The sequence below is a fragment of the Nonomuraea composti genome, from assembly GCF_012034275.1.
Lineage (GTDB): Bacteria > Actinomycetota > Actinomycetes > Streptosporangiales > Streptosporangiaceae > Nonomuraea > Nonomuraea composti.
Map to the genome: position 1 here is coordinate 1 of NZ_JAATEP010000026.1, position 106,547 is coordinate 106,547.

Sequence of the window (106,547 nt, forward strand, 5' to 3'; positions counted from 1 at the left end):
CCTCGAACACCCTGCCGGCCTGCTGCAAGCTGCCGGCGGCCGCGTACACCTCGGCGCCGATCTCGCCGTCCGCCATCAGCAGGACGTTGGCGATGCCGGAGGAGATCGTTGACTTGCCGTTCTTGCGCGGGACCTCGACCAGCGCGGCCCGGATGACCCGGACGACGCGCTCGCACTCCTCATCCCACATCACCCAGCCGAAGATCGGCGCAATGATCCACACGACCTGCCACGGGTCCAGACCCTGCCCAATGACGAACCGCCGGCCCGCCCACCGGCCCTTCGTGTGGGAGAACGCGCCGAGCGCTCGCAGCGCCTTCCGTGCCCGCTCGACGTCGTAGTAGGCGCCGGGCTCGCGGTCGGCCTGGAAGGCCACCGTCAGCGGCCGCTTCTCGGCCGCATCCTCGATCTGCTCCGGCGTCAGGCCGAGCTCGATCAGCGCCTCGTACGGGACGGGCAGATCGAGGTCAGTCGAAGGGGTCGTCGTCTCCATCGTCATCCCCCGGCGGCTTGATCCCCGCCCGGGCCGAGGGCGACAGGCCGAGCTCCCTGACGTACACCTTCAGCTGCGCCCGGTACTGGCCGGCGATCGTCGTCGCGCCGTGCTTCTGCCAGCCGCGCTCGCCGTACATGAGCATCCCGTCCCGGCTGATCGCCCGCTCGCACTGGTCCAGCCGGGCGACGCAAACGCAGTAGTCCCGCACGAGAGCCTCGTCGACGTCGCCGAGCCCGGCCGTCTTCGTGAGCACCGGCACGACCCGCCGCCACTCCCGCCGAGCGACGTTCCTCGCCCTGATGTTCTCCCCGCGGATCGCCCGGTTCTTGCTGGCGGGGAAGACCTCGCGCCAGTCAGGTTCCTGCAGATCGCCAGGTGGCGCGACGACGCCTGGCTTGATCGGTCTCTTGCCGGGATTGCCCTCCCGTACGACCTGCAGCTGCGGCCGCTTGCGGTGCGGATCGGCCATTCTCCACCTCCCGCCGGCGAGATGATGAGCGCATGGACGAGCTGGTCATGTTCCTGAGGGCACGACTCGACGAAGACGAGCAGGAAGCCCTCGCGGCGTCGCCTGGCCCGTGGAAGGCCAACGCAGAGCAGGACGAGGTCCTGGCCGTCGATGACATCGAGGTTGCTACCGGCTTCGCGCTGAGCGGCGAGCAGCTGCGCGCGACCGTTCGGCACATCGTCCGGCACGACCCGCCCCGGGCGCTGCGCGAAGTTGCGAGCAAGCGGCGGATCATCGACCGCGAAGTGGAGCGCGCCCGCGAAGGCTGGCGGCGACGGCTAGAAGAGCACCGGATGACCTTCGACGAGTGGGCCGGGCACTTCCGGTGGGAGACGCTGGACCTGCTCGCCGCGGCGTACGCCGATCACCCGGAGTACCAGGAGCAGTGGCGGCCGCCGGCGTAGCGAGCGAGCGCGGTTCGCGCTGGCCAGCGCGCTGCCCGGCCCGCGCAAACTCGTTTAGCTGCGGCGCCAGCCGAAAGCCTCCCCCGCGGTCTCCTGATGGACCCTCCAGGGGTCCCTCCCCAGGGTCCGACACCCCCTCTGACCTGCGGAAACGATGCCATGGTCGTGACCTGCGGAAACAGGACAGGACGTTAGCTTCTCCGAGGAGTAGAGGTAGGGCGCACGAGGCAGGCGGCGAGTGCCTGCCATGTCACCTCGGAGGTGCGCCATGTCTGATCCCATCCATGAGGTCCGTTGTCCTCAAGGCGATCATGAGGACGACATCGAGTACGTGGAGACGGTGCCGCCCGTGCGGCTACCCGACGCCTACTCGCCCGCCTGCTACCCGGGCACGGTGATCAAGCGTCCGGTCTACCTCGCTGCTCGCCATCGCTTCGTGTGCACGCTGCACGACGAGGTGATCGTGCAGTGGATCCCGGCATGGGATGAGTCAGTTGCTGCCTGACCTGGGCTGAGGTGGTGCAGTGTGGGTGGTGGTCTTGCTCATGGGCCATCGCCCGCACTGTGCTGGTCCCCTTCCTCGGTGTCGCTCATGGCCGCGGTGAGGTCGGCCAGGCGCTGGTACTTCTGCAGGGTGGTGTGACCGTCCCACTGTGGGGCTTGGTCTCCCGTGAGTACGGGCACGTGGCTGAAGAGGTCGAGGTCTTCGGTGGCCAGGTGCCAGGACAGTTGCCCGCGCGGGGTGTTGATGAAGATCACGGGCCAGCCGGGGTTCTTCGGGTCGGCGTCGTGCACGAGAGCCGAGGGGTAGAGCGCTGCGAGGTGGGCAACGAGGAAGGCCCGTTCCCGGTAGATGCCGATCTCGGCCGGCAGGGTGATGGGCATCAGACCAGGGGTCTGGCGGTCGGTTGCGGGGACCACTGGCCGGGCCCGTCGCCGGGCGGCACGTTGTACTCGGCCCAGCCTCCGGAGTCACCGGGGGTGAACACCCACAGGTGGACGTGGCGGGCGGAGTCGAGGGCAGGCACGTGGCCGGCCTCGACGCCGCGCGGGTCGAGGGTGCGCACGTCGGCGGTGACGATCGCGGCGCGCGTGGCCTGGTGGCCGATCTTGCCTCGGTAGCGGACGATGTCGCCAGTCATGGGGATCATGGGGGTCCTCTTCGGTCAGCGGGCGTTCCAGCCGCCTGGTTGGCGGCGGGCGGTCTCGGTGTTGTGGCACGGCTCGCACAGGCCGCGGCCGTGGCGGGGGTCGTTGGGGTCTTCGCCGGCGGCTTCGAGCTGGCGGCGGGAGAGCGGGTAGTGGTCTGCGTGCCGGGATGGCCGGGCCCGGCAGAGCACGCAGGTGGGGTGCTTGCGTAGGACGCCGGCGCGGAAGCGGTCGCGGTGGCCGGCGCCGTAGCCGCGTTCGGCGGCGGTGCCGCGCTGTGCCTCGGCGTCGGCGCGGCAGGGGTCGCAGCGGCCGCTGTCGCTGAGGTTGGGGCAGCCGGGCTCGGTGCAAGGCTTGCGCTGGCGGTGGGGCATGGCCACCTCCCTGGCCGGAGGTGAGGACGGCGGCGGACCCTCGCCGGTTGTGCGCCGCCGCCCTGTGTTCCCCCACGACCCCGCAGCCCAACATCTGCGGGGGCTGACATGCGAAAACCCGGCGCTCTGGCCGGGTTTGGGCACACGTCTGGTACGGCTGATTTAGCCAGAAAAGTCGACGGCCGTCAAGATCAGTGCGGTCGCGCCGGCGTGCGGGTGGCGTGAGGGCCCCGGCGGGTGGCCGGGGCCCGGAGGCCCGGGCCCCTACCTCGGGTCCTTGCACCCGTTGTTCTCGATGGCGAACTCGACCGCCTCGGGGGTGATCTCCTTGCCGTCCCACATGTCGATCAGGAGGTCGTTCTTGCCCTCTTCGCGGCCGGCCTCCAGGAGCGCCTCCACCAGGTCCTCGACGCGGGCCCTGTTGCCCTTGGCGGCGGCCTTCATGATCTGGTCGGTGATGGTGGCCATCTGCTTGTCGGTCATGTCCGTCTCCCTGGGGTGGTGGTCTGTCTGCTGGTCGGGGCTGCCAACCCCTCCCGACACCCCTTAATTTACAGGCTTGCCATAGTGATTTGCAAGACCTTGGGGGAAGAAGTTGCTGGCGACGTCAGCTCGGCTCCTCGGGCGCCCGCCGGCGGTACCCGCGGCGGCCGGCCATCACCTGGTCCACGGTGCCGCGCTTCCACCGCTTGACGCCGTACTCCTGGTCGTCCGGCTCGGGCCAGCGGCCGCGCGAGATGTCGCCGTCGATGGTGCCGCGCTTGAGGCCGGTGACCTCGACGATCTGGGCGATGGTGAGCAGCTCGTCGGGGTTCGCGGCCGGGGCGGGCGGCGTGCGCAGGAGGTGGCCGCGCACCACGGCGTCGACCTGGTCGGCGTCGTACTCGGCCCAGCGGCCGCGGCGGCCGACGGGCTTCGGCCACTCGGGGTGGTTGCGCCAGGTGCCGGTGACGGTCGTCAGCGCACGGCCGTAGCGTTCGGCGATCTCGGGGGCGATGATGCGGCGCTGTTCTACCATGGTGGCGTATCCCTCTCGTGGGGGTCAGTCTGCGGGCCTGGCAGGGCTGCCATTCAGGGCTTCGGCCCACCCTGCCAGGCCCTCATGTTCTTGTGGTGGCGGGCCCGGGCCCGCCACCGTGGCAGAGCAGATGGATGTCTCCACTTGTGAGGGGCGCGACCCCGGGCTGGATGCCCGGGGCCGGTCTGCTGACTACTCGATCTGCCCGTTCAGGATCATCTGAGTGAGGGCGAGGTTGGCGGCGGCGGCTGCGCAGTGGAGGTGCACTGCGTCGTAGCGCCAGTCGATCTCATCGTGGCTGGCCGCGATGTGGATCAGATCCATGCTGGTCTGGATCATGAGTACCGCCTGGTCGAGGTGACCGATCGCGTGGCCGGGGATCGGCTCGTCCTCGATCAGGACCCGCATCCGTCCCAGCGCTTCGAAGAAGTGATCGAAGTCGGTGCTGGTGGGGAGCGGGAGCTTGATCGGGACGGGGAGCCCGATCGCGACCTGCATCAGCAGGTCGAGCGCTCCGGCCACGGCCTGGGTCATGGCCAGGAGTCGCTCGTCTGGTGTGTCAGCCATTGCTGACCCCTCTCTGTGGAGTTTTCAATCTGCTGTCGGCGGGGCTGCCAACCCCTTCCGACACCCCTTAATATACAGGCTTAGCGTAGTGATTTGCAAGAAGATCGGGGAAAGAAAACGGGCCCATCCGCCAGGACGGGCCCGTCGCCGCTGATCAGCGGATCAGCTCGGCGTCCTGCACGTCCTCGCCGACGATCGCCGCGGTGAAGCGCCGCCCGGCGAGCTCGTCGATCGGCACGCCGAGCTGCAGCGCGAGCGCGGCGGCGGGCACGCGCAGCGGGTCGTCGCTGGGGTGGTGGGCGGTGACGATCTCGGCCTGCGTGCCGAACAGCAGCTGCACGCGCGCCTCGACGCGTGCCGGCGGCTCGGCGATGGAGCGGGCGGCGTCGGGGCTGGTCTCCCAGTCTTCGGTCATAGCGGTGGTCCTTCATCTCGTGAGGGTGTTGCTCGGCCGACGGCCGAGAGGGTCAGCGCGGCGCGAGCACGCCGTGCAGGAGGCCGCGCCGGTAGGCGATCACGGCGGCGTGCGCGCGCAGCAGCGCGGGCTGGTCATAGGCGTCGACCGGGCGGCCGCGGCCGCGACGCTGGCCGAGCACCGGCACACCGAACAGCAGAACGAGGGCGCGGACCTCGTCCAGCGTCATCGCGGGGTGCAACTGCTCGACCGCTTCCTTGATCGTCCAGCTGGCGCTCATGCCCAGTCCCGCCGATAGGTGATGCGCCCGTCGTCCCACTCGATCATGCCGTCCCCGTTCAGGTCAGAGCGCGTCATGCGCCCGTGTGGCCGCCGCCCGCGGCCGTCCTTGCATCCATCATTGATGCACCACAGGCGGCCGTCCCGCAGCACGACACGCAGGCTGAATGTCGTGCAATACGGACATGGCGGAGGCGTCGCGCCCGGCGCGGCCGGCAGCGGCACGGCCCGCTCCTCCTCGCCGATGACCTGGCGTGCGGAGCGGACCCAGCGGCCGATGATGCGGGCCGCCCGGCGGGCGTCCCGCTCGGGAACGCCGTAGGCCAGGTTCATGATGGCCTTCAGCGCTGCGACGGTGTTGACGTCGCTGCCGCCGCGGCGGTCGCCGACGTGGCCGGCTACGTCGCGGCGCAGGCTAGCCTCCAGGCGCCGCGCCTCCTCGCTGATCGTGTACAGCAGCAGGGCCGCGTCGGCGTTCCACGGCGCCGGCGACCCGGTCGCCTTGTGGTGCGACATGGTGCCGGTCATCGGAGAGCCGCCCACCTCGGGCACCAGCGCCCACAGCATGCCCAGCAGCGGCACCAGCTCATGCACCAGCACGCCAACCTCGTCGGCCGCCGCGCTCACCACGCGTTCCCGTCGGTGCGGCGCGGGTCAGCCAGGCGGGCACGCTGGCGGGCGATCGTCTGCAGCGCGGTCGAGCAGCGCGCGGCCAGGCAGGCGGCGGCCAGGAGCACGACGCCGAGCCAGCCGTCGCCGTAGACCAGCTGCCAGAACGCGGGGACGCCAGCGACGATGGCGAGCAGAGCATAGCCGCAGCCAGCGGCCCGGGGGTTGGTCAAGCAGGCACCTCGATCTCGATCTGGCCCGGGATATGGCCCGGGTCGCGGACGACGATGTGGACGGGGATGGTCAGTCGGCGGGCGGCGCGTGCCCGTTTACGGTGGCAGCGGCCGCCGAGCAGACGGCCGAACCGTCGCGTCAGGCTGCCGGCAGCCCAGATGCGGCGGCCGCAGTCCTCGCAGCGCGGCACCCACCGGCGCCGACGTGGTGGCGCCGGTGGATCCCACACAGTGAGCTGCGTGCTCATCCGGGAGGAGCCGATTCGGGAACGGCGAGCGCCGCGTCAACGTGCGCCATCGCCTCGCGCCAGTACGCCTCTTCCCAGCTGCAGGCCACGACGCGCTGGCACTCGGTCACGTTGTCGTCATATGAGGCCGGGCACTCCCCGAGACGGGTCAGGGCGCGAACCCTCCGGATCGTCGCCTTGTCCTGCGCGTTCTCCTGCCGGTAGCGGTCGAGCTGGCGTTCCAGCGAGGTGATCTGGCGGCGCAGCTCGGCGACGAGGTCCTCGGCCCGCTCTTGCTCCCGCCGCGCGTCCGCGATCTTCTCGTCGGCGAGCCGAGCGGCCTTGGCGATGCGCGGACCGGCGATCTCGGCGGCGCGCCGGTCGATGTGCTCCTGCAGGGAGACGATCAGGCTGGCGAGGGTGTTGAAGTGAGACTCGGTGTCAGCCATGGTCGACCTCTGGTGATCGCAGGCCGCGCAGGTAGTCGAACAGCGCCTCGATGCGGGGCTCGCTGAACTCGCCGACGACGCGCAGCGCCTGGGTGACGGCACGGTCGGACTCGGCCGCCTCGGCCGCGGCCAGCCACGTCAGGCCCATATCCCGGGCACCGGTGGTGGTCAACAGGCCCTGCAGGGGGCCGCGGCGCAGCAGGACCAGCGGCGTGCGGGTGGCGGACGAGCCGACCGGCGTCAGCATGACGGTGGCCTGGCTGCCGAGCTCGGTCCGGCCGCTGCGCGCCAGGAGGTCGCCGGCCATCGCGCTGACCGTGGCCACGGGCAGGCGGGTCTTGACGATCAGGAGCATCATGAGCTCGGCCCAGGCGGCGGCGGTGACCAAGTCCACCGCGGTGGCGCGGACGCGGTCGACGCCGGCAACCCAGTCGTGGCCCTGCCAGGACAGCAGGCAGCTGGCCGGCACCCTAGGGTCGCGGCCGGACACGATGGTGATAATCGTCTCGTCGTCGCCGGGCGGTGGCGGCGCGGCGGGGTTGCGCTTGCGGGGGTCTCCACTGCGGCCCATCAGGAGGTCCTTTCCGGTTCGGGGTGCCTGGGGACGGCGGCGTCGTCCGGGATGTAGTCGCCGCGGCGTACGGCGCGGCCGGCGTGGCTCATGCAGATGCGCTCCCACTTGCGCAGGCTGGCGTACCAACGCCAGCCGCCGGCGGGGTGCGCGCCGTACAGGCAGGGCTGGTCCGGCGCGGGTGGCGGCGGCAGCGGCCGGGCCGGCTCAGCCACCGTTGACCGCGCGGGAGAGGTCAGACAGCATCTGGCCGATTAGGTCCGCGCGGGCGCCGGCGATGCCCGCGCTGGGCCCGTCCGCGGTCTCCCGGGTGTAGACGGCTTCGCGCTGCCGGCCGGTCCAGACCTGCTGCAGCGCGGCGAGCCGGCCGGTGAGCGCGGCGTAGTCGGCGGAGCTGGGTTCCTGCGGTGTGGCAGGTTGACGGGCGGCCTGGTGCGCGGCCGCCAGGCGCAGCAGGGTGCCGATGGTGACCGTGCCGGCGGCCTGGGCGGGGGTCAGCAGGTTCGTCACGCACTGGCCGTCGGTGGTGTCCGGGCATGCGCTGGCGTGGCCGGTGGCGAGGTATGGGCAGTTGAAGATGAGGCTGGGGCGCTGGTCGTGGTCGGCGCCGATGTAGTAGTCGCCGAGCTCGGCGATCTGCTGGCGCAGCCGGGCGGCGTTGGTGCGGGTCTGGATGGTGTGGCGGGCGTCGTGCGTGATGGCGGTGCGGGCGAGCGTGCCCAGGAAGGTGCTCTGGCGGATGCGCCGGCCGAGGAGGTTGCCGACGCAGGGGCCCGGCATGACCAGGTTGTCGCCGAACGGGCATTCCAGCAGGAGGTAGGGCCCGTCGTGGGCGTTGTGCTGAGTGGCGGTGACGCGGTAGGCGGCGGGGCCGGCGTCGACGACGGGCTGCTCGATCGTGGATGTGGTCATCGTGCTTTCCAGATGGGGTAGCGGCGGGCGGGTGCCCGGCGGCGGGTACGGGGTCGGCCGGCAGGCAGGCCGGGGATGGCCTGCTGTACGGCGCGGTGGGTGCAGGTGGCGACGTGCGGGCGGTACCGGTGCTCCCACAGGTCGAGGCGGCGCGCGTCTGCCCCGTCGAGCGAGCGTGAGCGCCAGGTCCCGGTAGCGGTCCTGTAGACGGCCTGGTTGCCGGTCTCGTCTGGCGTCGCCTCGACGGGCATGCGACGCCCGTGCTCGGTGATGGTGATGAGCACGAGGGCGCCGCACCCGTGTGGGCAGGGCTTCAGGTCGTTGGGAGTGGGGATCATGGCGGCCTCCTGCGTCAGTCCGGCGCGGGCGGGTCAGTCAACTGTGGTTGCTTATCTCCATGATCGCTCTCGGATGCGTCCGGCGGTACGGCATTTGCGCCGGTCAATCGGCCGGACATCGCGGCGTGCGCGTCCGCGATCGCCTCGGACACGCGCACCATCACGGCCGGGTCGATGCGGCCGGCACGCCGGGCCGCGCGCAGCAGCAGCGACGCGTCCTCGACCAGCAGCGCGACCCGGCCGACGTGGCTCATGACGCGCTGCAGGTCCGCGCTGAGGATCAGCGCATGATCGACCTCGCCCGGTCCTGTGGCGCGGCCTGGGGCGATCGCGTCGGCCAGCTCGTGCGCGAGGCCGGACGAGCTGGCCCGGCGGCAGATCAGGCACCGGCCCGGGTCCTCGCAGTCGTGCGGCCGTCGGGCGGTCATGCTCGCGCCCCGGCGCGTAGGCGGGCGCCGGCCGACGCCATGGCGGCTCGCGCGGCGGCGAGCTGGGCCCGCACTCGGGGCGTGTCCGGGTCGGCGGGCGGGGTCGGGGCGGGCACGTACGTGGACGGCGGCCGCCAGCTGACGTGATCGGGCGGCTCGGCGAGCAGCATCCGATCGAGCCGCCATCGCGCGACGGCGGCGGGGCAGTCGGCCTCGTGCACGCCGGCCAGCGCGCGGCCGAGCTGGCCGGTGTCGTAGCCGGCTACCAGCAGTGCCACCACGCGCGGGGCGAGGTACCAGGGCAGGGCGGCGCGGGCGAGCACGGCGAGCGCGAGGTCGCCGTACCGGTCCGGGTAGCGGCCGAGGAGGGTGAGCACCTGGGCCGGGGTCAGCCACAGCTCGGCGAGCTCGTCCGTCGGTGCCGGGAGAGGCGGCAGCTGGGCCAGGCGCTTCAGGTCGGCCACGGTGGCCACCACCGCGCCCGCCTGCTCGTGCCGGTGATCGTCGGATGGGAAGGGGTTAACTGGTTTTATGTGCGGATTCTGATCACATGTTGCGGCCTGCGGCTGGTCGGTATCGTCGCAGGTCGCAACATGTGCGTCCTCCGATGAGATGTCGTCGTCGAGATCGCGCTGGGCGGCCTGCTGGGCGGCCAGCGCGGCGTCGAGGAGCAGCCACGCCTGGGGTGTGGCCGGCAGCGTGCCGGGGGTGTCGGTGACGACGATCAGGTGCTGCCAGGACCGTCCGACGCTGCGGCGCACCTGCATGAGGTAGCCGTGCTGGGCGAGCTCGGCGTTGCCGGCGCGCAGCTGGCCGGGCGACAGCCCGTACGCCGCGGCGATGTCGGCGCGGCTCGTGCCGGGCGCGGGCGGCCGGGTCAGGTAGCGCACCAGCAGCCCCAGCGCCATCGGGGACAGGCCGATGGCCTGGGCGAGCTGGTCGAGCGCGTCCGCGGCGTGCACGTATGCCAGGACGCAGGTTCCGGTCAGGGTGAGGGTCATGCGCAGCCCCGTGCGGGCATGCGCGGGTAGAGCCCGGGCGGGCTCGTGGCCGCCGCCATGGTGGTACGCCTCTCAGTGGTCGGGGGTTGGGGCGGGTGCGGGGGCGGGATGTCGCTTGAGCCAGTCGTCCAGCGCGCGGCGGGTGGCCAGGCTGGCCACGCCGAAGGTCATGCGGTCGAGGGCGCTGGTGCTCACGCAGGCCTGGACGCCGATCTGCCACCAGGCCAGCCCCAGCGCACGCCGTCGCTCGTCGAGGCGCTCCCGCAGCGCGAGGACCTCGTTAAGCGGCGCGGTCATGGCCACAGCCCCAGCAGCGGGACCAGCACGCTCATCGCGATCAGCGCGACGCCGGGCGCGGCGGTGACGATCGCCCGGAAGTTCGCGCCGGCGAGCATCGCACGCTCCCCGGCGACGCACAGGCCGCTGCCGACGGCGAAGAGCAGCAGCGGCTGCAAGCCCTCCATCAGCTGTCCCGGGAGGTGTCCGGCGCGGTCGCGGGGGGCAGGCCCTCGTGCCAGCGGCGCAGCGCTTCCAGGCCACCGGGCCCGGTGCCGATCGCGATGGCGACCATGTAGGCGGGGTAGATGCGGCCGAGGCGGCGCTGCTCCTCCTCGGGAGCGGTCTTGATCAAGTGGATCAGGTCGGTGGTCCAGTTGTCGGGGACGTCGTCCGTGCCTCGGTAGTCGTGGTCCAGGACGTGGCGGACCTGGCCGGCGATGAGCTGGTCCACCGCCGTCACCGTGGCGGGAGTGTCCTCCAGGCGAGAGACCACGTCGTAGGCGGCGTCCCGGGGCAGCACGCACACGCCCACGACATCGTCGCCGGAGCGCAGCTCCAGCGTCTCGTACGCGCCGGTGTAGACGCCGGTGAGGTGCGGCTGCAGGCGGGCCCGCACAGGGCCGGTCGCGGGCGCCTTCGCGGCCGCGGCACTGGGATATGTCGTCATGCTCGATCTCGATCTATGAAGCGCGGCGGCCGCACCTGGCCGCCGCGGTGGTGGGTGGAACTCGAAGGGAGATGGCGCACGCCGTGGGGCGGGCGCGGCAGGGATGGCGGCCTGCCGCGGCCGGGCCCGGCTCTCGCCCGCCGGGGAAACACGAGCGGGAGCCGGACGTTCAGGGGGCTACGACCAAGAGGTGATCTTGAACAGGGCGGGGGCGCGCTCGTAGCCGACGCGCCAGCGGTCGCGCAGCCAGCGCCAGAGGTGCGAGGGCACCCGGCGGCGGCCCGCGCGAGCCGTGCGGGGACGGCGGCGACGCGTCATCAAGACGCCGTCGCCGCCGCGGGAGGGTCCGGCACCACCTGCTCCTGCCGCCCGTCCGCCGGCGCGGGGACCGGGGCGAGCGGCGGCACGGGCGGGGCGGCGTGCCGCGCCAGTGGGGTGAGGTGGGCCCCGGGCGGCGCCAGCGTGGTGGGCAACGCCGCGGCGGCGGCCAGGCCCGCGGGCACCGCGGCGTACGGGCGGGCCGGCTGGCCGTGCACGGGGATGGGCCGCACGCCCTGGGCGCGGCGGTCCAGCGCCGCGTCCACGAGCTGCACCAGCTCCCGGCAGGCGCTGCCGAAGGCGATCAGCTCCTCGCGGGTCAGCTCCAGCGTGCCGCCGCGGCACTCGATGAGCCCGACGACGAGCTCGCCGCGCTCGGCGACCCGAGCGGGCACGGGGTTGTGCAGCTGGGACATGGTGGTCTCGTACAACTTCATGCTGTGTCCTTCCGCGGGCCAGGAAGAGTGGCGGTGATGGTGATGTGGCAGGCGTCGACGCGCCTGCCGGCCAGCAGGTGGCGCTTGGGGGCGGGGCGCAGGGCCAGCGACAGTGCCTGCACCCACTCGGCGAAGACGCGCTCGATGTCGACTGCGGCCGCGGACGGGGGTGCGGCGATCTCGCCGAGCACGCCGCATCCGTAGGGGGCCAGCTGCCAGCGCAGCGGCGTCAGGTCCCCGTGCTTGGCCAGGATCCGGCCGAGCACGGCGTGCGCGTGCCGCTGCCAGAAGGCGGACGAGTCGGCCGCGACCCGGGGCAGCGGCAGCGGGAACGGTGGCGGCAGGGGCGTCATCGGTTGGCCCGTCTGTCGGAGGTGCGCAGGCCGTGCCCGGGGTAGCGCAGCACCATGCGGCCGCCGCGGCAGGGTGGCGCCGCCTGCACAGCGGTGTTCGCCGCGGTGCTGCTGTAGAGGGTGTAGGTGACCTGCCACTTGCCGTTGCCGCCCTCGTCGGCCGAGGCGATGCGCACGGGCATGCCCTCGGCCCACTCGGGGTGCTGCACGACCATGCCGGGCGTGAGCAGCCGGACCGGGACGGCGTAGCGGACGAACTCGTGCACCGCCTCGCGGGAGAAGCGGCGCGCGCCGCCGCTCCACGACGCGGTCAGTAGGCCGAGGTCCGACCAGCGGGTCACCGTGGACGGGTGAACGCTCCACAGCCTGGCCAGGTACGAGGGCCCCATCCACGGCGGCAGGCCGCGCCGCGGCAGCGGCAGGACGCCAGCCTCGGCGCTGCCGGCGCGGACCTCCTCCAGCGGCTCGCCGGCGACATCCTGCGCGGCCACGAGCCGCCGGGCCTCCTCGGCGGTGACGTACCGGATGGGGTTCTTGGCCATCCAGTCGCGCAGCTCGCCCGCGGCGGCCGCGGTGTCCTCGCCCTGGATGCAGGCGTCGAGCAGGGCGAGCGCCCGGTCCGCCCGGGCCCGCAACACCTTGCCCCGGATCTTCGCCCCGGCCGGAGTCGCGCCCTCGGGGATGTCCAGCGCGTCACGCACGAGCGTGACGACGTCCATCAGCTCACTCATCGGCGCAGCCCTCCCGCCCGGCGAGCCGCGTGCGACACCGCCGCGCGGTGGCGTGCACGCCCGGCCCGCTCGGCCAGCCGCGCCTCGACCTGCTTGACCAGCGCGGCGATCGGCTCGTCCGGATCGACCTCCTGGCTGTAGACCGTCAGCGCCAGGCCGACGCACACCAGCGCCTCGACCTCGGACTCGGCCAGCCAGACCTTGGGCTGGCCCTGGGCCGGCCGCTCCCACAGCAGGAGCGCCTCGGCCGCCTGCTCGTCACGCCGGGCCCGCGCCCACGCGGTCAGCTCCTCCTCGGTCACGAGGTCTCACCACCCGCGGCCGCCGCGGCGGCGAGCTCGGCCGCCCGCTGCTCGACCCAGCGGGCCGCAGCCGTACGGCTGGGCAGGTCCTCGCGGGTCTCGGCCAGGTTCATCCCGTAGTACTTGCCGCGCTCCCAGCCGGCGCCGCCCCCGAACCGGCCCTTGAGCTGGCGGCCGGCCCTTCGCAGCCGGAAGACTTTGCCGAGCGTGTCCTCATGCCGGGTCGGCGGCTCGGCCGAGCGGGTGACGTACCACCACTCCGGCCCGTCCTCGCTCGCCCACTCCACGACCGGAGGGCCGGCGTGCAGCCACACGTCGCCGATGCGCTGCGGCTTGGTGCCGTAGCCGATCTTGTCCACGCCGCCGCTCGACCATGCCTCGCCGGAGCGCACGTCTCCGGTCTCGGGGTCGCGGTCCGGAGCGAGGCTGACGTGGAACTCGAACACCCGGCCACAACCGCCGCCGGGCTCCGGGCAGATCGCGCGGATGGCGACCTCACGACTGCCGCTGGTGAACTCGGCCTTGGCCTGGCGGACGTCCCAGCCGACGCGCTTGCATCCGGTGCCATGCTGGGCGAAGGGCGTCCAATCCATGTACGGGTCCTTGTACGGCAAGGTGCTCATCACTGGGCCGCTCCCGTCCCGTGGATGACGCGGCCGGCACGCACGATCGTCAGCGCGGCCGGGCCGGCTTCCATCCACGCCTCGATCAGCGGGTCGTCGACGGTGCCGGGCGCGAAGCAGCCGGGCGCGACGAGGTGCTCGTCGGCGTGCAGCACCCGCAGCACCAGGCCGCCCTCGGCCTCGGAGTGCTCGACCACGTACGTCTCGCCCTGCGCCGGGATCGCCTCGGTGAACGAGCCCCAGTAGAAGACGTGCACGATGTCGCCGGCCTGCGCCGGGTACCACGGTGCGGAGGTCAGCGCCTCGTACCCGGACGTGAGCGCGCCCAGCTCACCGACAAGGTCACGCTGTCGCTTGGCCTGCTCGGCCATCTCCAGCGGGCTCAGCAGCTCAGGCTGCACGTCGCGGTAGCCGGCCAGCCAGTCGGCCTCGGCGGCCGCGTTACCGAGGATGGCCCTCACATCCTCGGGCGCGCAGGTGGCCGCCCACTCCTGCAGCCTGATGAGCGGGGCGGCCGGGGCCACGGGCGTGCGCCAGTGGCCAGCCAGGAAGGTGATGGTCGCGTTGGCCATCGTGTCCGCCTCCGCCTGGTCGGCGCTGAACTCGCCGGCCGCCGTGATGATCGCGTCGACGATCCCCGCGCCGTCGAGGGTCGGCGTCTGGGCCGCCATGCGAAGGACATGCGCGAGCGGGCTGCGGATCACCGCGCACCCCCCGTCACGGGGACGATGCTGATGTGCCTGATCGCCTCGTCGCCGATCTCCAGCCACGTGGTCACCAACGACCGCACGGACGGGGGAAGGCGGCGGGTCCAGTCGAAGTCCCCGGCGACCGTCGCCAGCGTGCTGCCCTCCTGCTGAGGGGTGGTGGAGCTGACCGGCGGGTCAGTAGAGTGGGTCATGAGAGAGCTCGTTTCATAGCCATGTCGGGGAGGTCTCCCGGGTCTCGCCCGGGAGACCTTTCGGTTTCGTCAGGGGCGGCCGATACGGTGATCGGCTCAGAACGGCTCGACCGGGAGGACGGCAGCCATCGGCGGCAGTGCCTGGCCGTCGGGCCCGTACGCGGGCAGCGGGCCGGCCGTCCAGTCAGGCGGGTCCCCGGCAGCGCCGAGGCCGTCGGACAGGAGCGCCCAGAGCGCCCAGGCCTCCTCGCTGCTCAACTCGAGCACCGGCGAGGTGTTCATGCCGAGCACGAGGTCGATCGGACGAGAAACCCGGATCTGGATCTTGACCGGGTCGCCGGCACCCCCGAGCTCGGCGGTCACGGTGCTGTGACGCGGGGTGCGAAGGCGGTAGGTGCGCGGCCGCTCATCGATGACGCGCGAGAGATCACTCGGCATCAGCGCGCTCGTACTTCTCCTTGAACCACTCGTCGGCCTTGGACCGGCGGATCTTGAGCCGCTGACCGACCTTGAAGAAGGGCGGGCCCTCCCCGGTGGCGCGCATGTGCCGGAGCGTCTTGGGCTTGATCTTGAACCTTTCAGCCACGTCCTCGAATTCGAGAACTGGGTCTTCCTCGATGACTTCGAGCACCTTGCTCTCCTTGTTGTACGAAAAATCGGACACTCGATCCCTGGTGAAGAGTGAGTGGACAGGTGCGTTCAGTTCCGTTGCGATCTTGGCCGCGATGTGGGGATCACAACGGCGCAAGCCTCGCGCCAGCAGGGACATGAACTGCTTCGTGACTCCCACTTCAGCGGCCAGGCCGGCGCCCGTGGTGCAGGCGGCGGTCATGGCAGTCCGAAGGTTTCCGCGAGCCGCGAGGGTCGTACGCGCCATCTGGATCTGCGCCTCACTCCATATCCGTTGTTCGATGAATCGCACACTACGGCCTAGTGCCGAGCGTTGTCTAGCTTTACCGGGTGACCAGTTTGCCCAGGCTGCGGACGCTTACCCCGCCGCTCTGGTTTACTCGCTTTCAGTTGTTGACTCGGTTGCCGAGCAGTACAAGTGAGTGGTCGGTGTTCGATTCATCGGCCACCGACTCGGCCCCACGGAAGAGAGGACAGGATGCCGACGAGTGGTGGGGCTCCCGGCAACGCGGATCGACTCGCGGAACGACTCAGCGACTTCGTCCGCGACTACCTACGAGAGCACGAGGAGAGTGAGCGAGGCCTGGCACTCCGCGCCACCGACCCGGAGACAGGGTTCTCTCTGCAGCACGGCTGGATCAACCAGTTGGTCAAGGGGCGCGTTTCCCGTGCTCCTGAGCTGTGGCGGTTGCGAGCCCTTGCGGCGGCGATGAGTGTACCGACGGCCATGTTGGCAGAGATGGCAGCAGCTCAGTGGCTGGGCGTGGAGGTGGCTGAGATCAGGGTCGGGAAGGAGGAGTGGGTGGCGGTGTCGGTCCCGCCAGACATGACACCGGCGGAGCGCGCGCGCTTCATCCGGATGGCGAATGACATCGCACGCCACATCAAGGAATAGCCACATGTAGGGCACATGTAGGCCGCTGCGGCATATAACAAACTGGCTACTGTTCCGTTTTTCAAACAACACTATATCGACACGCGTGGTCACACTCGGCACTCTAGGCAACAGAAACTACCCAGAGAGGCCCGAATGTCCCCGCGAATAGCGATACGCCTCGTTGACCCTGCTGATCTGGTGCTCAGTCGGGTCAACCTGAGGTGGCGCGGTGGGACGCTCGAAGTACTCCTGGACCGGACCGACGTGGATCCCGCGTCCGTCCCGGTACTGATGGAGGCTACAGCGCGCGCACGTACAGAGATCGTTCCCTTCATCGAGGACGGCGCATCGCCGATCGTTCGCTATTTCATGGAACGCAACATCCCCGGTGACCAGCAATTCCACATGGACGCCAGCCCATACCAGACCGATGTCTACCTTGAGCATGGCCTGATGCCACAGGCCATAGCGGACGAGATCGCGGGGCACACCACGAATCTGTTCCGCAGCTACCCGCGAGTAGCTATTTCCTTGCTCCGCCACTTCCCCCCCTTACGAGGCGTGTGATGGCAAAACCTGTGAAGCGGTGCAACTGCCGCGACAGCAACGGCAAGAAGCTCGGCCAGAAGTGCCCGAAGCTCACCCAGCGCGCTCACGGCGCCTGGTGGGGGCGGTACGAGGCTCCGCCGGGCCCCGACGGTAAGCGGCGCCGACCCTGGGCCGGTCCCTACAAGACCTCGACAGAGGCCGCGACGGAACTACGTCGCCTGCAGACCGAGGCCGATTCGGGCCTCCCCGTGCCTGACCGCCGGCTCACGTTCGGAGCGTGGCTGGACATGTGGATCGCCGGCAAGCGCCGGCTCAAGGACTCCACGCGCGAGTCGTACGAGGAGGCCATCCGGCTGTACGGCAAGCCGGGGCTCGGGCATGTGCCGCTCGACCAGCTGCGCGAGTCCCACCTGGAAGCGCTCTACCTGGCGATGGGACAGATCAACAACCTGCCCTTCGGTGAGAAGCCAAGCGAGATGCTGCGGCGCCTGCTGGCCGCCCGCGCGGCGGCACCCTGGGTCTACCGGCGCGACGCACAGGGCAACCGGCTCAAGGAGAAGTTGCCGGCGATGGGGTCGAACGAGGCCGGCCCGGCACCGGGGATGAAGAGCAAGAAGCCGCTGTCTCCAGCCCGCATCCAGCGCGTGCACCGCGTGCTGTCGAGCGCGCTCGGCACCGCGTTCAAGCAGAAGCGGATCAAGCACAACCCGGCCGAGCACGTGGAGCTGCCGAAGGCGCGCCGAGTGCGCCCGCTGGTCTGGACGGACGAGCGCATCGCGCGCTGGCGAGAGACCGGCCGAGTGCCAGGCCCGGTCATGGTGTGGACGCCCGCGATCGCCGGCGCTTTCCTCGACGCCTGCGTCCGGCGCGGCGAGCGGCTCTACCCGCTCTACCACCTGGTGACCACGCGCGGCCTACGGCGCGGCGAGGTGTGCGGCATCCGGTGGGAGGACTCGGACCTGTCCGTCGCCAAGACCATCATGGTGCTGGAGACCGACGACGAGGATGATGACGGCCTGAAGTCGGAGTCGAGCTGGCGCACAGTCGCGGTCGGCGGGAAGAACGCGACGCTGCTGTCTGCCTGGCGCGTCCAGCAGATGCGCGAGCGCCTGGCGGCCGGCGAGGACTGGGTGGACACCGGGCTGATCTTCACAGCGGCCGACGGGAGCCCGCTGAGGGAGGAGTACGTCAGCGAGCGGTTCGCCGCGATCGTCGACGGGGAGGACCTGCCGCCGATCCGTCTGCACGACCTCCGGCACTGCGCGGCCACCATCATGCTCGCGGCCGGCGTCGACATGAAGGACATCTCAGCGACGCTCGGCCACAGCCGCTACGGCTTCACCGCCGACGTCTACACCTCCGTGGTGCCCGACGTCGCGCAAGCGGCTGCGGACGCCACCATCGCGGCCATCCCGCGCGCCATCCACAAGCATGATCATTAGCGGAATGGTCCGGCAATGGTCCGGCAATGGGTCAACAAAGATCAAAGAGCCCTGCCCCGTGATCACGGGGCAGGGCTCTGACCTGCGGAGGATGAGGGATTTGAACCCTCGATGGGCGTTAAACCCAAACCGCATTAGCAGTGCGGCGCCATAGACCTGACTAGGCGAATCCTCCAGGAGCCACCGCGGCTCAGCACAGCGTACCGGCCTTCTGGCGAGGCGGCAAAGCGATAACCCCGCCGGTCTTCGCCAAGAGTTATCAACAGGCTGTGGGTAACTGTCTGTGGATGAAGCCCGCCCAGAGCTGGAGCGGGCTTCATGCCTGTGGATAACGTACCGCGGAGGCGGAGATCAAGCGGCCGGGTTGGCCTCGCCCTCGATCTCGATCTTGATCTTCTTGCCCACGAGCACGCCGCCGGTCTCGAGCGCCTGGTTCCAGGTGAGGCCGAACTCCTCGCGGTCGATCTCCGTCTTGATCGAGAAGCCCCAGACCTCCTGGCCCCACGGGTTGGTGCCGACGCCGCCGTACTCGACGGCGAGCTCGACCTCCTTGGTGACGTCGCGGATGGTGAGGTTGCCGGCGACGACGAACTCGTCACCGGAGTGGCCGACGACGCGGGTGCTCTTGAAGGTGATGTTCGGGAACTTGTCGGCGGCCAGGAAGTCGTCGCTGCGCAGGTGGCCGTCGCGGTCCGGGACGCCGGTGGAGATGCTGTCGGCCTGGATCGTGAGCTCGGCGGCGGACTCGAGCGGGTTCTCCGCGATCGTGACGGAGCCGCTGAACGTGCCGAAGTGGCCGCGGACCTTGCTGACCATCATGTGCTTGACGACGAACCCGATCGTGGTGTGGGCGGCGTCGAGGTTGTAGGTGCCGGCGGCCGGGATGGTCAGGGACTCCCAGGTGCGCGTGGTCATGGGGTTCTCCTCAGAGAGTGGTCTGTCGAGCGGATGTCTGCGGCAACAACTTTCTACATGAGGAATATTCCGCGCGTCAACTAACGTCGGATAAGGTATGAGCGTGACGAACTTCGACGACCCCCGGCTGACGGCCATCGGACTGCTGACCGAGGTTCACTCCGGATTGATGAGCCGGTTCCAGCCGGTGCTGAGCGCGGCGGGGTTGTCGGAGATCGACTTCGAGACCGTCATCCGATTGGCACGTTCCCCGCAGCAGCGGCTGCGGATGAGCGATCTCGCCGCGCAGACCCAGTTGTCCACGAGCGGGGTGACGCGCGTCGTCGACCGGCTCGAACGGGAGGGGCTGGTCAGGCGCGAGTCGTGCGCCAGCGACCGCCGGGCCTCCTACGCCGTCCTCACGGACGCGGGGCGGGAGCGGATGGAGTCGGTGCTGCCCGATCACCTGCGCGACATCGAGGAGTGCTTCACCGGGCTGCTGGGGGCCGATGAGCTGGAGGCGTTCCTCAAGAGCCTGCGCAAGATCAGGGACGTCGTGCGGCCTTGCGCCACCGCCGGCGCCACCGGCGCCACCGAAGGGACTTGCCCTCCCGAGCAGGCCCGGGTTACTGAGCGGGAAGCTCCAGCGCGGTCCTGAGCTTGGCCATCGCGCGTGACACCGTGCTCTTGACCGTCCCGACGCTGATCCCCAGCGTCTTGGCGATCTCCGGCTCGGTCATGTCCTCGTAGTACCGCAGCACGATCGCGGCCCGCATGCGTTCAGGCAGCTCCCGCAGCGCCTGTTCGAGCGCCTCGTGGACCTCCGAGGACGACGACCCGGCCGGGTCGCCGGCCACCGCCCGCTCGGGCAGCTCGTCGGACGGGTACTCCTCCAGCTTGCGCCGCCGCCACTGCGAGATGTTGATGTTCACCATGGCCCGCCGCACGTAGCCGTCCAGGGCGCCCCGGTCCTCGATGCGCTCCCAAGCCTGGTACGTCTTGGTCAGCGCGCTCTGCAACAGGTCCTCCGCGTCGAGCGGATGTCCGGTGAGCTGATGGGCCGCGCGCAGCAGTGCGGGGCCGCGCGCCGTGACGTACTCGCGGAACTCGTCTTCCCAGCTGGTGGTCTGCATCGTGGCCAGAATCGCAGCCCGATGCCCTATTCGGCCTGAACCGCAATTCAGGTTTCGGCCCGCCGACGATAAAGGTCCGTCAAGGTCGGTGGTGGTTTGTACGCCGCCGTAGGTGAAGGCACTTCCCCGGGGATGCGTATTTTGCTCTGTTCTGGGCCACTACGGTGGGAGCCGCCCTCAAGTCATGTGAATCTAGTACCCGAGCGAGGGAGGGGCGGATGGTCTATCCGAGCGTTGAGCGCCGCCGGGTGCTCGCCGCGGCCGCGCTCGGCCGGCAGAGCGGAGTTCCCGGGCCCGAGCCGGGCGACGGCGAGCCGCTGCGGGCCGTCGCCGGCGAGGTGCTGGACGTCAGCCCGCACCTGATCACCATCGAGACCCCGTCGGGCACCGAGGAACGCCTGGTCATCGCCCCCTGGGCGACCGCCTGGCACGGCGCCGAGGTGGCCCCGGCCGACCTGCCCGTGGGCTCCATGGTGCTGATGCGCGCCCTGCGCGACGGGCGGGTGGTCGAGCGCATCTGGGCCGACACGACGCGCATCACGGGAACGCTCCTGTCGATCGAGGGCCGCAAGGACCTGACGGTCGAGCTCGACTGCGGGCCGCACCGCGGCCACCGTACGGTGATCATCCCTTACCGCTCGTCGGGACGGCTGCAGGTGCGCCATCCCAAGCTGGAGCCCGGTTACCTGTTCGACGCGATCGGCGTCAGGCGTGACGGGGCGAGCCTGGCGCTGCTGCCCGCGACCTCCCAGCCGCCCTACCCGGCGCGGTCCGTGCCGCCCGCGCCGCCGGCGTACAAGCAGTCGCGCATCGGTGGCACGGTGACCTGGTCGGACACGTTCGACGAGGAAGAGCGCGGCGCCGCGTACCCGATGCTGGAACGTACCGACACCGGCTGCGCCCGCGCGGGCGTGTCGTGCGCGGGCCTGCCGTACCTGTCGGTGGGGTCGCTGCTCCAGGTCAGGAACGTGTGCACCGACCGCACCTCCAACGTGCCGGTGATCGCGTGCGGGTGCATGGCGGGGCGGTTCTGCGACCGGTGCGTCGAGTGCGACACCTCGCCGCGCGGGCGGATCGCCGAGCTGTCGCCGTCCTCCTACGTGGAGCTCGGCGGCGAGCTGGTCAAAGGATGCTTCAACGCGCAGCTCGGATTGGGGTGAGGCTCGTGCTCGGATCGCAGCTCCCGCTCCTGATGGCCATGCTCCTCCTGGGGACGGCGGCCAAGGTGCTCACCGTCGCCACGAGGAGCGAGCCGGGCGGGCTGTCGAGGCTGGGGCCCGCGGTGCTGGTGCCGGAGCGCGTCCAGGGCCCGGCGCTGCTCGTGTGCGCGGCGGGTGAGCTGGTGCTGGCCGGGGGGTTGCTGCTCACGACGCATCCGCTGTTCCGCTGGGGCACGGTCGCGTTCTTCGCGTTGTCCACGTACGTGCTGCTCGAGCTGCGCAGGCGGCGGCCCGACGCGGGATGCGGCTGCTTCGGCGAGGTCAGCTCGGCCCCGGTCGGGCTGCGCTCGATCGGCCGGACGGTGGCGCTGACCGGGATGGCGGCGGTGTCGGTGTGGTCGCCGGTGCCGGGCTGGCAGGCCGCGCTCGCGCCGTCGTGGCTGCTGGTGGCCGGGGCGGCGGTGCTGGCGGCGCTGTCGCCCGAGATCGAGGAGCTGATCGACCGCGTACGGTATCGCGCCCCCTGCGAGCAACGCCCGGCCCCGGCCGAGTCGGTCACCCTGTCGCGCCTGAAGGCGAGCGGCACGTGGCGGGCGCACGAAGGCGAGCTGGCCTCGGCCGACCCGTACGACACGTGGCGGGAGCTGTGCTGGCGTTTCTTCGCCTTCCGCAACCACGACGATGACGACGTCGTCTTCGCCGTCTACCTGAGCGGCCGGCGCCCGGCGGTGCGGATGGCCGTGGTCAGTAGGGAGGACAGCGGATCTCTGCCGGAATATACGCCCGTATCGGCATGACACTAGAAAGCCGTATACGACTCTCGACAGGCATGGCGATATAGCTCTATTGGGCTGTCTAGCTTCCCCACTAGACAGCCCAATAGAGGTCTAGGGGCGTCGCTCAGATCGGCTGAGCGCGCAGGAACTTCCCGAAGTGCGGCACTGTGAACGCGATCAGGCCACGCTCGGCGCTGTAGATGAGACCCTTCTTGATCAAGCTGTCGCGGGCGGGCGAGAGGCTGGACGGCTTGCGGCCCAGCGCGTCGGCCACCTCGGAGGTCGGCACCGGATCGTCGCCGATCTGCGCCATGGCGTGCATGTAGTCGCGCTCGGCCGGCGTGGCCCGCTCGTAGCGGCTGCCGAAGAACCCGACCGCCAGCTCCTCCTCGGCCTCCGGCGCGGAGACCTTGACGTCGTCGAGGGTGATCGGGCTGCGCGGCGCGAGATCCCAGGCCACCTTGCCGTAGGCCTGCACGAAGTAGGGGTAGCCGTCGGCCGCCTCGTAGAGCGCGTCGAGCGCCTCCTGGGTGAACTCGACCTCCTCCTCGCGCGCCGGCAGGATCAGCGCGAGGTCGGCCGCCTCCCGGTCGAGCTTGTCGATGCGCGCGTAGCGGAAGAGCCGCTCGGAATAGCTCTTGCTGGCCGAAAGGACGCTCGGCAGGTGCGGCAGCCCGGCGCCCACCACGATCAGCGGCCCGCCCGTCTGCGACAGCTCGTGGCAGGCGGCGCAGAGCGCGGAGACGTCGGCGGGCTGGACGTCCTGCATCTCGTCGATGAACAGGGCGATGCCCACCGCCAGGTCGGTGGCCACGCTCGCGGCGTCGACGAACAGCTCGGTGAGGTCGATCTCCAGGTCGCCCGAGTCGGCGCGCCCGCGGCTGGCCGGCACCTCGATCCCGGGCGACCAGTGGGAGGTGCCCTTGGCCGCGGCCGGATCGCGCATCGCGAACGCCTTGAGCACGCCGAGGAACTCCTCGATGCGCTCGGGCGCGCGGTGTCGCGGCGCCAGCTCGCGGATGGCCATGTGCAGGGCGGCGGCCACCGGCCGCCTGATCGACTGGTCGGGGCGGGCCTCGATCTTGCCCGTGCCCCACAGCCGCTGCATGGCCATGGACTTGAACGTGTTGAGCAGGACGGTCTTGCCCACTCCCCGCAGGCCGGTCACGACCATGCTGCGCTCGGGGCGGCCACGGGCCACCCGCTCCAGCACGACCTCGAACTGCTGGAGCTCACGATCACGGCCGGCGAGCTCAGGCGGGCGCTGCCCGGCGCCTGGAGCGTAGGGGTTTCGCACAGGGTCCACGCTCTCGGACTTTATTGCCGGATATAGCGGCCGTCTTAGATTTGGGAAGAAAGTGCTACGGCGTGTCCGAGCAGGGGCGGTCGCGAGCACCGTCATCGGACACACCCCCTCTCACCAGGCCGAACCTCTGTTCGATTGCGGTACCTAGAACTGTAGCGCGGACTCGAACACCCATGCGATGGTTTCGAGTAAAGATCTTTGCAACAGCCCGGAGCCCCAGCCGCGTCCAGGAGATGTGGAGTTCGAGGATTTCGTACGGGCGCGGGGCCCCGCCCTGCTCCGGTACGGCTACGTGCTCACCGGCAACGCCGACGACGCGGCCGACCTGGTCCAGGAGGCGCTGCTGAAGCTGAGCGGCTCCTGGGCCCGGGTGCGCAACAAGGACAACCCCGAGGCGTACGTCCGCACGACGATGGCCCGGCAGCACGTGAGCTGGTGGCGCCGGCGGCGCAGGGAGCACCTCACGAACGACGTACCCGAAGGCTCCTACACCGACGTGCACACGTACGGCGAGCTGTGGAGGGAGCTGGCCACGCTGCCGCGCAGGCAGCGGGTCGTGCTCGTGCTGCGGTACTACGAGGACCTGTCCGACAAGGAGATCGCCGACATGCTCGGCATCTCCCGGGGGACCGTGCGCAGCCAGGCGTTCCACGCGCTCAACGCGTTGCGCGTCAAGCCGTCCGTACGCGCGTCACTACGAGGGGAGCAGCGGGCATGAGGAGCGAGGACGAGCTGATCGGCGCGCTGCGGACGGCTGGCGAGCACGCCCCCGACGACGCCGGCGGCCTGCTGGCGGGCGTGGCGCTGCGCAGGCGGCGCAGGACCCGGCGGCGGCTGCGCGTGCTGGCGGCGGCAGCGGCCGTGGTGGTGCTGAGCGTGGGGATCAGGGGCGTCGTCCTGTCCGGCGGGGGCGAGGGCGACGCGGCCACGACCCCCACCGCGACGCCCCCCACAGAGACGTCACGGCCGCGATCGGGATCGGTCGAGCGGGTCTGGCCGCGCGCGGTCTTCACGGTGCCCACCGAGAGCGCCTCCGGCGACACCCGCCTCCCGCTCACCGGCATCAGCGCGACGCAGATCCTGCTGCTGTCCCTCCCCGCGCAGAAGAGCCCCGTGCTGGAGATGTACGACTCCGCCACCGGGGAGACGCGCGTGCTCGCCGAGCTGCCCTCGTCCCACAAGCACATGATGCCGTTCGTGGCCGCCGACGGCGCGAACATCGTCTGGTACGTCGGCGGCCGACCCTCCTCCGAGATCTGGACGATGCCGCTGGCGGGCGGCGAGCCCACGGCGGTCACCGGCCTGTCCGGCGAGCGGGCCGATCTCGAGGCGCTCTCAGTGAACGGCGGCCAGGTCATCTGGTCCGAACGGTCCGGCGACGTGTGGCGCGCCCCCCTGACCGGCGGCGGCGCCCCCGAGCGCATCCCGTTCGGCAACGGCCTGCACCTGCTGCGCTGGCCATGGGCCAGCGACGTGCCCGGCGGCCCCGACACCAGCGACCGCAGCCAGACCGAGATCGTGGACCTCACCCTCGACACGCGCGTCCCGATCACCGTGCCCGACGGGGTGAAGGGCCTGCGCTGCGGCCCGCACTGGTGCTCGGGCCGCGACGCCAAGGGCGTCTTCGTGCAGCGGATCAGCGGCGGCGAGATCCACCGCGGGCTCGACGGTTTCGGCCATCCGAAAGCGCTGTCGATGGCGCCGATACTCAACCGGTTCGTGGTGCTGAACAACGGCGTGTACGACGCCGAGACCGGAGTGACGGCCACCATCCCCGCGCGGGCGTCGTGGCTGAGCATCGGCACCTCGGCCGAGCCCAGCACCGTCGTCTACTGGGAGGGCCGCCCCGGCACCTACGAGGTGCTGAACTTGGCAGCCGTCCCGTCGGCCCAATAGCGTTCGTGGCCATGCGGACCTTCGCGAACGTACAGGAACTCAAGGCGGCCGTCGGCGAGAAGTTCGGCCCGACCGAGTGGCGCACCGTCACCCAGGAGCAGGTCAACACCTTCGCCGATGCCACCGACGACCACCAGTGGATCCACGTGGACGTGGAGCGCGCCAAGGAGGGGCCGTTCGGCGGCACGATCGCCCACGGATACCTGACGCTGTCGCTGCTGCCGTCGTTCATGTTCTCCCTGATCAAGGTGGAGGGCATCGCGATGGGCGTCAACTTCGGCCTGAACAAGGTCCGCTTCCACAAGCCCGTCCCGGTCGGCGCCCGCATCAGGGCCGTGGGCGAGCTCATCGACGTCAAGAACAGCCCCGCCGGCTACCTGTCCACGCTGAAGATGACCGTCGAGATCGAGGGCGAGAAGCGGCCCGCCTGCGTTGCCGAGACCCTGTCCCTCTACGTGGCCGCCGAATAGCCTGGCGAGGCCGTGGCAGTGCTCGGCGTGGCCGCGTGGCCGCGATCAGAGGATGATCGCGGCCAGGGCCGCCAGCGCGATGAGGCCGAGGTAGGCCAGCACGAGCCGGGTGTCCCGAAGGAAACACTTGCTCCGGGTCAGCCCGGCCCGTCGCGCTCTCCAGTAGCCCGCGAACCCGAGCGCCGCGAACCCCAGCACCGCCCAGGGGCCGAGCAGCCAGGCCAGCAGGGCGACGGTCGCGTAGACGCACAACCGCAGCGGATCGTACGGCGTCTGCGCCTTGTCCTCCGTGCTCCCTTGGCCCGTGCTCCCTTGGCCCGTGCTCATTTGGCCACCGCCGACAGCCGTTGCCCGGACAGCTCCGGCCACGCCTGCACCGCGCAGAACGGCGCGCACTGATCCCGCTCACCCGCGCGCGTGCCCACGTGCACGCAGCACTGCGTGAGCCGCTCCTCGATCATGGTCGACAGGTCCATGAACGGCTTCACCGTGATCCGCACCACCCGTTCCCCCAGCATCCTGCGCAGCTTCCTGCGCCGGCCCGGAAGCGCCGACGACGCCAGCGCGAGCAGCGTGGAGACGCCGAGGTCGCAGTTCTCGCAGATGGTCCGCCACAGGTCCCCCACCTGCGGATGCGACAGCGACGACTGCTCCGACAGCAGCCCGAGCAGCGACTCCTGGACGGCCAGGCGCAGCTCCTTCGGCAGCTCGGTGTCGGCGATGCGGTTGGAGACCAGGCCCAGGTTCGCCTTGAGCCGGTCGTGGCCGATCAGCGCGGTCAGCGAGCGCCACTGCCGGGCGTCGTCGCGGATGAGGTAGCCGACCGAGCAGCAGTGCGGGTGGGAGCAGGGCAGGGCCGTCAGGTCGCGCCAGGTCACCAGGCCGTCGGTCTGCGGGCCGAGGCGCTTGAGGACGCCGGTGTGGGTGAGGCGGTCGTTCGGGTCGATGGCGGCCGACCTGCCCGAGCCGAACTGGGGTTGCAGGGAGACGCCTCCGACGTACGGGGTGTCGAGCGCGAGGCGTACGACGTCGCCGATCTCCCCGTCGTTCACGCCGAGGGCGGCGGTCATCACCAGGGTCGTGAAGATCTCGCGCTCGGACAGCCTGGCGACGGCCTCGGCCTTGATCCTGGTCAGGTCGCCGCCCCGGTGGTGCCGGGAGGCGTCGGCCGACGTGCCGTCGTACTGGAGGTAGACCTCGACGCGCTCCCTGTGCTCGGTGAGCAGGTCGAGCAGGGAGTCATCCTTCGCCAGAAGGACGCCGTTCGTGTTGATCAGGATGCGGGTGATCGGGCGGGCCGTCAGCTCGGCCAGCAGCGTCTTCAGCTCGGGGTGGAGCGTGGGCTCGCCGCCGCTCAGCATGAGGACGTCGAGCTTGCCGTTCTCCCGCTCCAGGCGCTGGTCGACGTTGGCCAGCACGTCCGGCACCGGGACGACGCCGGCCAGGTCGGGGGAGCTGTCGGCGAAGCAGGTGGGGCAGCGCAGGTTGCAGGTCTCGGCGATGTCCTCCAGGAGGATGCACGTGTGCTGGGTCTGCAGCTCGGGCAGGCCGCGCAGGTAGGCGGAGGGGATCGGGTCGAAGTTGCCGGCCGTGTCGGGGACGTGCTGCTTCGTGGGGGCCGTCCACTCCTCCAGGTACCGCAGGATCTCCGGGTCCTCGTCGTACAACGTCCGGATGAACCCGTGCTCGCGGCAACCGCGCTCCAGCCACACGCGGCCGTCGCGTTCGGCCAGGTAACCGCTCAGGCGCTCCACCCGGTCGAGGGGGCGGTCGTGGCAGCTCGGGCAGAACGCGTTGACGTACCTGAGGATGCGGTCGCCCCGCAGGCCCATGCCTGCGCTCATGTCATGACCTTTCGTCCGAAGAGGGGTGCGTAGTAGCCGCGCCGCCAGCCGTGACCGAGCCGGACGGCGAGCAGCAGCATCCCCGGGATCAGGAACCACTGCGGCCTGGTCAGGTCGAGCCACACCGTCTCGTTCGCCCTGGTGAACTCGACGAGGAAACGGAAGACGGCGTACGCGGCGACGTACAGCGTGAACAGCTCACCCGGCCGGGTCAGCCGCTCGCGCGCCCACAGGAGCGCGGCGAACGCGGCGAGCTGGAAGATGATCTCGTAGATGAACGACGGGTGCATCGCCTGCCCCGTGAGACAACCCGGGCACTCGGGGGTCGTCGGCGGGGCATGCACCCCCCACGGCAGGTCCGTCGGCCGGCCCGGCGCCTCCGTCAGATGGCAGCCGATCCTGCCCACCGCCATCCCGAGCGCCACCGCCGGGGCGAACAGGTCGCCCGTCCGCTCCTTGTAGCCGATGATCCGCTTGGCCACCAGCACGCCCACGTACGCGCCGGTCAGGCCGCCCAGGATGCTCCTCGACCCGTACAGCCACAGGCTCTGCAGCTCCAGCGTCTCCATCCAGCCCGCCAGCCGCATCCCGATCGCGCCGCCCACCAGCGCGCCCGCCACCGCGATCAGCGACTGCTCGTTGAGCGCGCCACGCCTGCGCGCCTCCCGGACGAAGACGACGGCCGCCACCGCCACACCCAGGCCGACGAAGATCTCGTGATAGGGCATGGGCCGTCAGCCGTACAGGCTCGGGTTCAGGCCGGTGCAGATCCCCGCCGAAAGGATCGACCACAACGCCCAACCGATCATCAACCCCAGCCCCAGGCCCCTGCTCCACGGCTTCCGCACGAAACACAACCCGATCCCCGCCCCTAGCCCGGCCGCCGCCAGGATCACGGCACCCGCCGCCAGGTACGGGTTGGCGCTGCCGCTGGCGCCCATGGCGGCGAAGAACAGGAAGAAGCCGACCACGAGGTTGAGGACGCTGTAGATCGCCAGACCGGCGAACAGCATGCCGATGAGCATGCCCGTGGAGCCGCTGCTCGGGGGTGGGGGCGGCGGCGCATACCCACCACTTCCCTGCCCGTACCCCGGCCCCCCACCGTAGGGCGGCGGCCCACCGTACGGCTGCACACCATGCCCTTGCCCCTCGTACTGGGGCTGCCCGCCGTACTGCGGCTGCCCCTGCCCGGGACCCGTCCCGTACGGCGGCTGCCCCAGAACCCCTCCATACGGCTGCTGCCCCGGATCCGGAACGCCCCCATACGGCGCCTGCCCTTGCCCCTGGCCACTGCCTTGCTGCGGCTGCCCCGCTCCAGCGCCGGGCTGCCCCTGAGACGGCACACCACCGTAAGGCTCCTGGCCCTGCCCCTGCCCGTGCGTTTGACCCTGCCCGTGCGCTTGACCCTGCGCCCAGCCGTGAGATGACGGCCCGCCTTGAGCGGGCTGCCCCGAAGGCGGCTCCCACGGGAGTTCCTGCCCCCGAGACACCCCCTCTCGGGCGGGGCTCCCAGGCCCCGCATCCGGCGGCAGGAACGACGGCTGCCCACCGTGCCCATGCCCCGGTTGCCCCTGACCCGGCTCGCTCTGACCCCGCTCGCCGTGACCCGGCTGGCCCTGACCTCGCTCGCCCCGGCCTTCGGAATCCGCCACCCCGCCTTCACCGCCGTCCAGCCCCGGAGGCGGCATGAACACCGGCTCCGACCTCCCGTCCGGAGGAGCAGCCGACGGCGAAGTCTCCGATCCCTCATCCGGCGCCGCCCCGGCCCCTGATGCGTCGTCAGGCTCTTCGGGCGGCGAAGGTGGTGGCGTTGTACTCATTGGCTTGGTCTACCCCTCTAGTCATGATCAGACTAGGCACCCGAGATTGCCGTCGGATCAACACCTCACCACATCACCGCCCGCACCCTCTACCCGCCCTCCACATCACCGCCCGCACCCTCTACCCGCCCTCCGCATCACCGCCCGCACTCCCTCCCGCCCTCCGCATCACCGCCGGTCCCTCTCAAACATCACCACCGGCACCCTCGAACATCACCGCCACCCGCGCCCTTCACAGCCCCTCCGAGTAGTAGATCGCCGCCTGCACCCGGCTCTTCAACCCCAGCTTGTTCAGCACCCGGCTGACATGCGTCTTGGTCGTCGCCTCCGCCATGTCCAGCTCCTTGGCGATCTCAGCGTTGGACAACCCCCGCCCGATACAGGCCAGCACCTCCCTCTCCCGGGGAGTCAGCTCCGCCGGCCCACCCGGCTCGGCCCCCACCTCCCGCCGCGCGACAGGCGCCTGCTCGGCAAAGGCCGCGATCAGCCTCCGCGTGACCCCGGGCGAGATGAGCCCGTCCCCCCGAGCCACCACCCGGACCGCCTCGATCAACGCCTCAGCCTCGGTGTTCTTCAGCAGGAACCCGGCCGCCCCGGCCCGCAACGCCCCGAACACGTACTCGTCGACATCGAACGTCGTCAGGATCAGCACGTCACAGACACCCGCCAGCTCCCGGGTGGCGGAAATCCCATCGAGCCGGGGCATCCGCACGTCCATCAGCACGACATCGGGCCGCAGTTCCCGGGCCATGGCGACGGCCTGCTCCCCGTCTCCCGCCTCGCCCACGACCTCGATGTCGTCCGTCCCGCCCAGGATCAGCACGATCCCGGCCCGGACCGCCGCGTGATCGTCCGCCACCAGCACCCTGACCGTCACCAGCCACCACCTTCATCCACTCCACCGCACGCCGACAGCCGGAGAAAGACCAGCCCCGCTAAACCTCCACAGCCGTGGGGAGGACGGCCGAAACCCGCCACCGCCCTTCATCCCGGACTTCCCCCGCGTCGAACAGCCCTCCGACCAGCGAGGCCCGCTCCCGCATCCCGATGAGCCCCGCCCCGGCACCCGGCAGCCCCGCCTCCCGCCGCCCCTCGCCCAGGCCGTTCTCCACGCTCACGCGCACCTGCTCGCCCTCGTACACGACGGCCACCGACACAGGCGGCTCCCCGTGCTTGAGCGCGTTGGTGAGCGACTCCTGCAAGATCCGGTATCCGGCGAGATCGACGGCCGCAGGCAACTCCCGGGCCTCCCCCTCGACCCGCAGCTCCACCGCCATCCCGGCCTCCAGCACCCGCTCGACCAGGGTCTCCGCATCGGCCAGCCGAGGCCGGGTGGGCTCACCCTCGTCCCCCTCCTGCCGCAGCAGCCCGATCATGGCCCGCATCTCGGCCATCCCCTGGACGCTGTTTTCCCGTACGGACTCCATCACCCGCCGCACGGTCTCCCGGTCGAGATCCTTGCGTGAGAGCGCGGCAGTGGACTGGATCGCGATGGCACTGAAGTGGTTGGCGATCATGTCGTGCAGCTCGCGCGCCATCCGCGTGCGCTCGGCGGCGACCGCCGCCTGCCGGTCCAGCTCGCTGAGCCGGGCCACCTGCTCGGCCCGCACCCTCTCGGCCACCGCCCGGTCTCGCTGCTCCCGCAGCACCACCGCCGTGGTGACCGGTGTGACGAGCACCAGCCCGGCCTGCACCCCCATGACGGCCAGCACCCGCCAGTCCGCCATCACGAACCCCGCCACGGCCCCGGCCACCACGGCCAGCACCCCGGTGACGCCGAGCAGCACCCGCGCGAACCGGGCCGGCCCGTAGAGCGCGGCGGCGTACAGATTGTCGGTGAACACCAGCACCGTCCCCAGGGACGGCCCCACGAACCCGTCGATCACAACTCCGACCACCCCCAGCCCCAGAGAGGCCAGGGGAGCCCGCTGCCGCACCAGAACCCCCGCACAGGTGAACGCCAGCGGCACGCACAACACCCACGCCGGCACCCCGCGATGCACGTAGGACCCGCCCGCGATCAGCACCACCCCCACCGCGAAGGCGAGCCCGGCCCCCAGCACCACCTGTTTCATGCCCTCATCCCACCACCTCCCGCCCGCCGCTCCCTCCTACGAAGGTCCTCCTGTGGATACACCCTTCGATGTAGTCGCAGACAACGACTTGTCCACAGCCTCGGCGACCGGAAACCCCACCATGAGGAGTTCCATCCACACCGGTAGTGCATAACTCTCCACCCGCTCACCGACAGGGGTTCCCCCAACCGCACACTCATTGCGACGATGTGCTCACGATTCGTGGGACCCGGGCCCGGACAGCAGCCGGCCAAAGGGATCCCTTCCAGCTACCGCAAGGGGTAGGGGTACGTGAACATAGAAGCGGAGATTCGCACGCTGAAGCTCCGCGTGGACGCCCTCGAAGCAACCGCGCGCACCGGCAGGGTCACTTCCGGCCGCCGCAAGAGGGCACGACGCCGCCGCATGACCATCCCGGCGCAAAACTGCACCCCACTGGAGGACACACAACTCGACACCCCGGCACCGCCGGCCGACCTCACCACCATCACAGAGCTCCGGGCCGAGCTGTCCCAAGACGTCTCCGCCCTGAACGACGAGATCGGCGGCTTCCGCAGACAGTCGAACGACCACTTCTCGAAGCTCCGCGGCCAGATCCAGGACCAGCACCACTCCGTCCACCGCAGACTGAGCGACCTGGCGCAGGTCATCGAACGCCTGGCCAAGAAACTCGACGCCTAGCCCACGTTGGGCCCTAACCCCAGGTCAAAACCTCGATCGCCCCTCCACAACCACCCGGCACACACCCCAACCCCGGACCAGCGACCCCATGATTGCCGTTTCTGGTTCGAGGTACTCCTCAGAACCCGCTATGCTTGCTTACGCAGCGAGCGGCCGTAGCTCAATGGATAGAGCATCTGACTACGGATCAGAAGGTTAGGGGTTCGAGTCCTCTCGGCCGCGCACAGCAGAAAGGCCCGCTACCAGGGGTTCCTGGGAGCGGGCCTTTGTGTTCGTCCGGGGAATGCGCACCTGTCTCAGGCCGGGATCTGCTTCTCGTACCAGGTGTAGTACAGATAGGTGCTGCCGGGCCCGGTCAACGTGCCGTACACCTGCCAGAAGCTGTTGGGGCCGACCGAGTAGCGGAAGACCTTGTCCCCAGGCTGGTCGTCCACGAACACCGTCTGTTTCTGGTCCTTCCAGATCCGTATCTCGATGGTGAAGGTCGAGGTGTCGGGGATGTCGAGGCAGATCTCGAACGTGTACGCCGACGGGCCGCCGATGTTGTAGCTGCGACCGTCCACCGCGGGCCGTTGGACGTTGGTGGGGACGTAGCTGTTGACCACCCGGGTGTATCCGCCTGCGGCGCAGTCGATCGCGGAGGTGGCTGCGGACGCGGGGCTGGTGCCGGTGAGCGTGGCGCCGAGGACGCCGGTGGCGACGAGAGCGGAAATGATGCGCTTCATACCTCTCCTCATCGTGCAAGGGGGCTCTTCACTAAGTAGTTGAAGGCTGAACTGATTCTGGCTGGGGCCGACATGTCCGAACAAGCCCGAGCAAAGATCTGTGCACCCTTGGGTAAAGCGGGGGGAGGTTCCGTCTGTCTTCGGCGAACTTTGCCGACGCGCGCCCAGTGTGATCGGGGCCGCCGGGGCGCGGCGTTTGCGTCAGTATGGCCGCATGGACCATCAGAAACTTCGCGAATCGATCAGCGAGACCTGGGCGACGGACGTGCTGCCCAGCCTGTCGGGGCTGATCGAGATACCCGCCGTGTCGCCCGCCTACGACGCCGCCTGGGAGGAGCACGGGCAGCTGCGGGCCGCCGTCGAGCACGTCCGGAGCTGGGTGGCGGCGCGGGGGCTGCCCGGCGCGCGGTGCGAGGTCCTGCGGCTCGACGGCCGCGCCCCGCTCCTGCTCGTGGACGTGCCCGCGACACCGGGCGCGGAGGCGACCGGGACCGTCCTGCTGTACGGGCACCTCGACAAGCAGCCGCCGCTCGGCGACTGGTCGGAGGGGCTGGGCCCGTGGCAGGCGGTGCTCCGCGGCGACCGGCTCTACGGCCGCGGCGCCGCCGACGACGGGTACTCGGGCTATGCCGCCACGACCGCGCTGGAGGCCGTACGCGAAGCAGGCGGCGAGCACGCCCGTGCGGTGCTGCTGCTGGAGACCGGCGAGGAGTCCGGCAGCCCGGACCTGCCCGCCTACCTGGAGCGGATCGCGGGCCGGCTCGGCGAGGTGTCGCTGGTGGTATGCCTGGACGGGGGCGGCGGCGACTACGAGCGGCTGTGGCTGACCACGAGCCTGCGCGGCGCGGTGCAGGCGACCGTCACGGTGCGCGTCCTGGAGACCGGCGTTCACTCCGGGCTCGGGAGCGGCATCGTGCCGAGCTCGTTCCGGATCATGCGCCAGTTGCTCGATCGGGTGGAGGACCCGGAGACCGGCGAGGTCAAGGTGCCCGAGATGGTGGCGCCCATCCCGGACGAGCGGCGCGCCGAGGTGGCGGAGCTCGTCGCGCTCCATCCGGAGGTCGCCGTGCCCCCGCTCCCGCTGCTGCCGGGGATGCGGCGGGCCTCCGACGACGCCGTGGAGCTCGTCCTCAACAACACCTGGCGGCCGACCCTGTCCGTGACCGGCGCCGGCGGGCTCCCGGACCCGTCGGTGGCGGGGGCCGTGCTGCGGGCCTGGACGTCCTTGCGGCTGAGCTTCCGCCTGCCGCCCTCGGTCGACGCCGAGGTGGCGCGGGCCGCGCTGGAGAAGATCCTCACGACCGACGTGCCGTACGGGGCGCAGGTCGAGGTCGGCGACTTCATGATCCTGAACGGCTGGCACGCGCCGGCGCCGGCCCCCTGGCTGACCGCGGCGTTGCGGGAGGTCGGTGATCGCGTGTTCGGCAAGCCGTGCCAGAGCCTGGGCATCGGCGGCGGCATTCCGTTCATGGAGATGCTGGGCAGGCGGTACCCGCGGGCGCAGTTCGTCGTCACGGGCGCGCTCGGCGCGGACTCGAACGCGCACGTGCCGGACGAATGGCTGCATGTCCCGTTCGCCGTCCAGGTGACCGAGGCCGTCGCGCACCTCCTCGACGCGCACGCCCGCGACGGCGGGCCCGCATGACCACCGGGCCCTGGGACGCGGCGCGTTAGGATCGCGCCCCATGGAGGAGACGTTCCCGTCGCGGGCGGTGCGCGGGGTCGCGGTGCGGTGCGGGACGGTGGGCAACTGCGATCCCGACTTCGCGTCCTTCAGCCTCGACTTCGAGCCTCTCCCCGGCGGGCGCACCGGGTACGAGTTCGTCGCCGACCGGGACTACGGGCTGGATGAGTACGATCTGGAGCTGCACGAGCTGTTCGCGCCCATGATCGATCGTGGGGTCCGGCTCAACCTGACCGGGGAACCCCGGCCCCGCTTCGTCACGTTCATGGCCGACACGGCGCCGCGCGCGTTCTCGATCGGGCGGCTCGACGGCGCGGCCGACGGGCCGGTGATCGCGCTCCGCGTGGTTCTGGTGAGCGTCCGCTACCACGCGGTGGACTCCAGCGAGGGCATTCACCAGTACGGCGGCTGGCGGGCCGCGTACAAGGCCCGGTGCCTGCTCGCGGGCGTCCGGCCCGACCCCGATGCGAGAGATCGCGCTTCCTGCGAGCGGGCTGGTGGACGTTCCGGGTGATTCGGTGGAGGGGTGGCGGTCCGTAAGCTGAGGGGGTGTCCCCCGTACTGGTCCTGCTGGATGGCGTTCGATGGCAGGGTGCGCGCGTGGTCGGTGATCGCGCGCACACCCTGCTCGCCGTGCTCGCCCTGGAGGGGCGGGCGGGGGTAGGGGACGAGCGGCTGGTCGAGGAGTTGTGGCCGGAGGAGGCGCCGGCGAACCCGACGAAGGCGCTGCAGGTGGTCGTGTCGCGGACCAGGGCGGCGACCCGTCCCGATGTGGTGGAGCGGATCCCCAGGGGGTACCGGCTCGGGTTGCCGGCCGAGCAGGTGGATGCGTTGCTGCTCGGTGTGCTGGTGGAGGAGGCGCGGGCGGCGCTGAATGCGCATGATGTCGCGCTGGCGCGGCGGCGGGCCGAGGAGGTCATGGCCATGGTCTCCGTGGAGGCCGCCGCCGGTGGAGGGGATGGTGCGAACGGGGCGCTGGGTGAGTTGCGGCGGGTGGCGGCGCGGTGGGTGGGTGAGGCGCGGCGGGTGGCGGCGATCGCGCGGGCGCGCGGCGGCGCGCACGAGAGCGCGTTGCCGCTGCTGGAGGAGGTGGCCGGCGAGCGGCCGCACGACGAGGAGCTGCTGGCGTGCCTGCTGCGCAGCGAGGCCGCCGTGCGGGGGGCGGGCGCGGCGCTGGAGCGGTACGAGCGGTACCGGTCGGGGCTGGTGGCGCGGCTGGGCGCCGAGCCGGGGCCGGAGCTGGCCCGCGTGCACGCCGAGTTGCTCGTCGCGGATCGCCCGGTGCGTGACGGCATCCAGTTCGACGGATCCTCTCTCCTGGGCAGGGACGCCGACATCCGGGCGGTGCACGCGTTGTTGCAGACGAACCGGGTGGTTTCGATCATCGGCCCTGGTGGGCTGGGCAAGACCCGGTTGGCGCACGTGGTGGGCAGGAAGGCCGCGCAGCCGGTGGCGCACTTCGTCGAGCTGGTCGGCGTGTCCTCGCCCGAGGGCGTGGTGGGCGAGGTGGGCTCGGCGCTCGGGGTGCGGGACTCGGTCGGCGGGCGGCGCACGTTGACGACGGAGCAGCGGGCGGACGTGCGGGCGCGGCTGGCGCAGCAGCTCGACCAGGTGCCGGCGCTGCTGATCCTGGACAACTGCGAGCACGTGATCGGGGCGGTGGCGGACCTGGTCGGGTTCCTGACGGTGACGACGCGCGACCTGCGGGTGCTGATCACGTCGCGGGCCCCGCTGTCGATCCCGGCCGAGCGCGTCTACCTGCTGGGCGAGCTGCCGGCGGGTGACGCGGTGGAGCTGTTCCGGCAGCGGGCGACGGCGGCGCGGCCGGGGGTGCGGCTCGACGGGGCGGCGGTCGGGGAGGTGGTCGCCCGGCTCGACGGGCTGCCGCTGGCGATCGAGCTGGCCGCGGCCAAGGTGCGCGTGATGTCGGTGGAGGAGATCGCCCGGCGCCTGGCCGACCGGTTCGCGTTGCTGCGCGGCGGCAACAGGACGGCGCCTGACCGGCACCAGACGCTGCTGGCGGTCATCGACTGGTCGTGGAACCTGCTGGACGAGCCGGAGCGGCGGGCGTTGCGCTGGTTGTCGCTGTTCGGCGACGGCTTCACGCTGGAGGCGGCCGAGCACGTGCTCGGCCCGGACGCCCTGCACGTGGTGCACGCGCTGGCCGAGCAGTCGATGCTGAGCGTCCGCGAGACCTCCTACGGCCTGCGTTACCGCATGCTGGAGACCGTCAGGGAGTTCGGCCGGATGCGGCTGAAGGAGGCCGGCGAGGAGGCGGCGGCCCGGCAGGCGCAGCGGGCGTGGGCGGTGGAGTACGGGCTCGCGCACGCGTCCCGGCTGTTCGGCCCGGAGCAGTTCGAGGCGGCCGACGCGCTGCGCGCCGAGGAGGGCAACCTCGCCGACCTGCTCCGGCAGGCTCTCAGCGAGTCCGAGGCGGATGCCGCCACCACGGTCCAGCTGCTGGCCGGCATCGGCGCGTTGTGGTCGATCCGCGGTGACCATCCGCGGGTGCTCGCCCACCGCGACGCGATCATCCAGGTGGTGGCCGGCTGGCGGCCGCCGCCCCACCTGGTCGAGGTGACCAGGGCCGCCATGCTGATCGCGCTCATGAACATCATGGTCACCAACGACTCCCGTGACGAGCCGCTGCGTGACCTGCTCCGCACGCTGCCCACCAGCGAGGCGACGCACGCCCGGGTGGCGGCGATGGCGGAGGTGGCCCTGGTCTGCCACCTGCCCGACGGCGCCGAGATGCGCCGCCGGCTGGCGGTGCTGCGCCGCAGCCCCGTGCCCGAGGTGGCGCTGTCGGCGGCGCACGCGAGCATGCACGTCCTCGAGAACGCGGGCGACGTGCACGGAGCGATCGAGGCCGCCGAGCGTACGCTGGAGATGATCGGCGAGGACGACGGGCCGTGGCAGGTCGCGATCGTCAACGCCGTGCTGGCCCACCTGACGTTGCACCTCGGCGACCGTCACCGGGCGGTCGGGCACGCGCGCGCGGCCATCCCGGTGCTGAGCCGGCTCGGCGCCGCCGACGACGAGACCCAGCTCAGGGCGTTGCTGCTGGCGTCCGCGCTGGCCGACGGGGATCTCGGCACCGCGCAGGCGGAGCTGGAGGCGATCCACCGGGTCAGCGAGAGGGAGATCGTGCTCGGCGGGGTGGCGATGGTCTCGTTGTGCTCGGCCGAGATCGCGCTGGCGCGCGGCGAGACGGCGGCGGCACTGCGGGAGTACCGCACGGCCGTCCAGCGGGCCCGCGACCTGCGGATGCCCGGGGTGCCGGCGTCGGGGCGCACGCCGTGGACGATCGTCGCGGAGTCGGTCACCCTGGCGGCGCACGCCTACTACGCCGGGCCGCAGGACGTCCCGTACGGCGCGGAGCTGTTCGCCGACGTCCTGGGCCACGACCTGCTGGCGGTGGACGATCCCGCTCTCGACTACCCGATGTGCGGCTCGATGATCTTCGCGTTGGGCGCCTGGGGCCTGCTGCGGGAGGCCGTGGACCCGCGTGACGCGATCGGGCTGCTGGTGCTGGCGGAGCGGTTCGCGTACAACGCGACCCTGCCGAGCATGGCGTTCGAGCGGATCGTGCCGCACGCGGAGCGGGCCGCGCCGGGGGCGCTGGCCGCCTGGCGGGCGGAGTACGGCGAGCGGCGCGGCGCCGACCTGCTCGACGAGGCGCGTGCCCGCATCGAGCGGGTACGTGGCCGCCGCGCCTCACATGTGCCGCTTGTAGCTGCGCACCGACAGCGGCGCGAAAATGGCGATGACGATCAGCGACGCGAGGAGCGTCCAGGCCACCGAGCCGCTGACGAGCCCGCCGTTGGCGAGGTCGCGGGCGGCCGTGACCAGGTGTGACACCGGGTTGACCCGGACGAACGCCGCCAGCCAGCCGGGCAGCGTCTCCACGGGGACGAACGCGTTCGACAGGAACGTCAGCGGGAACAGGATCATCATCGAGATGCCCTGTACGGCCTGCGCGCTGCGGGCGATCGTGCCGACCCAGGTGAAGACCCACGCCAGCGACCATCCGGTGAAGATGGCGAGCAGGATCGCGCCGAGCACGCCGGCGACCCCGCCGCCCGGCCGGTACCCCATGACCAGGCCCATGCCGAACGTCAGGGTGGCCGCGATCGCGTACCTCAGCAGGTCGGCCACCATCGGCCCGGCGAGCGGCGCGATGCGGGCGATCGGCAGCGACTTGAACCGGTCGAAGACGCCCTTCTCCATGTCCTCGCGCAGCTGCGTGCCGGTGGCCATGCAGGTGGTCAGCACGGTCTGGGCGAGGATGCCGGGGATCATCAGGGGCAGGTAGCTCTCCACGTCGCCCGCGATGGCGCCGCCGAAGATGAAGGCGAACATCGCGGTGAACAGGATGGGCTGCAGGGCCACGTCGAAGAACTGCTCGGGGTTCCTGCGCATCTTCTTCAGCGCGCGCCACGCCATCGTCAGCGTCTGGGCGATGGTCTCCCCCACGGTGACGCGCCGGCGGGCCGCGGCCACCCGGTCGGCGGCCTGGACCGCCTCGCGGGCGGGGGCGATGGTGCTGGTCATCGGCTCTCCTCCAGGGCTCTCTCGCCGTGGTCGTCCGTCTCGTGTCCGGTGAGAACGAGGAACACCTCGTCCAGGCTGGGCTTGGCCACGCTCACCGAGGAGATCGACAGCCCGGCGGTGCGCAGCGCGATGAGCACGTCCGCGGCGAGGTCGGCGCGGTCGAGCGCGACGTTGAGCCGGCCCTGCTCCGGGCTGAGCACCGGCTCGGAGCCGAGCACGCGCCGCACGACCTCCACGGCGGCGGGCACCTCGGCGGGCTCGGCGAGCAGCAGTTGGAGGGTGGAGTTGCCGACGGCGCTCTTCAGCTCGTCGGGGGTGCCCTCGGCGACCTTGCGGCCGTGGTCGATGACGGCGACGCGGTCGGCGAGCTGGTCGGCCTCGTCGAGGTACTGCGTGGTCAGCAGCACCGTGCAGCCGTCGGCGACCAGGCTGCGGATGGTGTCCCACATCTGGCCGCGGGTGCGCGGGTCGAGGCCGGTGGTCGGCTCGTCGAGGAAGATCAGCGGTGGTCGGGTGATGAGGCTGGCCGCGAGGTCGAGGCGCCGGCGCATGCCGCCGGAGAACTGCGCGATCGGCTTGTCGGCGGCCTTCTCCAGGCCGAACTGGGCGAGCAGGTCGATGGCGATGCCGCGCGCGCGGCCGGCGGGGACGCCTTGGAGGCGGCTGAAGAGCCACAGGTTCTCGCGGGCGGTCAGGTTCTCGTCGACGGAGGCGTACTGCCCGGTGACGCCGACGAGCTGGCGGATGACGTGGGGGTTGCCGGCCACGTCCACGCCGAAGATCTCCGCGCGGCCGGCGTCGATCTTGAGCAGGGTGGCGAGCATGCGGAGGGTGGTGGTCTTGCCGGCGCCGTTCGGGCCGAGGACGCCGAAGATCTCGCCGGGGCGCACCTCCAGGTCGATCCCGTCGACGGCACGGTGCTCGCCGAACGACTTCGCCAGACCTTCCGTACGTACGGCCGGATCGCCGCCCCCGGTACGTCCGAGTTCTGCGATGTTCATGGCTCCACTGTCGGGGACGGCGGTTTCACGACGCCCTCACGTGGTTTCACCAGGTCTCACGAACGATAGGGTCAAGAACGCCCAAACTGATCGAAACCGAGCGGCCCGGTTCGCACGACAGGAGAGATGACTGATGTACCCCCCGTCCGGCTCCGGGCCGGGGATTCATCCCCCTCACGCACCATGGCCACCGCAAGCGCCGCCCCCGCCTCCTGCCCGGCCGCCCCGCAAGACCTGGCGGATCCTCCTCGGGCTGGTCGCCGCGGGCTTCGGGTTGCTGGCCCTGCTGGGCGGCGGCGCGTTCATCGCGAAGGCGTACACCAACAGCCGGCAGGTCATCCACAACCCCGCCTACACCAAGGACCTGTGGCGCAACGTGCCCGTCGAGACGCTGTTCCCCGCGCGGCTCGGCCGCGAGCACCCCGACAAGACCTACCGCGACCCGAATGACGAGCGCGGCTGGACCAGGGCCGCCATCTCCTCCGACACCTCCTGCGAGAAGGCGCTGTCCGGCGGGCTGGCCGCCGCCGCCGTCAAGGGCGGCTGCGTCGCCGCCCTGCGCGCCACCTACCTGGACGACACCGGAGGAACCGCCGCCACCGTCGCGTTGATCGCCTTCCGCGACAACCAGTACGCCCGCCAGGAGCTGCAGGACGTCATGGAAGCGGCGGACGACCGGCCGGAGCACGTCGTACGCGCCCTGGCCGCACCCGGCACCCAGTGGAAGGACGCCACCCGCGCCGGCAACGGCGGCTGGAGCATCGGCGACACGCCCCTGTACGTGGCGGTCACCGCCGGGCCGGCCGACGGCCGCGTTCCTGGACGGCTGCCGCTGCCGTGGGGCAGGCGGGCCTACCCGCAGAAGGAGGACCGCGAGCCGTGGGCGCACACCGCCCAGGGCCTCGCGGAGAGCATCTCCACCCGGGTGCAGGCCGAGGCGAGGAAGGTGGGCGCGTGATCCGCGGGCTGGCCACTTTGGTCATCGGCCTGGTCGTGGCCACCGCCACCCCCGCCGTGGCCGAGGCGCCGCGCGGATGGGAGCAGACGGTCATGCGGGTGCCCGCCGCCCAGCGGCTCGGGCAGGGCAAGGGCGTCACCGTCGCGGTCCTGGACTCCGGGGTGATGCGCGACCATCCCGAGTTCCGCGGCCGGGTCACCACCGGCCCCGACTTCATCGGCGGCGGCGCCAGGCCGGGGCAGTCGTACTGGGGCGAGCACGGCACCGCGATGGCCTCCAGCGTGCTGCGGGTCGCGCCGCAGGCCAAGGTGCTCGACGTGCGGGTGCTGTGGGACAAGGAGGACCCGGCGCGCAAGCGCGCCGAGCGGGCCGCCGAGTCGGGCGGCCCCGCCGGCGAGCAGAGCAGGAAGGCCGCCACCGCGCTGGCCAAGGGCATCCGGTACGCCACCGACAAGGGCGCCCAGGTGATCTCCATGTCGCTCGGCAGCGACGAGTGGGGCCTCGGCAGCGACTACGACGAGCGCACCGCGGCGGCCGTCGACTACGCCCTCGGCAAGGGCGTCGTCCTGCTGGCCAGCGCCGGCAACGGCGGCTCCACCGACCCGCTGGAGGTGGACGCGAACAACGTCGTCTCCTACCCGGCCGCCTACCCGGGGGTGATCGCGGTGGCGGCCATGGGGCCGGACGGCGGGCGGGCCTCGTTCTCGCAGGTGCACACGTACAACCAGATCGCCGCGCCGGGCGTGGACATCTACGCCGCCGACAACGGCGGCGGCCACCGGATGGGGGACGGCACCTCGCCCGCGTGCGCGCTCGCGGCGGGCACCGTGGCGCTGATGTTGTCCCGCAACCCGGACCTGACGCCCCGCCAGGTGCGCGACATCCTGGTGAAGACCGCTCGCAAGCCGCCGTCCGGCTACACCGTGTTCCTCGGGTTCGGGCTGGTGGACGCGGCGGCGGCGGTGCGGGCGGCGGGCTCGGCCAAGGACTCCGAGATCGCGGCGGCGCCGTACAAGGGGGAGAAGTACTTCGGTGACGGGCCGGTGGCCGCGCCGACCACCAACCCGCCGATGGACATGTCGTACGTGGCCGTCGGCGGGGTGGGCGCCGGCGTGGGGCTGCTGTTCCTGCTGGTCGCCGCGGTGCTCATGCGCCGCCCCAAAGCCCGCCACGTACACGGCACCCGGATGCCCGGGCCTGGTTTCTAGGAGCGGGAGTTGCGTTCCCGCCACAACGACCGATGCCGGTCGGCGGCCCCCTCGGCGAGGGTGGCCGCCGCGGCGGGCACGGGCTCGCGGGCCCACGCGTCCAGCCGCCGGGCCATGCCGCGCACGAAGCTCACCCCGGGCGGCGTCAGCGCGCCGCTGTCGAGCAGCGTGCCGGCGACCAGCCGGGCGGCCGAGCGCCAGCGGGCGAACTCGGCGTTGGCCCGCACCTCCGACTCGCCGCTCTCGTGGTGCCGCTGGCGCTCCCAGAAGTCGGTGACCCCGACGTAGGCGTAGGTGCCCTGGAGCAGCCCGGCGGCGGGCCGCGGGTCGGGGCGCCACGGCGCGTAGTAGCGGGAGCCGTCGTCGGGCCTGGTCAGGGGCACGATGTCGAGCAGCGCCGAGAGCTTGGCGTGCTGGGTCTCGTGCGCCAGCGTGACCGCGAGCGCGTGCGCGTCGGGCGGCGTGGACATGGCGATGCAGCCGAACGTCTCGCGCGAGGTGGCGCTGGACATGCCGTCGGGCGGCGGCGACAGCGGGGTGAAGACGGTGATGGCCGCCGACACCTGCTTGGCCATGGGCAGGTGGTTGCGGACGAGCAGGTCCCAGCCGCCGTCGAGGAGTTCCTGCCAGTGCCCGGCCTCCTGCGGGGTCAGCGGGTCGCGCAGCGCGCCCGAGCCCGGCATGCGGTGCGGGTCGAGGTCGTCGATGAGCACGTCGATGTGCTCGCCGCCGGCCCTGGCGGACAGGCGGTGCAGCGGCCGCCAGGCCGGCTCGTCGTCGCTGATCTGCAGGAACCTGCCGCCGACGGAGACCTCGGCGCCGTCGGCGGAGCAGTGCACGGTGACGGTGGTGACGCCGGGGCCGACGGTGAGCCGGCCGAGCGAGGGCAGGTTGAGCACGCCATCGGCCACGGCGACGTCGAGGTCGCAGGCGAAGCGGGCGCGGATGGCGGCGGCCGCGGCGATGGCCGACATGCGCTCGGGGCTTTCGAGCGTCTGGATGGTGTGGCGGGCCCAGGCGCCGACGGAGGGGTGGTGGAGCACGGCGTTGACCGCCTCCGGGTGGGCGGCCTGGATGCTCGCGAGCAGGTCGTAGGCCCGGCGCACCTCGGGCCAGCGGGCGTGGCCGGCGTCACGGGTGGTTTCCAGCACGCCGCGGACGAGGAGGAGGTGCCTGCTGCGCTGGCCGGCCTTGAGCCGTTCGACGGTGTCCGTCCCGCCGGCGCCCGAGGCGAGCTCGTCGAAGGCCGAGGCGGGGATGCGGTGCTCTGCGAGGTTCATCGGAAGTCCTTCTGCAGTGCCATGAGGTCACGTTTGATCGTGTTTGCGACGTGAGTGATGAGTCGCAGCAGGTCGGCGCAGTAGACCGAGGGGTTGCGGAATCCGCTGCCAGGCCGATAGCGATGAGCATAGTGGCCGCCGCCGCAGACGCGCGCGACCTCGCAGGCGCGGCACGTGTCCGACAGCGCGTCCCAGCCGATCTGACGTGCGGCGATGCCCGGCAGGCGGAGCGCGTCGTCGAAGGAATCGCGCGACACGTGCAGCCCGGTGAGTGGTGCACCCTCGTAGGCGGACTTGAGGATGTCCGACTGCTCGATCGTGCCGTCCGTCTCCACGACCACCATGGCAGTGGGTGACAGGCCGATCTGCTCGCTGGCCGACGCCCCGCCGACGAGCAGGTAGATGATCTCGTCGAACAGGCGCACGTTCGCGGGCCGGGCGGGCGCGGCGTACCACTGGTCGAAGATCTCGATCAGCCAGTCCGCGTACGGCGTGGCGCCGTCGTCGCGGCCCAGCCCGGGCGGCGGCTGCGCCCAGGTGCCGTGCGGTAGCAGGAAGTCGATCGTGGGCGGCCCGAAGCCGAGCAGGGCCCGGTAGGTCTCCGTCGGGTCGTTGCGCAGGTCGACGATGCACAGCAGGCCGCGGAACAGCCGCTCGAACGGCGGCTCGGCCAGCAGCCGCAGGCCGGCGGCCACCTTGTGGTAGCTGCCCCGCCCGTCGGCGGTGGTGCGGCTGCGGTCGTGCGCTTGCCGGTCGCCGTCGAGGCTGACGCCGACGCCGATGCCGAGCCGGTCGAACAGGCTGAGGTACGTCCGGTCGAGCCGCACCCCGTTGGTCTGCGCGGTCACGGCGACGTCGGCCTCGACCCCGTCGCGCACGGTGCCGACCAGCCGCTCGATCTCCTCGGGGCTGACGAGGAGCGGCTCGCCGCCGTGCAGGATCAGCTCGATGGACGGGAGGTCGTGCGCGCGTACGTGCTCGGCGATGCGCGCCGCGACCGCCGTCACCACGTCGGGCGCCATGCGCAGCGGCCGTGACCGCCAGCTCTGGTCGGCCATCTCGTACATGTAGCAGTACGTGCAGGCGAGGTCACATCTGCTGTGAATTTTCAGGATGAACTGCCGGAACGGGGTGGGCCGCCAGCCGCTCGCCGCCAGCGCGGCCAGGTCGAGTGTTAGAGGCCACTCAGGCAAGGCCGGCCTGCCCCCGGGTCTGGTGTCATGGCCGTCGAGCATAATCAGTCACGAAGGGTCGCGAAGCTTTTTCAAGGTCTGCTGGGCAAGATCTGACGGCAGGCCGCTGATGATCGCGTCGGCCGCCTTCGGAGTGCCCGATTTGAGCAGCGCCTCGGCCAGCGCGACGCGGGCGGCCACGTCGTTCGGCGCCCAGTTGAGAGCGGCGCTGATGCGTTCGATGGCCCGCATCGGGTCTCCCTGCGCCAGCCACAGGAGCCCGTCGGTCGTCAGCGCCCTGGCCACGCCGTCGAAGCGCTGCCGCTCGGCGAAGATGCCCGCCGCCTCCTCGCAGTACTTGCGGGCGATGTGGATCTCGCCTCTGGCGGCGGCGACGCTGGCGAAGATCTCCGCCGCCTCCGCGCGTACCCACGAGGCGCCCGCGTCGGCGGCCCGCACGGCCGCGTCGGCCAGCCGGCTGGCGCCTTCCCAGTCGCGTTCCTGCAGCGCCAGGCGGGCCTCGCGCAGGGACGACTCGGGCGAGTCGGAGCGGGAGACGGGGGCGATGAGCCGGTCGTGGGTCAGCTCGTACCAGCGGATGCCGAGCCGCTGCTCGGCGCGCAGCAGGTGGCGGTCCTCCAGGGCGCGCACGATCTCGTTGGGCATGCCCTGGGTGGCCCGCAGCCCCTCGTACACGGCGTTCCTGGTGCCGTGCTCGGTGATGAAGACGTTGCGCATCCAGTAGCGGATCTCGGTCGCCGGCACGTTGTACTCGCTGGCGACCTCGGCGATCGTGCGTTTGTAGAACTCGAAGAGGAACTCCTCGACCTGGGCGTAGAGGCGGGCGTGGTCCTCGGTGATCTCGGTGACCTCCGCGGGCAGGGACGCCCACAGCGCGGAGCACACCACCTGGAGCTGGATCGGCTCGACGGTGTCGAGCTGGATGGTCGAGGTCTCGCCGATCTCGTTGACGAAGTCGACGGTGCGCAGCTCGTCGATGAGCAGGTCGGCGGCGGCCCGCGTGATCGTCCGGTGCGTGTGGACGAGCGGCTTGCGCACGGCCTCCTTCGCCTTGTCGAGGCTGAGGGGGTGCAGGTGGAAGCGGGTGCGCGAGCCCTGCCCGATCGGGCGCTCGTAGGGCAGCACGAGGAAGAGGTACTCCTCGCGCAGCGACAGCAGGACGTGCAGCCCGGGGTGCTTGCGTACGGCGGTGGCGAGCTGCTCCAGGAACGCCTTGCGCTCCTTCTCCAGGAACGGGGAGCCGTGGAAGATCTCCTCCGCCTGGTCGATGGCCGCGAGGATCGGCACGGGGTCGCCGTAGAGGTCGGTGCGCTCGGGCCTGTCCGTCAGGTATTCGCTGATCGTGGACGACGCGAGCCGCTCCGGGCCCAGCTCGGGGCTCCACGACGACAGCAGCGCCACGACGTACGGGTTCCCGCCGGACTCCGACGGGGCCAGGTGCGCGCCGATCCGCGCCACGGGCAGCACGTCGGTGCGCTCGGGGTCGAGCAGCGGCAGGATCCCGGCGTTGAGCAGCGAGGTCTTGCCCACGCCCGAGGCGCCGTAGAGCACGGTGAGCCCGGTGGCCTGCCAGAGGGTGGCGACCTCCTGCGCCTCCCGCTCCCGGCCGTAGAACAGCATGCTCTCCTCGCGCCGGTAAGGGCGCAGGCCCACGTACGGGTTCACGCGCGGATCGGTGTCCGGCATGCGCCGCCCCTCACATCCTCCACTGCAGTTGCTCGAAGAACTCCTGCGTGGTGCCGATGAAGATCGTGATGCTCCAGTCGTTGAGATACTTCTCCAGATATTCGTGCGCGCGCTCTGCCGCGTCGGCCACGCTTTCGTTCAGATCCGGCATCAGTTGCACGCTGATGTGCCGGCGTCTCATGATCAGCGGCATGGCCTTGAGCAGCCCGTGGAACAGCACGCGAAAGTTCCAGTCCTGGAGGCTGTAGCCCACGAACAGGAGGGGGTGGGAGGTCATCGCCTGGATCACGGTGCTCGGCAGCGGCGGCTGGTCGTTGGCGGCGCGCGCCTCGACCATGTTCACCAGGTACGTCAGGTAGTCGTCGTCGGTGAGCACCAGCGAGCCCGGCTCGTCCCAGCGGCCGTGCAGGTGGTAGATCAGCGGCTCCTCATGAGTGGGCAGCTCGATGTGGGGCTCTTCTTCCTCGGTGTCCCACCATTTCGGAAACGTGCTGGTGGGGTTCTTGCGGCACGACTTCTCCTGGAGCAGCGCGTTGGCCATGAAGTCGTCGTAGTTGGTGGTGAGGAAGGTCTTGATGGGGAACTTGGCCAGCACCTCGTGGGGGTCGATCGCGGGCGGGGGATCGCCGGCGGGCGGTTCGTACTCCTGGAGGTAGGTGCAGACCTGATGCTTGAGGTCGACCGGGTCGCCGTTGGCCGTGACGGCGTAATGCATGACGCGCGGTAAGTTGTGGACGTCAGTGAACGGGTATCGGTAGATGCCGGCGAATTTTTGGCTGAGCTGTTTGCCGGTCGGTAACCGTCCGGAACACGCGCCGGCGCCGAGAAGGGGCGTGCAATCCCCGCGACGCAACTGCCGGACCAAGCGGTCCCAGTCGGCATCCTTCACGCGCCCATCCCGACATCACATCATGTGCCTGAGAATTAAATATCTGTCACACAATCCCGATGATTCAGGCCAAGTCACGGCAACGGCGTTTCACAACGCCGACTGGAACCCCGCGACCGGGCCGGACCCCGCCTCGTCGACCAACCGGCGAAGGGCCGACGTCAGGGGGGTGGAGGGCAACCCGTCGAGGTCGCTCAAGCTCCATCCGCTGACGTCGAGAAGACCGCCGCCGTATTCTCCTTCTGCGCTGTCCATAACACTCTCCGGGCCCGGAAGACAACTGTGCGGGTCTCATCCTTGCACGGTTGAGAACTGAAGGCGAGAGTGGCAGTCTATGTGGGCTTCACCTGCATCTGCACGACGTCTAAGCTCCAATAAAGACCGGGTCTAGCGGAGGCGGTAATCGTGTCGGTTTCGCACTATTCGCCGGAATCCGGGCAACTTCCCGCTATTTGGGGCCGGGTACCGCAGCGGAACATGAACTTCACGGGTCGCGTCGACCTGCTGCGGTCGCTCCACGAGGGGCTGATGTCCGACGTCACCGCGGTGGTGCCGCACGCCCTGCACGGCCTGGGCGGTGTGGGCAAGACCCAGCTCGCCATCGAGTACGCCCACCGCTTCCGCAAGGAGTACGAACTGGTCTGGTGGATCCCCGCCGACCAGCCGATGCTGGTGAAGTCCTCGCTGGCCGGGCTCGCCCGCGAGTTACGGCTGCCGATCGGCCCCTCGACGGGCGTGGAGGAGGCGGCCGAGGCCGCGCTCGACGCGCTGCGCCGCGGCGTCCCGTACACGAAGTGGCTGCTGATCTTCGACAACGCCGACGAGGTCGACGAGATCAACGCGATCGCGCCCAGAGGCCCGGGGCACGTGCTGATCACCTCCCGCAACCACAGCTGGCAGGGCGTCGTCGACACCCTGGCGGTCGACGTCTTCCCCCGCGCCGAGAGCATCGAGTTCCTGATCAAGCGGGTGCCGCACGGCATCACCGAGACCGAGGCCGACGAGCTGGCCGAGGCGCTGGGCGACCTGCCGCTGGCCCTGGAGCAGGCGGGCGCCCTCCAGGTCGAGACCACGATCTCGGTGAAGGACTACCTCAGGCTGCTCGACGAGCAGACCACCCGGCTGCTCGGCACCAACAAGCCGGCCGACTACCCGCTGTCGATGTCGGCCGCGTGGGCGCTGTCGGTCTCGCAGCTCACCACCCGCATGCCCATCGCGGTCGAGTTGCTGCGCTGCTGCGCGTTCTTCGGCCCTGAGCCGATCCCGCGCGACCTGTTCGACCGGCTGCCCCCCGAGTTCGCCGAGGGGTCGATGCTGGCCGAGACGCTGGCCGACCCCATCCTGACCAGCCGCATCCTGCGCGAGCTGGGCCGCTACGCCCTGGTCAGGATCGACTCGGCGAGCCGCACGCTGCAGATCCACCGCCTGGTCCAGGCGCTGCTGCGCGACGAGCTGTCGGCCGAGGAGCGCGAGGCCATGCGCAAGGAGGCCCACCTGCTCCTGGCGGCCGCGGCAGACCCGTACGAGCCCGACGACACCGCCGCCTGGCCCCGCTTCGGCGGCCTGCTGGGCCACGTCACGCCCTCGCAGGTGGACCAGTCGGAAGACCCGCGCATCCGGCGCTTCACGCTGACGATGATGCGCTACCTCTACTCCTCCGGCGACTTCAAGTCGGCGCAGTCGCTGGTCGACCGGTGCATCGCCCAGTGGCGGGCCACCAGCGGCGACGACGACCAGAACGTCCTGTCGGCGCAGCGGCACCAGGCCATCATCCTGCGCGAGCTGGGCAACCTCGGCGAGTCGTTCTCCCTCAACCAGCGCCTGCTCGTGCGGATGCGCGAGGTCCTGGGCGAGGACCACGAGGAGACGCTGCTCCTGCTCAACAGCCACGGCGCCGACCTGCGCTTCCGCGGCGACTTCGCGGCGGCGCTGCAGCACGACCTCGACTCGCTGCGCCGCCACGAGGAGGTCTTCGGCCGCGAGCACCGGCGCACCCTGCGCGCCATGAACAACCTCGCCCTCGACTACCTGCTGCTCGGCGACTACGAGCGCGCCCTCGACCTGCAGTCCACCACGTTCCGCCTGCAGCGGCGGCCGGGCTCCCAGGTCAGCAGCATGAACGTGCTGTCGTCCTGGAACGGCCTGGCCCGCGTCGTACGGCTGAGCGGCAAGTACCGCGAAGCCTGCGACATCGGCGAGGACGCCTACGAGTTCGGCGTCGAGCAGCTCGGCGTCGAGCACCCGTGGACGCTGCGCGTGGCGAAGGACCTGTCCATCGCCAAGCGCCGCGACGCCAAGGCCGATGAGGCGCTCGACCTGGCGCACCGCACCTTCGAGCTGCAGGTGCGCAACGTCGGCATGCACCACCCCGACACGCTGGCCGCCGGCCTGTGCCTGGCCAACGCGCAGCGGACCTCGGGCGAGACGGCCGAGGCCCTGGCCCTGCTGGAGGAGCTGACCCCGCAGTTCGAGACGATGTACGGCGCGGACCACCCGTTCAAGTACGGCTGCGACACCAACCTCGCCCTGCTGCTGCGGGTCAACGGGCGCGCGGAGGAGGCGGTGCGGGTCGACAACCAGGCGCTCGACGGGCTCGACCGCCGGCTGACCCGCGACCACCACTTCACGCTCACCTGCGCGATCAACCTCGCCAGCGACCTGGCCGAGATGGGCGAGCACGAGCGGGCCAGGCGGCTGGGCGAGAACACGCTGAGCCGCCTGCGCGAACTGCTCGGCCCCGACCACCCCCTGACGCTCGCGGCGGCCGCGAACCTGGTGGTCGACCTGACCCAGCTCGGCGAGAAGAACGAGGCGGAGGCGCTCAAGGCCGACACGCTCCAGCGTTATCTGCGCGTGCTGGGGCCGGGCCACCCCGACGTCGACGTGGCGGAGCAGCGCCGCCGCCTCGACTTCGACTTCGACCCTCCCGTGCTGTGACCCGGTGCTATGACATGGCGGCCACGCGCTCCTGGTCCTGAAGGAGGTCGACCACCGTTTCCACGTCGTTGGCGCTGACCGTCTGGTGCAGGCCCTTGAGGATGTCGGCGTCGTCGAGCCGGACTCCGCGCCTGGTCGCGTAGAGGACCCCCTCGTCGCTGAAGAAGAACGACCAGTCGGGGAACGCGGTGCGGAGCGCTTCTACGTCGTAACCCACTGTAGTCATGCGGTTACTCTAACGAGCCGCCCCCGGCCGGTCCAGTGGTCGGTCCGCTTCCTGCAACCACCCGCAAAAACTAACTAAGTGCATTAATCTAGCGACCGTGAGTAACGGAACCCTCACGCGCGTCCTGCACCGTATCGGCCGGCGCGGCGCGTCGCTGGCTTTCGTGGGCCTGCTGTGCCTGGCCATCGCCGCTTCCCTGGCGTTCCCCCCGGCCGCGCCGCGCATGGCCCCCAACTACGCGGTGCTGGCCGCTGTCGCGCCGCTCGGCGTGTGGGCGCTGGCCTGGTGCGCCACGGGTGCGCTGTGCCTGGTGCAGATGTTCCTGCGCTCCGACCGCATCGCCTTCGCTGCGGCCACGGCTCTCCTCCTGCTGTACGGCCTGGTCTACCTGATCTCCACCTTCACCGGCGACAATCCGCGCGGCTGGGTGGGGGCGGCGGTGTGGCTGGCGTTCGGCGGCTGGATTGCGCTGATCGCCACCTGGCCGGAGGCCGTCACGGTCGAAAGCGCCACCGGCGGCGCGGCGGTCATCGTCGCCGACGCCCAGGGGATCATCCAGTCGTGGAACCCGCAGGCCGCGAAGTTATTCGGGTGGAGCACCGAGGAGGCGGTGGGCCGGCCGCTGACCATCCTCATGCCGCCACGCCTGCGCGAGCAGCACTCCGCGGGCCTGGCCAAGGTGCGCGCCACCGGGGTGTCCGGGCTGGCGGGCCGTATCATCCCGCTGGTCGGGCTGCGGCGCGACGGCAGCGAGTTCCCCATCGCGCTGACCGTCAACGCCTGGCACAGCGACGACGGCATCTCCTACACCGGAGTGATCAGGCCCATGCGAGGCGCCGATGTCGAGCCTGACTGACATCCTCATCCAGGTCGCGATCGGCGCGGTGCCGCTCGGAGTGGCCTACCTCGCCTTCCGCTCGGCCACCGACGCCAACCGGAAGACGCACCAGACCGCGCTGCTCCAGGTCGAGCGGCAGGCGGAGCTGGAGCGCTCCAAGGTGGACGCCGAGGCGTTCCTGCGCGCCAAGACGATCTACGAGGACGCGCTCGACCAGCTCGAGAAGCAGCTCACGCGCATGCAGAGCCAGGCCAGCCAGGTGAGCACCGACCTGGCCGCCGAGCAGAGCGCGTCCACGGCGATGCGCGACCAGATCCGCCGCCTTCAGGCGCAGATCCGCGCCCTCGACCGTACGGTGGTCACGCTTCGTGCTCAGCTCCTGGCGGCGGGGCTGTCACCGGCGCCGACCTCCGAGACCACCGGCCCCTACCAGCTCCGCCACCCGCAGCAGGAGTGATCAGGCGCTGATGAGCTGCTCCGCGAGCAGCTCCGCCGAGCGCAGCCACGCCTTCCTGTCGGGCGCCGAGAACGCCACGATCAGCTCGTCGGCCCCCGTGTGCTCGGCGAAGCGCTCCACGTACGCCTTCACCTCGGCGGGGTCGCCGACGGCCGAGTACTTCGCCATCTGCACGAGCTGCTGCCCGGCCGGCGAGTCGAGGATCATGTCGGCCTCCTCGGTGGTGAACGTGCGGCCCCGCCCGAGGAACCGGCTCACCCTGAGCCGCTTGGAGGCCAGGAACTGCTCCTCGGCCTCCTCCTTGGTCTCGGCCGCGATCACGTTCAGGGCGGCGATCACGTACGGGTCGGCGAGCTGCGCCGACGGCTTGAACTCCTGCCGGTAGACCGCGATGGCCTCCTCCAGCGCGGCGGGCGCGAAGTGCGAGGCGAACGCGTACGGCAATCCGAGCATGGCGGCGAGCTGCGCCCCGAACAGGGAGGAGCCGAGGATGTAGAGCGGCACGTTCGTGCCCTTGCCGGGGGTGGCGTTGACGCCGGGGATGCGGGTCTCGCCGGTCAGGTAGCCCTGCAGCTCCAGCACGTCCTGCGGGAAGGAGTCGGCGGAGGCGGGGCTGCGGCGCAGCGCCCGCATGGTGTTCTGGTCGCTGCCGGGCGCCCGGCCGAGCCCGAGGTCGATGCGGCCCGGGTGCAGCGTCTCCAGCGTCCCGAACTGCTCGGCGATGGTCAGCGGGGAGTGGTTGGGCAGCATGACGCCGCCCGCTCCCAGGCGGATCGTCCGGGTGTGGGCGGCGACGTGGGCGATGAGCACGCTCGTGGCCGACGAGGCGATGCTGTCCATGTTGTGGTGCTCGGCGTACCAGATGCGCCGGTAACCGAGCTCCTCGGCCCGCTGGGCCAGGGTCACGCTGGCGGCGAAGCTGTCCGCCGCGGTCTCGCCCTCGCCTATGTGTGCCAGATCAAGGATGGACAGCGGCAGAGCCATGAGTACGCGCCTTTCGCAGAGCGGTTCGACCTGGCAGTGGACAACAGCCGCGAAAGGCGCGTTATTTCATGACGCGGTACAGGTGACCGTGGAGGGGGTGCCGCTCTGGCCGTTGACGAGGAAGCCGAACGTGGTGCTCGCCCCCGCGGCCAGCGTGCCGTTCCAGTTGAGGTTCGTGACGCTGACGGAGCCGCTCGTGCCGGACAGGTTGCCGTTCCAGAGCTGCGAGATGGTCTGGCCGCTGGGGAGCGTCCAGGCGACCTTCCAGCCGCTCGTCTGCGACGAGCCGGTGTTCTTCACGCTGACCTCACCCTGGAAGCCGCCCGACCACGAGCTTGTCACCTTGTACGTGGCGGAGCACCCGCCGGGGCCGGTCGTCGGGCCCCCGGTCGGGCCCCCCGTCGGCTCGGAGGTGCCGCCGGCCGCCACCGCCAGGTCGTACGCGCGCTGCGGCACGAACTGCCCAGCCGCCGCGATGCAGCCGTCCGCCTCGCCCGGAGGCTTGACCCACAGGTAGGCGTCGATCGCGGAGTCGCCCGTCTGGGTAGTGCTCCAGGTGCCGGTGGCGCGGCCCGCCGGGTCGCACCACTCGCTGCCGGCCGGGCCGTTGCCGTTGCGGCTGGTGTCGATGACCGCCTTCAGCCTGGACACGCCGGTCGCCGCGATGATGCTCTTCGCGTATGAGACGAGGCCCGGCGTGGCCCGGTAGTTCGAGGTGTTGAGCGCGATGCCGTCGGCGCTGTTGGCCACGTCGGCGCCGTTCAGCCGGGAGGCGGCCTCGGAGGCCGACAGCCAGCCGTCGTGGCCGATGTCGAAGTACACCTTGGCCTGCGACGACGCCTGCTTGAGCTTCTTGCCCGCGTACGCCATGGACGCCTTGACCTGGGCCTGCTCGGAGGCGTTCATGCAGTTCGTCATGATCGCCAGGGCGTCGGGCTCCAGGACGATGGAGGCGGGCCGGCCCGCCAGGCCCGCCGCGATCTCGTCGATCCAGGCGCGGTAGGCGGTGTGGTCGGGCGCGCCGCCCGCGCTGGCGCCGCCGCAGTCGCGGTTCGGCATGGCGTACACGGCCATGATCGGGATCTTGCCGGCCGCGGCGGCGGCGCCGACGTAGGCGTCCACCTGGCTGCGCACGGTCGAGGGGTTGTAGCTGGCGAACCAGCGGCCCTGCGGCACGGCGGCGATGCGGTCCCTGATCACGGGGGTGCGGCTGTCGTTCGGGTTGGCGGCCACCCACTTGGCGGCGTTGGTCTGCGGATCCACGTAGAAAGCGGAGTCGGCGGCCTGCGCGCTGGGGGTGGACAGGACGACCGCCCCGGCCGCCGCCATCGCGGCCGCCGTGACGAGCATCGCCAACATGGGCCTTCTGCGAGACATGTAGATAACTCCGTCCGTCGGGTGGGAGCGCTCCCACGGGCACCCCGGATGCTAGGTAGCGTTCGGGGCCGGACAAAGACATCGGGTCGATCCGCACCGCACCGCCGCAGGTCAGCGGCCTGATGAGCGGTGAAAGTTTCAATCGGCCAGGCACGCGCGGAAGACGGCGGTCAGCCGATCGACGTCGGCGGGCGTCGGCTCCTCGGGGCCGACGCGGCGGCGCATGGCGCCGATGCCGAGCACGACGGAGACGGCCATGCGGGCGCGGGCGTGCGCGTCGGGGCCGCTGAGCGTGGCCTCCAGCGGGCCGAGCACCGCCGAGATCAGCCGCTCCCTGGCCGCCGCCGCCACCTCCGGGTGGTAGGCCGAGCGTTCGAGCGTGCGCAGGATGGGGCTGTCGGGCGGGTGCCGCATGCGCTGGGCCGCGTACTCCGCCAGCCGCCGGGGCAGCTCCTCGCGGCTGCCGGTGAAGAGCTCGCTGAAGGTCGGCTCGCCTTGCAGGACCGCGGCGAAGAGCCCCGCCTTCGACCCGAAGTAGCGGCCCACCAGGGCGATGTTGGCGTCGGCCGCCGCGGCGATCGCGCGGACGGTCACCTGCTCGTAGCCCTGCTCGCCGAACAGGGTGCGAGCGGCTTGCAGGATGCGCTCCCGGGTGGCCTCACGGTCGCGCGGCCTGGCCTCAGTCACCTGGGGGTTCATGCCCGCACTCTACTGGGCGCACACCCACTTACCGCGCGGCTAGTAAACATGCGTATACTCAAGTGGGATAAATCTGTAAGAAGGGGATGTTGTGTCTTGGTAGCCCAGGCGCAGGCCGCATCACCCACGAAGCAGCGCACCTACACCCACCGCGAGATCCTCGAGGTCATGTCCGGGCTGATGCTCGCGATGCTCACGTCGATGATCTCGACCTCCGTGGTGGGCACCGCGCTGCCGACGATCGTGGGCGAGCTAGGCGGTCAGGACCAGTACTCATGGGTCGCGAGCGCGACCATGCTGACGATGACGGTCTCCACGCCACTGTGGGGCAAGCTGTCCGACCTGTTCGGCCGCAAGTTGCTCTTCCAGACCGCGCTGGGGTTGTTCGTCGCGGCGTCGCTGGTGGCGGGCCTGTCCCAGAACATGGGGCAACTCATCGCCGCCCGCGCCGTACAGGGCCTGGGTGTCGGTGGTCTGTCGGCTCTGGCCCAGGTGATCCTCGGGGACATCGTCTCCCCCCGCGAGCGCGGCCGCTACTCCGGCTACATGGGGGCCGTCTTCGGCATCTCCACCGTCGCGGGGCCGCTGCTCGGCGGGTTCATCGTGGACGCCGACTGGCTCGGCTGGCGCTGGTGCTTCTACGTCGTCGTGCCGTTCGCCCTCGTGTCGTTCATCGTCATCCAGAAGGTGCTGAAGCTGCCGAAGGTCAAGCGCAGCACCTCGATCGACATCTGGGGCGCCACGACCATCACGGCCAGCGCGAGCGCGCTGATGCTGCTGCTGACGCTGGGCGGCAACGAGTTCGAGTGGAACTCCGGCTGGACGTACTTCCTGGGTGCGGTCGCCCTGCTCATGCTGGCCCTCGCGGTGCTGTCCGAGCGGACCGCCCGCAACCCGATCCTGCCGCCCCGCCTGTTCCGCAACCGCACGTTCGTGCTGACCAGCCTCGCCTCGCTGTTCGTCGGCATGGCGATGTTCGGCGCGATGATCTACCTGCCGCAGTACCTGCAGATCGTCAAGGGGCTCAGCCCGACCAAGTCCGGCCTGATGACGCTGCCCATGGTGGTGGCGCTGTTCCTGGCCGGCGTGATCTCCGGCAAGATCGTCACCCAGACCGGCAAGTGGAAGATCTTCCCGGTCGCCGGCCTGCTCATCGTGGCCGTCGGCCTGTTCCTGCTGTCCCGCCTGCACGTCGATTCCAGCGAGTGGCTGATCGGGTTCGACGTGGCCGTGCTGGGCATCGGGCTCGGCCTGTCCATGCAGATGCTCATCCTGGCCGCGCAGAACGGCTCCGAGCTGCGTGACATGGCCTCCACCACGTCCGGCGTGTCGTTCTTCCGGTCGCTGGGCGGCGCCGTGGGCGTGGCCGCGTTCGGCGCCATCCTGACGAGCCGCCTCAAGGACGAGATCGCCGAGATGTTCGCCGCCGCGCACATCCAGACGGCCGGCGGCGCCGACGTCAAGCTCGGCAGCCCCAGCCAGATCCAGATGCTGCCGGCGCCGATCAAGAACATCGTGCTGGAGGCGTTCACGCGCGGCCTGGAGACCGTCTTCATGGTCGGCGTGCCCATCGCGCTGCTCGGCTTCCTCGCCACGCTCTTCCTCAAAGAGCTGCCGCTGCGCGGGACGAGCGGCCCCGCGACCCCCGAGCCCAAGCCGCTCAGCAAGGACGACCTCGTCCTCGCCGGGCTGCTGCTGGAGCTCATCTCCCAGCGCGTCGAGCGGGTGAACGGCAAGCGCTCCGCGCTCCTCACCGCCGTCGCCAAGCTGGCGCCGCCTGACGACCGCTCAGAGCGCGAGCGGGCGAGATCGGTCGTGCACACCGTGCTGCGGCCCACCTCGCGCGCTCTGATCGCGCAGGCCACGCCCCCGCAGAAAGACCTCGTCACAGGAGGAATCTCTCAATGATCCGCAAGTTCGTGGGCGCCGTCGCGGCCGCCCTGGCCGTCCTGGCCGGGCTGTGGCTGATGATCGCCCCCTTCGCCCTCGGCACCCAGCCGGAGGACGCCGACTGGACGAACGCCACCCAGTCCGAGTTCTTCACCGGCCTCGGCGTCGCCGTCGTGGGCCTCGTGGGCGCGATCGCCTTCGTGCTCGCCATCCACGAGGAGCTCGTCGTCCGCGGCCTCGTCGTGCCCAAGCCGCGCCAGGCCGAGCCCGAGCCGGAGCCCGTCCCCGTGGCCGCCGCCCCGCAGGCCAGCTCCGCCGAGCTGGCCACCCTGCTCGCGCCCCTCGTCGAGGCGCTGCGCGAGGACCTCAACCACAACCCCCGCGCCGGCGAGCACCGCCAGAACGGCAAGGCCCCCCTGGTCGGGATGGAGGAGAACCGATGAAGGCCAAACTGGGCGTCGGCGCCCTGATCGTGCTGTTCCTCGCCGGCCTCTGGCTGGTCGCGGCCCCCTTCGCGGTCGGCTACCAGCCGCGCGGCGCCTCCTACGTGGACGCGACGGTCAACGACCTGTGGCTCGGCGGCGGGATCGCCGCGCTCTCGTTCGTCGCCCTCGTGATCTACGCGGCCGACGCCCTGCGCGACCTCGCCCGCCGCGGCAAGCACGCCGACTCCTGACGCGAGTCATGCCGTGTTCGGCAGTGGTGCTGACCCTGGTGCCGACCCGCGGTGGGAGCCCACGACGGGCCGGCTCCCCGCGGGGCGGTTCGAGATCGGCAAGGACGGTGCCGGCCTGCTCGTGGTCGGCTTCGACGGATCGGGCCCGAGCCGCAACGCGCTCGCGTACGCGGCCGGGCTCGCCCGGCGCGACGGCGCCGCGTTGCTCATCGCGTTCGTGGAGTCGCTGAACACCGCCTCCCTCTGGTTCTTCGCCGGGTCGCCGATCATCCCCGACTCGGCCGCCGACCTGGCCGAGGAGCTGCGGGACGAGCTGCGCGACGCCGGGGTGCCGTGGCAGTTCGTCAGCCTGCGCGGCGACCCGGCCAGGGCGCTGGAGAGCCTGGCCAGCACCCACATGGCCGACGGCATCGTGGTGGGGCGCTCGCGGTCGCCGTGGCGCGGCTCGGTGGCGGCCCATCTGGCCAAACGCGCGCATCGTACGGTGCTGGTCGTCCCCTGACCCGCGCCCCACTCGTCCCTCGCCCCCGCGCGCACCCTTGACCCGCGCGCCTCGCTCGTCCCCTGACCCTCGCCCCTCGCCCCTCGCCCCTCGTCCTCTCGGCCCTCGTCTCAGGCGACGCGAGGGTCACGGACGGCGCTGATAGTCCCCTGACCTGGTCGGACGTCGCATATGGTGGCCAGATGAGACGTGCTGCCGCCTTGGCGCTCGTGGTGCTCGGGGCCGTTTCGTGCGGCGCGGGACAGCCGGCCAGCGTGCCCGCGCCTGCCTCCACGACCTCGGCGCCCGACGACCAGGCGCTCGAAGAATCGCCCACGCCCGCGCCCGCGACGCCCTCGTCCACCGGGCCGCCCGCGTTCAGCTCGAAGGTCTCGCGGGTCTCCCGCGACCGGCTCCCGTACTCGTGGCGCCCCGGCTGCCCGGTCCACTACCGGGACCTGCGGCTGGTCACGCTGTCGTACTGGGGCTTCGACGGAAAGCCGCACACCGGCGAGCTGGTGGTGCGCGCGACGGTCACCGGCGACATCGAGAAGGTCTTCAGGAAGTTGTACGACTGGCGCTGGCCGATCAGGCAGATGAAGCTGGTGGACGCGTACAAGGCGGACGACTTCGACTCGATCGACGCCGACAACACCTCGGCCTTCAACTGCCGCCGTGCTACCGGGTCGAGCAACTGGTCAAATCACGCATACGGGGAAGCAATAGACATCAATCCCCGCGAGAACCCATATGTCACCGCGAGTGGCAGCACGGCACACCAAAATGCCAAGAAGTTCACCGAGCGCCCAATTAGCGGTAAAGGTGTGGTTAACCCTGGCGACAAGGTCGTCAAGGCCTTTGCCAAGGTGGGCTGGGAGTGGGGCGGCTACTGGTCCGGAGCCAAGGACTACCAGCATTTCTCCAAGGGCGGAGGCTGAGAGAATTGCCCCATGGCGGCTAAGGACGGCGACGGGTGGGCCGAGTGCGCCCAAGGTCACCGGCACTGGGGGGTGCACGGCGCCTCCGGGCTGCTCGTCGTGCACCATGACGAGGCCGGGGTGCCGTACGTGCTGATGCAGAAACGCTCCTGGTGGAGCCACCACGGCGGCACGTGGGGGCTGCCCGGCGGCGCCCGCGACAGCCACGAGGACGCTGTCACGACCGCTCTGCGCGAGGCCCGCGAGGAGGCCGCGCTGGCCGGCGACGGGCTGCGCGTGCAGGGCGTCTACCTCGACGACCACGGCGGGTGGGCGTTCGAGACGGTGATCGCCGAGTCGGCCGAGCTGCTGGCCGCCGTGCCGGCCAACCGCGAGAGCACCGAACTGCGCTGGCTCCCGCTGCCCGAGGTCGCCGAGCGCAAGCTGCACCCCGGCTTCGCCGCCACGTGGAGCGACCTCCAGGGCGCGATCAGGCCCGAGACCGTCGTGCTCGACGTCGCCAACATCGTCGGCGCGCGGGCCGAGCGCGGCTGGTGGAACGACCGGCTGGGCGCGGCGACCCGGCTGCTGCACGACGTCTCGGGGCTGCGGCTGGCGCATCCCGTGCTGGCGCAGTGGTATCCGCGGATGGTGGCCGTCGTGGAGGGCGCCGCCAGGAGCGCGCCGGCCGTGCAGGGCGTCCACGTGGTCGCGGCCACCGGCAGCGGCGACGACACGATCGTCGACGTCGTGCGCCAGGCCAAGCCGTGGGAGCGGATGCTGGTGGTCACCGCCGACCGCGCGCTCAAGGACCGTGTCGCCCGCCTGGGCGCCGAGACGGTCGGCCCCAAGTGGCTGCTGTCACAGCTCAGCGGCTAGAGCCATGAAGGCGGAGCCCGGCGGGCAGGTGGCTAGAGCTCGGCGAGCACCACGCGGTCGAAGGCGGCCTTGAGGCCCGTCACGTCGAGCACCCGTTGGAGCACCCCGTGGACGTTCACGATGCCTAAGGAGCCGGCGTGCGCGGAGACCCTGCGCTGATGCTCCACCAGCACCCACAGGCCACTGGAGTCGCAGAAGTCGAGCTCCGCGGCGTCGATCACGACCGCCACCCGGCCCTCGGTGAACAACCGCACGAGGGCGTCTTTCAGCAGTGGCGCCGTGAGCTTGTCGAGGTCACCGGTGAGGCGCACGAGCGCGTCGGAATCGCCGCGCTGCACCTCGACGTTGAGATCCGCCACCTCCTGAACGTACACCCCTGTCACCACAGCCGCTATCGTGGTTTCCGCACAGGAGGGTTCGCATAGTGGACGAGTGCAGCCGCCTTGAAAGCGGCCAGGTCAGCGATGGCCTCGTGGGTTCGAATCCCACACCCTCCGCCACCCGCTCCAGGGCTTCTGACCTGCCCTGATGCACAGCTGAGCCACCCTGGTCAAGCCAGAACTGTGTGGCGCCCCCGATAGTGTCACTCAGAGTAATTGAATCGCTACCTTCCGTGTCGAAGGGTTGTGGATCTCCTCGCCCCCGAACCGGAGGTACCTCGTGGCACGTATCGCTCGTAAGGTCGTCGCTCCGCTCGCCGCCGCGCTCACCGCCCTGCCCGCCCTGACCGCGGCCGCGCCCGCCTCGGCCGCCCGGCAGGCCGCCCCGGCCGCGTACTTCGTGATGACCGACATCACCCGCGAGCAGTTCGTCGTCCAGATCACCGATCCCGACAAGATCCGGCACGCCCGCGAGCTGGTCAGCGGCGAGACCGGCGAGCGGCCCCACGTCGTCGGCCGGATCGCGAAGCAGAGGGCCCCCTACAACGGGCGCTGGAGCTACCACTTCCGGCCCGAGACGGTCGACTTCTTCGACGTGGCCATCGAGGTGTGCGACGCCACGATCCCCTACGTCGAGGACCACCTGGACGAGGCCGGCGGGCCGTTCCTGCCCGGGCTCGTCTTCTGCCCATGGACCTCGCGGCTGGTCAGGGAGCTGCCCGCACCCTGACCCCCGCCAGGGAGGCGTGCCGCGCTGCCGGCCGCTCGCACCGGCAGCGTGCCGTCTCACTCCCTGATGCCCGCGAAGCCGTCGCCCACGCAGGCGGCGAGCTGCAGGTACGCATCCCGCGTCGGCTCCTGGAGGCGGTCGAGGTCGATCTCCGCGCCCTCCTCCAGATGCGGGTCGTACGGCACCCGGATCACCGCGCGGCACCGGGCCGCGAAGTGGGCCTCCAGCTTCTTGATGTCCACCGCCGACTTCGACCGGGGCCTGACGCTGCACAGCACCACGGTCGCGTTCTTGACCAGGTCGGCGTAGTGGTGCGCCTCCAGCCAGTCGAGCGTCGCGGAGGCGGCCCTGGCGCCGTCGACGGACGGGGAGCTGACCAGCACGATCTGGTCGGCCAGCCCGAGCACGCCGCCCATCGCGGAGTGCAGCAGGCCCGTGCCGCAGTCGGTGATGCAGATCGAGTAGAAGTTCTCCAGCACCTGAGAGACGGCCTGGTAGTCGGAGCCGCTGAACGCCTCGGAGACCGACGGGTCGCGGTCGGAGGCCAGCACCTCCAGCCGCGACGGCGCCTGCGAGGTGAACGCCCTGATGTCGACGTAGCGCTTGACCTGGTCGCGCTCGTTGAGCAGGTCGCGCACGGTGGCCGAGGTCTCCAGGACGAGCTTGTCGGACAGCGTGCCCCGGTCGGGGTTGGCGTCCACCGCGATGACGCGGTCGCCGCGCACCTGGGCGAGGGTGGCGCCGAGGCCGACCGTGGTCGTGGTCTTGCCCACGCCGCCCTTCAGGCTCAGCACGGCCACGCGGTGGTGCCCGGCCGTGACCGGGGTCCGGGCCCTGGTGACCAACTCGCGGCGGCGGCGCACCTCGGGCGACTCGCCCGGCTTGATCCAGCCGCCGGACGCCTTGTAGACGAGGCGGCGCCAGCCCTTGGCGGGGGCGTTACGCCGGCCGCGCAGCAAGGACTCCGGGTCGAGGCTCTCGGCGGTCGGGCGGCCGGTGAGCGGCGGCTTCGGCGACGAGGTGAACACCGGCGTGGGAGCCGGGCGGCGGCGCGGCGGCGGCGGGATCTCGCGCTCGGCGGGCCGCCACTCGGGCTGATCGGTCCGCTGCCGCTGCTCGGGCTGGTCGGCGCGCTGCCGCCGCAACTGCCGCGGCTCGGGTGCGTCGGTGCGTTGCTGCCGCAGGTCGGACGTCTCCTGCGAGCGGTCGGCAGTCTCCTGCGAGCGGCCGGCGGTCTCCTGAGCGCGGGCGGACGTCTCCCGAGCGCCGTCGGGGATCTCCTGGGCGCGATCGGAGGAGGAGCGCTCGCCCCAGTGGGAGCGGTCCTGCTGCTGCTCCGACCACGTGAGGCGCTGCTCCTGACCGCGGCCCTCCGGCTCGTCCCACTGCGGGCGGTCACTCCTCGGCAGCGTCTCCGGCGACTCGGCGGCCCACTGCGGGACGTCGGCCCGCGGCAGGGTCTCCGGCGACTCGGCGGCCCACTGCGGGATGTCGCCCCCCGGCGCCTCGGCCCATGAAAGCGCGGGCTTGTCCTGCGACTCGGCCCACTGCGGCAGGTCGGCGCGCGGCGGCTCGGCGGGCGTCGGGGCGGGCTCCTCCGCCGCCGGAGCCGCCGAAGCTGCCGGAGCAGCCGGGGTTGCCGGTTCCTCCCAGGACGGCCGCTCGTTGCGCAGCTGGGTGTCGGCCCACGCGGCCTTCTCGGGGGCCGGCGGCGGCTCCTCCGCGCGTGCCTCCGCGCGTACGGACTCATCCGCGCGAGCGGGCTCATCGGCGGGAGCGGCCGGGGTCTCCTCCGCGCCCGGCCGCGGCCAGTCGGGCGGCTGCACCCAGGCCGTCTCCTCCCCGGAGGGCGGCCACGCCGTCTCCTCGCTTGAGGGCGGCCACCTGGTCTCCTCGGCCCGTTCGGGACGGGCCTCGGCCTGCTCCGGCGGGACGAACGACAGCGAGGGGTAGGCGTCGGTGTCGTCGGGGCGCGGCAGCGGCTTCAGCGGCGCGTGGAAGGGGTCGTCCTCGGGCGGGGCGGGCTCTTCCCTGACGGCGGCCCGGCCGAGCCATTCCCCGGCCTCGCTCTCCCGCTCGGGGGCCTCCTCGGCCGCCTCGGCGCCGTACACGGAGTCGACGGCCGCGCGGAACAGCGGCGGCGTCGGGGTGTCGTGGTGCTGGGGCACCAGGGACCACGGGTCCTGGGGGTACGGCGATGCGACCGGCTCGTCGGCGGCAACGGCCGAGGCGCTGACGGGAACGGGCTCCTCGTCCGACTCCTTGATCGCGTCCAGCCAGGCCAGCTGTTCCTCGAGAGATTCCTCTCGATCGTGTCTTGCCACCGTGTTCCCCCTCGGGTGGGTCTAAAGGGGCAGCAAATACCTTGCAGATTATCGCCATGGGTAACCGCGGAGCCCGGCAACCCACAACTTCTTTGCCCGGCTACCGTGGTTCGCATGCGAGCCATTGAGATCGCCGGCCCGGGCGGACCAGAGGTGCTGGAGTGGCGTGAGGTGCCGGATCCACAGGTGGAGCGCGGAGACGTGCTCATCGACGTGACCGCCTCGGCGGTGAACCGGGCCGACGTCCTGCAACGGCAGGGATTCTACGACCCGCCGCCCGGCTCGCCGCCGTACCCGGGGCTGGAGGTCTCGGGGGTGGTGGCCGAGGTCGGGGCGGACGTCGAGCAGTTCAAGCCGGGGGACGAGGTGTGCGCGCTGCTCGGCGGCGGCGGTTACGCCGAGCGCGTAGCCGTGCCGTGGCAGCAGGTCATGCCGGCGCCCGCCGGTGTGCCGCTGCGCGAGGCCGCCGGGCTGCCCGAGGTGGCGTGCACCGTCTGGTCGAACGTGTTCATGGTCGGCCGGCTGCGCGAGGGCGAGACGCTGCTGGTGCACGGCGGCGCCAGCGGGATCGGCACGTTTGCGGTGCAGCTCGCCAAGGCGCTCGGCGCGCACGTCGTCACCACCGTCGGCTCGGCCGCCAAGGGCGAGCAGGTCAGGGAGCTGGGCGCGGACGAAGTGATCAACTACCGCGAGGAGGACTTCGCGGACAAGGTGCGCGCCGACGTCATCCTCGACATCATGGGCGCGAAGTACCTCGCGGGCAACGTCCGCGCGCTGCGCACCGGCGGGCGGCTGGTGATCATCGGGCTGCAGGGCGGCCGCAAGGGCGAGATCGACCTCGGCGCGATGCTCTCCAAGCGGCTGTCGGTGCACGCCACGACGCTGCGCGCCCGCCCTGCGGACGAGAAGGGCGTCATCGTGCGCAGCGTCGTCGACAACGTCTGGCCCCTGGTCGAGGCGGGTGCGGTGAAGCCTGTCGTCTACGCCGAGGTGCCCATGGCCGAGGCCGCCGAAGCTCACCGAATGTTGGATTCGGGAGAGCACGTCGGCAAGATCCTGCTAGTACGGTGAGTGTTATGAATGCTGAGGACAACAACACCCCCCACATCGTGGTGGTGGGCCCCGACTTCCAAGGTCAGGGCGATAACGGCGAAGATGATCGATCGGTGACCAACCTGGTCGAGCAGCCCGCCAAGGTGATGCGCATCGGCAGCATGATCCGCCAGCTTCTCGAAGAGGTCCGCGCGGCCCCGCTCGACGAGGCCAGCCGCAAGCGGCTGAAGGAGATTCACGAGTCCTCCATCAAGGAGCTCGAGGACGGGCTGGCGCCGGAGCTGGTGGACGAGCTGGAGCGGCTCTCGCTCCCGTTCACCGACGACAACGGCACCCCGCCGAGCGAGGCGGAGTTGCGCATCGCGCACGCCCAGCTGGTGGGTTGGCTCGAAGGGTTGTTCCACGGCATCCAGACCACGCTGTTCGCGCAGCAGATGGCGGCTCGTGCCCAGCTTGAGCAGATGCGCAGGGCGCTGCCCGGCGCGCCTGGCGTGCCGGGTGAAGAGGGCGGGCGCCCGCACGGCGGCTCCGGCCCCTACCTGTAGGGGCGCCGGCGCCCCTGCCGCCCGTAACGGCTGCGGCGGCCCCTGCTGCTGTCCGTAGCGGCTTCGGTGCCCCTGCTATCCGTAGCGGCGCGAGCGCCTGCTGCAGATAGCCGCTGGACGCGGCTATCTGTAAAGCTCCTCAAGCACTCGGGCGACGCCGTCGTCGTCGTTGGCGGCGGTCACGTGATCGACCGCCGCCAGCACGTCCGGATGCGCGTTGGCCACCGCGTACGACGTGCCTGCCCAGCTCAGCATGGGCAGGTCGTTCGGCATGTCACCGAACGCGACGGTCTGCGTGTCCTTGATCCCGTGCTGCGCCGCGAACGCCGCGAGCGCGCTCGCCTTGGTGACGCCCTGCGCGCTCATCTCGATCAGGCCCCTCCGGCTGGAGTGCGTGGCCGTGACCAGGTGCCCCACCAGCTCGTCCACGATGGCCTGCAGCTCGTCGGCGCCCATGGCGGCGTGCAGGGCGAGCAGCTTGGCGCAGGGCCGGGCGGTCACCGAGTCGACCCGCACCGCTCCCTGGTGCCGGTCCAGGCCGCCCAGCAGGAAATCGGACTCATGCGCAAAACCGGCTTCATACTCGACCGAAAATACGAGTTCGGGCACGTTCGCTCTTAGCTGAGCGACGACTTCCTCGAGTACCTCCACGGTGATGAGGTGAGATTCCACTATCCGTTCGGTATGGAGATCGTAGATCAGGGCTCCGTTCGCGCAGATGGCCAGGCCACGGTGGCGGACGGCGGCGGCGACCCCGCTCATCCACCGGGGCGGACGCCCGGTCACGAACGCGAGCACAGCGCCGGATTCCTCGACCTTGCCGAAGGCGGCGACCGTGCGGGGAGACACGGTTCCGTCCGTACGCAAGGCGGTACCGTCGAGGTCGGTGGCCACTAGCCGCGGCGCGGGAAGACTCTGCATAACAGGTTCCAGTTTGCCCGGTGATGCCGCCGGACAGAAATCTTCCTGAGGACGGGAACACCAACGCTCCAGAATGGTGTTAGATGTGATGGCGTTGTATTAGCTGATCCCGTAGTGAAAACCAGCATGACTTTGTCTGAGCCACCCCGGGTGCTTGCTGTACGACACACCGGGACCCACGAGGTGTGGGTCCCATAGATTCACATCCTGAGGGAGAGCTTTTATGGCTCAGGGAACCGTCAAGTGGTTCAACGCCGAGAAGGGCTTCGGCTTCATCGCCCCGGACGGCGGTGCGCCGGACGTGTTCGTTCACTTCTCCGAGATCGTCGGCAACGGCTACCGCAGCCTTGAAGACGGCCAGCGGGTCGAGTTCGAGATCACGCAGGGACAGAAGGGGCCGCAGGCCTCTCAGGTCCGGGCCCTCTAACCCACCTGTAGCAGCGAGATAGACCGGGGTTCGCTCCCAGCGAGCTCCGGTCTTTTGCTTGTCCGGGGCCAGGAGTTCCGGTCCTTCCGGCGCCCGGGTCTCGGGCCGGCCGAAGCGTGAGAAAGATCACGAAGGCGGTGTCGGATCGGTCACGGGTGTGACTCGACTCACACACCTCCCGAACCGCCCGCCTCGCCCGGCCATCGACCTGAGTATGAGGTACGCGTGGTTGTGTCACCCCGTGACCATTGCCGGGGTCCTCGTGCTCTTGGTCAACGACCACCTGCTCAAACAGTCATGGCCCGGCCCCGTCACGGGCAAGCTCAGCGACGTCGCCGGGCTCGTCGTGGCGCCCGCGCTGCTGGCCCTGGTGTTCTGGCGGCGCGCCGACCTGGCGGCGACCGTACTCACCGGTGTGCTCTTCACGGCCGTCAAAACGACGGAGACGGGCGCGGAGCTGGCTTCCCAAGCCTGGACCCTCGTGGCGGGCCCGTCACGCGTCCTGGCCGACCCTACGGACCTCCTGGCGCTACCAGCCCTCGCCCTGGCGTGGTGGGTACGGCGGCGCACCCTCGGCCACCCCGGCTCGGCCCGCCGGCGGGTCATCGTGACGATGCCGCTGGCCGTGCTCGCCGTCGCCGCCACCTCGGGCCCGATCCCACCACCCTCGGCCACGGCCGTGGAGGTGAGCCCCTCGGGGCGCATCACCGTCCACACGGACCGGATGCTGGACCTGGTGTCGGAGGACGGCGGCCGCACCTGGACGGAGCGGACCGGCGAGGGCACAGAACGGCCGGCGCAGAGCGCCCAGTGCGTCCCCTGGCAGCCCGCCCGCTGCTACCGCCTGGTCGAGGGCCGGATGGCCGTGGAGCAGTCCGACGACACCGGCGTCACGTGGCACACGTCCTGGGAGCCGTCGGCGGATGACCTGAAGCGGCTGAGCCGGCAGTACCGGCCCGACGGGCTGCGCTCGCGGTCACTGGCCGTGCGGGAGCAGCCGAACGGGCAGCACGTCGTCGTCGTGGCGGACGGCATGGCGGGCATCACCGTCCGCGACCCGTCGGGCACGTGGCGGCAGCTCGGCTGGCCCGGCACCGAGGCGGCCGAGGTGGGCGTGGAGCCCGAGCAGAACGTGGCGATCTTCCTCGCCGCCTGCATGCTGTTCGCCGGGGCGGGAGCCGGGATGCGCCAGTTCACCCTGGCCTACACCGGCTCCGCGCTCGCCGCCTGCTCGGGTCTGCTGCTCCTGGTGCGCTCCGAAGTCCTGCCGCCGTACCCGGAGGTCGTCCTGGGCGTGCCCGTCGTCCTCATCGGGGCGGCACTGCTCCTGGCGGGCGTCACGGTCTGCCTCGTGCTGGCCATGGCAGGCAAGGCCCGCCCGGCCTCCGCCGCCATCGGGGCGCTGGCCGCGCCGCTCGTCTACGGGGCCGTCTACCTGCCGTTCACGGGCTGGGCGCGGGGCACGCCGGACTCGTACACGCTCGCGCTCGCGATCGCCGTCCTGCTGACCGGCCTGGTCGTGCTGGCGAGCGCCGCCGCCATCAGGAGGGACGCCCGCCGCGCGACTGCCGGCTACTTCGCCGGCTCCAGCACGTCGAGGCCCACGTAGGGCCGCAACGCCTGAGGGACCACCACGGAGCCGTCGGCCTGCTGGTGGTTCTCCAGGATCGCCACGATCCAGCGGGTCGTGGCGAGCGTGCCGTTGAGCGTGGCCAGGTGCTGCGGCTTGCCGTCCTTGTCGCGGTAGCGGACGGCGAGCCTGCGCGCCTGGAACTCGGTGCAGTTGGACGTCGAGGTCAGCTCGCGGTAGCGGCCCTGCGTGGGGATCCACGCCTCGCAGTCGAACTTGCGGGCCGCCGACATGCCGAGGTCGCCCGCCGCCGTGTCGATGACGCGGTACGGGACCTCGATCTTGGCCAGCATCTCCTTCTCCCAGCCGAGCAGCCGCTGGTGCTCCTCGTGGGCGTCCTCCGGCCGCACGTACGAGAACATCTCGACCTTGTCGAACTGGTGCACCCGGATGATGCCCCTGGTGTCCTTGCCGTAGGAGCCCGCCTCGCGGCGGAAGCACGACGACCAGCCGGCGTACCGCAGCGGCAGGTCACCGGCGTCGAGGATCTCCTGGGCGTGGTAGCCCGCCAGCGACACCTCGGAGGTGCCGACGAGGTAGAGGTCGTCCTCCGGAAGCCGGTAGATCTCCTTGTCGTGGGCCACGTGGAAGCCGGTGCCCTGCATGGTCTCCGGCTTGACGAGCACCGGCGTGATCATCGGCGTGAACCCGGCCTCGATCGCCTGCTGCATCGCCATGTTGAGCAGGCCGAGCTGCAGCCGCGCGCCGACGCCCTTGAGGAAGAAGAAGCGCGAGCCCGAGACCTTGGCGCCCCGCTCCATGTCGATGGCGCCCAGGGCCTCGCCCAGCTCCAGGTGGTCCTTCGGCTCGAAGTCGAACGTGCGCGGCTCGCCGTGCGTCTCCAGCACGACATAGTCGTCCTCGCCGCCGGGCGGTGCGCCCTCCTCGACGATGTTGGGCACCGTCTGGAGCACCTCGTCGAGCTCGGCGCCCAGCTTCTCGGCCTCCGACTCGGCGGCCTTGACCTGGCCCGCGAGCTCCTTGGCGCGCTGGAGCAGCGCCGCCTTCTCCTCGCCCTGCGCCCTGGAGACCGACTTGCCCATGCTCTTCTGCTCGGCGCGCAGCGACTCGAACGAGGTCAGCGCGGATCGGCGGCGCTCGTCGAGGTCGAGCAGCGTGTCGACGACCGAGTCGTCCTCGCCGCGGGCACGCTGCGACGCCCGTAGCCGGTCGGGGTCCTCACGAAGGGTACGCAGGTCAATCACAAGGGCAAGGCTACCGGCGCACGGAGGCGCCGCGCCCCTGCTTTCCCGCGTACGCGGTCAGGTGCTTCAGACCTGCCCGGCCCTGACCTTGGCCAGCCAGTCGCCCGCCTCCGCGAACTCCGGGTCGGACGTGCCCCGCTTGATCTGCGGCGCCACGCCGTCGGCCCGCGGATAGCTGCCGAGGAAGCGCACCTCGCCGCAGATCCGGTGCAGCCCCGCGATCGCCTCGCCCACGCGGGCGTCGGCGACGTGCCCCTCGAAGTCGAAGTGGAAGAAGTAACGCCCGATGCCGTCGCCGGTCGGCCGCGACTCGATGCGCGTCAGGTTGACCCCGCGCACGGAGAACTCGGTCAGCATCTCCAGCAGCGCGCCCGGGTGGTCGTCGGCCAGGAAGACCACCAGCGTGGTGCGGTCGGAGCCGGTCGCCTCCGGCAGCGGCCCCGGACGGCTCACCTTCACGAACCTGGTCACGGTGTCGGAGCGGTCGCCGATGTGGCCGGCCAGCTCCACCAGCCCGTAGTGCTCGCCGGCGATGCGCGCGGCGATCGCGGCGTCGTACGGGGAACCGGGCAGCGACACCTCCTGCGCGGCGGCGGCCGTGGACGGGGCCGCCACCACGACGGCGTCGGGCAGCTCGCGCGAGATGTAGGCGCGGCACTGCGTGATCGCCGCCGGATGCGTGTAGACCCGCTTGATGTGCGGAATCTCGGTGCCGGGCCGGGCCAGGAGCGAGAACTGCACGGGCAGCAGCAGCTCGGCGTTGATCAGCAACGGCTCGCCCCAGGCGAACTCGTCGAGCGTCGTGGTGATCGCACCCTCGATGGAGTTCTCCAGCGGCACCACCGCGCCGTCGGCGTCGCCGGAGCGGGCGGCGTTCAGCGCGGCGCTCACGGTGGCGCAGGGCAGGCGCTCGGCGGTGGGGTCGAGGAGCCGCAGGGCCTCTTCGGTGAAGGTCCCTTCCGGTCCGAGATAGGCGAGTCTGGGCATGCTTACAGGCTATCCGCAGGTGGACAGCGCCCGCCGCCATTTCGGCCACCGAGTCACCGTACGGGCTCAACTCACAGCAGCTCGGCGGCCCGGCACGCGACCACGGGACCGTGCCCCAGCCTGGCGGCCCGTACCGCCTCTTCCTCCTCCGGCGACAGCGGCTGCTGCCCCTTCCCGCCCACCACGCCCCGCACGTACGTACGGGTCTCGCTGCGCCCGTTGATGGACGTCAGCACGATCCCGTCACCCAGCCCGTTGATCATCGCCACGGAGAACGACAGCCGCCCGGTCATCTCCGACAGCGCGTCGTACCGGCACACCGCGACGTCCCTGATCGCCTTGAGATCGCCGCGCCCCTCGCTGATCTGCCGCGAGAGCATCCGCTGGCAGTCTTCCACCGTGGCCCTGGCCTGGCGCAGCGCCAGGTAACCGATCATCACGCCACTGATTCCGGCGACGACGCCCACGATCACCCATGTGGTAACGAGCACGGCACCGAGCGTAATGGCTGGGTCAAGCGATCCGGCGGCGTTTCGGCAGCCAGGACACCAACAACCACACCAGGGCCAGCGCACCCAGCCCGAACCCGTTCTGCACGATCTTGCCGAGCACCACGCTGACCCCAGGGATCTTCAGGCTGATCAGCGACACCCCCCACCACGGGACCGGCACCACGTAGAACAGCCACACCCCCGCCGCCACCCGCAGCCGCACCGGGTCCCGCCCGTCGCCCACGATCGCCGCCAGCACCACGACCACCCACGCCAGGTGGTGGATCCACGCCACCGGCGACAGCAGCACCGCCATCAGCCCCACCAGCGCGACCGCCGTGAGCGTGTCACCCGCCTTGTACGCCTCCCGCGCCCCCCGGAACCCGAACCAGCCCACCACGGCCACGATCACCGCCCAGACGAGCAGGGTCAGCCACTCCTGCGGCAGGTACAACCGGATCAGCATGCCGCGGATCGACTGGTTCGTCGTGGCCGCGTTCGCGCCCAGCCGTTCAGGATCGAGCAGCGCCGAGAACCAGAAGTCCGCCGCGTCCTGCGGGATCACCGCGAACGGCAGCAACGTGAGCACCGCCGCCGCGAACGACGCCATGAAGAACGTCCGCCACTGCCTCGTCACCAGCAGGTAGATCAGGAAGACGCCCGGAGTCAGCTTCACCGCCGTCGCCAGCCCGACCAGGAACCCCCGCGGCCACCACGGCCGCCTCGCCACGCAGTCCGCCAGGCACAACGCGACCAGCAGGATGTCCACCTGCCCGAACCTGACCTGGTCCCTGATCGGCATCAGGTACGTGCACAGCACCATGAGCAACGCGAATGCCCACGGCACGTACCTGCGCAGCGACTCCCGCTCCAGCACCTGACGGAACGACAGCCACACCGTCACGGCGAGCGCCACGAAGATCCCCGCCGTCCACACCCACTGCGCCGTCTCCCACGACATCCACGCCAGCACCACCGCCAGCATCGCGGCGATCGGCGGATACGTGAACGGCAGCAACTGCGGCGCGGGCGTGACGTAGTCGTACACCGGCCGCCCGTCGAGCAGCATCTGCCCGCCCGTACGGTAAACGTCCAGGTCCACGAGCCGCTGATCGTCGGGGTTCGTCAGCCACGTGTCCACCAGCGGCGCCACCGCGACCGCGACGACGAGCACCACGACCGCCCACGCCCACCACTGCCGCCGGATCACGCGCACCTCGCCACTTGTCACGGTGTGGCACGTTACCGTGGCTGTTGTTGATCGAGGGGCAGACTACTGGGGGTCCGTACATGCCGAACGCCACGCCGCGCCCGCGCGAGGCCCGGTACGCACCACACCCCGCCCGCCGCCCCACCCGTACCCTCACCACCGCCCTCCTCGCCCTCCCCCTCACCTTCCTCCCCGTCGTCCCGGCCACGGCCCTGAGCACGGCCTCGGGCGCGCCCGCGCACATCACCAGAGACGCCGGCGGGGACGCTGCTACAGCCGCAAGCACCGGCCGGCGCGCGAGCGCGGACACGGCGGCCAGCACGGACCGGCACGCGAGCGCGAGCACGGCGGCCAGCACGGACCGGCACGCGAGCGCGAGCACGGACCGGCACGCGAGCGCGAGCACGGCGGCCAGCACGGACCGGCACGCGAGCGCGGGCACGGAGGCAGCGGCCGGCACCCTCTCAGCCACGAGCGCGCCTCAGGGGCGGGTGGCGCTCATCGGGGTGCCCGGGCTGGAGTGGAGCGACCTCGACGAGACGCGGACGCCCGCCCTGTGGCGGCTGGTCGCCGAAGGGGCCTCGGCCTCCCTGTCCACGCGGGCCGTCCCACCCCCCGACCGTGGCATCACGTGCCCCACGGCCGGCTGGCTGACCGTCTCAGCGGGCCAGCGAGCCGGTACGGAGGGCAAGGGCTGCCCGGCCCCGCCCACCCCTCAGCAGGAAGGCCAGGGCGCCACGGTCCCGAGCTGGGCCGCCCTGTCCGCGTACCAGGCGGAGACCGGCTACGACGCGAAGCTCGGCACGCTGGGCCAGCTCGTGACGGACGGAGGCGGGAAGGTCGCCGCGATCGGCCCGGGCGCCGCCCTGGCCGCCGCCGACAAGTCCGGAAATATCGCCAGATACACCCCCACCCTCGACACTCTCGACTCCCTGGGCGACCTCACCCCCTACAACCTGATCGTCCTCGACGCGTCCGCCCTCTCCGACGCCTGGTCGAAGCAGCCCCTCGACGAGTACGGCGTCCCCACCCCCCTCACGCCCGCCGCCCGCCAGGCCGCGGTGACCCAGGCGGACCAGCAGGTAGGCACCCTGATCAGCCGCCTCCCCACCGGCACCACCGTCCTGCTGGCCGGCATCTCCGACGTGACCCCGAACGCCCACCTCCACGTCGCCATCGCCACCGGCCCCTCCCCGGACGGTCGCCCGTACCCGCACGGCCACCTCACCGCGACCTCCACCCGCCAGGACGCCCTGGTCGCGATCACCGACCTCACCGCCACCACGATCCAGCTCCTCGGCCTGCCCGCCGCCCGCGAGGTGGTCGGCCGCTCCTGGCAACCCGGCGGCCCCGCCCCCGCCACACCGGCCGAGACGGTGACGGAACTGGCGGACGGAGACCTGGCCAGCCAGGTGCTGCGCGAGGTCCGCGGCCCGTTCTTCGCCGTCCTCGTCACAGTCCAGCTCCTCTTCTACGCCTTCGCCGCCCTGGCCCTCCGCCTCCGCCGCCGCCGCACCCAGACCCCAGAGGCCAACCCAACGGACGCCGCCACTGCAGACGCCCCAGCAACGGCCGCCACAGGAGCGGACGCCGAGCCAACGGACGCCGAGCCAACGGGCGCCGAACGTAAGGCCACACGCCATCCGGGCGCAGAGCACACAACCACGGACCGTGTGAGCAGCGTGGTAGCGGGCCCAATCGCAGGTGCAGGCGAAGGCGCCGGCCCGAGCACCGACGCAGGCACCGGCTCGGGCATGAGCACCGACGCAGGCACAGGCACGCCCTCGGACCTGGCCGCAAGCGCGGACGCAGGCGCGGGCACCTCCGTGGGCCCACTCGCGACCGCGGGCACGGGAGCGGGCGCGGAGGCAGGGGTGGTGCAGGCGAGTGCCTCCAAGCTGCTCAAAGCCGTCCAACTCGTCGCCGTGCTCAGTGGCGCGATCGCCATCTCCACGTTCCTGGCCCAACTGGTCCCCTGGTGGACCCTGCCGGTCCCGATGTTGTCGGTGATCGTGACGATTCTGGGCATCGCCGCCCTCATCACCGCCCTCGCCTTCGCGGGCCCCTGGCGGGCGCACGTGCTGGGCCCGCTGACCGTGGTGGCCGCCGTCACCTCGCTCGCGCTCCTGATCGACGTCATGACCGGGTCGAAGCTCCAGGTGAACGCCGTCACCGGGTACGAGCCCGTGACGGGCGGGCGGTTCTACGGGTTCAGCAACATCGCCTTCGCCATCTACGCCACTGGCACCGTGCTCGGGCTGGCCGGGGTGGCTCAGTGGCTGCTCGGCCGGGGGGTGTCGAGGGTCGTGGTGGTCGCGTTGTGTTCGGTGTACGGGGCGTTCGCGGTCTTCGCGGACGGGTGGCCTTCCTGGGGAGCGGACTTCGGGGGTGTGCCGGCGTTCGTGATCGGGCTGGCGGTGTTCCTTCTGCTGCTGTCAGGCAAGCGGGTGTCGTTGCTGCGGCTGGTCGTGGTCGGGCTGGCAGGGGCCGCGATCGTGGGGGCGCTGTCGGTGGTGGACTGGTTGCGGCCGGAGACCCAGCGCACCCACCTGGGCACCTTCGTGCAGCAGATCATCGACGGCCAGGCGTGGACGGTCGTCGGGCGCAAGTTCGGTGCCATGGTGGGGGTGACGGTGGGGAACTGGTCGCTGACCCTCCTCTCGCTGGTCGCGCTGGCCTTCCTGTTTCTGGTGCTGGCCCGCCCGTCGCGCTGGGGCGCCGCCGCCCTCGGGCTGGCCTACCGGGAGGCCCCGGCGTTCAGGGCGGGCTTGTTCGGGGCTCTGACGTGCGCTTTCGTCGGCTTCCTCATGAACGACTCGGGCATCGCCATCCCCGCTATGGCGCTGACGGTGGCGGTGCCGCTGACGCTCGCGGCCTGCGTGCGGGCCCTGCAGCTCGCCACGCCCACACCACCAGCGCCACGGTCAGAGCCAGCAGCACCCAGGCGAGCTGGGGCCTGAGCTCCTTGCTGAGCCAGTCGAGCTCGGGCGGCACCCCGTCGACCCGGGCGGGCAGGTACGCCAGCGACAGCACCAGCAGGTGCCCCACCAGGAACGTGTCGAGGGCGGAGGCCGCGACCAGGGCCAGCAGCCCGAACGCCAGCCCGTCGTACCAGGGCAGGATGTACGGCGTGGCGAACAGGTAGGCCACCATCAGCCCCGCCGCCACCACCGGCGCCTCCAGCCCCCGGCCGACGCCCATGCCAGTGCCCGGGGCGTCGGGCGTGCCCCCGGGGCCCGGCATGCCGACTGTGCGCGGTGAGCCCGCCACACCCAGCGTGCCAGGCGCGCCCGCCGCATCCGGTATGCCGCCCAGCGCGTCTGGCTTGCCGAGCGCGCCGGGCTTGCCCAGCGCCTCCAACTCGCCTAGCGGCTCGCCGAGCGTGTCCGGCTGGGCCAGCGCGCCGCCCGGCCCTCCAGGCTTGTCAGACACGCCTGGCGAGCGCAGCGGGGTCAGCATTCCCCGGCGGGAGGCCAGGCGGAGCAGGGCCCAGGCGATGAGCGCCAGGAGCAGGAGCGAGCCGGCCTGGATCTCGCCCCGGTACGCGCTCCCGGGGCCCACGACGACCTGGATCCACCCCTGCACCAGCTTCCAAGGGGAGGCGTGCGAGATCGACTTGCTCGTGCGGGTCATTGGGGCGATCGCCTCCGGCCCGACGATCGCGTAGCCGGCCACGACCACCGCGACCGCGCAGCCCGCCATGAGGGCCAGCCGGCGGGGGTGCCGGCGCAGCTCCCAGGCCGGGCCGAGGGCGACGAGGCCGGCGTTGACCTTGATCGCGACCCCCAGGCCCAGCAGGGCGCCGGCGCCGACGGGGCGGCTTCTGGCCAGGAGGGCGGCGACCATGCAGGCGATGGCGAGCGTATCGGCGTGCATGCCCGCGACGAGCTGGTAGAGCAGGAGCGGGTTGGCCGTCCACAGCAGCGCCGCCCGCAGGCGCCTGGCGGGGTCGTCGCGGGTGAAGCGGTCGAGGAGCAGGGCGGTCGCGATGAACGCGGCGGCGTTGACGGCGGCCAGGACGAACATCGTCAGCCTGAGCGAGTCTCCGCCGATCCAGCTCGCCAGCGCCTGCACGGCGGTGGCCACGGGGCCGTAGACGCTCGGCTCCTCCCGCCACGGCCTCTCCACGGCGTCGGCGATGGGATCGCCGGGCAGGTCGTCGGCCCCGTGCGTGTAGGGGCTCAGGCCCAGGGTCACCATGCGGCCGTACGCCGCGTAGTTGAGGTGGTCGCCGGAGCCCGAGGGCGGCAGGAAGGCGAGAACACCGGCCGCCACGCACCCCGCCAGCACGAACACCCGCGCCTCCGGCAGCCGCCCGAACCAGGGCTCGCGGAGGGCGAGCAGCAGCCCGAGGCCGCCGAGGACGACGGCGGTCGCCGCCAGGGCGATCACCAGGCGCGCATCGGGCCCGACGCCCAGCGAGAAGGGCGGGTGCCAGGCCGGCCCGCCCAGGGCGGGGACCATCGCCGACGGGCCCAGGAGCCCGATGGTGATCGTCAGCAGGATCGAGACGCCGATCGCCGCCGTGGCGGCCCCTGCCGGCCGGGCCCGCGCCCGGATGCGATGCGTCTGCGAAGTCACCGGGAAATTCCAGCACACTCGCGAGACGCCTACCGACGAACGGCCCCCGCCTGTGGACAACCCGCGCCGGAACGATCCCTGCGACCGCCCGCCTGTGGACAACCCGCCGTCCATCGACTCCCGGCGGCGCCGACCTGCGGAAAAGCGGTCACTCCCCGGTCAGCCCGTCCACAGACTCCCGGATGAGGTCGGCGTGGCCGTTGTGCCGTGCGTACTCCTCGATCATGTGCACGAGGATCCACCGCACATTGACCTTGCGCCCATCACCCCACGCCCGCGTGGACAGCCGGTCCAGGCCGCCATCGGCCAGCGCCTCGTCCAGCAGGGCGCGGGAGCGCGACACGGCGTCCTGCCACAGCTCGCGCAGCTCCTCAGGGGTGTTCGCGGTGGCGGAGTGCCAGTCCCAGTCGGGGTCGGCCTTCCAGTCCACCGTGCCCCACAGGGGCTGGCCCTCGCGGTCGTGCAGGAAGCGGGCGAACCAGAAGTCCTCGACGTACGCCAGGTGCTTGAGCATCCCGCCCAGCGTCATCGAGGACACGCCCACGGTGGCCTTGAGCCCGGCCGCGTCCAGTCCGGCGGTCTTCCACGCGAGGGTGGCGCGGTGGTACTCCAGGTAGCCGACGAGGGTGGCGAGCTCTCCCTCGGCGAGCGGTGGTTCGGGGCGGCCTTGCTCATCTATGTCCGGCATGCCGGAAGTGTAGGCGCCGGGACGATCAACCGCACCGCCGGTGGTCACCGGTGCCGGAGCTTGTCGAGGTTGTGGACGACGACGGGCTCGCGCACCGCCAGCGCCCGCGCGACGTCCCGCAACTGCCGGGCCCGGTGCAGCTGCGCCCGCCAGTCGGTGCCGGTGGCCCGGTGGGCCATGTCCACCTCGACCTCGAGGACGCGGTATCCCTGGCGCAGCAGGTCGATGGTCAGCGCCGTCTCCACGCCGAACCCGTGCGCCAGCGGGCGCGCCGCCTCGAACGCGGCCCTGGTCAGGCAGCGCTGGCCGTTGAGCGGCTGGGCGGGGTCGAAGCCGGTGGCGCGGCGGATGCCCTCTTTGGACAGCCGTACGACTAAGCCGTGCCCGCCCAGCTTCACCCGCGTGGTGAACACGGCGATCGTCATGTCGGCCGTGCCCTCGCGCACGGGCGCGATCAGCGGCGCGGCGGCCTGGGCCGTCTCGCCGAGGTCGGCGTCGAGGAAGAGCAGGTGGCGCGGGGCGGTGTCCTCGTCGAGCAGGCGTACGGCCTCGGCGCCCGTCTCCATGGCGGCGGCCTTGCCGCGGTTGCGGCTGTGGCGCACCACCCTGGCTCCGGCCGCGCGGGCCACCCTGCCCGTCTGGTCGGTCGAGCCGTCGTCGACGACCACGACGAGGTCGACGCCGGGCAGGGCGGCGGCGGCCTTGACGGTGGCCTCGATGCGGTCGGCCTCGTTGACGGCGGGAATGACGACCGCCGTGTCACCACTCACCGGTCATCGCCTCCACAGCGGTGTGCGCACCCCGTCATGAGCCCTCTGCGACGAGGAGCTCCTGCGGCACCTCTTCGTGCACGGTGAACACCGAGTCGAGCCCCGTGACCTGGAGGATCTTGCGTACGGCGGGACGCGGCGCGGCCACCTCCAGCGCCCCTCCCTGCTCTTTCATCCGCTTCAGCGCCGAGAGCAGCACGTTCATCCCCGTGGAGTCGCAGAAATCCACGGCGGACATGTCGATGACCACCCGGCTTGGCCCGTCCTGCAGCAGCCGAGTGAACTCGGACTGCAGGTGAGGCGCCGTATAGAGGTCGATTTCTCCGGTGATGGCAACGAGTGCGCACCCGGCATGTGATCGAGTCGAGACCTTGAGCTCCACATGGGCAGGCTAGCGGCGCGAGCGCTTCCGGTCACGTTGTCACGCCGATAGGGGAACCACAGGTTTTTGTCCTCCGTTTGGGCTCCATGAAAACGGAGAGTACGCGAAGCTTGACAGCGTGACACGGGAACCGCCACCGCTTCGTGGAGAAGGAGGGGCTGGGGCACGACCGACGGGCCCCGGATCGATGAAAGCTGAAAAACCCGAAGACGCTCAGCGCCAGGGCCTCCGAGAACGCCTGGAGACCATCCAAATCAGCACAGAGAAGGCGACGTCATGGCATGACCAAGCGGGGCGCCTGCGCGGCCTGGTGAACCACGAAGGCTACGTCCCCATCCGCACCCGGCTCGCGATCGAGGACCTGGAGTTCCTCGCGGGGGCGCGTACCGAGCTGCTCAGGTTCTCGGAGCTCGGGCTCAGGTTGCTCGATCTCCACCAGCCGCGCGACGCGGGGGGCATCACGAGCGACACCGCCCATCCGATATTGCGCTGCCGGAGCTGCATGTGGCGCTGGCCGTGCCCGACGTTCCGCGCGATGGCGGAGTCGTTCGGCGAGCCTCGGGACCTGCCGGAGAGCGCCTGAGCGGGGGGACGAGGAGGTCAGCCGCCGACCAGGGGCAGCCGAATCTCGAACCGGCACCCGGGCCCGTCGTTGACCACGTCGATCACCCCGTCGTGCGCCTCCACGATCCCTTGCGCGATGGCCAGCCCGAGCCCGGCCCCGCCGTCAGCGGTCGGGGTACGAGCCGCCTCCCCCCGGAAGGCCACCTCGAACACCCGAGGGAGATCCTCCTCGGGTATCCCCCCGCAACAGTCCGTGACGGACAGGCAGGCCATTCCGGCCGCGTCCACCTCGGCCCTGAGCACCACGGTCCGGTCCGACGGCGTGTGCCTGATGGCGTTGACGACCAGGTTCCCGAGGGCCCGTCCGAGGGCGCCCGCGTCGGCCTCCACGGGCACGGCGGCCGACGCCTCGGCCGTGAGCACCACTCCCTTGGCCCTGGCCAGCGGCTCCGCGCCGGCCATCGTGTCGGCGAGCAGGTCGGCGAGCCCGATCCTGGCCCGTGACAGCCGCAGCGCACCCGCGTGGATCCGCGACAGCTCGAACAGGTCGTCCACCATCGCGGACAGCCGCTCGACCTCCAGCTTGATCTGCCGGTGGTAGCGCGCGACCGTCTCGGGGTCGGACACCACGCCGTCCTCCAGCGCCTCGGCCATGGCCCGCATCCCGGCCAGCGGCGTGCGCAGGTCGTGGCTCACCCACGCGACGAGCTCCCGCCGCGCCCCCTCCAGTGCCCGCTCGCGCGCGTACGCCTCCTCAAGGGTGTTGGCGATCGTCTGCAGCTCCGCGGGCAGCCCCCGCGGGGCCACGAACGGCGCCGCGCGCACCGCCTGGACCAGCCGCCTGCTCTCTCCGACGACCCGCCTGGCCAGCACGAACGCCACCCCCAGCCCCACCAGCCCGCCGACGGCCACCACGCTCAGCACGAAGTCCTTGGCCGGCCCCTCGATGAACATCTTGGTGATGATCGCCACGACGCCGGCCAGCGTGGCCGTGACGGCGACCACCACGACCACGGCCAGCATCACCCCGATGGACCTGGCGCGCAGCCGCCACATGAGCCAGATGCCGGCGAGCGCGATGAGCAGCCCGAGCCCGGCCGTGACGGCGACGATCATGGGCAGGTCGCCCGGCTCCGGCATCATCGGCCCTCCACCCTGCCCGCCTCCGTCATCAGCCCTCCAGGGGCTCGTACCGGTATCCGACGCCCCACACCGTGACGATGCGCCGCGGATCGGTCGGGTCGGTCTCGATCTTCTCCCTGAGCCTGCGCACGTGCACGGTCACGGTGGAGGAGTCGCCGAACGACCAGCCCCACACCTGGTTGAGCAGCGCCGACCGGCTGAATGCCTGCCGCGGGTTGCGCATGAGGTGGGCCAGCAGGTCGAACTCGCGGGCAGTCAGCAGCACCTCCTCGCCGCGCAGCCGTACCTCGTGGGCCCCGACGTCCACCACCAGGTCGCCGTCACGCAGGATGCCGGTGCCGCTGGTGACGGCCGCGCCGCGGGCCCGCCGCAGCACCGACTGCACGCGCAGCGCCAGCTCGCGCGGGCTGAACGGCTTGACGACGTAGTCGTCGGCGCCGGTCTCCAGCCCGACGACGCGGTCGATCTCCTCGCCGAGCGCGGTGAGCATGATCACCGGTACGGGCCAGCGCTCCCTGAGCTTCCTGCACACCTGGAGCCCGTCGATCTTGGGCAGCATCAGGTCGAGCACCATGAGGTCGGGCGGCCGGGCCAGCGCCCTGCGCAGCGCCTCGGCGCCGTCACCGACGCACTCGACCTCGTGCCCGTCACGCTCCAGATAGCGCGCCACGACCTCGGAGACGGTCGGATCGTCGTCGACCACCAGGATGCGTGTGTTCACGGTTTCACGGTACGGCCAGGGGGGCGGGGAGTGATGTACGCGTCATCGCTTCGTAAGGCTCGCGGATCATGGGCGCAGGACGTACGGTGGCCTCATGGGTAGAGTCGTGATGCTCGTCATAGGGACCTTGCTGGGTCTCTTCGTGCTGTTCAACTTCCTGCTGCCGATGCTGGCAGGCCTGATCAAGCTCGCTCTGATCATCGGCGTCATCGCGGTCCTCGTCTTCGTGGCGGTCGCCGTGGTGGGCAAGTCCTCCCGCTCGCACTGACCTTCGATGCAGTTCCTGTTCGATCCGTGGCTGGTGGGGATCACCATGGTGGCGATCCTGCTGCTGGCCACGTGGGCGGCCGCGCTGCTGCCCGCCCTCAGCGGGGAGCCGCCGAGCTTCCCGCTGTCCTACGCGCGCCGCACGGCCTTCCAGCGGCAGCGTGACCCCGACGCGGCCGGCCGGTCGCGGCCACGAGCGCCTTAGGCGTGCCCCGCTTTCACCTCACGTAAGCGGGGCTCTCTCATCCATGAGTGAGCCCGGATCTCCCCTTTCGAGGAAACAGGGCTCATGATCGATTCTCTTGTCACGTTCGTCATCGGCATGTCCGGCGGCAGTGCCGCGCTCGGGATCGTGCTGTTCACGCTGGCCGTACGGCTCCTGCTGCTCCCGCTGAACGTCCGCCAGGCCCGGACGATGAAGATCCGCGAAAGGCTCGCGCCGAAGCTGCGTGAGCTGCAGAAACGCCACGGGCGCAACCCCGAGCGGCTGTCGCGGGAGATGAACGCGCTGTACGCCAAGGAAGGCACGTCGCCGTTCGCCGGGTTCCTGCCGATGCTGGCGCAGCTGCCGTTCCTGTGGTTGATGTACCAGGTCGCCACGCACCCGACGGCGCTCGCCGGCCATCAGCTTTTCGGCGCACCGCTGGGGCAGCAGGTCGCCGGGGTGATCGCTAATTACGGTCTGGTCAGCGGACCATTTTTGGTCTTTGTCTTGGTCATCGCGCTGGTCGCAGCCGTGGCCTGGCTGTCAGCACGGCAAATGAAGATCGCGGAGGAGCAGCCGGAGCTGCTGAAGAAGATCATGCGGCTGCTGCCGTACGGCACCGTGCTGGCCACGCTCGTGCTGCCGCTGGCCGCCGCGCTCTACCTGCTCGTCTCGACGGCGTGGGCCGTCACCGAGCGGGCGGCGCTCAACAGGCGGCTGCAACCCGCCTAGCTAGCTGACCTCTCGCAGGGCCGCCACCTGCCCGTTCATCGACTGGCTCGGAGCGGGCAGGATGGCCCAGACGGTCGTGGTGTCACCGTCGTGCCTGACTCCCCAGCTCTCCGCCACATACTCCACGATGCCCAGCCCCCGGCCCCCGAGTGAGGACAGGGTCGGGCGGCCCGCCCGCGGCTCCGTGGCCGCACCCCCGTCGCTCACCGCCACTTCGATGTGATCGTCACTGCGCAGCCAGGCGACCCTCACCATGCCCGACGGCAGCGGATGCGCGTGCCGCAGCGCGTTGCTCAGCAACTCGCTCACCACCAGCACCGCATCGTCGATCGCGGCGGCAAAGACCCCGCTGTCCTGCAGGTCAGTGCTCAGACGCTGGCGGGCGACGGCAACGCTGGACGGCGCGTACGGCAGCAGCACCACGCTTGACACACCCACCTCCCCGTTACCTGTGCCCCCCGCGGGAACACTCCCCGGTACGACCGAAATGCCCCGTTACTCGATCCCAGAAACCGCATCTCGATCACAGCTTGTACACATTGGACGATAGATCAGCTCAACCGTGACCACCTCGTTACCGCATCGGTGTGTCGGATCGGATAGAGGAAGCACACCTGAGGACGAGCCGCATTCTGGTGCCCCCTCCCGGTCTCGGATGCGCGCTGACATCTCCCCCCTGTGCTCTGGCGAGGCTGCGGACGATGTAGAGCCCGAGCCCTACTCCACCAAACCGTCTCCGGTCGCCGCTGTCCACCTGGACGAACCGCTCAAAGATCCGCTCCCGGTCAGGCGGGGCGATACCGACTCCCTCATCATCGACCACGACGACCACGTTCTCCTCCTCCGGCCAGGCTCCCACGCTGATGAGCCCGCCCCTGGGCGAATACTTGAAGGCGTTCTCCAGCAGCTGGCCGAGGATGATATCGGTGGCCAGCGCGTCGCCCAGCACGTACGGCAGCCCCTCGGCCAGCTCCACCTCCACCCGGTGCCGGTCCGACAAGGAGGGCAACCCAAGTGTGGCCCCTTCGATCCGCTCGGCCAGGTCGAACTCCTCGATCCGCACCTTCAGCTCGTCCGCGCCCGCCCTGGCCCCCAGCAGCAAGTGGTCCATCAGCTCGCCCAGCGACCTGGCCCGCTCGGCGATCGTGTGCACGGCGGCGCGGCGCTCGGGGTCGCTCATCTTGTCCCAGCGCGAGTCGAGCGTGCTGGCGAACCCCCGCACGATCGTGATCGGCGTGCGCAGCTCGTGGCTGGTCGTGGCCAGGAACAGGTCCTTGGCCTCCTCCAGCTCCTTGGCCGCGGTCACGTCGCGGAAGTCGACGACGACCTCGCCGGTCTCCTCGATCCGGGCGCTGACGACGTCCAGCCAGCGCCCGTTGTCGAGCTGGAAGGTGCCCTTCTCCCCGGCCGACGGCACGGGGAACGGCGGCGGCCCGCCGAGCACGGACTCGACGGGCAGCGCGGTCAGCCCGGCCGCCGCCGGGTTCCAGCGCACGACCCGGCCGTCCTCGTCGAGCACGGCGATGCCGTCGGCGCTGGCGTCGAACACCGCCCGCTCGTACGCCCGCTGCCGCACCGCCTCCTGGTAGGCCACCGCGTTGCCGACCGCGATGCCCGCGTGCCCGGCCAGCAGCTCCAGCAGCTCCAGCTCCAGGTGGCCCGGTGTGCTGTTGGCGAACAACGCGTAGAGCGCGCCGTACGGCCGCCCGCCCACAGCGGCCAGCCCCAGCGCGATCGTGTGCAGCCCGCTCAGCCGCGCCCACACAAGGTCGTCGAGACCGTGCGACTCCAGCAGCACGGTCTTGCCCGTCCGTAAAAGTTTGTCCACGAGGCTCGTACGCAGCTCGGTGGTGGTGCCCCTGATCGAAGCGGGCAACTGGTACGTACTGACCAGCCGCAGCCGTTCCCCCTCGATGAGCACGAAACCGCCCGCGTCGGCGCCGGTCAGCTCGGTGAGGCTGGCCGAGATCCGGTCCAGCACCGCCGACAGCTCCAGCTCGGAGTTGATGTCGCCCACGACGTCGGTGAGCCGGCGCACGAGCCTGGCCCGGCGCGCCACCCGCTCCCTGGCCACGTGGTCGGCCAGCGCCGGATGGTAGACGCACACGTAGCCGCCCACGGCGCTGCCCAGGCGCAGTGCGCTGATGTCCACCCGCAGGTCGAGCAGGGTGCCGTTGCTGTGCAGGCGCCTGGTGCGCAGCGACACGGGCTCGCCCGTGCGCACCCGCTCCAGGGCGGCGGTGTGCTCGGTGGTCAGCTCGTCCGGCACGATGGGCGCCCTGCGCCCGATCACCTCGTCCGCGCTCCAGCCGAACACCCGCTCCGCCGCGGCGTTCCACACCAGCACGCTCTGATCCCGGTCGAGCGCCACGACGGCGTTGGGCGAGCTGGCGAGCGCCGCGCGAGCGATCTCATCGTCACTACCGGCCCATTCGTCCCCCACTACTCCATAGTGCACGTGGTGCGGTGGGTGCGTCGGGAGATCCGTCCGATACGCTGCGGTCACGGTGATTCCCGGCGGTGGGAGGGTGCGAGGCATGTCGAGCAACGATCTCGATGCCCTGTTGCGGGTGACCTCCAGCACCTATCGGGGCGAGACCCCGCCCGACATCGCCTTCGGCACCTACGACGGCGCCGTGGGCAGGCTGGTGCTGGCCGTCACCGGCAAGGGCATCGCGGCGTGCAGCTTCGAGGCAGAGAACGACGTGTACGAGCTGGTCAGCCGGCACGTGGGCACGTTCATCGGGCCCGACGCCAGGCGGCTCGACCCGGTGCGCAGAGAGCTCGACGCGTACTTCTCGGGGCGGCTGCGCACGTTCGCCACACCGGTGGACCTGGCGCTGGCCACGCCGTTCGCGCGCACGGTGCTGCAGAAGACCATGGCCGTCCCCTACGGCACCACCACGACCTTGGAGCGCATCGGCGAGAGCATCGGCCGGCCGCGCGCGCTGCGCGCCATCGGCAACGCCCTCGCCTCCAACCCCGTCTGCGTGATCGTGCCCTGCCACCGGGTGGTGCGCGAGGACGGCGCGCTCGGCGACTACGCGGGCGGGCAGCACGCCAAGCAGCACCTGCTCAACGTCGAACGGAAGGCCTCCGCACCAGCAGGCCGATGAGCAGCGTGACCACGGCGGCCACCAGCGCGCCGCCCAGCGCCCCGTTCATCCACACCTGCCGGGTGAAGCCGATGGCCTCGCGCGCGCCCGCCCAGAACGCGTCCCACGCCGCGATCGTCGGCGTCGAGGTCGTCAGCCAGTAGGCCGCGAAGCCCAGCGCCCACGGCACCAGCATCGACCAGCGCGACGGCGCCCACTCCTCGGTGTTCCAGCGCCGGGCGCCGCCGAGCAGGAAGTAGTCCACGGCCAGCACCGCGAACATCGGCACGAACACCGCGCCGATCACGCCCAGGAACGCGCCGTACGAGGTCACGTCCACGAGCAGGGCGATCACGACGGTGAGCACGCCGATGGCGACGGAGAAGACCCGGCGGTCCACGCGGGGCATCAGGTTCTGCAGCGAGACCGTGGTGGAGTAGACGTTGGCGAACGACTGGTCGGTCTCGCGCAGCACGAGGATCGCGAAGAACAACGCGCCCAGCGGCACCGCGACGAACGTGCCGAACACGGAGTCGGCGTCGCCCGCCAGCGCCACCGCGTACACGCCGAGCCCCAGGCAGGCCACCTGGGCCAGCGTGTAGCCGCCGACGACCCCGGTGAAGGCGGCGCCGGTGGAGCGCGAGTGCCGGGCGAAGTCGGCCGCCATCGGCACCCACGAGACCGACAGCGCGATCACGTAGTCGACCGCGGCGGGGAAGGCCGTCCACGAGCCGCCCTCCTGCGGCGGCGCCTCCCGCAGGAAGAACCAGGCGAACCAGACCAGCGCGACGATCACCCCGACGGTCACGTACCGGCGCAGCACCCGGATCGACCCGAGCGGCCAGATCGTCAGCGCCGTGGTCAGCACCCCCGCCACGATCACCCACACCGCGTACGGCACGGGGAAGATCGTGCCCGCGGCGGTGGCGATCACCCACAGCTCGAACGCGCCCCAGCCGAGCATCTGCACGATGTTCAGCACCGTCGGCACGTACGAGATCCGGGCCCCGAACAGCCCGCGCAGCAGCACCATCGCCGGCTGCCCCGTCTGCGTGCCCGGCACCGCCGACAGGCCCACCATGGCCGTGCCGATCAGGCTGCCGACCACGGTGGCCACGAGCGCCGCCGCGAGGCTCAGCGGGGCGTTGCCCAGCGGGTCGACCAGGAACATCGCCCCGGAGAAGCCGAGGAGGCTGACGCCGAGGTTCGCCCAGAGCGCGCCCTGGTCGAGCACGCCCAGCGTCTTCGGCGGCCGCCCTTCGAGTGTCAGCGGAACTTCGTCGGCGACATGCGACATCGCACACTCCCTACGCCGGCATTACCCGGACAGGTTCAGGCGGTCGGCAGCAGCGGTATCTGCCCTCTCAGCCTGGTTGCCCCAAGCTCCCGCGACGATCTGTAGTTTGTGCCCTCATCATGCCTCAATGACGGCAGAACCACCATAGTGGGCGAGTTCAGGCGACGTACGGCGGCTGTCCCGTTTCGCTGACCATCGGCCGGCGGGCGGACTCCCACGCCTGCATGCCGCCGCCCACGTTGATCGCCTCGCGCCCGAGCTGGTTGAGCCAGGCCGCCACGTTCATGGACCGGCCGCCCACCCGGCAGACGACGTAGACGGGACGGTCGCTCGGCACCTCGTCCACCCGGCCCTGGATCTGGGTCATGGGGATGTGGACGGCCTCAGGCGCGTGGCCGGCCAGCCATTCGTCCTGCTCGCGGACGTCGAGCAGGTAGGCGTCTGCGGGAACGGCGGTGGCCTCGATCTCGGGAACGGTCATGTCTCCATCATCTCGCGCCTGGCATCGTAGGACGCACGGGCCGCGATGATCTCCTCCTGGTGCTGCTCGGTCCACGTCACCAGCGACTTGATGGTCTGGTGCAGCGTCCGGCCGAGCGGCGTCAGCTCGTAGTCCACGCGTGGCGGCACGACCGGGTGCACGGTGCGGCTGACCAGGCCGTCGCGTTCGAGCTGGCGCAGCGTGACGCTGAGCATGCGCTGGCTGATGCCGTCGATCTCGCGGCGGAGCTGGGTGAAGCGCAGGCTCTGGCAGTCGAGCAGGGCGATGACCAGCAGCGACCACTTGTCGGCGATGCGGTCGAGTATCTGGCGGACCTCGCAGTCTTCACGCACGTCCCACTGGCGCACGTCGTAGTCGTCGTCCACGGTGCCTTCGCAGTAACCGAGTGATTGAGAAGTGCCTTCTTCCACGACAAATCATGCTGGCGCATGATGTGGGGCGGTTACAAGAGAGAACCGAATGCCTATTCGTAACCGGGGGTCTTTGTCATGCCTGTGCCCACCCGATCCTGGGGTGTCCTGATCGTGTTGTGCGGTGCCATCTTCCTTGAGGGCATCGACGTCGCCATGCTGAACGTCGCGCTCCCGTCCATCCGGGCCGACCTGGGGTTGTCCACCGGCATGCTGAGCGGGGTCGTGAGCGCGTACGTGCTGGGTTACGGCGGTTTCATGTTGCTCGGCGGGCGGGCGGCCGACCTGCTGGGGCGGCGGCGGATGTTCCTGCTCTGGCTGGTGGTGTTCCTGCTCTTCTCAGGGCTGGGCGGCTTCGCTGAGGAGGGGTGGGTGCTGCTGGTGGCCAGGTTCGTCACGGGGGTGGCCGCCGCGTTCATGACGCCCGCCGGCCTGTCCCTCATCACCACGAACTTTCCGGAGGGCCCGCAGCGCAACCGGGCCCTGCTGATCTACGCGGGCACCGCCGCCGGCGGCTTCGCGCTCGGTCTCGTGATCGGCGGGCTGCTGGCCGCGATGGGCTGGCGCTGGGTGTTCTTCGCGCCCGTCCTGCTGGCGCTGGCCATCCTGGTCGCCGCCGTCCCCCTGATCAAGGACCGGGGCGACCGCGCGGAGGGGAGCTTCGACGTGGCGGGCGCGATCACCATCACGGGGGCGATGATCCTGCTCGTCTACGGCGTCGTACGCCTGGAGCACCCCTCCGACGGCCCGCTCCTGACCGTGGGGGCCTTCGCCGCCGGCCTGGCCCTGCTCGCGCTCTTCGTCGCCGTCGAGCGCCGCTCCGCCAGCCCGCTCGTCCGCCTCGGGATCCTGCGCTCGGGCCCGCTGGTCCGCGCGAACGTCATGGCCGCGCTGCTCACGGCCTCCTTCTTCGGCTTCCAGTTCCTGGTCACGCTCTACCTCCAGGAGCTGCGCGGCTGGTCCACCGTCCAGACGGGCCTGGCCCTGCTGGCCGCCGCCGCGGACGTGGTGCTGGCCCCCACGCTCACACCCTGGCTGGTCAACCGGTACGGCAACGCCAAGGTCGTGCTCGGCGGCCTGCTGTCGGGCCTGCTGGCCTACGCGTTGTTCCTCGGCGTGGGCCTGGACTGGACGTACGCGGCCATGCTGCCGTCGATGCTGCTGATCGGCCTGATGTTCGCCTTCGTCTACGGCCCGCTGACGATCGTGGCCACGGACGGCATCGCCGAGCACGAGCAGGGCCTGGCGGGCGGCCTGATCAACTCCTCGTTCCAGTTCGGGGCGGCCCTGGGCCTGTCGATGGTGACCGCCGTGAACGTGGCCGCCCTCGGCGGCGCCACGGACGCCGGCGCCGGGCTGGAGGCGATGCGCACGGCCCTGGTGGTGCCCGTCACGGCCACGCTGCTGGCCGCCGTCATCGCGGTCGCGGGCCTGCGCACGCGCGTACGGGAAAGGGCTCTCAGCACTATTTGAGCAGCTTGGACAGGCGGCGGTCGGCCAGCGGCTTGCCGCCTGTCTGGCAGGTGGGGCAGTACTGCAGCGAGGAGTCGGCGAACGAGACCTCCCTGATCGTGTCGCCGCACACGTCGCAGGGCTGCCCCGCGCGGTTGTGCACGCGCAGGCCCGACTTCTTCTCCGCCTTGAGGTCTTTGGCCGCCAGCCCGTGCGCCCGCTCGACGGCGTCGCGCAGCGTGGTGACGATGGCCTCGTGCAGGTCGGCGATCTGCGCGTCGGTCAGCGTGGCGGCGATCTTGAACGGGGACATCTTCGCGGCGTGCAGCACCTCGTCGGAGTAGGCGTTGCCGATGCCCGCGATCACCTTCTGGTCGCGCAGCAGCCCCTTGATCTGGGTGCGGTTGCCGCCGATGATCCGCTTGAGCGCGTCGACCGTGAAGCCCTCGGCGAGCGGGTCGGGGCCGAGCGCGGCAATGCCCGGCACTTCGTCCGGATTTTTCGTGACATAGACGGCGAGGCGCTTCTGCGTCCCCGCCTCCGTCAGCTCGAACCCCGGCGCCGGCCCCTCGTCATCGGGCGCCAGCCGCACGCGCACCGCCAGCGGCCCCTTGCCCGGACGCACCGGCTTGGCGCCGGACAGGTCGTCACGCCAGCGCAGCCACCCGGCGCGGGCCAGGTGGATCACCAGGTGCAGGCCGTCGCAGTCGAGGTCGAGGAACTTGCCGTGCCTGGCCACGCCCGTGACGGTCAGCCCGCCGAGCGCGGTGACCGGCGGGTCGAACGTCTTGAGCGCCTGGATGGCGACCACGTCGACCCCCAGGATCGTGCGGCCCACCGCCCGCTCGCGCAGGAAGTGGGTGAGCGACTCCACTTCGGGAAGTTCGGGCATGCCACCAGGGTACGTGCCACTCCCCGGTGTCCACGTTCGCCGGGCTCAGGGTACGTCCCAGAACGCCAGCTCGTGCATCATCCCCTCGGTGAACAGCTCCTCCGCCCGGTCAGGATCGGGCCCCGCCTCGTCGATCATCTGCCCGATCCGCGCGGTCAGCGCCGCGAACCCCGGATCCGCGTACGTGTCCACCCACGCCCGATAGCGCGGCTCCTTCGGCGGGTTCTCCGCCAGGATCCGCCCGAGGTTGGAATATCCCCACATGCACGGGTACAGCGCCGCCAGCCCCTCCGCGTACGAGGCCGCCGACTCCAGCAGGAACGCCGTGTACGCCGCGCACGCCGGCCCCTTCACCGCCCCCTCCAGGTCGGCCCCGAACTCCGCCGACATCGACCGGTGCAGGCTCAGCTCGTCGTGAAAGGTCGTGTGCGCCAGGTCCACCAGGTCGCCCAGATGCCCGTCGGGCGCCTGCCAGGCCAGCCGGGCGAAGACGCGCACGTAGTCCAGCAGGAACAGGTAGTCCTGCTCCAGCCACGACCGGAACACCGCCTCCGGCAGGTCCCCGCGCCCGATGCCCCGCACCGTGGCGTGGCCGAGCTGCGCCTGGAGCAGCGGGTGCCCGATCGCGTGCAATCTCGCCGAAATGCTCATGGCTGGGAGATTAGTGTTCACGGCATGACGGTGACGATCGCCGAAGAGCTCCTCCTGCTCGCCTACAGCGACGACAAGGGCAAGCCGCTCATCAGCGTCACGCGGCTCGACCCGGCGATCGCCGGAGCGGTCCTGGCCGAGCTGGCCGTGCGCGGGCGGATCGAGCTGGCGGGCCGGGTGCGCAAGAGGCTGGCGGTCACCGACCCGGCCCCGCTCGGCGACCCGGAGCTCGACGCCGCCCTGGCGCTCATCGCCGCCAAGAGCGCCGGCCGCAGCCCCGTCTGGTGGGTGCGCAAGCTCCAGTCGCACAAGCTGCGCGACCGCCTGCTGTCCCGGCTGGCCGCGGCGGGCGTCCTGAGCGAGCGGCGCGGCAGGGTGCTGGGCCTCTTCCCGGTCACCCGCTGGCCGGAGGCGCACCCCGGGGTGGAGGCGGACGTCAGGGAGCGCGTCTCCGCCGTCCTGGCGGGCGCCCGGCCGGACGAGCGTACGGCTGCCCTGATCGCGATCACGCGCGCGGCCGGGCTGAGCCGCACGGCGTTCGGCGGCGCGAGCAGGAGGCGCGTCAAGGAGATCGCCAAGGGCGCGTGGGCGGCCGACGCGGTGGCGCAGACCATCGCCGCCATCGAGTCCGCCGTCCTGCTCACCGGCACCTCCACCTCCTCGGGAAGCGGTGGCGGCGGCGGGGACGGCGGAGACGGGGGCGGCGACGGCGGAGGCGACTGACCCTCTCGACCAAGCGGCCAACCCTATGGACGTCAGCCCGCGTCGAGGATCTCCTTCGGCACCGGCTTGTCCGCCTTCAGCGCGTCGAACAGCGCCAGCGCCTTCGTCCGGTCCCACTTGACCGCCGACCCGCCGCCCGCGATCTCGGTGCCGCCGAACGGCACCACCGTCGTCACGGGGCTGTCGCCCATGGCCAGCCCCAGCGAGAGCAGGTTGAACGCGCCCGTGCCGGAGTCGACCTCGACCGCGTCGGTGGCGCTGAACGCCAGCGGGACCGAGGTGAACGGGTTGAGCAGCACCCCGGGGCTGGCGGCCTTCTTCACGACCGCGCCGAGGAACTGCCGCTGCCGCTTGGTCCGCTCGAAGTCGGGCAGCGCGCCGCCCTTGCGGGTGCGGACGTAGCCGAGCGCCTGGGAACCGTTGAGCACCTGGACGCCCTTCTTGAGCTTGAGCCCCGCCTTGGGGTCGTCGACGGCCGCCCGTACGTTGATCTCGACGCCGCCGATGGCGTCGACGATGCCGACGAACCCGGCGAAGCCGATCTCCATGTAGTGGTCGATGTGCACGCCGGTGACCGTCTCGACGGTCTGGACGAGCAGCTTGGGGCCGCCGATGGCGTAGGCGGCGTTGAGCTTGTTGCGCCCCTTGCCGGGGATCGTGACCGCGGAGTCGCGCGGCAGGCTGACCAGCGTGGGCTTGTCGCTGCCGTCGGGGATGTGCAGCAGCATCATCGAGTCCGTACGCTGCCCCGCGGCCCGCCCGGTGGCCAGCTTCTTGCGCTGGGCGGCGGTCAGGCCCTTGCGGCTGTCGGAGCCGACGAGCAGCCAGTTGGTGCCGGGGGTGTCGGCCGGGCGGCCCTGGTAGTCGTCGAGCACGCCGTCGATGCCCGCCAGCCGCGAGTCGATCACGAAGAACAGGGCGATGGCCGCGACCAGTAACACGACCAGGAGCCCGGCGACGACGGCGACGATCGCCTTCCAGGAGATCCTCCTGCGCGGCCCCTTGAGACCGCCTCCGCGCCCTTCCTGGCCTCCGGACCCGCCGGGCGGCTCGTCACCGCGCGACCGGAACGGCCTGACCGGGCTCTTGCCGGAGCGTTCGCGGCCGTAGACCCGTGAGCTCGCCCGGGGCGGCTCGTCGGCCCGCGGCGACTCGGGAGCCTGGGCGGCGGTGGGAAGCTGGTGCGTGGGCGCTCCCGGCCCTCCCGAAGGGAGCCGGTGAGCGGGCGCGCCCCCCGAGCGCAGGCCGTCACTGGGCCGTGGGGGCAGCGGGCGGCCGTCGCCTGGTGAGCGCATGGCCCGGGTACGGTCGTCCTCGGTCACTTCGCCTTCTTCCCTTCGCTTTGTCATAGACGCTACGTCCAACCCCCCAGCAGTGAAGACGTTCCGCCAAGGTTTTCCCACGGAAAAGTACTCAGAACTAGCTCAGAGTCACTGCGGAAACATAGATGCCACCTGCGTCGTTACGGTTATGGACGACCTCTACCGAAGGGATGATCGTGTCCGATCCGGACCCGTGGAGTCTTCGCCCGTGCTCGGGCACGGGTTCCTCTGAGGGCTCACTGCGGTGAGCGCCTATCTCGGGCTGCTGGCCCTCTTGCTTCTCACCGCGGCGACCGGCTATTTCGTCGCCCAGGAGTTCGCCTTCGTCGCCGCCGACCGGGCCGCGCTGCGTGAGCAGGCCGCCGCCGGCGACACCTCCGCCGACAAGGCGCTCCAAGTCACTTCCCGCCTGTCCTTCATGCTCTCCGGCGCACAGCTCGGCATCACGGTGACGGCGCTGCTGGTCGGCTTCCTGGCCGAGCCGGCGATCGCCGTGATCGTGCGGCCGTGGCTGGCCGGCGCGGGCCTGTCCGAAGCGATGATCACGGGTTTCTCCGTGGCGATCGGCGTCTTCGTGGCGACCGTGGTGCAGATGGTCTTCGGCGAGCTGGCCCCCAAGAACCTCGGCATCGCCAGGCCCGAGCAGGTGGCCAAGGCGCTGGCCGGCTCGACGCTGGTCTATCTGGCGGTCGTGGGCCCGGTGGTCAAGCTGTTCGACAACGCCGCCACAGGGCTGCTCAGGCGCGTCGGCATCGAGCCCGTGGAGGAGGTGGAACACGGCGCGACCCCCGAGGAGCTCTCCCGCATCATCGCGGAGTCGACCCAGGCGGGCGAGCTGCCCGCCCGGCTCTCCGACCTCCTGGAGCGGGCACTGGAGTTCGGTGACCGCACGGCGGAGGAGATCATGGTGCCCCGCCCCCGGGTGGTGGTCCTGCGTGCCACGCAGCCGATCGGCGACCTCCTCGCGGTCATGCGCGACTGCGGGCACTCCCGCTACCCCGTGGTGGGCGAGGACGGCGACGTGGTGGGCGTCACGGGCGTCCGCGAGCTGCTCGCCTCCGGCCTTGAGGAGGGCAGCGTCGCGGCGATCACCCGGCCGGCCCTGCTGGTGCCCGACTCGGTGCCGCTGCCGGCGGTGCTCGACCGGATGAGGGCGGCCAAGGACGACATCGTCTGCGTCATCGACGAGTACGGCGGCCTGGCGGGCGTCATCACGATCGAGGACCTGGCCGAGGAGCTGGTCGGCGAGCTGGTGGACGAGAACGACCCCGAGCCGGTGGGCGCCGTCGAGCACCCGGGCGGCATCTGGGAGGTGCCGGGCAGCCTGCGGCTCGACGAGGTCGAGCGGGCCACGGGGGTGTCGTTGCCGGAGAGCGACGATTACGACACCCTCGCCGGTCTGGTGCTGGCCCGGCTGGGCCGGATGCCCAATCCCGGCGACACGGTGACCGTACCGATCGAGGACGCCCACACCGATCCCTTCGCGGAGGACGTGGAGGAGCACCAGGCGGAGCTGACGGTGATCTCGCTCAACCGGCGGGTGCCCGAATGGGTGCGTCTGACGCCGCTGCGGCACGCGGAGGCGACGTCCCGATGACCATGATCATTCTAAGCCTCGCGCTGCTGGCCTTCAACGCGCTCTTCGTGGCGGCGGAGTTCGCCTTCGTCTCCTCGCGGCGGCACCGCCTGGAGGAGATGGCGGCGGGCGGCAACCGGCTCGTCAGGGTCGCGGCCAGGTCGGCGGCGGGCGGCAGCAGGCAGCTCTCGCTGATGCTGGCCGGCGCCCAGCTCGGCATCACGCTGTGCACGCTGGGCCTCGGCCAGGTGACGGAGCCGGCGCTGGAGCACTACCTGGAGCCGGTCTTCGCCGCGATCGGCGTGCCGGAGGCCATGCGGCTGCCGATCGCGCTGGTGATCGCGCTGGCCCTGGTGACGTTCCTGCACATGGTGATCGGCGAGATGGCGCCGAAGTCGTGGGCGCTGACGCACCCCGAGCGGGCGGCGCTCGTGCTGACGTTCCCGTTCAGGGCGTTCACCACGGTCATGCGCCCGCTGCTGTCGGCGCTGAACGCGCTGACGAACCTGATCCTGCACCTCTTCGGCGTGCAGGCGCGCGACGAGCTGGCCACGACGAGGACGCCGCGCCAGCTCGCCATGCTGGTCGGCGAGTCGGGCCGGATGGGCCTGCTGGACCGGGAGGAGCACGACCTGCTGACCCGGGCCCTGCGGCTCGACGACGAGGGCATCGAGCGCCTCATGGTGCCCCTCGACCGGGTCGTGAAGGTCAGGGCGACGGCGACGGCCGCGGAGATCAGGAAGACCGCGGCGGGCAGCGCCCACCTGCGGCTCCTGGTGGAGGGCCCGCACGGCGTGGAGGGCGCCCTGCACGTCAGGGAGGCCCTGCTGAAGCCGGACAGCAAGGCCGCCGACCTGACCAGGCCGCTGCCGAGGCTCCCGTGCACCACGCAGGTGCCCGAGGCCGTCACGGCGCTCCAGGAGGCCAGGTCCCACCTGGCGCTGGTGACGAACGCGGCGGAGGAGGTCATCGGCATGGTGAGCCTCACCGACCTGGTGGGCGAGCTGCTGGACACCCGGGCGGCGTAGGACGAGCGGTGGGCGGGGGCGTACCCCCGCCCACCACGATATTGACGCACGGTAGGCGAACGACTGCGTTCCGTTTACACTGGGACGCACATGCGGTCGGCCGGTGTCCGGGCCTCGGTGGCCGCACCGTCGAACAATGTGAGCTAAATCACTCAAGTCATCCGAAAGTGATCTGCAAGTGAGGGCATCTACGGTCTCCATGCGGAGCACAGCCGCCCTGACAAGGTCGCGACAAAGAAGTAGCCCCGGCTCTTGCGAACCGGGGCTTGTTTCGTCAGTGTGGGTCTGCCGATTTCATCGGCGACCCGGAGTGGGCGAGGAGGGATTTGAACCCTCACGTCCTTTCGGACACACGGACCTGAACCGTGCGCGTCTGCCGTTCCGCCACCCGCCCTTGTGGGTGCGGAAAGAACATTAGCACGGAACAGCCACTGGTACTGAACCCGGATACGATCGCATAAGACACGGGAGCGGAGGAGCTGGGCGCGACAGCCGACGGGCGCCTGGAAGACCGTGACGTGGAACGAGCGGAGACCGGGCGCCGATAGCGTCTCGGGGCCGCGATCATATGCACGGAGGAAGGGAGGTACCCGGTGGGAGTCCTTCAGCGCTTCGAGCGAAGGCTCGAAGGCTTGGTTGAGGGAGCCTTTGCGCGGGCGTTCAAATCTGACCTTCAGCCGGTCGAGGTCGCCAGCGCGGTTCAGCGGGAGATGGATGAGCGTGCGGCGATCGTCGCGCAAGGTCGCACGCTCGTGCCCAACGACTTCGTGGTGGAGCTGTCCACGACCGACAGCGAGAGGCTTGAGGTCTACGCCGACAGCATCAGCCACGAGCTGGCCAACCTCGCCAGGGAGTACGCCAAGGAACAGGGCTACTCCTTCGTGGGACCGGTCCGGGTGCGCTTCGAGACCGCGGGTGACCTGGCTGTGGGCTTGTTCCGCATCAGGTCGGGCGTCATCCGCGGCGCGACGGTCGAGCAGGACGAGATCCGCCAGCCGGCGAGCGACCTGCCTCCGTCGCGGCCTCACGCCTTCAACGGGCGGCCCCGGCTGCTCGTCTCCACTCAGGACGATCCGCAGGGCGACCGCTCCTACGAGCTCACCACTCCGGTGACCTTGCTCGGCAGGGGCACCGACTGCGATCTTCGTCTCGTCGATCCAGGAGTTTCGCGGCACCACGCGGAGCTGCGCGTCGAGGGCCAGACCGTGGTTCTCGTGGATCTCGGATCGACGAACGGCACTTTCGTCAATGGCCAGCCGGTGCGCAGGATCGAGCTCCAGAACGGCACGCGAGTGACGTTGGGGCGCACGACTCTGGTGTTCCGGCGCGATTAGGGGTAGACAGACGGTCCATGTCCGAGCTCACGCTGCTGCTGATCCGGCTCGCTTTCCTGGCGGTGCTGTGGTTCTTCGTCATTGCCGCAGTCGGCGTGATCCGGACTGACTTGTTCGGCTCACGCACGGCTCCGGCGGGCGCACGTAAGGCCGCGAAACCCGCCAAACCCGTGGCCAAGCCCAAGAGCAAGAAGGGCGAGCCACGCCAGCTCATCGTCACCGGTGGCCCACTCCAAGGCACCACCATCGACCTCACGGAGACGCCCATCACCATTGGCCGGGCCAATGACGCCACGCTGGTAGTCACCGACGACTACGCTTCCAGCCGGCATGCCCGGCTCTTTCCTCAGGACGGTCAATGGATCGTGGAAGATCTTGGGTCCACCAACGGCACGTATCTCGACCGCTCGAAAGTCACCCGCCCGACCCCGGTGCCGCTCGGTGTTCCGATCCGCGTCGGCAAGACAGTCATTGAATTGCGCAAATGACCATCGCACTCCGCTACGCCGCCCGCTCGGACGTCGGCCTCCTCCGCGAAGGGAACGAGGACTCGGCGTACGCTAGCGGCCGCCTGCTCGCCGTCGCCGACGGCATGGGCGGGCACGCACACGGCGAGGTGGCGAGCTCAGTCGCCATCGCCGCCATGGCCTCTCTGGAAGAGGCCCAACAGGGGGGTGACCTGCTCAACGCCATCGAGGCAGCGGTACGCGACGCCAACCGCAAGCTGCACGAAATGGTGGGGCGGGATCCCAGCCTCAAAGGCATGGGCACGACTCTTACGGCCATGCTCTGGAACGGCACCCAGGTCGCACTGGTGCACGTGGGCGACTCGCGCGCCTACCTGCTCAGACGCGGGGAGCTCTACCAGATCACGCATGACCACACGCTGGTGCAGCAGCTCGTCGACGACGGGCGCATCACGCCGGAAGAGGCGGCCACGCATCCGCAGCGCTCGATCCTGCTGCGCGCGCTCGACGGCAGCGGCGAGGTCGATCCCGACCTCACGCTGCGCGAGGCGCAGGTGGGCGATCGCTACCTACTGTGTTCCGACGGCCTGTCGGGCGTGGTGAGCGCCGAGACGCTGCACGCCACGCTCACCAACATCGACGACCCCGAAGAGGTCGTCCGCCAGCTCATCGACCTGGCCAACCGAGGGGGCGGGCCCGACAACATCACGTGCGTGCTGGCCGACGTGCTGGAGATCACCGATGGGCAGCAGGTGCCCGCCGAGGCCGCCGTGGTCGGCGCGGCGGGCATGACCCGGCTGCACGGGAGTCCCCAGGACACCTCGCCGGGGCGAGCCAACGCGGTGACCGCACCCCAGCCGGTCCTCACCGATGACGCGTTCGACGAGCAGGACGCCCCCCAGGCGTCCCGCCGGCCGGGCAGGCGTCGCCGGGTGTGGCCCGTGCTGGTCACCGTGTTCGGTGTGGGCGTCGTAGCCGTCGGCGTCGGCGGTTACTTCGGCTGGCAGTGGACTCAAGACCAGTACTTCGTCGGAGCCAGGGGCGACGAGGTGGTCGTGTTCCAAGGGATCCAGAGGGAGCTGGGGCCGTTTCCGCTCTTTCACGTCGCGAAGCAGACGGGCAAGCAGCTGTCCAAGCTGTCCGAGGCCGACCAGGCGCTGATCAAGAGCGGCATCCCCGTCACCACCGAGGCCGAGGGCATAACGAAAGTCAACAGCTTGAAGACCGTCGACCCAGAAACGAAGGAAGAGACCTCCGCGGAGCCGACCGCGTCCTCCACGCCGTCCGCGACCGCGACCGCCACCAAGACGAAACAGCAGTAGATGAGCGAAGTCGCCGTCTCCCCCGTCCCCATGCCGGCCAAGCGGCGCGGGGCGCAGCTGATCATGCTCGCGCTCGCGGTGCTGATCGTCATGGGCGCCTACGCCAACGTGGGCCTCGCCATGGACGGCCAGGTCCCCGCGGGCATGCTGACGTACGGCCTGAGCCTGGGCGGCCTGATGCTGGCCGCCTACCTGGTGCTGGCCAAGTTCGCCCCGTGGGCCGACCCCTTGATCCTGCCGCTGGTGACGCTGGTCAACGGGCTCGGCCTGGTGATGATCTACCGCTTGGAGCAGTCGGACCTGGTCGGCATGGCCGGCGCTTCGGCCACCAACCAGATCATCATGACCGGCATCGGCGTCGTGCTCTTCGCCGTGACGCTGCTGGTCCTGCGTGACCACCGCACGCTGCAGCGGCTGACGTACACGGCCGGGCTGGTCGGCGTGGTGCTGCTCGTCTCGCCGCTGGTGCCCGGGCTGGGCAAGGAGATCAACGGCGCGCGCATCTGGATCGGGTTCGGCTCCGCGACCATCCAGCCGGCCGAGTTCGCCAAGATCGCGCTGGTCATCTTCTTCGCCGGCTACCTGGTCGCCAAGCGCGACGTGCTGGCGCTGGCCGGGCGGCGGCTGCTGTTCATCGACCTGCCCCGGGCCCGCGACCTCGGCCCCGTCCTGATCACGTGGGCGGTCGCGATCGGCGTGCTGGTGCTGCAGAAGGACCTGGGCTCGTCGCTGCTGCTGTTCGGCGGGTTCGTGGTGATGCTCTACGTCGCCACGCAGCGCACCTCGTGGGTGCTCATCGGCATCCTGCTGTTCGTCGGCGGCGCGTTCCTGGCCGGGCAGCTCTTCTCGCACGTGGGCGACCGCTTCGACGTCTGGCTCAACCCGACCTCCAACGAGTACTACGAGCGCCAGTACGGCGGCAGCTACCAGATCATGCAGGGCCTGTTCGGCCTCGGCGCGGGCGGCATCCTGGGCACCGGCCTGGGGCAGGGTCACCCCGACCTGATCCCGCTGGCCTACTCCGACTTCATCTTCAACGCCACCGGCGAGGAGCTCGGCCTGACCGGGCTCATGGCCATCCTGATGATCTACGCGCTGATCGTCGAGCGCGGCCTGCGCACCTCGCTGGCGGCCCGCGACCCCTACTCCAAGCTCCTGGCGGGCGGCCTGTCGTTCATCCTGGCCTGGCAGGTCTTCATCATCGTCGGGGGCGTGACGAACCTCATCCCGCTGACCGGCCTCGTGACGCCGTTCATGTCGCAGGGCGGCTCGGCGCTCCTGGCTAACTGGATCCTTATCGCGCTGCTGGTACGAACGTCAGATGCCGCGAGACGCCCCCCGCCTCAAGCGATCCAGAACGAAGGACTGACGCAGGTGTTCCAGCGATGAACGGCACCCTGAAGCGCGTGGCCGTGGCATGTCTGGCCATGTTCGCGCTCCTGATGATCAATGTGAACTTCCTCCAGGCCGTGCGGGCCGAGGAGTTCCGTTCCGACGCGCGCAACACCCGCAACTACTTCGACCGCTACGCGATCGAGCGCGGGCGCATCACGGCCGGCGGCAAGGTGATCGCGCAGTCGGTCGAGACGAAGGACAGCGACTTCAAGTTCGTCAGGAAGTACACCGACGGCAAGCTGTACGCGCACGTCACCGGCTACTTCTCGCCCGAGAGCGAGAGCGCGATCGAGCGCAGCGAGAACTCCCTGCTCGACGGCTCCAGCGCGGACCTGCTGCTGCGCCGCAGCATCGACCTGTTCACGGGCGAGCCGGCCAAGGGCGCCAACGTCGACCTGACGATCAACCCGAAGGCGCAGAAGGCGGCCTACGACGCGCTGCGCAACAGCGGCAAGCGGGGCGCCGTGATCGCGCTCGACCCCAAGACGGGCGGGATCCTGGCGATGGTCTCGCTGCCCACCTTCGACCCGGCCGAGCTGTCGGGCACCAACAAGACCGACGTCTTCGCCCGCTACAACGAGCTCGACAAGGACAAGAGCCAGCCGCTGCTCAACCGGGCGCTCAACCAGACCTACCCGCCCGGCTCGACGTTCAAGGTCGTGACGATGGCGGCGTACCTGGAGGAGGACTCCTCGCGCGGCCCGCAGACGACCGTCGAGGCGCCGCAGCGGCTGCCGCTGCCCAACACGAACATCAGCCTGCCCAACTACGGCGGCGCGGCCTGCGGCAGCGGCCAGGTGACGCTGGTGTACGCGCTGGAGAAGTCCTGCAACACGCCCTTCGCGTCGATGGGCATGGAGCTGGGCTTCGAGAAGATGAAGGAGCAGACGGAGAAGTTCGGCATGGGCACGCCGGTGTCGGTGCCGATGCAGGTCGCACAGAGCGACTTCGGCTCCGACTACGACAAGGCCGCGCTGGCCATGGCCTCGATCGGGCAGCGCGACAACCGCATGACGCCGCTGCAGATGGCCATGATCGCGGCGGGCATCGCCAACGACGGCACGGTGATGAAGCCGTACCTCGTGAACAAGATCACCGACGCCAAGGGCGACACGATCGACGAGGCCAGCCCCGAGGAGCTGAAGACCGGGGCGGTCAGCTCCGAGACGGCCGGCAAGCTGCGCGAGATGATGGTCAGCGTCGTCAGCAACGGCACCGCGAACCTCGCGCAGGTTCCCGGCGTCCAAGTAGCGGGTAAGACAGGCACCGCGGAGACCGCCGGCGGCGCGCCGCCGCACGCCTGGTTCATCTCCTTCGCCCCCGCGGAAAACCCGAAGGTGGCCCTGGCGGTCATCGTCGAGTCCGGAGCAGCCAACGTCGGGGCGGAGGCCACCGGCGGCCACACCGCCGCGCCGATCGCAAAGGCTGTGCTGGAGGCGGTGCTGAACAAGTGAGTGACGGTAACCTGCTGGGTCATGCGGCTCCGTAACCGCTACCTCCTGGTCTCCCGCATCGCCACAGGCGGTATGGGAGAGGTGTGGCGTGCCCGTGACGAACTGCTCGGGCGCGAAGTGGCGGTGAAGATCCTGCGCAGCCACATCTACGCCGACCCGTCGTTCCGCGAACGGTTCCGCAACGAGGCGCGGCTGACGGCCGCCCTCGCCGACCCCGGCATCGCGCAGATCTTCGACTACGGCGAGCAGAGCGACCTGGCCTACCTCGTCATGGAGCTGGTGCACGGCGAGCCGCTGTCGGCCATCCTGGCGCGCAACGGAGCCATCGGGCCGGAGGTGGCGCTCGACGTGGTGCACCAGACGGCCAAGGCGCTGCACGCGGCCCACTCGGCGGGCATCATCCACCGCGACATCAAGCCGGGCAACCTGCTCGTCACCCCCGAGGGCACGATCAAGGTCACCGACTTCGGCATCGCGCGGGCCCTGGAGGCGGCGCCGGTGACGCAGACCGGCACCGTGCTGGGCACGGCCCAGTACGTCAGCCCCGAGCAGGCGCAGGGCTTCCCGCTCACGCCCGCGACCGACCTCTACTCCCTCGGCGTGGTGGCCTACGAGTGCCTGGCCGGGCGCACGCCGTTCCGGGGCGACAGCCAGGTGGCGATCGCGCTGCAGCACCTCAACGAGCAGCCGCCGCCGCTCGGCGTGGACGTGCCCGCGCCGGTGCGTGAGCTGGTCATGGCGCTGCTGGCCAAGGAGCCGGAGCGGCGGCCCGCCTCGGCGCTGGAGGCGGCCGACCGGGCGTACGTGCTGCGTGAGGCGCTGGCGGGCGCCGAGCAGGGCGTCCAGCAGGGCGCCGAGCTCAGCATGCTGACCGACCCGGCCGGTTTCCGCGTCCGGGAGCCGGCGCCCGAGGACGAGCGGCAGACCGACGACCTCGCCCCGGCCACCACCGTGCAGGCGCGGCCGTCGGGCGGGCGCAAGGGGGCCAGGACGCTGGCGCTGGTGGCCGCCGCGGGCTGCGTGGCCGCGGTGGGGCTGGCGGCGGTGACGTTCGCCGACCGCGAGCAGTCGCGGGCGACGCCGGAGGTGGCCGAGCCGTCACAGACGCCGTCGGTCACGGTCACGCCCACGCAGGCGCGGGTGCGGCCGACGAAGACCAAGACGCGGACGCGCAGACCCTCGGCGGTTCCGGTGAAGTCGACGAACCCTATACCCTCACCGTCGGCTACGGTAAGCAAGTCGGCTACTCCCACCAAGAAGCCGACGCCGAAACCAACCCGAACCACCACCACCCGGACCCCTACACCCACCCCGACGACCCCAACGCCCACCACTACACCGACAACGCCGACACCCACCGCCTCGCCGGACCCGGGTGATACGAACCCGCCCAAGGAGGAGACGTGATGCGCCATGGGGTCGATGATGGACACCGGCGGCCCCCCGAGCAGGCCGGTACCCAAGATGAACGGTAAGGGACAGTGCAGGAAATGACTCAGCCTCGGCTACTCGGAGGTCGCTACGAGCTCGACGGTGTCGTCGGGCGCGGCGGCATGGCCGAGGTGTATCGCGCCCGAGACATCCGGCTGGACCGCATAGTCGCGATCAAGACCCTCCGCTCCGACCTGGCGCGCGACCACACCTTCCAGGCCCGGTTCCGCCGTGAGGCACAGTCGGCGGCCTCCCTCAACCACCCGGCCGTCGTGGCGGTCTACGACACCGGCGAGGACGTCACCGACGGCACCCCCGTGCCGTACATCGTCATGGAGTACGTCGACGGCCGCACGCTGCGCGACCTGCTGCGCCAGGACCGGCGGCTGCTGCCCGAGCGGGCCGTGGAGCTGGTCGACGGCATCCTGCGCGCGCTCGACTACAGCCACCGCGGCGGCATCGTGCACCGCGACATCAAGCCGGCCAACGTGATGATCACGCGGGCGGGCGACGTCAAGGTGATGGACTTCGGCATCGCGCGCGCGATGGCCGACTCCGCGGCCACGATGACGCAGACCGCCCAGGTGATCGGCACCGCCCAGTACCTGTCTCCCGAGCAGGCGCGCGGCGAGCGGGTCGACGCGCGCAGCGACATCTACTCCACCGGCTGCGTGCTGTACGAGCTGCTCACCGGCCAGCCGCCGTTCACCGGCGACTCCCCGGTCGCGATCGCCTACCAGCACGTACGCGAGGAGCCCATCCCGCCGTCGCAGATCGACCCGGAGATCCCGCAGTGGGCCGACGCCATCGTGCTCAAGGCCATGGCGAAGGACCCGGCGCACCGCTACCAGAACGCGGGCGAGATGCGGGCCGACATCCAGCGCGCCATGTCCGGCATGCCGGTCGACGCCCAGACGATGGCGATGACGGGCAACTTCAACCAGGGCACGCGCATGATGACCGCCACCCAGGCGGCTCAGGGCCCGGCCACGCAGCGCACCACCGCGGTGCCGCCGTACGAGTACGACGAGGGCGGCGGCCGGGGCGGGCGGCGCAGGGCAGGGGGCGGCGGCAACAACGCGGTCAAGACCGCGCTGTGGATCGTCATCCCGCTGCTCATCATCGGCGCGATGGTCGGCATCGGCTACGTCGTCTTCAGCGGCGGCGGTGGCACGGCGACCGAGACCCAGGTGGAGATCCCCGACCTGGCCTCGCAGGAGCGCTCCTACGCCGAGCAGCAGCTCAAGGATCTCGATCTCCAGGTGCAGGTGGTGCAGGAGGCCAGCAGCGACGTCGAGAAGGACGCCGTCATCGGCACCGACCCGAAGGCCGGCACCAAGGTCGAGAAGAAGTCCGCGGTCAAGCTGATCGTCTCCAGCGGCCCCAAGAAGGTCAAGGTGCCCGACGGCCTGGTCGGCATGGCGCAGGCCGACGCCGAGAAGGTCCTCGAGGAGGCCGGCCTGACCGGCGTCATCAAGACACGAAACTCGACCAAGCCGCAGGGCCAGGTCATCGCCACCGACCCCAAGGCCGGCACGGAGATCGAGGAGGGCGGCTCCGTCACCCTCTTCGTGCCCAAGGCGCTCAGCGAGGTGCCCAGCGTGATCGGCCTCACCCAGCAGGACGCCACGGCGCAGCTCAAGGCCGCGGGCTTCAAGGTCAAGGTCAACCCGCAGCCGTCCAACGAGGCGCCCGAGGGCACCGTCGTCCAGCAGAACCCGCCGGAGGGCACGCAGCTCGTCGCGAACACGACCATCACGATCGTGGTGTCGACCGGCCCCGAGGAGCAGACGTCCAACCCGTTCCCGACGGACGAGCCGACCAGCGACACCCCGTCCGACGAGCCGACCGACGACTTCCCGTCCGAGGAGCCCACCGAGGACAACCCGATCGGTGACGACGGCCTCGGCGGCGGCTTCGGCGGCTGAGGTCCCCCGTCCACGGCGAAGGGCCGCCCTCCGGGGCGGCCCTTCGTCACGTGTGGCAACAAAGAACGCCCCCGCCGCTCGGGGGCAACGGCGGGGACGCTCACTTGTACGTCGCTCTACGCGAGTCGTTTGTTACACGATTCCGCGCAGCCAATTTTCGAGCAGCCGATGACCATGCTCGGACAGCACGGACTCGGGGTGGAACTGGATGCCCTCGATGGGCGCCCGGCGGTGCCGCAGGCCCATGATGACGCCGTCCTCGGTGCGGGCGGTCACGTCGAGCACGCCGGGCACGGTCTGGGGCAGCACGGCCAGCGAGTGGTAGCGGGTCATGCGCACGGGTGAGGGCAGCTCCTCGAACACGCCCTTGCCGTCGTGCGTGATGGCGCTGGTCTGCCCGTGGAAGAGCTCCGGGGCGCGGCTCACGGTGGCGCCGTAGGCCACGGCGATGGCCTGGTGGCCCAGGCAGACGCCGAGCAGCGGCCGGTTGCTCTCGGCGGCGTGGTGGACCAGCGGGACGCTCACACCGGCCGCCTCGGGCGCGCCGGGGCCCGGGCTGACGAGCACGCCGTCGAAGCCGTCGGCGTCGTGCACGCGGACGTCGTCGCGCGGCCGCACGTCGCAGTCGGCGCCTAGCTCGCGCAGGTACTGCACGATGGTGTGGACGAAACTGTCGTGATTGTCCACCACCAGCACGCGGGTCATCTTCTCGCGGTCACCTTCTCGTGGTCACCTTCCTGCGGTCACCATCTGACCGTCACCTTCTTACCGTCACCTCGTCCAGCGTCACCGCGGGCTCCAGGAGCGGGAACACCGCGTACCAGAGTACGGCCCCCACGGCGGCGGCCAGCGCGACGGCCGTCAGGACGCGGGCGAGCGGGCGGCCGGGCAGCTTGCGCCAGAGCCAGGCGTACATGTCACTCCTCGCGAGGTTCGCTCTCCTTCAGCACGCCGTAGACGATCAGGCGCTCGGCGGCCGAGTATTCCGGATGGCAGGTGGACAGCGTGATGAAGGCCCGGATGGGGCGGATGTCGGGCTTGCCGGGCACGGGGGCGAGCACGTCGATCTCGTCGGGCCGCACGATGTCCTGGGAGGTCACGCGGTAGGTGTGGCGGGCCTCGGGGGTCTCGACCACGATCTCGTCGTCACGTTCGAGCTCGTCGATCTCGTTGAACGGGGCCGCGTACGTGGTGCGGTGCCCCGAGAGCACGAAGTTGCCCACCTCGCCCGGCATGGCGCTGTCGGGGTAGTGGCCGGGGCCCCTCTTGAGCTGCTCGGCCCCGACGCCCTCCACCACGGCGTACTGGTAGTCGCGGCCCAGCCGGGGGATGCGCAGCATCGCCAGCGCCTGGCCCGGCCGGACCCGCTCGGCGCGCGGCTTCTTCGCGGCCAGCTCGCCCTTGAGCAGCGACTGCTGGCTCTGGGTGTAGGCGCCGGTGCCCCAGAGCAGATACGCGCAGAACAGCATGAGGATCAGGCCCGCGGTGATGCTGAGCTCCCCCACGGCCCGGAGCGTGGCCCGCATGCGATCAGGTTATTCGGCGACGATGCGGGCCCCGGGGATCGCCATGTCGTGCGCGTGGCGACTATCCTGGGGCACGCTTCAACTACGCTAAAACGAAGAGCCTGTGGACGATCCGGAAGCCCAGGCCCTCAGCAGGAGTTACCCAGTGCCCAAGTCCAAGGCTCGCAAGAAGGCGGTTTACACGCCGCCGCAGAGGTCCCAGCAGGTCAAGGTCAGCCCGCGCTGGCTGGCCCCCACGATGGTCGCCGCGTGGATCATCGGCATTCTGTGGATCGCGATCTATTACGTCGCCCCACGGGCGCCGTTCTTCAGCGATCTGCAGAACTGGAACCTGCTGATCGGGTTTGTTTTCATCATCTTCGGTGTGGTTCTTTCCACCCGCTGGCGTTAGTTCTTTCCACAGCCTTTTCCACAGCCTGGGGAAGCTCAGGTCGCGGCCAGGAGGGCCGATGTCCTGAGAAGCACGAGCACGGCCAGCAACACCAGTGTCGCCGTGATCGCCAGCACCTGCCAGAGGGTCCTGCTGTTCTTGGGGGCGTAGGCGAGCGCCCCCGCCAGCAGTGATCCGGTGATCAAGCCACCGACGTGCCCGGTCCAGCTGATGCCCGGCACCAGGAACGTGATCGCCAGGTTGAGCGCGATGAGCACGGCCATGCCGCGCACGTCCATGTCGAGCTTGCGGCCCACCACGAACGCCGCGCCGAACAGGCCGAAGATGGCCCCTGACGCGCCGACGGTGGGCTGGGTGAGCGGGTCGAGCCAGAGGCCGAGCACCGAGCCGCCGAGCGCGCTGATCAGGTACAGGGCCGTGTAGCGGATGTGCCCGAAGGCGCGCTCCAGGTAGGGCCCGACCACGAACAGCGCCCAGCAGTTGAACAGGATGTGGAAGACGCTGCCGTGCACGAAGGCCGCCGTGATCAGGCGGTGGTATTCCCCGAGCACGGCCACGTCGCCGGGCGACATCGCCAGCTCACCCGTGAGCCGGTCGCCCACGAGGTACTGGGCGCCGAAGACCAGCACGTTGATGACCAGAAGCGCGTACGTCACGAACGGGGTGCGCACGACGTTGCCGCCGAACGTGGACCTGGCCTGGCGGATGCCCTTG

General features: G+C 70.9%; 126 protein-coding genes, 4 tRNA genes, 2 pseudogenes and 1 riboswitch (1 of these 133 running past the window's edge). Of the genes and pseudogenes, 51 read left to right on the forward strand and 81 right to left on the reverse strand.

Annotation, left to right across the window (positions count from 1 at the left end; genetic code table 11):
* Positions 1-493, reverse strand: a 493-nt coding sequence (locus HCN51_RS31540; RefSeq protein WP_240973461.1) for a terminase large subunit domain-containing protein, incomplete at its 3' end; no start/stop codon positions are given.
* Entirely contained in the window at positions 468-965 is a 498-nt protein-coding gene (locus HCN51_RS31545) for a phage terminase small subunit P27 family (protein ID WP_168014402.1), read from the reverse strand. The genes HCN51_RS31540 and HCN51_RS31545, both read right to left, overlap by 26 nt.
* Positions 966-997: 32 nt before the next feature.
* On the opposite strand from HCN51_RS31545, the gene HCN51_RS31550 reads away from it, so the two are divergent.
* Complete coding sequence (locus tag HCN51_RS31550) at positions 998-1,408, forward strand: DUF6221 family protein (RefSeq protein ID WP_168014404.1); 411 nt, start codon at positions 998-1,000, stop codon at positions 1,406-1,408.
* A gap of 268 nt (positions 1,409-1,676) precedes the next feature.
* On the forward strand, positions 1,677-1,913 hold the full coding sequence (locus HCN51_RS31555; protein WP_168014406.1) for a hypothetical protein: 237 nt from the start codon (positions 1,677-1,679) through the stop codon (positions 1,911-1,913).
* Between the two features lie 38 nt (positions 1,914-1,951).
* Here the strand turns inward: HCN51_RS31555 and HCN51_RS31560 are convergent, their stop codons facing one another.
* From HCN51_RS31560 to HCN51_RS61585, 31 genes are all read right to left on the reverse strand, one after another.
* Positions 1,952-2,293, reverse strand: a complete 342-nt coding sequence (locus HCN51_RS31560; RefSeq protein WP_168014408.1) for a WDGH domain-containing protein — start codon at positions 2,291-2,293, stop codon at positions 1,952-1,954.
* Positions 2,293-2,559, reverse strand: coding sequence for a hypothetical protein (locus HCN51_RS31565; protein WP_168014410.1), 267 nt, complete (start codon positions 2,557-2,559; stop codon positions 2,293-2,295). Before HCN51_RS31565 ends, HCN51_RS31560 begins: the two co-directional genes overlap by 1 nt.
* A gap of 15 nt (positions 2,560-2,574) precedes the next feature.
* On the reverse strand, positions 2,575-2,931 hold the full coding sequence (locus tag HCN51_RS31570) for a holin (RefSeq protein ID WP_168014412.1): 357 nt from the start codon (positions 2,929-2,931) through the stop codon (positions 2,575-2,577).
* A 264-nt stretch (positions 2,932-3,195) separates the two neighbouring features.
* On the reverse strand, positions 3,196-3,414 hold the full coding sequence (locus HCN51_RS31575; RefSeq protein WP_168014414.1) for a hypothetical protein: 219 nt from the start codon (positions 3,412-3,414) through the stop codon (positions 3,196-3,198).
* Positions 3,415-3,538: 124 nt separating this feature from the next.
* A complete protein-coding gene (locus tag HCN51_RS31580) occupies positions 3,539-3,949 on the reverse strand; it encodes a hypothetical protein (protein ID WP_168014416.1) in 411 nt (136 codons plus the stop codon).
* A 192-nt stretch (positions 3,950-4,141) separates the two neighbouring features.
* Positions 4,142-4,516 carry a hypothetical protein gene (locus HCN51_RS31585; RefSeq protein WP_168014418.1) on the reverse strand — a complete coding sequence of 125 codons (375 nt, stop codon included), beginning with the start codon at positions 4,514-4,516 and terminating at the stop codon, positions 4,142-4,144.
* Positions 4,517-4,670: 154 nt separating this feature from the next.
* Positions 4,671-4,931 carry a hypothetical protein gene (locus HCN51_RS31590; protein WP_168014420.1) on the reverse strand — a complete coding sequence of 87 codons (261 nt, stop codon included), beginning with the start codon at positions 4,929-4,931 and terminating at the stop codon, positions 4,671-4,673.
* Between the two features lie 52 nt (positions 4,932-4,983).
* On the reverse strand, positions 4,984-5,211 hold the full coding sequence (locus tag HCN51_RS31595) for a hypothetical protein (RefSeq protein ID WP_168014422.1): 228 nt from the start codon (positions 5,209-5,211) through the stop codon (positions 4,984-4,986).
* A complete protein-coding gene (locus tag HCN51_RS31600) occupies positions 5,208-5,837 on the reverse strand; it encodes a hypothetical protein (RefSeq protein ID WP_168014424.1) in 630 nt (209 codons plus the stop codon). The genes HCN51_RS31595 and HCN51_RS31600 overlap by 4 nt, the downstream gene beginning before the upstream one ends.
* Positions 5,834-6,052 carry a hypothetical protein gene (locus tag HCN51_RS31605; RefSeq protein WP_168014426.1) on the reverse strand — a complete coding sequence of 73 codons (219 nt, stop codon included), beginning with the start codon at positions 6,050-6,052 and terminating at the stop codon, positions 5,834-5,836. Before HCN51_RS31605 ends, HCN51_RS31600 begins: the two co-directional genes overlap by 4 nt.
* Positions 6,049-6,300: a hypothetical protein gene (locus HCN51_RS31610; protein WP_168014428.1), complete on the reverse strand. Its 252-nt coding sequence runs from the start codon at positions 6,298-6,300 to the stop codon at positions 6,049-6,051. Before HCN51_RS31610 ends, HCN51_RS31605 begins: the two co-directional genes overlap by 4 nt.
* The gene (locus HCN51_RS31615) at positions 6,297-6,728 is read right to left on the reverse strand and encodes a hypothetical protein (RefSeq protein ID WP_168014430.1); all 432 of its coding nucleotides are present in this window, start codon (positions 6,726-6,728) and stop codon (positions 6,297-6,299) included. Before HCN51_RS31615 ends, HCN51_RS31610 begins: the two co-directional genes overlap by 4 nt.
* Positions 6,721-7,299, reverse strand: a complete 579-nt coding sequence (locus HCN51_RS31620; protein WP_168014432.1) for a hypothetical protein — start codon at positions 7,297-7,299, stop codon at positions 6,721-6,723. Before HCN51_RS31620 ends, HCN51_RS31615 begins: the two co-directional genes overlap by 8 nt.
* Positions 7,299-7,514, reverse strand: coding sequence for a hypothetical protein (locus tag HCN51_RS31625; protein ID WP_168014434.1), 216 nt, complete (start codon positions 7,512-7,514; stop codon positions 7,299-7,301). Before HCN51_RS31625 ends, HCN51_RS31620 begins: the two co-directional genes overlap by 1 nt.
* On the reverse strand, positions 7,507-8,211 hold the full coding sequence (locus HCN51_RS31630) for a hypothetical protein (protein ID WP_168014436.1): 705 nt from the start codon (positions 8,209-8,211) through the stop codon (positions 7,507-7,509). The genes HCN51_RS31625 and HCN51_RS31630 overlap by 8 nt, the downstream gene beginning before the upstream one ends.
* The gene (locus tag HCN51_RS31635; protein ID WP_168014438.1) at positions 8,208-8,549 is read right to left on the reverse strand and encodes a hypothetical protein; all 342 of its coding nucleotides are present in this window, start codon (positions 8,547-8,549) and stop codon (positions 8,208-8,210) included. Before HCN51_RS31635 ends, HCN51_RS31630 begins: the two co-directional genes overlap by 4 nt.
* A gap of 14 nt (positions 8,550-8,563) precedes the next feature.
* Complete coding sequence (locus HCN51_RS31640) at positions 8,564-8,977, reverse strand: hypothetical protein (RefSeq protein ID WP_168014440.1); 414 nt, start codon at positions 8,975-8,977, stop codon at positions 8,564-8,566.
* Positions 8,974-9,978, reverse strand: a complete 1,005-nt coding sequence (locus HCN51_RS31645) for a hypothetical protein (RefSeq protein WP_168014442.1) — start codon at positions 9,976-9,978, stop codon at positions 8,974-8,976. Before HCN51_RS31645 ends, HCN51_RS31640 begins: the two co-directional genes overlap by 4 nt.
* Positions 9,979-10,050: 72 nt before the next feature.
* Positions 10,051-10,275, reverse strand: coding sequence for a hypothetical protein (locus tag HCN51_RS31650; protein ID WP_168014444.1), 225 nt, complete (start codon positions 10,273-10,275; stop codon positions 10,051-10,053).
* Complete coding sequence (locus HCN51_RS31655) at positions 10,272-10,442, reverse strand: hypothetical protein (protein ID WP_168014445.1); 171 nt, start codon at positions 10,440-10,442, stop codon at positions 10,272-10,274. The genes HCN51_RS31650 and HCN51_RS31655 overlap by 4 nt, the downstream gene beginning before the upstream one ends.
* A complete protein-coding gene (locus HCN51_RS31660) occupies positions 10,442-10,924 on the reverse strand; it encodes a hypothetical protein (protein WP_168014446.1) in 483 nt (160 codons plus the stop codon). Before HCN51_RS31660 ends, HCN51_RS31655 begins: the two co-directional genes overlap by 1 nt.
* Before the next feature lie 177 nt (positions 10,925-11,101).
* Positions 11,102-11,242 (reverse strand): hypothetical protein, encoded by a 141-nt coding sequence (locus HCN51_RS31665; RefSeq protein ID WP_168014447.1) that lies wholly within the window; start codon positions 11,240-11,242, stop codon positions 11,102-11,104.
* The gene (locus HCN51_RS31670; protein WP_168014449.1) at positions 11,242-11,679 is read right to left on the reverse strand and encodes a hypothetical protein; all 438 of its coding nucleotides are present in this window, start codon (positions 11,677-11,679) and stop codon (positions 11,242-11,244) included. The genes HCN51_RS31665 and HCN51_RS31670 overlap by 1 nt, the downstream gene beginning before the upstream one ends.
* Positions 11,676-12,032, reverse strand: a complete 357-nt coding sequence (locus HCN51_RS31675; protein WP_168014451.1) for a hypothetical protein — start codon at positions 12,030-12,032, stop codon at positions 11,676-11,678. Before HCN51_RS31675 ends, HCN51_RS31670 begins: the two co-directional genes overlap by 4 nt.
* Positions 12,029-12,763 (reverse strand): helix-turn-helix domain-containing protein, encoded by a 735-nt coding sequence (locus HCN51_RS31680; RefSeq protein WP_168014453.1) that lies wholly within the window; start codon positions 12,761-12,763, stop codon positions 12,029-12,031. The genes HCN51_RS31675 and HCN51_RS31680 overlap by 4 nt, the downstream gene beginning before the upstream one ends.
* Positions 12,760-13,065, reverse strand: coding sequence for a hypothetical protein (locus tag HCN51_RS31685; protein ID WP_168014455.1), 306 nt, complete (start codon positions 13,063-13,065; stop codon positions 12,760-12,762). Before HCN51_RS31685 ends, HCN51_RS31680 begins: the two co-directional genes overlap by 4 nt.
* Entirely contained in the window at positions 13,062-13,688 is a 627-nt protein-coding gene (locus HCN51_RS31690; protein WP_168014457.1) for a hypothetical protein, read from the reverse strand. The genes HCN51_RS31685 and HCN51_RS31690 overlap by 4 nt, the downstream gene beginning before the upstream one ends.
* Positions 13,688-14,359: a hypothetical protein gene (locus tag HCN51_RS31695; RefSeq protein ID WP_168014459.1), complete on the reverse strand. Its 672-nt coding sequence runs from the start codon at positions 14,357-14,359 to the stop codon at positions 13,688-13,690. The genes HCN51_RS31690 and HCN51_RS31695 overlap by 1 nt, the downstream gene beginning before the upstream one ends.
* 29 nt (positions 14,360-14,388) lie before the next feature.
* A complete protein-coding gene (locus HCN51_RS31700) occupies positions 14,389-14,589 on the reverse strand; it encodes a hypothetical protein (protein ID WP_168014461.1) in 201 nt (66 codons plus the stop codon).
* A gap of 96 nt (positions 14,590-14,685) precedes the next feature.
* On the reverse strand, positions 14,686-15,027 hold the full coding sequence (locus tag HCN51_RS31705) for a hypothetical protein (RefSeq protein WP_168014482.1): 342 nt from the start codon (positions 15,025-15,027) through the stop codon (positions 14,686-14,688).
* Positions 15,017-15,511: a helix-turn-helix domain-containing protein gene (locus tag HCN51_RS61585; RefSeq protein WP_168014484.1), complete on the reverse strand. Its 495-nt coding sequence runs from the start codon at positions 15,509-15,511 to the stop codon at positions 15,017-15,019. Before HCN51_RS61585 ends, HCN51_RS31705 begins: the two co-directional genes overlap by 11 nt.
* A gap of 186 nt (positions 15,512-15,697) precedes the next feature.
* On the opposite strand from HCN51_RS61585, the gene HCN51_RS31715 reads away from it, so the two are divergent.
* The 3 genes from HCN51_RS31715 (at position 15,698) to HCN51_RS31725 (ending at position 18,087) form a co-directional block, all read left to right on the forward strand.
* The gene (locus HCN51_RS31715; RefSeq protein WP_168014486.1) at positions 15,698-16,114 is read left to right on the forward strand and encodes a hypothetical protein; all 417 of its coding nucleotides are present in this window, start codon (positions 15,698-15,700) and stop codon (positions 16,112-16,114) included.
* Positions 16,115-16,294: 180 nt separating this feature from the next.
* Positions 16,295-16,663, forward strand: a complete 369-nt coding sequence (locus tag HCN51_RS31720) for a hypothetical protein (protein WP_168014488.1) — start codon at positions 16,295-16,297, stop codon at positions 16,661-16,663.
* Positions 16,663-18,087, forward strand: a complete 1,425-nt coding sequence (locus HCN51_RS31725; protein WP_168014490.1) for a site-specific integrase — start codon at positions 16,663-16,665, stop codon at positions 18,085-18,087. The genes HCN51_RS31720 and HCN51_RS31725 overlap by 1 nt, the downstream gene beginning before the upstream one ends.
* A gap of 85 nt (positions 18,088-18,172) precedes the next feature.
* On the opposite strand, the gene HCN51_RS31730 is transcribed toward HCN51_RS31725, so the two are convergent.
* Positions 18,173-18,262 (reverse strand) — tRNA-Ser (locus HCN51_RS31730).
* 176 nt (positions 18,263-18,438) lie between these two features.
* Complete coding sequence (locus HCN51_RS31735) at positions 18,439-19,002, reverse strand: YceI family protein (protein ID WP_080043865.1); 564 nt, start codon at positions 19,000-19,002, stop codon at positions 18,439-18,441.
* Between the two features lie 97 nt (positions 19,003-19,099).
* On the opposite strand from HCN51_RS31735, the gene HCN51_RS31740 reads away from it, so the two are divergent.
* Positions 19,100-19,639 (forward strand): MarR family winged helix-turn-helix transcriptional regulator, encoded by a 540-nt coding sequence (locus HCN51_RS31740; protein ID WP_168014492.1) that lies wholly within the window; start codon positions 19,100-19,102, stop codon positions 19,637-19,639.
* On the opposite strand, the gene HCN51_RS31745 is transcribed toward HCN51_RS31740, so the two are convergent.
* Positions 19,608-20,114, reverse strand: a complete 507-nt coding sequence (locus HCN51_RS31745) for a SigE family RNA polymerase sigma factor (protein WP_168014494.1) — start codon at positions 20,112-20,114, stop codon at positions 19,608-19,610. The two genes, HCN51_RS31740 and HCN51_RS31745, sit on opposite strands and share 32 nt — an antisense overlap.
* A 218-nt stretch (positions 20,115-20,332) precedes the next feature.
* Between HCN51_RS31745 and HCN51_RS31750 the strand changes: the two genes are divergently transcribed.
* Together HCN51_RS31750 and HCN51_RS31755 are read left to right on the forward strand one after the other, a co-directional pair.
* A complete protein-coding gene (locus HCN51_RS31750) occupies positions 20,333-21,274 on the forward strand; it encodes a hypothetical protein (RefSeq protein WP_168014496.1) in 942 nt (313 codons plus the stop codon).
* 5 nt (positions 21,275-21,279) lie between these two features.
* Complete coding sequence (locus tag HCN51_RS31755) at positions 21,280-22,071, forward strand: MauE/DoxX family redox-associated membrane protein (protein WP_346433863.1); 792 nt, start codon at positions 21,280-21,282, stop codon at positions 22,069-22,071.
* 103 nt (positions 22,072-22,174) lie between these two features.
* Here the strand turns inward: HCN51_RS31755 and HCN51_RS31760 are convergent, their stop codons facing one another.
* A complete protein-coding gene (locus HCN51_RS31760; RefSeq protein ID WP_080043869.1) occupies positions 22,175-23,356 on the reverse strand; it encodes an ATP-binding protein in 1,182 nt (393 codons plus the stop codon).
* Between the two features lie 235 nt (positions 23,357-23,591).
* Between HCN51_RS31760 and HCN51_RS31765 the strand changes: the two genes are divergently transcribed.
* From HCN51_RS31765 to HCN51_RS31775, 3 genes are read left to right on the forward strand one after another with little or no spacing between them, the layout of a single operon-like run.
* The gene (locus HCN51_RS31765; protein ID WP_230465681.1) at positions 23,592-24,074 is read left to right on the forward strand and encodes a SigE family RNA polymerase sigma factor; all 483 of its coding nucleotides are present in this window, start codon (positions 23,592-23,594) and stop codon (positions 24,072-24,074) included.
* Positions 24,071-25,252: a TolB family protein gene (locus HCN51_RS31770; RefSeq protein WP_168014500.1), complete on the forward strand. Its 1,182-nt coding sequence runs from the start codon at positions 24,071-24,073 to the stop codon at positions 25,250-25,252. The genes HCN51_RS31765 and HCN51_RS31770 overlap by 4 nt, the downstream gene beginning before the upstream one ends.
* Before the next feature lie 11 nt (positions 25,253-25,263).
* On the forward strand, positions 25,264-25,722 hold the full coding sequence (locus HCN51_RS31775) for a MaoC family dehydratase (RefSeq protein WP_080047354.1): 459 nt from the start codon (positions 25,264-25,266) through the stop codon (positions 25,720-25,722).
* A gap of 45 nt (positions 25,723-25,767) precedes the next feature.
* Here HCN51_RS31775 and HCN51_RS31780 read toward each other — a convergent pair whose 3' ends face one another.
* The 6 genes from HCN51_RS31780 to HCN51_RS31805 form a co-directional block, all read right to left on the reverse strand.
* Positions 25,768-26,049: a hypothetical protein gene (locus tag HCN51_RS31780; RefSeq protein ID WP_168014502.1), complete on the reverse strand. Its 282-nt coding sequence runs from the start codon at positions 26,047-26,049 to the stop codon at positions 25,768-25,770.
* A complete protein-coding gene (locus HCN51_RS31785) occupies positions 26,046-27,566 on the reverse strand; it encodes a radical SAM protein (protein ID WP_168014511.1) in 1,521 nt (506 codons plus the stop codon). The genes HCN51_RS31780 and HCN51_RS31785 overlap by 4 nt, the downstream gene beginning before the upstream one ends.
* Entirely contained in the window at positions 27,563-28,294 is a 732-nt protein-coding gene (locus HCN51_RS31790) for a prolipoprotein diacylglyceryl transferase (RefSeq protein WP_168014513.1), read from the reverse strand. Before HCN51_RS31790 ends, HCN51_RS31785 begins: the two co-directional genes overlap by 4 nt.
* Positions 28,295-28,300: 6 nt before the next feature.
* Complete coding sequence (locus tag HCN51_RS31795) at positions 28,301-28,579, reverse strand: hypothetical protein (protein WP_168014515.1); 279 nt, start codon at positions 28,577-28,579, stop codon at positions 28,301-28,303.
* 1,039 nt (positions 28,580-29,618) lie between these two features.
* Positions 29,619-30,263 (reverse strand): response regulator, encoded by a 645-nt coding sequence (locus HCN51_RS31800; RefSeq protein ID WP_168014517.1) that lies wholly within the window; start codon positions 30,261-30,263, stop codon positions 29,619-29,621.
* Between the two features lie 58 nt (positions 30,264-30,321).
* On the reverse strand, positions 30,322-31,461 hold the full coding sequence (locus HCN51_RS31805; RefSeq protein ID WP_206068130.1) for a sensor histidine kinase: 1,140 nt from the start codon (positions 31,459-31,461) through the stop codon (positions 30,322-30,324).
* A gap of 291 nt (positions 31,462-31,752) precedes the next feature.
* Between HCN51_RS31805 and HCN51_RS31810 the strand changes: the two genes are divergently transcribed.
* Both HCN51_RS31810 and HCN51_RS31815 read left to right on the forward strand, forming a co-directional pair.
* Positions 31,753-32,142 (forward strand): hypothetical protein, encoded by a 390-nt coding sequence (locus tag HCN51_RS31810; RefSeq protein ID WP_168014519.1) that lies wholly within the window; start codon positions 31,753-31,755, stop codon positions 32,140-32,142.
* Between the two features lie 149 nt (positions 32,143-32,291).
* A tRNA-Arg gene (locus tag HCN51_RS31815) sits at positions 32,292-32,364 on the forward strand.
* A 74-nt stretch (positions 32,365-32,438) separates the two neighbouring features.
* Here the strand turns inward: HCN51_RS31815 and HCN51_RS31820 are convergent.
* The gene (locus tag HCN51_RS31820) at positions 32,439-32,867 is read right to left on the reverse strand and encodes a hypothetical protein (RefSeq protein ID WP_168014521.1); all 429 of its coding nucleotides are present in this window, start codon (positions 32,865-32,867) and stop codon (positions 32,439-32,441) included.
* A gap of 214 nt (positions 32,868-33,081) precedes the next feature.
* On the opposite strand from HCN51_RS31820, the gene HCN51_RS31825 reads away from it, so the two are divergent.
* The 3 genes and pseudogenes from HCN51_RS31825 to HCN51_RS59995 all read left to right on the forward strand — a co-directional run.
* Complete coding sequence (locus HCN51_RS31825; RefSeq protein WP_168014523.1) at positions 33,082-34,512, forward strand: M20/M25/M40 family metallo-hydrolase; 1,431 nt, start codon at positions 33,082-33,084, stop codon at positions 34,510-34,512.
* 40 nt (positions 34,513-34,552) lie between these two features.
* Positions 34,553-35,065 (forward strand): hypothetical protein, encoded by a 513-nt coding sequence (locus HCN51_RS31830; protein ID WP_168014525.1) that lies wholly within the window; start codon positions 34,553-34,555, stop codon positions 35,063-35,065.
* Positions 35,066-35,373: 308 nt separating this feature from the next.
* Positions 35,374-36,216 (forward strand): annotated as a pseudogene (locus tag HCN51_RS59995) (BTAD domain-containing putative transcriptional regulator); the annotation flags it as partial.
* Between the two features lie 2,052 nt (positions 36,217-38,268).
* Here the strand turns inward: HCN51_RS59995 and HCN51_RS60000 are convergent.
* Together HCN51_RS60000 and HCN51_RS31845 are read right to left on the reverse strand one after the other, a co-directional pair.
* On the reverse strand, positions 38,269-39,105 hold the full coding sequence (locus HCN51_RS60000; RefSeq protein WP_168014527.1) for an ABC transporter permease: 837 nt from the start codon (positions 39,103-39,105) through the stop codon (positions 38,269-38,271).
* The gene (locus HCN51_RS31845; RefSeq protein WP_168014529.1) at positions 39,102-40,106 is read right to left on the reverse strand and encodes an ATP-binding cassette domain-containing protein; all 1,005 of its coding nucleotides are present in this window, start codon (positions 40,104-40,106) and stop codon (positions 39,102-39,104) included. Before HCN51_RS31845 ends, HCN51_RS60000 begins: the two co-directional genes overlap by 4 nt.
* A gap of 133 nt (positions 40,107-40,239) precedes the next feature.
* On the opposite strand from HCN51_RS31845, the gene HCN51_RS31850 reads away from it, so the two are divergent.
* Both HCN51_RS31850 and HCN51_RS31855 read left to right on the forward strand, forming a co-directional pair.
* Positions 40,240-41,064 carry a hypothetical protein gene (locus HCN51_RS31850; RefSeq protein ID WP_168014531.1) on the forward strand — a complete coding sequence of 275 codons (825 nt, stop codon included), beginning with the start codon at positions 40,240-40,242 and terminating at the stop codon, positions 41,062-41,064.
* A complete protein-coding gene (locus HCN51_RS31855) occupies positions 41,061-42,272 on the forward strand; it encodes a S8 family serine peptidase (protein WP_168014533.1) in 1,212 nt (403 codons plus the stop codon). Before HCN51_RS31850 ends, HCN51_RS31855 begins: the two co-directional genes overlap by 4 nt.
* On the opposite strand, the gene HCN51_RS31860 is transcribed toward HCN51_RS31855, so the two are convergent.
* The 5 genes from HCN51_RS31860 to fxsA all read right to left on the reverse strand — a co-directional run bounded on the left by HCN51_RS31860 (position 42,269) and on the right by fxsA (position 47,575).
* Positions 42,269-43,552, reverse strand: coding sequence for an HEXXH motif domain-containing protein (locus tag HCN51_RS31860; RefSeq protein WP_168014535.1), 1,284 nt, complete (start codon positions 43,550-43,552; stop codon positions 42,269-42,271). The genes HCN51_RS31855 and HCN51_RS31860 overlap by 4 nt on opposite strands.
* Positions 43,549-44,745: an FxsB family cyclophane-forming radical SAM/SPASM peptide maturase gene (locus HCN51_RS31865; protein WP_240973462.1), complete on the reverse strand. Its 1,197-nt coding sequence runs from the start codon at positions 44,743-44,745 to the stop codon at positions 43,549-43,551. Before HCN51_RS31865 ends, HCN51_RS31860 begins: the two co-directional genes overlap by 4 nt.
* A 48-nt stretch (positions 44,746-44,793) precedes the next feature.
* A complete protein-coding gene (locus tag HCN51_RS31870) occupies positions 44,794-46,431 on the reverse strand; it encodes an nSTAND1 domain-containing NTPase (RefSeq protein ID WP_168014539.1) in 1,638 nt (545 codons plus the stop codon).
* 10 nt (positions 46,432-46,441) lie between these two features.
* Positions 46,442-47,146, reverse strand: a complete 705-nt coding sequence (locus tag HCN51_RS31875) for an SIR2 family NAD-dependent protein deacylase (RefSeq protein WP_080043909.1) — start codon at positions 47,144-47,146, stop codon at positions 46,442-46,444.
* A 264-nt stretch (positions 47,147-47,410) separates the two neighbouring features.
* Positions 47,411-47,575, reverse strand: a complete 165-nt coding sequence (fxsA, locus tag HCN51_RS63085) for an FxSxx-COOH cyclophane-containing RiPP peptide (protein ID WP_080043910.1) — start codon at positions 47,573-47,575, stop codon at positions 47,411-47,413.
* Positions 47,576-47,725: 150 nt separating this feature from the next.
* Between fxsA and fxsT the strand changes: the two genes are divergently transcribed.
* A complete protein-coding gene (gene fxsT, locus HCN51_RS31885) occupies positions 47,726-50,257 on the forward strand; it encodes an FxSxx-COOH system tetratricopeptide repeat protein (RefSeq protein ID WP_346433864.1) in 2,532 nt (843 codons plus the stop codon).
* 7 nt (positions 50,258-50,264) lie between these two features.
* On the opposite strand, the gene HCN51_RS31890 is transcribed toward fxsT, so the two are convergent.
* Positions 50,265-50,483, reverse strand: a complete 219-nt coding sequence (locus HCN51_RS31890) for a hypothetical protein (protein WP_155128771.1) — start codon at positions 50,481-50,483, stop codon at positions 50,265-50,267.
* 97 nt (positions 50,484-50,580) lie between these two features.
* On the opposite strand from HCN51_RS31890, the gene HCN51_RS31895 reads away from it, so the two are divergent.
* Positions 50,581-51,339, forward strand: a complete 759-nt coding sequence (locus HCN51_RS31895; protein ID WP_168014543.1) for a PAS domain S-box protein — start codon at positions 50,581-50,583, stop codon at positions 51,337-51,339.
* A complete protein-coding gene (locus tag HCN51_RS31900) occupies positions 51,323-51,778 on the forward strand; it encodes a hypothetical protein (RefSeq protein WP_168014545.1) in 456 nt (151 codons plus the stop codon). The genes HCN51_RS31895 and HCN51_RS31900 overlap by 17 nt, the downstream gene beginning before the upstream one ends.
* On the opposite strand, the gene HCN51_RS31905 is transcribed toward HCN51_RS31900, so the two are convergent.
* The 3 genes from HCN51_RS31905 to HCN51_RS31915 form a co-directional block, all read right to left on the reverse strand.
* Positions 51,779-52,762 carry an LLM class flavin-dependent oxidoreductase gene (locus HCN51_RS31905; protein ID WP_168014547.1) on the reverse strand — a complete coding sequence of 328 codons (984 nt, stop codon included), beginning with the start codon at positions 52,760-52,762 and terminating at the stop codon, positions 51,779-51,781.
* 66 nt (positions 52,763-52,828) lie between these two features.
* Entirely contained in the window at positions 52,829-54,139 is a 1,311-nt protein-coding gene (locus HCN51_RS31910) for a glycoside hydrolase family 6 protein (RefSeq protein ID WP_240973463.1), read from the reverse strand.
* A 138-nt stretch (positions 54,140-54,277) separates the two neighbouring features.
* Positions 54,278-54,838, reverse strand: a complete 561-nt coding sequence (locus tag HCN51_RS31915; protein WP_080043917.1) for a TetR/AcrR family transcriptional regulator — start codon at positions 54,836-54,838, stop codon at positions 54,278-54,280.
* A 96-nt stretch (positions 54,839-54,934) separates the two neighbouring features.
* On the opposite strand from HCN51_RS31915, the gene HCN51_RS31920 reads away from it, so the two are divergent.
* The 6 genes from HCN51_RS31920 to HCN51_RS31945 all read left to right on the forward strand — a co-directional run bounded on the left by HCN51_RS31920 (position 54,935) and on the right by HCN51_RS31945 (position 59,681).
* Positions 54,935-56,746 carry an MDR family MFS transporter gene (locus HCN51_RS31920; RefSeq protein WP_240973464.1) on the forward strand — a complete coding sequence of 604 codons (1,812 nt, stop codon included), beginning with the start codon at positions 54,935-54,937 and terminating at the stop codon, positions 56,744-56,746.
* Positions 56,743-57,171, forward strand: a complete 429-nt coding sequence (locus HCN51_RS31925; RefSeq protein WP_168014551.1) for a hypothetical protein — start codon at positions 56,743-56,745, stop codon at positions 57,169-57,171. The genes HCN51_RS31920 and HCN51_RS31925 overlap by 4 nt, the downstream gene beginning before the upstream one ends.
* On the forward strand, positions 57,168-57,404 hold the full coding sequence (locus HCN51_RS31930) for a hypothetical protein (protein WP_080043920.1): 237 nt from the start codon (positions 57,168-57,170) through the stop codon (positions 57,402-57,404). Before HCN51_RS31925 ends, HCN51_RS31930 begins: the two co-directional genes overlap by 4 nt.
* A gap of 13 nt (positions 57,405-57,417) precedes the next feature.
* A complete protein-coding gene (locus tag HCN51_RS31935; protein WP_168014553.1) occupies positions 57,418-57,906 on the forward strand; it encodes a universal stress protein in 489 nt (162 codons plus the stop codon).
* A gap of 182 nt (positions 57,907-58,088) precedes the next feature.
* Complete coding sequence (locus tag HCN51_RS31940) at positions 58,089-58,823, forward strand: M15 family metallopeptidase (protein ID WP_168014555.1); 735 nt, start codon at positions 58,089-58,091, stop codon at positions 58,821-58,823.
* A 12-nt stretch (positions 58,824-58,835) separates the two neighbouring features.
* A complete protein-coding gene (locus HCN51_RS31945) occupies positions 58,836-59,681 on the forward strand; it encodes an NUDIX hydrolase (RefSeq protein ID WP_168014557.1) in 846 nt (281 codons plus the stop codon).
* 32 nt (positions 59,682-59,713) lie between these two features.
* Here HCN51_RS31945 and HCN51_RS31950 read toward each other — a convergent pair whose 3' ends face one another.
* Positions 59,714-60,067, reverse strand: a complete 354-nt coding sequence (locus HCN51_RS31950; protein ID WP_168014559.1) for an anti-sigma factor antagonist — start codon at positions 60,065-60,067, stop codon at positions 59,714-59,716.
* Between the two features lie 24 nt (positions 60,068-60,091).
* On the opposite strand from HCN51_RS31950, the gene HCN51_RS31955 reads away from it, so the two are divergent.
* Positions 60,092-60,181 (forward strand) — tRNA-Ser (locus HCN51_RS31955).
* 160 nt (positions 60,182-60,341) lie between these two features.
* On the forward strand, positions 60,342-60,791 hold the full coding sequence (locus HCN51_RS31960; protein WP_346433865.1) for a BP74-related protein: 450 nt from the start codon (positions 60,342-60,344) through the stop codon (positions 60,789-60,791).
* Between the two features lie 56 nt (positions 60,792-60,847).
* Here the strand turns inward: HCN51_RS31960 and HCN51_RS62480 are convergent, their stop codons facing one another.
* Positions 60,848-63,115 carry a nucleotide-binding protein gene (locus HCN51_RS62480; RefSeq protein WP_346433866.1) on the reverse strand — a complete coding sequence of 756 codons (2,268 nt, stop codon included), beginning with the start codon at positions 63,113-63,115 and terminating at the stop codon, positions 60,848-60,850.
* Between the two features lie 114 nt (positions 63,116-63,229).
* Here HCN51_RS62480 and HCN51_RS31970 point away from each other — a divergent pair, with 114 nt between their 5' ends.
* Both HCN51_RS31970 and HCN51_RS31975 read left to right on the forward strand, forming a co-directional pair.
* Complete coding sequence (locus HCN51_RS31970) at positions 63,230-64,186, forward strand: NAD(P)H-quinone oxidoreductase (protein WP_168014561.1); 957 nt, start codon at positions 63,230-63,232, stop codon at positions 64,184-64,186.
* 5 nt (positions 64,187-64,191) lie between these two features.
* Positions 64,192-64,713 (forward strand): bacterial proteasome activator family protein, encoded by a 522-nt coding sequence (locus HCN51_RS31975; RefSeq protein WP_080043975.1) that lies wholly within the window; start codon positions 64,192-64,194, stop codon positions 64,711-64,713.
* Positions 64,714-64,836: 123 nt separating this feature from the next.
* Here the strand turns inward: HCN51_RS31975 and HCN51_RS31980 are convergent, their stop codons facing one another.
* A complete protein-coding gene (locus tag HCN51_RS31980) occupies positions 64,837-65,607 on the reverse strand; it encodes an HAD family hydrolase (protein ID WP_346433867.1) in 771 nt (256 codons plus the stop codon).
* A 250-nt stretch (positions 65,608-65,857) separates the two neighbouring features.
* Here HCN51_RS31980 and HCN51_RS31985 point away from each other — a divergent pair, with 250 nt between their 5' ends.
* Complete coding sequence (locus tag HCN51_RS31985; RefSeq protein WP_080043977.1) at positions 65,858-66,061, forward strand: cold-shock protein; 204 nt, start codon at positions 65,858-65,860, stop codon at positions 66,059-66,061.
* 241 nt (positions 66,062-66,302) lie between these two features.
* Positions 66,303-67,670, forward strand: a complete 1,368-nt coding sequence (locus tag HCN51_RS31990; protein WP_168014565.1) for a hypothetical protein — start codon at positions 66,303-66,305, stop codon at positions 67,668-67,670.
* On the opposite strand, the gene serS is transcribed toward HCN51_RS31990, so the two are convergent.
* The 4 genes from serS to HCN51_RS32010 form a co-directional block, all read right to left on the reverse strand.
* Positions 67,634-68,896, reverse strand: a complete 1,263-nt coding sequence (gene serS / locus HCN51_RS31995; RefSeq protein ID WP_168014567.1) for a serine--tRNA ligase — start codon at positions 68,894-68,896, stop codon at positions 67,634-67,636. The two genes, HCN51_RS31990 and serS, sit on opposite strands and share 37 nt — an antisense overlap.
* Positions 68,897-68,962: 66 nt before the next feature.
* Positions 68,963-69,883: a prephenate dehydratase gene (gene pheA, locus HCN51_RS32000; protein WP_168014568.1), complete on the reverse strand. Its 921-nt coding sequence runs from the start codon at positions 69,881-69,883 to the stop codon at positions 68,963-68,965.
* Positions 69,884-69,954: 71 nt separating this feature from the next.
* The gene (locus HCN51_RS32005) at positions 69,955-70,374 is read right to left on the reverse strand and encodes a DUF4446 family protein (RefSeq protein ID WP_230465688.1); all 420 of its coding nucleotides are present in this window, start codon (positions 70,372-70,374) and stop codon (positions 69,955-69,957) included.
* Between the two features lie 22 nt (positions 70,375-70,396).
* A complete protein-coding gene (locus HCN51_RS32010; protein ID WP_346433868.1) occupies positions 70,397-71,605 on the reverse strand; it encodes a glycosyltransferase 87 family protein in 1,209 nt (402 codons plus the stop codon).
* Positions 71,606-71,664: 59 nt separating this feature from the next.
* Here HCN51_RS32010 and HCN51_RS32015 point away from each other — a divergent pair, with 59 nt between their 5' ends.
* Positions 71,665-74,544, forward strand: coding sequence for a hypothetical protein (locus HCN51_RS32015; RefSeq protein ID WP_240973465.1), 2,880 nt, complete (start codon positions 71,665-71,667; stop codon positions 74,542-74,544).
* Positions 74,545-75,058: 514 nt separating this feature from the next.
* Here the strand turns inward: HCN51_RS32015 and mptB are convergent.
* From mptB to HCN51_RS32030, 4 genes and pseudogenes are all read right to left on the reverse strand, one after another.
* Positions 75,059-76,279 (reverse strand): annotated as a pseudogene (gene mptB, locus HCN51_RS60010) (polyprenol phosphomannose-dependent alpha 1,6 mannosyltransferase MptB); the annotation flags it as partial.
* Between the two features lie 34 nt (positions 76,280-76,313).
* Positions 76,314-76,853 carry a DinB family protein gene (locus HCN51_RS32020; RefSeq protein WP_168014570.1) on the reverse strand — a complete coding sequence of 180 codons (540 nt, stop codon included), beginning with the start codon at positions 76,851-76,853 and terminating at the stop codon, positions 76,314-76,316.
* A gap of 44 nt (positions 76,854-76,897) precedes the next feature.
* Positions 76,898-77,623: a glycosyltransferase gene (locus HCN51_RS32025; RefSeq protein ID WP_168014573.1), complete on the reverse strand. Its 726-nt coding sequence runs from the start codon at positions 77,621-77,623 to the stop codon at positions 76,898-76,900.
* 34 nt (positions 77,624-77,657) lie between these two features.
* Positions 77,658-78,005 carry an STAS domain-containing protein gene (locus tag HCN51_RS32030; RefSeq protein WP_080043986.1) on the reverse strand — a complete coding sequence of 116 codons (348 nt, stop codon included), beginning with the start codon at positions 78,003-78,005 and terminating at the stop codon, positions 77,658-77,660.
* A 310-nt stretch (positions 78,006-78,315) separates the two neighbouring features.
* Here HCN51_RS32030 and HCN51_RS32035 point away from each other — a divergent pair, with 310 nt between their 5' ends.
* A complete protein-coding gene (locus HCN51_RS32035; RefSeq protein WP_240973466.1) occupies positions 78,316-78,588 on the forward strand; it encodes a hypothetical protein in 273 nt (90 codons plus the stop codon).
* Positions 78,589-78,605: 17 nt separating this feature from the next.
* Here the strand turns inward: HCN51_RS32035 and HCN51_RS32040 are convergent, their stop codons facing one another.
* Both HCN51_RS32040 and HCN51_RS32045 read right to left on the reverse strand, forming a co-directional pair.
* Positions 78,606-79,712 (reverse strand): sensor histidine kinase, encoded by a 1,107-nt coding sequence (locus HCN51_RS32040; RefSeq protein ID WP_168014577.1) that lies wholly within the window; start codon positions 79,710-79,712, stop codon positions 78,606-78,608.
* Positions 79,713-79,740: 28 nt separating this feature from the next.
* Positions 79,741-80,433, reverse strand: a complete 693-nt coding sequence (locus tag HCN51_RS32045; protein WP_080043989.1) for a response regulator transcription factor — start codon at positions 80,431-80,433, stop codon at positions 79,741-79,743.
* 94 nt (positions 80,434-80,527) lie between these two features.
* On the opposite strand from HCN51_RS32045, the gene HCN51_RS32050 reads away from it, so the two are divergent.
* From HCN51_RS32050 to HCN51_RS32060, 3 genes are all read left to right on the forward strand, one after another.
* Positions 80,528-80,701 carry a hypothetical protein gene (locus HCN51_RS32050; protein WP_155128785.1) on the forward strand — a complete coding sequence of 58 codons (174 nt, stop codon included), beginning with the start codon at positions 80,528-80,530 and terminating at the stop codon, positions 80,699-80,701.
* 6 nt (positions 80,702-80,707) lie between these two features.
* Positions 80,708-80,905, forward strand: a complete 198-nt coding sequence (locus tag HCN51_RS32055) for a DUF6412 domain-containing protein (protein WP_080043990.1) — start codon at positions 80,708-80,710, stop codon at positions 80,903-80,905.
* A gap of 84 nt (positions 80,906-80,989) precedes the next feature.
* Complete coding sequence (locus HCN51_RS32060) at positions 80,990-81,637, forward strand: YidC/Oxa1 family membrane protein insertase (RefSeq protein WP_168014579.1); 648 nt, start codon at positions 80,990-80,992, stop codon at positions 81,635-81,637.
* Here HCN51_RS32060 and HCN51_RS32065 read toward each other — a convergent pair whose 3' ends face one another.
* Together HCN51_RS32065 and HCN51_RS32070 are read right to left on the reverse strand one after the other, a co-directional pair.
* Entirely contained in the window at positions 81,638-82,069 is a 432-nt protein-coding gene (locus HCN51_RS32065; protein WP_230465692.1) for an ATP-binding protein, read from the reverse strand.
* Positions 82,070-82,211: 142 nt separating this feature from the next.
* The gene (locus HCN51_RS32070; RefSeq protein WP_346433869.1) at positions 82,212-84,080 is read right to left on the reverse strand and encodes an ATP-binding protein; all 1,869 of its coding nucleotides are present in this window, start codon (positions 84,078-84,080) and stop codon (positions 82,212-82,214) included.
* 94 nt (positions 84,081-84,174) lie between these two features.
* Here HCN51_RS32070 and HCN51_RS32075 point away from each other — a divergent pair, with 94 nt between their 5' ends.
* Positions 84,175-84,753, forward strand: a complete 579-nt coding sequence (locus HCN51_RS32075) for a methylated-DNA--[protein]-cysteine S-methyltransferase (protein ID WP_168014583.1) — start codon at positions 84,175-84,177, stop codon at positions 84,751-84,753.
* Here the strand turns inward: HCN51_RS32075 and HCN51_RS32080 are convergent.
* The 3 genes from HCN51_RS32080 to HCN51_RS32090 form a co-directional block, all read right to left on the reverse strand.
* Positions 84,713-86,029, reverse strand: coding sequence for a purine-cytosine permease family protein (locus HCN51_RS32080; protein ID WP_168014584.1), 1,317 nt, complete (start codon positions 86,027-86,029; stop codon positions 84,713-84,715). The two genes, HCN51_RS32075 and HCN51_RS32080, sit on opposite strands and share 41 nt — an antisense overlap.
* Positions 86,020-86,132, reverse strand: a riboswitch (TPP riboswitch). (Overlaps the previous gene by 10 nt.)
* 54 nt (positions 86,133-86,186) lie before the next feature.
* Positions 86,187-86,510: a rhodanese-like domain-containing protein gene (locus HCN51_RS32085; RefSeq protein WP_080043996.1), complete on the reverse strand. Its 324-nt coding sequence runs from the start codon at positions 86,508-86,510 to the stop codon at positions 86,187-86,189.
* Positions 86,507-86,896 (reverse strand): winged helix-turn-helix transcriptional regulator, encoded by a 390-nt coding sequence (locus HCN51_RS32090; RefSeq protein WP_246005388.1) that lies wholly within the window; start codon positions 86,894-86,896, stop codon positions 86,507-86,509. Before HCN51_RS32090 ends, HCN51_RS32085 begins: the two co-directional genes overlap by 4 nt.
* A gap of 123 nt (positions 86,897-87,019) precedes the next feature.
* Between HCN51_RS32090 and HCN51_RS32095 the strand changes: the two genes are divergently transcribed.
* The gene (locus HCN51_RS32095; protein ID WP_168014586.1) at positions 87,020-88,414 is read left to right on the forward strand and encodes an MFS transporter; all 1,395 of its coding nucleotides are present in this window, start codon (positions 87,020-87,022) and stop codon (positions 88,412-88,414) included.
* Here HCN51_RS32095 and HCN51_RS32100 read toward each other — a convergent pair.
* The gene (locus HCN51_RS32100; RefSeq protein ID WP_168014588.1) at positions 88,407-89,285 is read right to left on the reverse strand and encodes an Fpg/Nei family DNA glycosylase; all 879 of its coding nucleotides are present in this window, start codon (positions 89,283-89,285) and stop codon (positions 88,407-88,409) included. The genes HCN51_RS32095 and HCN51_RS32100 overlap by 8 nt on opposite strands.
* Positions 89,286-89,330: 45 nt before the next feature.
* On the reverse strand, positions 89,331-89,936 hold the full coding sequence (locus tag HCN51_RS32105; protein ID WP_168014590.1) for a TenA family protein: 606 nt from the start codon (positions 89,934-89,936) through the stop codon (positions 89,331-89,333).
* 24 nt (positions 89,937-89,960) lie between these two features.
* Here HCN51_RS32105 and HCN51_RS32110 point away from each other — a divergent pair, with 24 nt between their 5' ends.
* Positions 89,961-90,659, forward strand: a complete 699-nt coding sequence (locus tag HCN51_RS32110) for a GOLPH3/VPS74 family protein (protein WP_168014592.1) — start codon at positions 89,961-89,963, stop codon at positions 90,657-90,659.
* A gap of 32 nt (positions 90,660-90,691) precedes the next feature.
* On the opposite strand, the gene HCN51_RS32115 is transcribed toward HCN51_RS32110, so the two are convergent.
* Complete coding sequence (locus HCN51_RS32115; protein WP_230465693.1) at positions 90,692-91,981, reverse strand: LCP family protein; 1,290 nt, start codon at positions 91,979-91,981, stop codon at positions 90,692-90,694.
* 244 nt (positions 91,982-92,225) lie between these two features.
* On the opposite strand from HCN51_RS32115, the gene HCN51_RS32120 reads away from it, so the two are divergent.
* Positions 92,226-93,578: a CNNM domain-containing protein gene (locus tag HCN51_RS32120; protein WP_168014594.1), complete on the forward strand. Its 1,353-nt coding sequence runs from the start codon at positions 92,226-92,228 to the stop codon at positions 93,576-93,578.
* A gap of 2 nt (positions 93,579-93,580) precedes the next feature.
* Complete coding sequence (locus HCN51_RS32125; RefSeq protein WP_346433870.1) at positions 93,581-94,585, forward strand: hemolysin family protein; 1,005 nt, start codon at positions 93,581-93,583, stop codon at positions 94,583-94,585.
* Positions 94,586-94,896: 311 nt separating this feature from the next.
* On the opposite strand, the gene HCN51_RS32130 is transcribed toward HCN51_RS32125, so the two are convergent.
* Positions 94,897-94,979 (reverse strand) — tRNA-Leu (locus tag HCN51_RS32130).
* A 199-nt stretch (positions 94,980-95,178) separates the two neighbouring features.
* On the opposite strand from HCN51_RS32130, the gene HCN51_RS32135 reads away from it, so the two are divergent.
* From HCN51_RS32135 to pknB, 7 genes are all read left to right on the forward strand, one after another.
* Entirely contained in the window at positions 95,179-95,919 is a 741-nt protein-coding gene (locus tag HCN51_RS32135; RefSeq protein WP_080044004.1) for an FHA domain-containing protein, read from the forward strand.
* A 17-nt stretch (positions 95,920-95,936) separates the two neighbouring features.
* Positions 95,937-96,407 carry an FHA domain-containing protein FhaB/FipA gene (locus tag HCN51_RS32140; RefSeq protein WP_080044005.1) on the forward strand — a complete coding sequence of 157 codons (471 nt, stop codon included), beginning with the start codon at positions 95,937-95,939 and terminating at the stop codon, positions 96,405-96,407.
* Positions 96,404-97,708: a Stp1/IreP family PP2C-type Ser/Thr phosphatase gene (locus HCN51_RS32145; protein ID WP_168014598.1), complete on the forward strand. Its 1,305-nt coding sequence runs from the start codon at positions 96,404-96,406 to the stop codon at positions 97,706-97,708. Before HCN51_RS32140 ends, HCN51_RS32145 begins: the two co-directional genes overlap by 4 nt.
* The gene (locus HCN51_RS32150; protein WP_168014600.1) at positions 97,709-99,097 is read left to right on the forward strand and encodes an FtsW/RodA/SpoVE family cell cycle protein; all 1,389 of its coding nucleotides are present in this window, start codon (positions 97,709-97,711) and stop codon (positions 99,095-99,097) included.
* Entirely contained in the window at positions 99,094-100,557 is a 1,464-nt protein-coding gene (locus HCN51_RS32155; protein ID WP_168014602.1) for a peptidoglycan D,D-transpeptidase FtsI family protein, read from the forward strand. The genes HCN51_RS32150 and HCN51_RS32155 overlap by 4 nt, the downstream gene beginning before the upstream one ends.
* A 21-nt stretch (positions 100,558-100,578) precedes the next feature.
* Complete coding sequence (locus HCN51_RS32160) at positions 100,579-101,964, forward strand: serine/threonine-protein kinase (protein ID WP_168014604.1); 1,386 nt, start codon at positions 100,579-100,581, stop codon at positions 101,962-101,964.
* An 83-nt stretch (positions 101,965-102,047) separates the two neighbouring features.
* Positions 102,048-103,916, forward strand: a complete 1,869-nt coding sequence (pknB, locus tag HCN51_RS32165) for a Stk1 family PASTA domain-containing Ser/Thr kinase (protein WP_168014606.1) — start codon at positions 102,048-102,050, stop codon at positions 103,914-103,916.
* A gap of 132 nt (positions 103,917-104,048) precedes the next feature.
* On the opposite strand, the gene HCN51_RS32170 is transcribed toward pknB, so the two are convergent.
* The 3 genes from HCN51_RS32170 to HCN51_RS32180 are packed head-to-tail and all read right to left on the reverse strand — an operon-like array spanning position 104,049 to position 105,442.
* Positions 104,049-104,621 (reverse strand): anthranilate synthase component II, encoded by a 573-nt coding sequence (locus HCN51_RS32170; RefSeq protein ID WP_168014608.1) that lies wholly within the window; start codon positions 104,619-104,621, stop codon positions 104,049-104,051.
* A gap of 52 nt (positions 104,622-104,673) precedes the next feature.
* On the reverse strand, positions 104,674-104,832 hold the full coding sequence (locus HCN51_RS32175; RefSeq protein WP_168014610.1) for a hypothetical protein: 159 nt from the start codon (positions 104,830-104,832) through the stop codon (positions 104,674-104,676).
* 1 nt (position 104,833) lies between these two features.
* Positions 104,834-105,442, reverse strand: a complete 609-nt coding sequence (locus HCN51_RS32180) for a class E sortase (protein ID WP_168014612.1) — start codon at positions 105,440-105,442, stop codon at positions 104,834-104,836.
* A 145-nt stretch (positions 105,443-105,587) separates the two neighbouring features.
* On the opposite strand from HCN51_RS32180, the gene HCN51_RS32185 reads away from it, so the two are divergent.
* Complete coding sequence (locus HCN51_RS32185) at positions 105,588-105,833, forward strand: cell division protein CrgA (protein ID WP_080047363.1); 246 nt, start codon at positions 105,588-105,590, stop codon at positions 105,831-105,833.
* A 35-nt stretch (positions 105,834-105,868) separates the two neighbouring features.
* Here HCN51_RS32185 and HCN51_RS32190 read toward each other — a convergent pair whose 3' ends face one another.
* On the reverse strand, positions 105,869-106,547 hold the 3' portion of the coding sequence (locus HCN51_RS32190; RefSeq protein WP_168014614.1) for a rhomboid family intramembrane serine protease. It continues 188 nt past the right edge of the window; the window shows 679 of its 867 coding nt (coding positions 189-867); its start codon lies off the right edge, out of view; its stop codon occupies positions 105,869-105,871.

Coding starts and splice junctions, on each gene's coding strand:
- HCN51_RS32015 (WP_240973465.1), top strand. CDS start 71,665: ATGCCGAACGCCACGCCGCGCCCGCGCGAGGCCCGGTACGCACCACAC.
- HCN51_RS60000 (WP_168014527.1), bottom strand. CDS start 39,105: ATGACCAGCACCATCGCCCCCGCCCGCGAGGCGGTCCAGGCCGCCGAC.
- HCN51_RS31930 (WP_080043920.1), top strand. CDS start 57,168: ATGAAGGCCAAACTGGGCGTCGGCGCCCTGATCGTGCTGTTCCTCGCC.
- HCN51_RS31610 (WP_168014428.1), bottom strand. CDS start 6,300: ATGAGCACGCAGCTCACTGTGTGGGATCCACCGGCGCCACCACGTCGG.
- HCN51_RS31825 (WP_168014523.1), top strand. CDS start 33,082: ATGGACCATCAGAAACTTCGCGAATCGATCAGCGAGACCTGGGCGACG.
- HCN51_RS31775 (WP_080047354.1), top strand. CDS start 25,264: ATGCGGACCTTCGCGAACGTACAGGAACTCAAGGCGGCCGTCGGCGAG.
- HCN51_RS31670 (WP_168014449.1), bottom strand. CDS start 11,679: ATGAAGTTGTACGAGACCACCATGTCCCAGCTGCACAACCCCGTGCCC.
- HCN51_RS31745 (WP_168014494.1), bottom strand. CDS start 20,114: ATGCAGACCACCAGCTGGGAAGACGAGTTCCGCGAGTACGTCACGGCG.
- HCN51_RS31560 (WP_168014408.1), bottom strand. CDS start 2,293: ATGCCCATCACCCTGCCGGCCGAGATCGGCATCTACCGGGAACGGGCC.
- HCN51_RS31795 (WP_168014515.1), bottom strand. CDS start 28,579: ATGCTGTTCGCCGGTCTGGCGATCTACAGCGTCCTCAACCTCGTGGTC.
- HCN51_RS32160 (WP_168014604.1), top strand. CDS start 100,579: ATGCGGCTCCGTAACCGCTACCTCCTGGTCTCCCGCATCGCCACAGGC.
- HCN51_RS32145 (WP_168014598.1), top strand. CDS start 96,404: ATGACCATCGCACTCCGCTACGCCGCCCGCTCGGACGTCGGCCTCCTC.
- HCN51_RS31830 (WP_168014525.1), top strand. CDS start 34,553: ATGGAGGAGACGTTCCCGTCGCGGGCGGTGCGCGGGGTCGCGGTGCGG.
- HCN51_RS31555 (WP_168014406.1), top strand. CDS start 1,677: ATGTCTGATCCCATCCATGAGGTCCGTTGTCCTCAAGGCGATCATGAG.
- HCN51_RS32100 (WP_168014588.1), bottom strand. CDS start 89,285: ATGCCCGAACTTCCCGAAGTGGAGTCGCTCACCCACTTCCTGCGCGAG.
- HCN51_RS31655 (WP_168014445.1), bottom strand. CDS start 10,442: ATGGAGGGCTTGCAGCCGCTGCTGCTCTTCGCCGTCGGCAGCGGCCTG.
- HCN51_RS31925 (WP_168014551.1), top strand. CDS start 56,743: ATGATCCGCAAGTTCGTGGGCGCCGTCGCGGCCGCCCTGGCCGTCCTG.
- HCN51_RS31845 (WP_168014529.1), bottom strand. CDS start 40,106: ATGAACATCGCAGAACTCGGACGTACCGGGGGCGGCGATCCGGCCGTA.
- HCN51_RS32040 (WP_168014577.1), bottom strand. CDS start 79,712: ATGATGCCGGAGCCGGGCGACCTGCCCATGATCGTCGCCGTCACGGCC.
- HCN51_RS31805 (WP_206068130.1), bottom strand. CDS start 31,461: ATGAAACAGGTGGTGCTGGGGGCCGGGCTCGCCTTCGCGGTGGGGGTG.
- HCN51_RS32125 (WP_346433870.1), top strand. CDS start 93,581: ATGATCATTCTAAGCCTCGCGCTGCTGGCCTTCAACGCGCTCTTCGTG.
- HCN51_RS31630 (WP_168014436.1), bottom strand. CDS start 8,211: ATGACCACATCCACGATCGAGCAGCCCGTCGTCGACGCCGGCCCCGCC.
- HCN51_RS31570 (WP_168014412.1), bottom strand. CDS start 2,931: ATGCCCCACCGCCAGCGCAAGCCTTGCACCGAGCCCGGCTGCCCCAAC.
- HCN51_RS31680 (WP_168014453.1), bottom strand. CDS start 12,763: ATGAGTGAGCTGATGGACGTCGTCACGCTCGTGCGTGACGCGCTGGAC.
- HCN51_RS31820 (WP_168014521.1), bottom strand. CDS start 32,867: ATGAAGCGCATCATTTCCGCTCTCGTCGCCACCGGCGTCCTCGGCGCC.
- HCN51_RS31640 (WP_168014440.1), bottom strand. CDS start 8,977: ATGACCGCCCGACGGCCGCACGACTGCGAGGACCCGGGCCGGTGCCTG.
- HCN51_RS31785 (WP_168014511.1), bottom strand. CDS start 27,566: ATGAGCGCAGGCATGGGCCTGCGGGGCGACCGCATCCTCAGGTACGTC.
- HCN51_RS31945 (WP_168014557.1), top strand. CDS start 58,836: ATGGCGGCTAAGGACGGCGACGGGTGGGCCGAGTGCGCCCAAGGTCAC.
- HCN51_RS31645 (WP_168014442.1), bottom strand. CDS start 9,978: ATGACCCTCACCCTGACCGGAACCTGCGTCCTGGCATACGTGCACGCC.
- HCN51_RS31975 (WP_080043975.1), top strand. CDS start 64,192: ATGAATGCTGAGGACAACAACACCCCCCACATCGTGGTGGTGGGCCCC.
- HCN51_RS31875 (WP_080043909.1), bottom strand. CDS start 47,146: ATGCATTACGCCGTCACGGCCAACGGCGACCCGGTCGACCTCAAGCAT.
- HCN51_RS31595 (WP_168014422.1), bottom strand. CDS start 5,211: ATGAGCGCCAGCTGGACGATCAAGGAAGCGGTCGAGCAGTTGCACCCC.
- HCN51_RS32080 (WP_168014584.1), bottom strand. CDS start 86,029: ATGTCGCATGTCGCCGACGAAGTTCCGCTGACACTCGAAGGGCGGCCG.
- HCN51_RS31575 (WP_168014414.1), bottom strand. CDS start 3,414: ATGACCGACAAGCAGATGGCCACCATCACCGACCAGATCATGAAGGCC.
- HCN51_RS31770 (WP_168014500.1), top strand. CDS start 24,071: ATGAGGAGCGAGGACGAGCTGATCGGCGCGCTGCGGACGGCTGGCGAG.
- HCN51_RS32055 (WP_080043990.1), top strand. CDS start 80,708: ATGCAGTTCCTGTTCGATCCGTGGCTGGTGGGGATCACCATGGTGGCG.
- HCN51_RS31665 (WP_168014447.1), bottom strand. CDS start 11,242: ATGACGCGTCGCCGCCGTCCCCGCACGGCTCGCGCGGGCCGCCGCCGG.
- HCN51_RS32050 (WP_155128785.1), top strand. CDS start 80,528: ATGGGTAGAGTCGTGATGCTCGTCATAGGGACCTTGCTGGGTCTCTTC.
- HCN51_RS32170 (WP_168014608.1), bottom strand. CDS start 104,621: ATGACCCGCGTGCTGGTGGTGGACAATCACGACAGTTTCGTCCACACC.
- HCN51_RS31905 (WP_168014547.1), bottom strand. CDS start 52,762: ATGGCTCTGCCGCTGTCCATCCTTGATCTGGCACACATAGGCGAGGGC.
- HCN51_RS31620 (WP_168014432.1), bottom strand. CDS start 7,299: ATGGGCCGCAGTGGAGACCCCCGCAAGCGCAACCCCGCCGCGCCGCCA.
- HCN51_RS31550 (WP_168014404.1), top strand. CDS start 998: ATGGACGAGCTGGTCATGTTCCTGAGGGCACGACTCGACGAAGACGAG.
- HCN51_RS31740 (WP_168014492.1), top strand. CDS start 19,100: ATGAGCGTGACGAACTTCGACGACCCCCGGCTGACGGCCATCGGACTG.
- HCN51_RS32020 (WP_168014570.1), bottom strand. CDS start 76,853: ATGCCGGACATAGATGAGCAAGGCCGCCCCGAACCACCGCTCGCCGAG.
- HCN51_RS31545 (WP_168014402.1), bottom strand. CDS start 965: ATGGCCGATCCGCACCGCAAGCGGCCGCAGCTGCAGGTCGTACGGGAG.
- HCN51_RS31890 (WP_155128771.1), bottom strand. CDS start 50,483: ATGACTACAGTGGGTTACGACGTAGAAGCGCTCCGCACCGCGTTCCCC.
- HCN51_RS31675 (WP_168014451.1), bottom strand. CDS start 12,032: ATGACGCCCCTGCCGCCACCGTTCCCGCTGCCGCTGCCCCGGGTCGCG.
- HCN51_RS31590 (WP_168014420.1), bottom strand. CDS start 4,931: ATGACCGAAGACTGGGAGACCAGCCCCGACGCCGCCCGCTCCATCGCC.
- HCN51_RS31870 (WP_168014539.1), bottom strand. CDS start 46,431: ATGCCGGACACCGATCCGCGCGTGAACCCGTACGTGGGCCTGCGCCCT.
- HCN51_RS31790 (WP_168014513.1), bottom strand. CDS start 28,294: ATGCCCTATCACGAGATCTTCGTCGGCCTGGGTGTGGCGGTGGCGGCC.
- HCN51_RS31780 (WP_168014502.1), bottom strand. CDS start 26,049: ATGAGCACGGGCCAAGGGAGCACGGGCCAAGGGAGCACGGAGGACAAG.
- HCN51_RS32150 (WP_168014600.1), top strand. CDS start 97,709: ATGAGCGAAGTCGCCGTCTCCCCCGTCCCCATGCCGGCCAAGCGGCGC.
- HCN51_RS31700 (WP_168014461.1), bottom strand. CDS start 14,589: ATGACCCACTCTACTGACCCGCCGGTCAGCTCCACCACCCCTCAGCAG.
- HCN51_RS31715 (WP_168014486.1), top strand. CDS start 15,698: ATGCCGACGAGTGGTGGGGCTCCCGGCAACGCGGATCGACTCGCGGAA.
- HCN51_RS32095 (WP_168014586.1), top strand. CDS start 87,020: ATGCCTGTGCCCACCCGATCCTGGGGTGTCCTGATCGTGTTGTGCGGT.
- HCN51_RS31735 (WP_080043865.1), bottom strand. CDS start 19,002: ATGACCACGCGCACCTGGGAGTCCCTGACCATCCCGGCCGCCGGCACC.
- HCN51_RS31705 (WP_168014482.1), bottom strand. CDS start 15,027: ATGCCGAGTGATCTCTCGCGCGTCATCGATGAGCGGCCGCGCACCTAC.
- HCN51_RS32085 (WP_080043996.1), bottom strand. CDS start 86,510: ATGACCGTTCCCGAGATCGAGGCCACCGCCGTTCCCGCAGACGCCTAC.
- HCN51_RS31690 (WP_168014457.1), bottom strand. CDS start 13,688: ATGAGCACCTTGCCGTACAAGGACCCGTACATGGATTGGACGCCCTTC.
- HCN51_RS31565 (WP_168014410.1), bottom strand. CDS start 2,559: ATGATCCCCATGACTGGCGACATCGTCCGCTACCGAGGCAAGATCGGC.
- HCN51_RS31915 (WP_080043917.1), bottom strand. CDS start 54,838: ATGAACCCCCAGGTGACTGAGGCCAGGCCGCGCGACCGTGAGGCCACC.
- HCN51_RS31585 (WP_168014418.1), bottom strand. CDS start 4,516: ATGGCTGACACACCAGACGAGCGACTCCTGGCCATGACCCAGGCCGTG.
- pheA (WP_168014568.1), bottom strand. CDS start 69,883: ATGCCCAGACTCGCCTATCTCGGACCGGAAGGGACCTTCACCGAAGAG.
- HCN51_RS31970 (WP_168014561.1), top strand. CDS start 63,230: ATGCGAGCCATTGAGATCGCCGGCCCGGGCGGACCAGAGGTGCTGGAG.
- HCN51_RS32075 (WP_168014583.1), top strand. CDS start 84,175: ATGTCGAGCAACGATCTCGATGCCCTGTTGCGGGTGACCTCCAGCACC.
- HCN51_RS32140 (WP_080044005.1), top strand. CDS start 95,937: ATGTCCGAGCTCACGCTGCTGCTGATCCGGCTCGCTTTCCTGGCGGTG.
- HCN51_RS31725 (WP_168014490.1), top strand. CDS start 16,663: ATGGCAAAACCTGTGAAGCGGTGCAACTGCCGCGACAGCAACGGCAAG.
- HCN51_RS31985 (WP_080043977.1), top strand. CDS start 65,858: ATGGCTCAGGGAACCGTCAAGTGGTTCAACGCCGAGAAGGGCTTCGGC.
- HCN51_RS32060 (WP_168014579.1), top strand. CDS start 80,990: ATGATCGATTCTCTTGTCACGTTCGTCATCGGCATGTCCGGCGGCAGT.
- HCN51_RS32105 (WP_168014590.1), bottom strand. CDS start 89,936: ATGAGCATTTCGGCGAGATTGCACGCGATCGGGCACCCGCTGCTCCAG.
- HCN51_RS31695 (WP_168014459.1), bottom strand. CDS start 14,359: ATGGCGGCCCAGACGCCGACCCTCGACGGCGCGGGGATCGTCGACGCG.
- HCN51_RS32175 (WP_168014610.1), bottom strand. CDS start 104,832: ATGTACGCCTGGCTCTGGCGCAAGCTGCCCGGCCGCCCGCTCGCCCGC.
- HCN51_RS31850 (WP_168014531.1), top strand. CDS start 40,240: ATGTACCCCCCGTCCGGCTCCGGGCCGGGGATTCATCCCCCTCACGCA.
- HCN51_RS31660 (WP_168014446.1), bottom strand. CDS start 10,924: ATGACGACATATCCCAGTGCCGCGGCCGCGAAGGCGCCCGCGACCGGC.
- HCN51_RS31635 (WP_168014438.1), bottom strand. CDS start 8,549: ATGATCCCCACTCCCAACGACCTGAAGCCCTGCCCACACGGGTGCGGC.
- HCN51_RS32155 (WP_168014602.1), top strand. CDS start 99,094: ATGAACGGCACCCTGAAGCGCGTGGCCGTGGCATGTCTGGCCATGTTC.
- HCN51_RS31580 (WP_168014416.1), bottom strand. CDS start 3,949: ATGGTAGAACAGCGCCGCATCATCGCCCCCGAGATCGCCGAACGCTAC.
- HCN51_RS32110 (WP_168014592.1), top strand. CDS start 89,961: ATGACGGTGACGATCGCCGAAGAGCTCCTCCTGCTCGCCTACAGCGAC.
- HCN51_RS31900 (WP_168014545.1), top strand. CDS start 51,323: ATGTCGAGCCTGACTGACATCCTCATCCAGGTCGCGATCGGCGCGGTG.
- HCN51_RS32180 (WP_168014612.1), bottom strand. CDS start 105,442: ATGCGGGCCACGCTCCGGGCCGTGGGGGAGCTCAGCATCACCGCGGGC.
- HCN51_RS31940 (WP_168014555.1), top strand. CDS start 58,089: ATGAGACGTGCTGCCGCCTTGGCGCTCGTGGTGCTCGGGGCCGTTTCG.
- pknB (WP_168014606.1), top strand. CDS start 102,048: ATGACTCAGCCTCGGCTACTCGGAGGTCGCTACGAGCTCGACGGTGTC.
- fxsA (WP_080043910.1), bottom strand. CDS start 47,575: ATGGACAGCGCAGAAGGAGAATACGGCGGCGGTCTTCTCGACGTCAGC.
- HCN51_RS31860 (WP_168014535.1), bottom strand. CDS start 43,552: ATGAACCTCGCAGAGCACCGCATCCCCGCCTCGGCCTTCGACGAGCTC.
- HCN51_RS31910 (WP_240973463.1), bottom strand. CDS start 54,139: ATGTCTCGCAGAAGGCCCATGTTGGCGATGCTCGTCACGGCGGCCGCG.
- HCN51_RS31650 (WP_168014444.1), bottom strand. CDS start 10,275: ATGACCGCGCCGCTTAACGAGGTCCTCGCGCTGCGGGAGCGCCTCGAC.
- HCN51_RS31615 (WP_168014430.1), bottom strand. CDS start 6,728: ATGGCTGACACCGAGTCTCACTTCAACACCCTCGCCAGCCTGATCGTC.
- HCN51_RS31750 (WP_168014496.1), top strand. CDS start 20,333: ATGGTCTATCCGAGCGTTGAGCGCCGCCGGGTGCTCGCCGCGGCCGCG.